The 115,343-nt window shown below is 41.7% G+C and carries 78 protein-coding genes, 1 tRNA gene and 1 pseudogene (1 of these 80 running past the window's edge); 28 read left to right on the forward strand and 52 right to left on the reverse strand.

The window, feature by feature from the left end; all coding sequences use genetic code 11:
* Nucleotides 1-655: 655 nt before the first annotated feature.
* Nucleotides 656-1,696 (forward strand): Gfo/Idh/MocA family protein, encoded by a 1,041-nt coding sequence (locus D1164_RS13925; RefSeq protein ID WP_119350614.1) that lies wholly within the window; start codon nucleotides 656-658, stop codon nucleotides 1,694-1,696.
* 256 nt (nucleotides 1,697-1,952) lie between these two features.
* Here D1164_RS13925 and D1164_RS13930 read toward each other — a convergent pair whose 3' ends face one another.
* A complete protein-coding gene (locus D1164_RS13930) occupies nucleotides 1,953-3,155 on the reverse strand; it encodes a uracil-xanthine permease family protein (RefSeq protein ID WP_119350615.1) in 1,203 nt (400 codons plus the stop codon).
* Between the two features lie 942 nt (nucleotides 3,156-4,097).
* Here D1164_RS13930 and D1164_RS13940 point away from each other — a divergent pair.
* From D1164_RS13940 to D1164_RS13960, 5 genes are all read left to right on the forward strand, one after another.
* The gene (locus D1164_RS13940; RefSeq protein WP_119350617.1) at nucleotides 4,098-5,201 is read left to right on the forward strand and encodes a glycosyltransferase family 4 protein; all 1,104 of its coding nucleotides are present in this window, start codon (nucleotides 4,098-4,100) and stop codon (nucleotides 5,199-5,201) included.
* Between the two features lie 1,014 nt (nucleotides 5,202-6,215).
* Nucleotides 6,216-7,478, forward strand: coding sequence for a non-hydrolyzing UDP-N-acetylglucosamine 2-epimerase (gene wecB / locus D1164_RS13945; RefSeq protein WP_119350618.1), 1,263 nt, complete (start codon nucleotides 6,216-6,218; stop codon nucleotides 7,476-7,478).
* Nucleotides 7,479-7,508: 30 nt separating this feature from the next.
* Complete coding sequence (gene gmd / locus D1164_RS13950; RefSeq protein ID WP_119350619.1) at nucleotides 7,509-8,690, forward strand: GDP-mannose 4,6-dehydratase; 1,182 nt, start codon at nucleotides 7,509-7,511, stop codon at nucleotides 8,688-8,690.
* A gap of 209 nt (nucleotides 8,691-8,899) precedes the next feature.
* Entirely contained in the window at nucleotides 8,900-9,274 is a 375-nt protein-coding gene (locus D1164_RS13955; protein ID WP_119350620.1) for a four helix bundle protein, read from the forward strand.
* Nucleotides 9,275-9,511: 237 nt separating this feature from the next.
* The gene (locus D1164_RS13960) at nucleotides 9,512-10,657 is read left to right on the forward strand and encodes a GDP-L-fucose synthase family protein (protein WP_119350621.1); all 1,146 of its coding nucleotides are present in this window, start codon (nucleotides 9,512-9,514) and stop codon (nucleotides 10,655-10,657) included.
* 290 nt (nucleotides 10,658-10,947) lie between these two features.
* Here D1164_RS13960 and D1164_RS24230 read toward each other — a convergent pair.
* The 25 genes and pseudogenes from D1164_RS24230 to D1164_RS14085 all read right to left on the reverse strand — a co-directional run.
* Nucleotides 10,948-11,106 (reverse strand): annotated as a pseudogene (locus tag D1164_RS24230) (hypothetical protein); the annotation flags it as partial.
* A gap of 12 nt (nucleotides 11,107-11,118) precedes the next feature.
* Nucleotides 11,119-11,748 (reverse strand): Gfo/Idh/MocA family oxidoreductase, encoded by a 630-nt coding sequence (locus D1164_RS13970; protein WP_119350623.1) that lies wholly within the window; start codon nucleotides 11,746-11,748, stop codon nucleotides 11,119-11,121.
* Between the two features lie 392 nt (nucleotides 11,749-12,140).
* A complete protein-coding gene (locus tag D1164_RS13975) occupies nucleotides 12,141-13,352 on the reverse strand; it encodes an alpha/beta hydrolase family protein (protein WP_119350624.1) in 1,212 nt (403 codons plus the stop codon).
* Nucleotides 13,321-13,851: a hypothetical protein gene (locus D1164_RS13980; protein WP_119350734.1), complete on the reverse strand. Its 531-nt coding sequence runs from the start codon at nucleotides 13,849-13,851 to the stop codon at nucleotides 13,321-13,323. The genes D1164_RS13975 and D1164_RS13980 overlap by 32 nt, the downstream gene beginning before the upstream one ends.
* Before the next feature lie 28 nt (nucleotides 13,852-13,879).
* Nucleotides 13,880-15,421 carry a Gfo/Idh/MocA family protein gene (locus D1164_RS13985; protein ID WP_119350625.1) on the reverse strand — a complete coding sequence of 514 codons (1,542 nt, stop codon included), beginning with the start codon at nucleotides 15,419-15,421 and terminating at the stop codon, nucleotides 13,880-13,882.
* A 22-nt stretch (nucleotides 15,422-15,443) separates the two neighbouring features.
* On the reverse strand, nucleotides 15,444-17,864 hold the full coding sequence (locus D1164_RS13990) for a right-handed parallel beta-helix repeat-containing protein (RefSeq protein ID WP_119350626.1): 2,421 nt from the start codon (nucleotides 17,862-17,864) through the stop codon (nucleotides 15,444-15,446).
* 110 nt (nucleotides 17,865-17,974) lie between these two features.
* Nucleotides 17,975-18,751: a cupin domain-containing protein gene (locus tag D1164_RS13995; RefSeq protein ID WP_119350627.1), complete on the reverse strand. Its 777-nt coding sequence runs from the start codon at nucleotides 18,749-18,751 to the stop codon at nucleotides 17,975-17,977.
* 6 nt (nucleotides 18,752-18,757) lie between these two features.
* Nucleotides 18,758-20,869 (reverse strand): hypothetical protein, encoded by a 2,112-nt coding sequence (locus D1164_RS14000; protein WP_119350628.1) that lies wholly within the window; start codon nucleotides 20,867-20,869, stop codon nucleotides 18,758-18,760.
* A 37-nt stretch (nucleotides 20,870-20,906) separates the two neighbouring features.
* Nucleotides 20,907-21,317 carry a phospholipase D-like domain-containing protein gene (locus tag D1164_RS14005; protein ID WP_119350629.1) on the reverse strand — a complete coding sequence of 137 codons (411 nt, stop codon included), beginning with the start codon at nucleotides 21,315-21,317 and terminating at the stop codon, nucleotides 20,907-20,909.
* A gap of 22 nt (nucleotides 21,318-21,339) precedes the next feature.
* Nucleotides 21,340-21,744: a phospholipase D-like domain-containing protein gene (locus D1164_RS14010; RefSeq protein WP_119350630.1), complete on the reverse strand. Its 405-nt coding sequence runs from the start codon at nucleotides 21,742-21,744 to the stop codon at nucleotides 21,340-21,342.
* Between the two features lie 25 nt (nucleotides 21,745-21,769).
* Nucleotides 21,770-22,987, reverse strand: a complete 1,218-nt coding sequence (locus D1164_RS14015) for an MFS transporter (protein ID WP_119350631.1) — start codon at nucleotides 22,985-22,987, stop codon at nucleotides 21,770-21,772.
* A 7-nt stretch (nucleotides 22,988-22,994) separates the two neighbouring features.
* The gene (gene nagA / locus D1164_RS14020) at nucleotides 22,995-24,173 is read right to left on the reverse strand and encodes an N-acetylglucosamine-6-phosphate deacetylase (protein ID WP_119350632.1); all 1,179 of its coding nucleotides are present in this window, start codon (nucleotides 24,171-24,173) and stop codon (nucleotides 22,995-22,997) included.
* Between the two features lie 3 nt (nucleotides 24,174-24,176).
* Nucleotides 24,177-25,418, reverse strand: coding sequence for a nickel-dependent lactate racemase (gene larA / locus D1164_RS14025; RefSeq protein ID WP_119350633.1), 1,242 nt, complete (start codon nucleotides 25,416-25,418; stop codon nucleotides 24,177-24,179).
* Nucleotides 25,419-25,427: 9 nt separating this feature from the next.
* Complete coding sequence (locus tag D1164_RS14030; RefSeq protein WP_119350634.1) at nucleotides 25,428-26,633, reverse strand: glycoside hydrolase family 27 protein; 1,206 nt, start codon at nucleotides 26,631-26,633, stop codon at nucleotides 25,428-25,430.
* 229 nt (nucleotides 26,634-26,862) lie between these two features.
* Nucleotides 26,863-27,912 (reverse strand): carbon-nitrogen hydrolase family protein, encoded by a 1,050-nt coding sequence (locus tag D1164_RS14035; protein WP_206611015.1) that lies wholly within the window; start codon nucleotides 27,910-27,912, stop codon nucleotides 26,863-26,865.
* A 112-nt stretch (nucleotides 27,913-28,024) separates the two neighbouring features.
* Complete coding sequence (locus D1164_RS14040) at nucleotides 28,025-30,244, reverse strand: hypothetical protein (RefSeq protein ID WP_147372190.1); 2,220 nt, start codon at nucleotides 30,242-30,244, stop codon at nucleotides 28,025-28,027.
* Nucleotides 30,245-30,288: 44 nt separating this feature from the next.
* Nucleotides 30,289-33,105: a hypothetical protein gene (locus tag D1164_RS14045; RefSeq protein WP_119350636.1), complete on the reverse strand. Its 2,817-nt coding sequence runs from the start codon at nucleotides 33,103-33,105 to the stop codon at nucleotides 30,289-30,291.
* Nucleotides 33,106-33,488: 383 nt separating this feature from the next.
* Entirely contained in the window at nucleotides 33,489-34,601 is a 1,113-nt protein-coding gene (locus D1164_RS14050) for an alpha/beta hydrolase family protein (protein WP_119350637.1), read from the reverse strand.
* Between the two features lie 83 nt (nucleotides 34,602-34,684).
* Nucleotides 34,685-35,737 carry a DUF5627 domain-containing protein gene (locus D1164_RS14055; protein WP_172594465.1) on the reverse strand — a complete coding sequence of 351 codons (1,053 nt, stop codon included), beginning with the start codon at nucleotides 35,735-35,737 and terminating at the stop codon, nucleotides 34,685-34,687.
* Nucleotides 35,738-35,754: 17 nt separating this feature from the next.
* Nucleotides 35,755-37,452, reverse strand: coding sequence for a RagB/SusD family nutrient uptake outer membrane protein (locus D1164_RS14060; RefSeq protein ID WP_172594466.1), 1,698 nt, complete (start codon nucleotides 37,450-37,452; stop codon nucleotides 35,755-35,757).
* 16 nt (nucleotides 37,453-37,468) lie between these two features.
* Nucleotides 37,469-40,255 (reverse strand): SusC/RagA family TonB-linked outer membrane protein, encoded by a 2,787-nt coding sequence (locus D1164_RS14065; protein WP_172594467.1) that lies wholly within the window; start codon nucleotides 40,253-40,255, stop codon nucleotides 37,469-37,471.
* Nucleotides 40,256-40,288: 33 nt separating this feature from the next.
* A complete protein-coding gene (locus D1164_RS14070) occupies nucleotides 40,289-42,067 on the reverse strand; it encodes a RagB/SusD family nutrient uptake outer membrane protein (RefSeq protein ID WP_119350641.1) in 1,779 nt (592 codons plus the stop codon).
* 17 nt (nucleotides 42,068-42,084) lie between these two features.
* Nucleotides 42,085-45,546 carry a TonB-dependent receptor gene (locus D1164_RS14075; RefSeq protein WP_172594468.1) on the reverse strand — a complete coding sequence of 1,154 codons (3,462 nt, stop codon included), beginning with the start codon at nucleotides 45,544-45,546 and terminating at the stop codon, nucleotides 42,085-42,087.
* 156 nt (nucleotides 45,547-45,702) lie between these two features.
* The gene (locus D1164_RS14080) at nucleotides 45,703-46,893 is read right to left on the reverse strand and encodes a FecR family protein (protein ID WP_119350643.1); all 1,191 of its coding nucleotides are present in this window, start codon (nucleotides 46,891-46,893) and stop codon (nucleotides 45,703-45,705) included.
* 107 nt (nucleotides 46,894-47,000) lie between these two features.
* A complete protein-coding gene (locus D1164_RS14085) occupies nucleotides 47,001-47,558 on the reverse strand; it encodes an RNA polymerase sigma factor (protein WP_119350644.1) in 558 nt (185 codons plus the stop codon).
* 87 nt (nucleotides 47,559-47,645) lie between these two features.
* Here D1164_RS14085 and D1164_RS23795 point away from each other — a divergent pair, with 87 nt between their 5' ends.
* The gene (locus D1164_RS23795) at nucleotides 47,646-47,816 is read left to right on the forward strand and encodes a hypothetical protein (RefSeq protein WP_172594469.1); all 171 of its coding nucleotides are present in this window, start codon (nucleotides 47,646-47,648) and stop codon (nucleotides 47,814-47,816) included.
* Here D1164_RS23795 and D1164_RS14090 read toward each other — a convergent pair.
* Nucleotides 47,809-50,748: a DEAD/DEAH box helicase gene (locus tag D1164_RS14090; protein ID WP_119350645.1), complete on the reverse strand. Its 2,940-nt coding sequence runs from the start codon at nucleotides 50,746-50,748 to the stop codon at nucleotides 47,809-47,811. The two genes, D1164_RS23795 and D1164_RS14090, sit on opposite strands and share 8 nt — an antisense overlap.
* A gap of 510 nt (nucleotides 50,749-51,258) precedes the next feature.
* Here D1164_RS14090 and D1164_RS14095 point away from each other — a divergent pair.
* From D1164_RS14095 to D1164_RS14110, 4 genes are all read left to right on the forward strand, one after another.
* On the forward strand, nucleotides 51,259-52,392 hold the full coding sequence (locus tag D1164_RS14095; protein WP_119350646.1) for a fatty acid desaturase family protein: 1,134 nt from the start codon (nucleotides 51,259-51,261) through the stop codon (nucleotides 52,390-52,392).
* A gap of 448 nt (nucleotides 52,393-52,840) precedes the next feature.
* On the forward strand, nucleotides 52,841-53,686 hold the full coding sequence (locus tag D1164_RS14100; protein ID WP_119350647.1) for a LytR/AlgR family response regulator transcription factor: 846 nt from the start codon (nucleotides 52,841-52,843) through the stop codon (nucleotides 53,684-53,686).
* Between the two features lie 157 nt (nucleotides 53,687-53,843).
* Nucleotides 53,844-55,343 (forward strand): B12-binding domain-containing radical SAM protein, encoded by a 1,500-nt coding sequence (locus D1164_RS14105; protein WP_119350648.1) that lies wholly within the window; start codon nucleotides 53,844-53,846, stop codon nucleotides 55,341-55,343.
* Nucleotides 55,344-55,399: 56 nt separating this feature from the next.
* The gene (locus D1164_RS14110; RefSeq protein ID WP_119350649.1) at nucleotides 55,400-56,536 is read left to right on the forward strand and encodes a fatty acid desaturase family protein; all 1,137 of its coding nucleotides are present in this window, start codon (nucleotides 55,400-55,402) and stop codon (nucleotides 56,534-56,536) included.
* A 79-nt stretch (nucleotides 56,537-56,615) separates the two neighbouring features.
* Here the strand turns inward: D1164_RS14110 and D1164_RS14115 are convergent, their stop codons facing one another.
* The 4 genes from D1164_RS14115 to D1164_RS14130 all read right to left on the reverse strand — a co-directional run bounded on the left by D1164_RS14115 (nucleotide 56,616) and on the right by D1164_RS14130 (nucleotide 59,586).
* On the reverse strand, nucleotides 56,616-56,807 hold the full coding sequence (locus tag D1164_RS14115) for a cold-shock protein (protein ID WP_119350650.1): 192 nt from the start codon (nucleotides 56,805-56,807) through the stop codon (nucleotides 56,616-56,618).
* Nucleotides 56,808-56,915: 108 nt separating this feature from the next.
* Nucleotides 56,916-57,224 (reverse strand): RNA recognition motif domain-containing protein, encoded by a 309-nt coding sequence (locus tag D1164_RS14120; protein ID WP_119350651.1) that lies wholly within the window; start codon nucleotides 57,222-57,224, stop codon nucleotides 56,916-56,918.
* A gap of 37 nt (nucleotides 57,225-57,261) precedes the next feature.
* Nucleotides 57,262-58,380, reverse strand: coding sequence for a DEAD/DEAH box helicase (locus D1164_RS14125; RefSeq protein ID WP_119350652.1), 1,119 nt, complete (start codon nucleotides 58,378-58,380; stop codon nucleotides 57,262-57,264).
* Nucleotides 58,381-58,497: 117 nt separating this feature from the next.
* Nucleotides 58,498-59,586 carry an NAD(P)H-dependent flavin oxidoreductase gene (locus D1164_RS14130; protein ID WP_206611016.1) on the reverse strand — a complete coding sequence of 363 codons (1,089 nt, stop codon included), beginning with the start codon at nucleotides 59,584-59,586 and terminating at the stop codon, nucleotides 58,498-58,500.
* A 662-nt stretch (nucleotides 59,587-60,248) separates the two neighbouring features.
* On the opposite strand from D1164_RS14130, the gene D1164_RS14135 reads away from it, so the two are divergent.
* The 3 genes from D1164_RS14135 to D1164_RS14145 all read left to right on the forward strand — a co-directional run bounded on the left by D1164_RS14135 (nucleotide 60,249) and on the right by D1164_RS14145 (nucleotide 63,487).
* Nucleotides 60,249-61,376 (forward strand): RNA polymerase sigma factor, encoded by a 1,128-nt coding sequence (locus tag D1164_RS14135; RefSeq protein WP_119350653.1) that lies wholly within the window; start codon nucleotides 60,249-60,251, stop codon nucleotides 61,374-61,376.
* A 19-nt stretch (nucleotides 61,377-61,395) separates the two neighbouring features.
* Nucleotides 61,396-62,490 carry a hypothetical protein gene (locus D1164_RS14140; protein ID WP_119350654.1) on the forward strand — a complete coding sequence of 365 codons (1,095 nt, stop codon included), beginning with the start codon at nucleotides 61,396-61,398 and terminating at the stop codon, nucleotides 62,488-62,490.
* A 229-nt stretch (nucleotides 62,491-62,719) separates the two neighbouring features.
* Nucleotides 62,720-63,487, forward strand: coding sequence for a class I SAM-dependent methyltransferase (locus D1164_RS14145; RefSeq protein ID WP_119350655.1), 768 nt, complete (start codon nucleotides 62,720-62,722; stop codon nucleotides 63,485-63,487).
* Nucleotides 63,488-63,597: 110 nt separating this feature from the next.
* Here the strand turns inward: D1164_RS14145 and D1164_RS14150 are convergent.
* The 3 genes from D1164_RS14150 to D1164_RS14160 all read right to left on the reverse strand — a co-directional run bounded on the left by D1164_RS14150 (nucleotide 63,598) and on the right by D1164_RS14160 (nucleotide 64,822).
* Nucleotides 63,598-63,671, reverse strand: a tRNA-Arg gene (locus D1164_RS14150).
* Nucleotides 63,672-63,777: 106 nt separating this feature from the next.
* Nucleotides 63,778-64,080 (reverse strand): thiamine-binding protein, encoded by a 303-nt coding sequence (locus D1164_RS14155; RefSeq protein ID WP_172594470.1) that lies wholly within the window; start codon nucleotides 64,078-64,080, stop codon nucleotides 63,778-63,780.
* Nucleotides 64,061-64,822, reverse strand: coding sequence for a hypothetical protein (locus D1164_RS14160; protein WP_147372191.1), 762 nt, complete (start codon nucleotides 64,820-64,822; stop codon nucleotides 64,061-64,063). Before D1164_RS14160 ends, D1164_RS14155 begins: the two co-directional genes overlap by 20 nt.
* Before the next feature lie 151 nt (nucleotides 64,823-64,973).
* Here D1164_RS14160 and feoB point away from each other — a divergent pair, with 151 nt between their 5' ends.
* Nucleotides 64,974-67,439 carry a ferrous iron transport protein B gene (gene feoB / locus D1164_RS14165; RefSeq protein ID WP_119350658.1) on the forward strand — a complete coding sequence of 822 codons (2,466 nt, stop codon included), beginning with the start codon at nucleotides 64,974-64,976 and terminating at the stop codon, nucleotides 67,437-67,439.
* A 1-nt stretch (nucleotide 67,440) separates the two neighbouring features.
* Entirely contained in the window at nucleotides 67,441-67,671 is a 231-nt protein-coding gene (locus tag D1164_RS14170) for a hypothetical protein (RefSeq protein ID WP_119350659.1), read from the forward strand.
* 4 nt (nucleotides 67,672-67,675) lie between these two features.
* On the opposite strand, the gene rpe is transcribed toward D1164_RS14170, so the two are convergent.
* From rpe to D1164_RS14190, 4 genes are all read right to left on the reverse strand, one after another.
* The gene (rpe, locus tag D1164_RS14175) at nucleotides 67,676-68,323 is read right to left on the reverse strand and encodes a ribulose-phosphate 3-epimerase (protein WP_206611017.1); all 648 of its coding nucleotides are present in this window, start codon (nucleotides 68,321-68,323) and stop codon (nucleotides 67,676-67,678) included.
* Nucleotides 68,324-68,338: 15 nt separating this feature from the next.
* On the reverse strand, nucleotides 68,339-69,205 hold the full coding sequence (locus D1164_RS14180) for a sigma-70 family RNA polymerase sigma factor (RefSeq protein WP_119350661.1): 867 nt from the start codon (nucleotides 69,203-69,205) through the stop codon (nucleotides 68,339-68,341).
* A gap of 162 nt (nucleotides 69,206-69,367) precedes the next feature.
* Nucleotides 69,368-70,678: a threonine synthase gene (gene thrC, locus D1164_RS14185; protein ID WP_119350662.1), complete on the reverse strand. Its 1,311-nt coding sequence runs from the start codon at nucleotides 70,676-70,678 to the stop codon at nucleotides 69,368-69,370.
* 283 nt (nucleotides 70,679-70,961) lie between these two features.
* A complete protein-coding gene (locus D1164_RS14190; protein ID WP_206611018.1) occupies nucleotides 70,962-73,310 on the reverse strand; it encodes a GH92 family glycosyl hydrolase in 2,349 nt (782 codons plus the stop codon).
* 201 nt (nucleotides 73,311-73,511) lie between these two features.
* Here D1164_RS14190 and D1164_RS14195 point away from each other — a divergent pair, with 201 nt between their 5' ends.
* The 11 genes from D1164_RS14195 to D1164_RS14245 all read left to right on the forward strand — a co-directional run bounded on the left by D1164_RS14195 (nucleotide 73,512) and on the right by D1164_RS14245 (nucleotide 91,380).
* Complete coding sequence (locus tag D1164_RS14195) at nucleotides 73,512-76,217, forward strand: glycoside hydrolase family 2 protein (protein WP_119350664.1); 2,706 nt, start codon at nucleotides 73,512-73,514, stop codon at nucleotides 76,215-76,217.
* 11 nt (nucleotides 76,218-76,228) lie between these two features.
* The gene (locus tag D1164_RS14200; RefSeq protein ID WP_119350665.1) at nucleotides 76,229-77,497 is read left to right on the forward strand and encodes an MFS transporter; all 1,269 of its coding nucleotides are present in this window, start codon (nucleotides 76,229-76,231) and stop codon (nucleotides 77,495-77,497) included.
* A 2-nt stretch (nucleotides 77,498-77,499) separates the two neighbouring features.
* Nucleotides 77,500-78,768 (forward strand): DegT/DnrJ/EryC1/StrS family aminotransferase, encoded by a 1,269-nt coding sequence (locus D1164_RS14205; protein ID WP_119350666.1) that lies wholly within the window; start codon nucleotides 77,500-77,502, stop codon nucleotides 78,766-78,768.
* Between the two features lie 6 nt (nucleotides 78,769-78,774).
* Entirely contained in the window at nucleotides 78,775-80,763 is a 1,989-nt protein-coding gene (locus tag D1164_RS14210; RefSeq protein WP_119350667.1) for an FG-GAP repeat domain-containing protein, read from the forward strand.
* A gap of 63 nt (nucleotides 80,764-80,826) precedes the next feature.
* The gene (locus tag D1164_RS14215) at nucleotides 80,827-82,218 is read left to right on the forward strand and encodes a hypothetical protein (RefSeq protein ID WP_147372192.1); all 1,392 of its coding nucleotides are present in this window, start codon (nucleotides 80,827-80,829) and stop codon (nucleotides 82,216-82,218) included.
* A gap of 30 nt (nucleotides 82,219-82,248) precedes the next feature.
* On the forward strand, nucleotides 82,249-85,164 hold the full coding sequence (locus D1164_RS14220) for a GH92 family glycosyl hydrolase (RefSeq protein ID WP_119350669.1): 2,916 nt from the start codon (nucleotides 82,249-82,251) through the stop codon (nucleotides 85,162-85,164).
* Nucleotides 85,165-85,204: 40 nt separating this feature from the next.
* Nucleotides 85,205-86,431, forward strand: coding sequence for a purple acid phosphatase family protein (locus tag D1164_RS14225; RefSeq protein WP_147372193.1), 1,227 nt, complete (start codon nucleotides 85,205-85,207; stop codon nucleotides 86,429-86,431).
* Nucleotides 86,424-87,698: a hypothetical protein gene (locus tag D1164_RS14230; RefSeq protein ID WP_119350671.1), complete on the forward strand. Its 1,275-nt coding sequence runs from the start codon at nucleotides 86,424-86,426 to the stop codon at nucleotides 87,696-87,698. Before D1164_RS14225 ends, D1164_RS14230 begins: the two co-directional genes overlap by 8 nt.
* Nucleotides 87,699-87,815: 117 nt before the next feature.
* Nucleotides 87,816-89,162, forward strand: coding sequence for a glycoside hydrolase family 28 protein (locus D1164_RS14235; RefSeq protein WP_119350672.1), 1,347 nt, complete (start codon nucleotides 87,816-87,818; stop codon nucleotides 89,160-89,162).
* Nucleotides 89,163-89,202: 40 nt separating this feature from the next.
* Nucleotides 89,203-90,216: a metallophosphoesterase family protein gene (locus D1164_RS14240; RefSeq protein WP_119350673.1), complete on the forward strand. Its 1,014-nt coding sequence runs from the start codon at nucleotides 89,203-89,205 to the stop codon at nucleotides 90,214-90,216.
* A 12-nt stretch (nucleotides 90,217-90,228) separates the two neighbouring features.
* Nucleotides 90,229-91,380: an MFS transporter gene (locus tag D1164_RS14245; protein WP_119350674.1), complete on the forward strand. Its 1,152-nt coding sequence runs from the start codon at nucleotides 90,229-90,231 to the stop codon at nucleotides 91,378-91,380.
* Between the two features lie 95 nt (nucleotides 91,381-91,475).
* Here the strand turns inward: D1164_RS14245 and D1164_RS14250 are convergent, their stop codons facing one another.
* The 7 genes from D1164_RS14250 to D1164_RS14280 form a co-directional block, all read right to left on the reverse strand.
* On the reverse strand, nucleotides 91,476-91,949 hold the full coding sequence (locus D1164_RS14250; protein WP_119350675.1) for an OsmC family protein: 474 nt from the start codon (nucleotides 91,947-91,949) through the stop codon (nucleotides 91,476-91,478).
* Between the two features lie 91 nt (nucleotides 91,950-92,040).
* Nucleotides 92,041-93,021 carry an alpha/beta hydrolase gene (locus tag D1164_RS14255; RefSeq protein WP_119350676.1) on the reverse strand — a complete coding sequence of 327 codons (981 nt, stop codon included), beginning with the start codon at nucleotides 93,019-93,021 and terminating at the stop codon, nucleotides 92,041-92,043.
* Nucleotides 93,022-93,107: 86 nt separating this feature from the next.
* Nucleotides 93,108-94,664, reverse strand: coding sequence for a neutral/alkaline non-lysosomal ceramidase N-terminal domain-containing protein (locus tag D1164_RS14260; RefSeq protein ID WP_119350677.1), 1,557 nt, complete (start codon nucleotides 94,662-94,664; stop codon nucleotides 93,108-93,110).
* A 194-nt stretch (nucleotides 94,665-94,858) separates the two neighbouring features.
* Entirely contained in the window at nucleotides 94,859-96,982 is a 2,124-nt protein-coding gene (locus tag D1164_RS14265; RefSeq protein WP_119350678.1) for a ChbG/HpnK family deacetylase, read from the reverse strand.
* A 32-nt stretch (nucleotides 96,983-97,014) separates the two neighbouring features.
* On the reverse strand, nucleotides 97,015-98,100 hold the full coding sequence (locus D1164_RS14270) for a sialidase family protein (RefSeq protein ID WP_119350679.1): 1,086 nt from the start codon (nucleotides 98,098-98,100) through the stop codon (nucleotides 97,015-97,017).
* 45 nt (nucleotides 98,101-98,145) lie between these two features.
* Nucleotides 98,146-99,633: a sodium:solute symporter gene (locus D1164_RS14275; protein WP_119350680.1), complete on the reverse strand. Its 1,488-nt coding sequence runs from the start codon at nucleotides 99,631-99,633 to the stop codon at nucleotides 98,146-98,148.
* Between the two features lie 19 nt (nucleotides 99,634-99,652).
* Entirely contained in the window at nucleotides 99,653-100,576 is a 924-nt protein-coding gene (locus D1164_RS14280; protein ID WP_172594471.1) for a dihydrodipicolinate synthase family protein, read from the reverse strand.
* Between the two features lie 184 nt (nucleotides 100,577-100,760).
* Here D1164_RS14280 and D1164_RS14285 point away from each other — a divergent pair, with 184 nt between their 5' ends.
* A complete protein-coding gene (locus D1164_RS14285; RefSeq protein WP_119350682.1) occupies nucleotides 100,761-101,615 on the forward strand; it encodes an AraC family transcriptional regulator in 855 nt (284 codons plus the stop codon).
* 106 nt (nucleotides 101,616-101,721) lie between these two features.
* Here D1164_RS14285 and D1164_RS14290 read toward each other — a convergent pair whose 3' ends face one another.
* The 7 genes from D1164_RS14290 to D1164_RS14320 all read right to left on the reverse strand — a co-directional run.
* Complete coding sequence (locus D1164_RS14290; RefSeq protein ID WP_119350683.1) at nucleotides 101,722-102,819, reverse strand: PHP domain-containing protein; 1,098 nt, start codon at nucleotides 102,817-102,819, stop codon at nucleotides 101,722-101,724.
* Between the two features lie 69 nt (nucleotides 102,820-102,888).
* Nucleotides 102,889-105,192 carry a ligand-binding sensor domain-containing protein gene (locus D1164_RS14295; protein ID WP_206611019.1) on the reverse strand — a complete coding sequence of 768 codons (2,304 nt, stop codon included), beginning with the start codon at nucleotides 105,190-105,192 and terminating at the stop codon, nucleotides 102,889-102,891.
* A 6-nt stretch (nucleotides 105,193-105,198) separates the two neighbouring features.
* Nucleotides 105,199-106,968: a purple acid phosphatase family protein gene (locus tag D1164_RS14300; RefSeq protein WP_119350738.1), complete on the reverse strand. Its 1,770-nt coding sequence runs from the start codon at nucleotides 106,966-106,968 to the stop codon at nucleotides 105,199-105,201.
* 304 nt (nucleotides 106,969-107,272) lie between these two features.
* Complete coding sequence (locus D1164_RS14305) at nucleotides 107,273-109,495, reverse strand: hypothetical protein (protein ID WP_119350684.1); 2,223 nt, start codon at nucleotides 109,493-109,495, stop codon at nucleotides 107,273-107,275.
* Between the two features lie 23 nt (nucleotides 109,496-109,518).
* Nucleotides 109,519-111,048 (reverse strand): calcineurin-like phosphoesterase C-terminal domain-containing protein, encoded by a 1,530-nt coding sequence (locus tag D1164_RS14310; protein ID WP_119350685.1) that lies wholly within the window; start codon nucleotides 111,046-111,048, stop codon nucleotides 109,519-109,521.
* A gap of 87 nt (nucleotides 111,049-111,135) precedes the next feature.
* The gene (locus tag D1164_RS14315; protein ID WP_119350686.1) at nucleotides 111,136-112,806 is read right to left on the reverse strand and encodes a SusD/RagB family nutrient-binding outer membrane lipoprotein; all 1,671 of its coding nucleotides are present in this window, start codon (nucleotides 112,804-112,806) and stop codon (nucleotides 111,136-111,138) included.
* A 17-nt stretch (nucleotides 112,807-112,823) separates the two neighbouring features.
* Nucleotides 112,824-115,343: the 3' portion of a SusC/RagA family TonB-linked outer membrane protein gene (locus D1164_RS14320; RefSeq protein ID WP_119350687.1), read on the reverse strand. The gene runs 780 nt beyond the window's last position; only the last 2,520 of its 3,300 coding nucleotides appear in the window; its start codon lies off the right edge, out of view — the gene reads right to left on this strand; the stop codon is at nucleotides 112,824-112,826.

Here is a 115,343-nt window from a genome sequence, read left to right on the forward strand (position 1 = left end):
TGGATTATAAAAAGCCAGAGAAAGTGTTCTGCTCGGCCGCTTAGATTTCGTTTCCCGCCCAATTGGGCGGGAAACGAAATCTAACTTATCTTTGAAGTAATGTTGTCTAAACAAGGGGAGTATTTAAGTTACCCCGGTGCCCAACTCAAGGATCGGCGAATTGCATTCGCCGGCACAATTAGACGCGATTAAAAATCGCATCACCCCTACGCTGTTGCGAATTGGCTTCTAAAATCCGTGCCATTTTAATATGCAGTTCGGCGGCACCAGCCCTGCAGAATCATGCAGGAAAGATTGTTTATGAGAAAGAGTAATTTTTTTGGTACTGAAGCTGCAAGGATGATTTGTTGATGGCAGGCAAAAGTAGTTCACTGCGATAACCTGAATCACATCAGTAGTAATGGATTTATCGGTGAGAAAATGGGTAGGGACAACACTCCGGGGAATATCATGCCGTAGCAGATCATAAATTTATTTTAATAGTGTTCTTATATCTTTTTGCTTTGAATGAATCAGAAAACTTGTAGTTTGTATCTTTAGAAAAGAGATTGAATGAAATAGCTTTTTTGTTGAGTTGGCCACGTTCCTGCCGGAATTTTACTGACATAGGTGATTGCCAAAACAATAACAATTATATAAGTAAACATGAGATATTATGAATAAACAAAAAATACGTATCCTACAGGTTGGTGCCGGCTCTATGGGGAGTCGCAGAATAAGAGATTTGTTGCTACGTCCGGATATAACGTTATCGGTTCTTGATAAAAGAAAAGACAGGCTTAAAAAGAGTGTTGAATCTTTCGGCATACAATCATTTGAGAGCTTTGAAGAAGCGATTGATTGGAAGCCGGATGTTTTGTCCATTTCAACACCACCTGACCAGCATGACGACTATATTCATTTTGCTTTGGAAAATGGACTTCATCATTTTTGTGAAGCTCAACTTTGGACATACGATTTTTTAAAAATTAAAAGTGAATCTCAACGTAAGGGTATGTTAAGTGCTACATCTTGTTCTATGCATTTTTTGCCAATTATTAAACAATTGAAACTATTTGTGAATGATAAGTTAGGTGATCTCCATGCTTATCAAATGTACTTATCTACGTACATGCCTTCCTGGCATCCTGATGAGGGTGTTGAGTATTATGCAAGGCATAGGAATACTGCTGCTGGCCGTGAAATGGTTCCATTTGAGCTTTTATACCTTAACGAAATTTTTGGTATAGCAGAGGAAGTAGTTGGCTCAATAGGCAGACGAAGTCAACTTGGCAATGATTCTGAGATGGAAGATACCTGGTGCCTTCAAATGAATCTTGCAGGAGGAAGCTTTGGGCAGCTTGTCGTATTACAGGCTTCACCATCAACAGTTAGAAAAGGGGTTTGCTCTGGCACAAACGGACGCATCGAATTTGATATTTACAATGGAAAACTCACTGCTGAATTTGATGACGGCTACAAAGAATTTATAGATTACGGATCACAAAAAGATGTTATTGAACTGGCATACAAAGATGAGATAAATACATTTGTTGATGCAGTTTTGGGTAAAGCCAAATGGCCGCTAAGTTACTATGACAGTGCGCTGGCAACAGCAACTCTGGCTGCTATTGAAAAGAGCGCCACGCGTGGCAAATGGGAAAAAGTTGATCCTCGTATTCAGCCAGAATATTTGCTATGCCAGATAGACAATTAATGACATTTAAACATACAGATTTTAGGTTATAATCCATGCCATTTTAATATGCAGCCCGGTGGCGAAGGGATCGGCGAATTGCATTCGCGGGTACAATTAGACGCGATTGGAAATCGCATCACCTTGAAAAAAACCTCCGGATACAGCGTTAGCATATACACCGGAGGTTCTGGAAATATATTGTATCACCTGGATTTACAACTGCTCCTTAATACGGTATGTCGGTTTTATTTCTCCCGTAGGATAAAGCCAGAAGCTATTCTTCCTTTTTTGTTTGTGGCAACACAATGTTCAGTAAAATCCCCACCAAAGCTGCCAAACCGATTCCGGCAAGAGAGAAAGTTCCGTACTGAATGATGGCCCCTCCAATGCCAACGGTTAGTACCACCGAAACAATCACCTGGTTACGGGTTTCGCCCATATTGATTTTTGAATCAACCAGGGAACGAATTCCAATGGAGGCAATCATACCAAAAAGCAACAGCATAATACCCCCCAAAACCGATTGGGGAATTGTTTTCAGGAACCCGCTGATTTTCCCAACAAACGCGAAAACAATGGCTGTAATAGCCGCAATGCGCAGTACAAACGGATTGGTAATTTTTGTCAGGGTAATGGCGCCGGTTACCTCAGAATAGGTGGTATTGGGTACCCCACCAAAAAAACCGGCCACTGCCGTAGCAATACCATCGCCAAGCAGGGTCCGGTTCAAGCCCGGTTTTTCAATAAAATTTTTGTTGCACACCCCGCCAATGGCATACATGTCGCCTACGTGTTCTATAATGGGCGCAATAGCTACCGGAATCATATACAAAATAGCCTGCCAGTGAAATTGTGGAACCGTAAATTGCGGTAACATGAGCCACGATGCTTCTCTGATGGCAGAATAATCTACTTTTCCCCAAACCACTGCAGCCAGGTACCCTACAATAATGGCAATAAAAATAGGTATAAGCTTGGCCATTCCCTTTGCAAAAATAACCACCATAATGGCCGTTGCCAATGCAATAATGGCCAGTGGCCAGTCGGTTTTAGCCATATCAACTGCTGCCGAAGCCAGAGACAAACCGATAATCATAATCACGGGCCCCACAACTACCGGGGGAAAAAGCCGCTCGACAAAGGTTATTCCACGTACCTTTACCAGCATTGAAACAAGGCCGTAAACCAACCCTACGGCAATTATTCCGGAAAGAGTACCGGGCCATCCGTAAAGTTTGGTCGCTTCAATAATCGGGGCGATAAAAGCAAAACTGCTTCCCAAAAACACGGGAATCTTCCCACGGGTTATCAGGTGAAATATTAGCGTACCAATGCCTGCTGTAAAAAGAGCAACAGAAGGATCAATTCCCACCAGTAGCGGTACTAAGACGGTGGCTCCAAAGGCTACAAAAAGAAACTGGATTCCCAGCACCGTGTTTTTCACGGTTAGCTGATCGCGAAAGGTTTTTTGATTCATTTGAAATTGAATAAATTGATTTTCGCAAAAAAAGTGTTTTCCAGTTATTTATTCAAAAAAAGATGTTAACAAAAAATCTACAAAGAAAAACCCATCTCCTGTAAAATAGCGGATTTTGCTGCCACAGGTTACACGATTTTTCCATAATGTCCGGTTAAAATTTTGTTCAGTGACGAATGTCCTGTTCATTTTCAGGACGCATTGCTCCGCTTAAACCAGGGAATAAATTTCAAATGGTAATAGATACGATTCCATTTTCCAATCGGCTTTTCAAAACCTGTAGCTTCACCCAAATCGCCCAAACGATGAAAACCACTTTTCCAGTGGGTATTAACATCAATTTTCCCGCTGCCGGATATTTTCAATGTGCCACCTCACCCCTATCCGGCAACACACGCTCCCACCATCATAATATGACAATCACCCCGGATTTGTATCACTTCCCAAAAAATGTATTTAATTGCAATTCGCTGAAATATAGAACGAAGAGCACAAAACCGGATTCATCTGACTACCTCACTGACAGTTTTTGGTTAAAATCCCGCATAAAAACCCGGATGTTTTTTTACCAAAGGGCGCTCACCGGGGGGATTCGGGACATTTTAACAAAAATAAAAGCAGCCAATAGCACACATTCTAAAAGTGTTACAAATGAGTTACAAGGATTAATAATGAACAAACATTTGAATAAACTTCAGAAAAAAATGCATACTCATTCGAATTTATTTTGAATTAAATTGTAACTTTGGATGATTGTAAACTTACAATCAGTTTTAAATTGAAAAAATAAAGCAACTATTAATAACAGTTTGACGCTACTGAAAATATTATGACTATGCAACCATTAGAAAATATGTTTATTGAATTTCTGTCAAAATGGATTTATTGCAGAAATTAGTTTACCCGTGAACCTACAGAATATGCTTACCTAAGATACTGAACATGGATTTATCACAAACACTACAAATTATATTGGCTTTTGTCATCGGCTTTTCTGTTGTTGTGGCTGTTATACCTCCGATATTAAAAGTGGCCCGGGCCAAAAAGCTATTTGACTGTCCTGATTTCAGAAAAATTCACAAACAGGAAATTCCCCAACTAGGCGGTATTGCTATTTTTGGGGGCCTTATTTTCAGCGCTACTTTTTTGCTGGAAGACCATAGTTTTGTATCCCTAAAATACATCATGTTAAGCATTATTCTTTTGCTCGGTATCGGGTTAAAAGATGATTTGATAGGAGTTTCTCCCTTTAAAAAGTTTATTTTCCAATTCCTGACCGCTATTATATTAATATTCTTCGGAAATATTCATTTCACCGATTTGCATGGCATTTTCGGATGGCATCATATCAGTGCCGTTTTCGGGGTACTTCTTACCCTGTTTACAATCCTGTACATTATCAATGCCTTTAACCTTATTGATGGAATCGACGGTCTGGCATCGGGCCTGGCCTTAGTGGCCTCGCTGGCATTTGGAATATGGTTTTTCCTCGCAGGTTATATGCAATATGCCATCATCTCCATTGCTTTGGCCGGCAGTCTGCTGGGTTTTTTCCTGTACAACGTGTTCGGGCGCAAAAACAAACTGTTTATGGGCGACACCGGTTCGCTGTTTGTGGGGCTTCTTATCGCCATACTCACCGTTAAGTTCAACGAATTTAATTTAAACCACGCCAATCCCTGGTCCCTGGATTCTGCACCGGTTATCTCCCTGGCTATTGTAATGGTTCCGCTTATTGATGTACTGCGGGTAGTGGTTCTTCGCGTGATAAACGGCAAATCGCCTTTTTATCCCGACAATAACCACATCCACCACCGGCTTCTTGCCCTCGTTCCCCACCATTTGACCGTAACGCTTATTATTATTTCCGGGAACCTGTTCCTGATTTTACTGGCTGTTTTGCTGCACTTTCTGGCACTTGACATAACCATTCAGTTTATAACGATACTTTTTGCAGGCATCACATTATCTTTTATTCCTTCATTTATTGTCAGGTTATCCGAAAGAAAAAAGAATTGGAACGAATTGCAAACCTGGCCGGATTAAGGGATGAAGACCGGGGTACAGAATACACATCCCGGGGTTGAAAGATTTTTCTTTTGTTTTTCTCCCGAATACCAGATCCATCCGTACTTCAGGATTCAGGAAATCAAAATGGGCTCGCCTGAGAAATCCGGTGTAGTAGCCTGTTTTCAGGTACATTTTCCATCAATATTTTTATGCCTTATCAGGCCGATTTTACTCTTTGCCATGACGCAAAGAGGTAAACAGAAAAGTTTAGGCTGCGTTCGCTTCACTCGGAAAAGCTACGTGTTGCCGGCTAAAATTACTGAAACTCGTCGTACCTTCTCAAACAGCAGTAATTTTTTAACGCCGTCCTCACTTGTTTTCCGGCTCACCGACCGAGGCCATCGCTACGATGTCCTAAACGTCCATATGTAGAATGGCCTGCTTTATCAATTTTTGACTTCGGTTTATAAGTGAGCTATACCTTATGCGGGCTGTGTCAAAATTCCGTCAGTCGGGCTACTTCGCGACATTGAAAAAACGCAAAGGTTAATTTTGACATGATTCTTTTTGTTTCGTTTTTCTCATCTGGGAGAAAAATGAAATGGGGATTGGGGCAAGGCCCCAAACAAGTGGATAACCAGTCTGTTGTTATATGAATAAGGTTTTGCAGGTAAAGTTTCTTGCATCGAGCCCACATTGTTTCGTGATATTCAATCACTCCTTTAAAGTTAGTTTTGAAAAGATTTTGGGTGAAGTAAAAGTCAACCTTGGCCTGGAAATTCCTTCCGGATGCTATGTTTTTGGCTCAAGATAGAGTAGAGCGTAAATTCCGACTGTAATATCGAGGAAGAAAAGAAGCTAAATGAATATTGAGAGTTGAACGTAATTACTTTTTCTCTCCACCTACTTTTCAAGGTGAGCCTCAAAATGGCTGTCGCCCCTGCCAATAACCATACCCAATTCAAGGAAGAAATACATGAATAAAATAAATTCAGTACCTTGCGCCCCCGAAATAGCACAAAAAATGTATAATCATAAATCCCAAAAAATATGAAAATTATCTCAGTAGTAGGCGCCCGTCCCAACTTTATGAAAATTGCACCATTCATAAAAGCCATTCAGGACGTAAATACCGCTTCAGTTTCCTCACCGGAGGAAAAACAGGAATCAATGGCGAATGGTGACACCGGGGAGCAAACTACGTCAGACAAAACAATCGAACATCTTTTGGTTCACACAGGACAGCATTACGACGACCGTATGAGCAGATCCTTTTTTGAGTCACTGGGAATTCCGGATGCCGACATTAATCTGGGCATCGGTTCCGGTTCCCATGCCGAACAGGTGGGCAATACCATGATTGCTTTTGAAAAAGTGCTGATCGAAGAGAAACCCGATTGGGTGGTAGTGGTTGGAGACGTAAATGCTACACTGGCCTGCTCGGTTTCAGCAAAAAAACTGAATATCCGGGTTTGTCATATTGAAGCCGGCCTCCGCAGCGGCGATATGGCCATGCCCGAAGAGATTAACCGCCTCGTTACCGACCGTCTCAGCGACTTACTGCTAACGCCAGACACACTGTCGAACGAGAACCTTCGCAGGGAAGGTGTTCCTGAAAATAAAATCCGCTTTGTGGGTAACATTATGATCGATACCCTTGAGGCCAATCGCGAAAAGGCAAAAAAACTCGACATCGCAGATATCATAAAAAACAATTTACTGGATTCAGGCCATGTGCAGGATTTTATCTCTGCTTCAAAGGAAACTGGTGCTATTCCAGCAGTCCGGGAGGGTAACTACGCCGTCGTGACCATGCACCGTCCTTCCAACGTCGATCAAAAGGAAATCCTCGAACCGATACTCAACTTTCTTACCGAAGAGGTTGCTGCCACGATGCCCGTTATCTGGCCCATACACCCCCGGACAAAAAAGATGCTGCAAAGCTTCGGGCTGTGGGATAAAGCAATGTCCTGTAAAAATCTGTTTCTCCTCTACCCTATCGGTTACCACGAAATGCTGCGGCTGAATATGTCGGCAACCATTATGCTTACCGACAGCGGCGGGCTCCAGGAAGAGTGTTGCGTTCTGGGAACGCCCTGCCTCACCCTCCGGTGGAATACCGAACGTCCGGTGACACTGAAAGAACATGGTGGCGCCAGCGTACTGGTGGGAAATAATATCCTTAGAATCAAAGAAGAATACCGGACTGCCTTAAAAGCAGGAAGAATTCCGCAACGTCCTGAGATGTGGGACGGGCAAACCGCCCGGCGCTGCGTGAAGGAGATTATAAACTACCAGGAAACAATATTGTAGTTTAACCGTTTAACCTTTAAAATTTAAGAAATGAGCAAAACTGCATTGATTACCGGGATTACCGGACAGGACGGAGCCTACCTTGCCGAATACCTGATTAAGAAAGGATATGTTGTTCATGGCATCAAACGCCGCGCATCGTTATTCAATACCGACCGTATCGACCATCTTTATCAGGACCCGCACGAGAAAAAACGCAACCTGATTCTTCACTACGGAGATCTTACCGATAGCATGAACCTCACACGTATTATCCAGGAGGTTCAACCCGATGAGATATATAACCTGGCTGCCATGAGCCATGTGAAAGTTAGTTTCGACACTCCGGAATACACAGCCAATGCCGATGGTATCGGCACGCTCAGGATACTGGAGGCCGTTCGTCTGTTGGGATTGACAAAAAAAACCCGGGTTTACCAGGCTTCCACCTCCGAATTGTACGGACTGGTCCAGGAAGTTCCGCAAACCGAAAAAACGCCGTTCTATCCCCGCTCTCCTTACGGAGTTGCAAAAATGTATGCCTACTGGATTACGGTAAATTACCGGGAGGCTTACGGGTTGCATGCCAGTAACGGAATTCTGTTCAACCACGAATCGCCTATCCGGGGAGAAACATTTGTAACCCGTAAAATCACCCGCGCCATTGCCCGCATTGCCCTGAATATGCAGGACACGCTGTTTCTGGGTAACCTTTCGGCCCAACGCGACTGGGGCCATGCCAAAGATTACATCAAGGCCATGTACCTCATCCTGCAGCAGGATAACCCCGATGACTATGTTATTGCGACGGGTATAACCACCACTATCCGCGACTTTGTCCGGAAATCTGCCGAAGAGATTGGCCTGGAAATTACATTTAGCGGAGAAGGGCCCGAAGAGAAAGGTTTCCTGACAGCCATAAACGAACAACGTTTCAATGAAAAGGTGGGGGAACAATACCTTGAAAGTTTGAAAGAAAGGATTCATACTTCACGTCCTTCAGAAGGAAACAGGGAGCAGGCAGTGGTTGCCGTCGATCCTACTTATTTCCGTCCCACAGAAGTGGATTTGCTTATCGGCGACGCCACAAAAGCCCGCGAACAACTTGGCTGGGAACCTGAATACAACCTTCAGGGCCTCATTACCGATATGATTAAATCCGATATTCACCTTATGCAAAAAGACAGGTACCTGAGAGAAGGGGGATACAGAACGCTGAATTACTTTGAGTGAAGATAGGGTCCACGAAATATGTAAAAATGGGCAGAAAGAAATGGTGAGCAACAGTACAGGAGGATGAGAGAATGGGGACAGTGAGACGGTGAGACTATGGGACGGTGAGAGGCTTTGAGAAGTTGAGAGAAGATGAGACGGTGGGATTGGGAGACTGCGAGAAAAAGATAGTGTGTGAGAACGAATTAGAAACTATGTAGAATACAATATTGGAAAAAATTAAATCACATAGAGAGCTTAAAGTATACCAAAAGGCTTTTGATGCTGCAATGGCAATTTATATGATATCAAAAAAATTTCCGAAAGAAGAGACTTATTCCCTGACTGACCAAATTAGAAGATCATCGAGATCCGTCAGTTCAAATATATCCGAAGCTTTTCGTAGACGAAAATATCCCAAATCGTTTTCGAATAAATTAAACGAGAGTGAGGCAGAAGCAGCAGAAACACAAAACTGGCTTGATTTCTCCCTGGCCTGTAATTATATCTCGCAGGAAATGTACAGCAAATTGGATCAGGAATATGAAAATATAATTGGAATGTTGGTAATCATGCAAAAACAAACCGAAAAATGGTCAATCTGATAATTCCATCTTCTCTCCATCCTCAGTGCTTCCTATCCCAGTACTCATCATCTCAGTGCTCTTTATCTCATCTTCTCTCCGTCTCAGTGCTCTCCATTCTCAGTGCTCTTCGTCTCATCGTCTCACCATCTCAGTGCTCTTTGTCTCATCTTCTCACTGTCTCACCGTCTCACTGTCTCACCGTCCCAATACTCTCCATCGTCAAAAGTCACACCTTAAACGGATAAAATAAAGATCATGAATAAAGCATCAAAAATATATGTAGCAGGTCACCGGGGGCTGGTGGGATCAGCGATCTGGAAAATTCTGGAAAGTAAAGGTTACACAAACCTTACAGGTAAAACCAGCAGCGAACTGAACCTGATTGATCAGGCTGCAACCGAACAGTTTTTTCAACAGGAAAAGCCGGAATATGTTTTTCTTGCTGCCGCCAAAGTGGGGGGTATCGTAGCCAACAATACGTACCGCGCAGAATTCTTGTACGAAAACCTGGCGATTCAGAACAATGTTATCCATAATGCATGGAAGTACGGAGTAAAAAAGTTACTATTTCTTGGCAGTACATGCATTTATCCGCGGGAGTCGCCCCAGCCTATGCAGGAAGAGTACCTGCTTACCTCACCGCTGGAGTACACCAACGAGCCCTATGCCATCGCTAAAATTGCCGGCATCAAACTATGCGAAAGCTATAATATCCAGCATGGCACCAACTTTATTTCGGTGATGCCTACCAACTTGTACGGGCCAAACGACAACTTCGACCTCGAAAAATCGCACGTTCTCCCTGCACTGCTGCGAAAGATCCATCTCGGCAAATGCCTGGAAGAAAACAACCGGGAGGCAATTCAGCAAGATCTGAACAAACGCCCCATTGAAGGAATTACTGGGAATGCTTCATCAACAGAGATACTGAACATTCTAAAAAAATACGGAGTTACACCGCCCGCCGGAGAACAAAGCGGGTCTGTTGAAATATGGGGAACGGGAACTCCCCTCCGCGAATTCCTGTGGAGCGAAGAGATGGCCGATGCCTGTGTCTTCCTGATGGAAAACATTGATTTTTCTGACATTATTGAAAGTACATCATTGCGAGGAGGAGACACAACGAAAAAGCAATCGCAGCAAACCGTCTCCAACCTCCCCGGTGAAATCCGTAATACTCACATCAATATTGGCACCGGCAAAGAAATCAGTATTAAAGCCATTGCCAAACTGATTGCCCAAACAGTGGGCTACAACGGCAAGCTGACATTCAATACCTCCAAACCCGATGGTACCCTGCGAAAACTAACGGATGTAAATAAACTTCACTCCCTGGGCTGGCACCACAAAATTGAAATAGAAGAAGGGATAGAAAAACTATACCGGTGGTACACCAGCTAGTTCCTTAAAAGAACCTGCCAACCTAAGAGGAGATTGCAGATTGCATCTTCATATGGATGGACGGGTCCTTCAACGGATTGGTCCGCTTGTGGATTGCATTCCTTCCGGTAAGGGTTTTGAGTGTTTGCTAGCGGCATTTCAAAAATATAACAACTAAGACTTGCCTCCTTTGAAATAAAAACCACATGTGTCACTATTTTTTTGTGGTTAGATATTTCATTATTGTTTATTTTATGTGTCATTATTAATCTATTTTGTCTCTTTCCTCAATCACTATCTATTTTTTGCACTCACGATTTCAGCAAATTATTGGCTTGTTCGTTGTTGGTAAAAATCTCTTTTTTACTATCGAATATAAATTGTTTATTTCCTGCCTCACAGGCAAGATTGCCCATCTGTAACAAGCTGGTGCTTAAGTGTGCCTGATGTATGTCTGTGGCTGGTATTTCCCGAGAACGAACTCAGGAAATAAAATTCTGAATGTGCAATGCATTTTCCGGTACTCCTGTCATGCTGGCCTGCACTTTACCCGCATTTCCCTGCACCTGCCAACTCCTACTAAACGGATCCATATGCAGCAGCCCTTCCAAACCATAAATTTCAATTCGCTCTGCCTGAAGCAACCATTGAAGAATCTGGTTTTCCTCCTTTACCGAAGCTGGCGATGTTAACATGTACTGGCAGGCCGACCCGGATTCACATTTTATGGTAAAATTTTTAAATTTCACGTGACAACCTGTCGATGTAATTCGCCGTTTACCCCTAATCCTGACCGGTAGCCATAAACAGAGTTCGGATGCCCGGGGTTTCCGGTGAGAAAAACGGGCAAGGTCAAGTGAGCAACTTGTATTGGAAAGATTATCTGCATTCTTTTGCAAACTGTAAATTTTAATATGGACTCCCTGTCCCAGTTTTCCTCCATCAATATAGGTTTTTGCTGCCAACACCGAAGGGTTGCTCCTGAGCGAAAGATCACACTGGACGATGCGATTTTTATCATCAGCGGCATCAGCCAGTTGTCTCCCTTCCTTGATAGTAAATATCGGTTCTCCGGTGATGTACAAATCTTTTTGGGCATCAATTATTTGCATCGCCACATCAGAAATTTGTTTTGTAGGTATAAAAACAAAAACTGCTTCGGTTTCTTTGCTTTTTATTATCTCCTAAAGGTCAGAAGCCTGTTCCGGACTATACCCAACCAACTGCGTAAATGACTGAACCGCTTTTTCCACCTTCTTTTCATCGATATCAAAAAACTGCTTCAAGATTATTTAATCATTTCCGGCAAGAACATCAGTTAACAAACCGATAGCTTCATTTGTGCATTCTATCAGGGCAACTGAAATTTGCCGGTTAGGATTGGAGCATGAGGAGAGAAAACTGGAAAGTGCTAATGCTCCAAAAGCTGCACCGGCTAATCCCTATGCCGAAAAATTGATACACTTTCCACGTTTCATATTTTAAAAATTTGACTTTATTATCCTTATTCCATTCCCAAATGTTTATCGAGCCATGCATAAGCCTGCTTCCTTATCTCTGCAGGAAAATCATGGTCGCCATTCGTTTCAGCACGTATAAAATTATTAGTTTTACCAAAAATATCATAAACCCCATTTACCTGATTTAACGCCTTATCCATTGTTTGCCACCAATCATCAAAGTCCGGATTTCCATCTGATGAATGACAATAAACAGCATCTTTTCGGGCCGAATAATTAAAAAATGGTCGGGGAGCGCAAAGCGCCATAATTTCATGCATATCGCAGGGGATTATTCCAGTTCGGATAAATTCTCTGAAATATGGATTAAAATGAACAAACCAGTCGTTGCGGGCAAACTGGTAGGGAGAATTGGTACCGCCCATCGGACTTAATCCACAGGAAGATACGGCAGCTTTTATTCTCGACTCGAAAGCCTGCAAAAAAAACGAATTGTATCCTCCCAATGAATGCCCGATACATCCGATGCGCTCCGAATCGACCATCTCCTTTTGACAAAGGAAATCCACACCTTTTTTATGATCGTGAATCATTTTTCCCATTGCCGACCATTGCGGAAATTGTTTATAAAATTCATCGGTGTAATAAGCATCGTATCCCGGGTAAATCCTTTCTCCTGCAGAAATAACATCGATGGCAAGTACCACATAACCACGCAGTGCAAGTTCCATCCCGTAGCAACGCCCTTCTTTGGCTACGAGGCCAACCGTTTGCTTAGAGCCAGGACCAGTAGCATGTAATGCCATAATTCCCGGGCGTGGTGAAGAAGCAGCTGCACCATCCGGAATCAAAAGAAAACCTGTGATAGTATCGCCCGTACCACTGTCGAATTGCACCTTTTTTTCTTTGTAACCATTACACCGATTCTCACCCAAAACTTTCGAATTTACTGGGGTTTCATTTACCACTGGGATTTCACCAAGCATTATCCTGGAACGCTGAATGATTGAATCACGTTTGATTTTCCAGCCTTCCTCATCGCAAATTTCAACACTTTTCAAACCAAAGCCATACTTTTCATTCTCCTGTTGGTAATCGGTTAAAACATCGTTCAGAGCAATAGTACCGGGTGCTTCAATAGAATTGACAGGGCAATCGGAATTATAAAATGAAACAGGTGCAACGATGCCAACTCCACCTGTAGCAATACTTCTTTTAACAAAATTACGTCTGGAGAATCTCTTTTTGTTTGTCATATTTTTCCTTCTTTTTTGCTGAAGTTAAAAAACGATCGAATCCGGTTACAAAACTTGAAGGAAAAACAGATAATAAAATTAGTGCTGCAATTTCTATCAAGTTTTTATTTACTATCCAGTAGTTTCCTTCAACATTTATATTTTCTCCTAATCCGGGAAAAGGAGGATATGCCAGATAATAGAGTGACAAAAGAACAATCCCGATAATTTTACTAGGTTTTGAAAATAAACCAATAAACAGGCTTAACCCGATTAACACCAGTCCCCATTCATTGAATAAATCAACAAGATTAAGTATAAACTCCGACTGGGCCATACTTTTAAAAAGAAGCGCAAATGGTCCAGCCGAACCGAGTAAATACCCTTTTGCTGTCCAGCCGGGAGTATAAATTTTCACAAGCCCTTCATATAAAAAATGCCATCCGATTAAAACCCTTAAAAAAGTTAATGCAAATACCTGCCAGTCTGAATAACTATGTTCAATTTTTCCCCTTTTCATTTTAAATTTTTGCTTGATATTATCTTTATTATCCAACTATTGCCTTTTCATTGACCGAATCCCAGATGACGGGCTTCTTATTCACATAAGCTAAATTGGCCAGGTTAAACGTAACAGCTTCTTCAAAACCGACATCAATATTGCAACTTGTTTTCCCGTGCCCGCGAATGGCGTCTATCCATTCTTTCAGGTGCAACAGGGTTGCATCTATTACTTTTCCATCAATATAAGTTGGCCCGTAACCTCCTTTAATGTAGGCCTGAGAAGTGGCGGAAGAAATGGCATCGATACCGGTATTTGGTTCATAATAATACATGGGGTCAGAGGGATTGGCCTGAATGTCGGCATACCGTTCGGAATTGCCGTCTTTGTAAAGCATAATTGCCCGGTCAACATCCATGGAAGCTTCGGAACCCAATATTTTAGATTGCCTGTAAATACTGTTTTTTAATGAACAGTCATAAGTCATTGTCAGTTTTCTTTTGGGGTAATGAAACACCGCACTTAAAACATCCGGCATATCGCCGTGGGTTTTATAGTAGTGCTGCCCGCCCAAAGCCACAACAGTTTCGGGAATTCCGAGTTCCAAAATCTGGTTTACACAATCGTACCTATGTGAAAAATCGTTGCCGGTAACACTGGTCCCGTAATCGCTGTAGCGTTGCCAGCTAAAATACCTTTTTCTATCAAACTCGTGCCACGGCGCCCCCGCAAGGAACTCTTTCCAATCGATATTATCCCTATTGCCCAATTTATGATCAAACGCATCGTCCCTTATCCAGGCTCCAAAAACAGTGTTCCTGTTTGTAAAAGTCTGAACAATGGAAACATCACCGAGTACACCTTTCTGATATAATTCCCGCGCTATTTTAAAGCTCATTTGCTGGCGGTTTTCATGTCCCAACTGAAATACAACACCTGTTGATTTGATCACCTTCTTTAACTCTACGGCTTCCTCGATGCTGTGAGTCATTGGTTTTTCAAGGTAAACATGCTTCCCCGCTTTGGCTGCCGCAATAGCAATTTGGGTATGAGTATGATCAGGGGTGGCAATCAGTATGGCGTCAATTTCATCGCTGTCTACCATTTCCCGGTACGAAGGAAACACTTTGGCAGGCGCAGACGTATTTGTCTTTCCACCCGGACCAAGACCACCCGTTGAAATTTCGACGCCACGTTGTACACGAACATCGAACGTGTCGCACACGCCGGCAAATTCAATGTTCAGATCTTCCTGGTCAAGAAAATCCTGTAACCTTTTTGTAAACTTTCCGTCAACTGTGTTCTGTTTTATAAATTCAGGATGGACATAACCAAGTGATTTCAACAACTGCTCTCCGCGCCAGCCATTGCCGACCAACCCAATCCTCAAACGATTGCCGTCATTTCCTGTTGGCGGCAACAATTTCGCGCCGGGAGCATCAAGTTGCCGAATCTTTAATGTTTCATATAAATTTTTGCTTTTCGCGCTTATTTCTTTGTTTATGTTCTCTTTAAAAGCAAAAGCGAAATAGCCCAAAAATGGAACTGCAGCTATTCCTTTAAGGAAGTCTCTTCTTACGGTATTCATAACTTTTAAAAATGGTATAATATTAAAATGGATTTATGGAAAAATCATCAAACCAAAATTTCTGCCCTTCTTTTGACTTGCCATAGGTTTCAAATTCAAACGAATGCAGTAAGTTTAATCCGGGAATAGCTTTCTTTATTTCTCTGGCATCTATTTCAATTGTATGCCACTCTCCATCATCAATCAACTTATATCGCTCCACATTTATGTATTCCCCGGAGGAATTAGCCGGACTTCCTCCAATACATACTCTTTCCGGACGTTCTTCAGAAGGCCATGGCCTTAACCAAATACCTACAGGGACACCAGGCGGTATCCGGTATGAAAATTTAATATATGGATATTTATCTATATCCCAAATCCTTAATTTTATATTGGTAGCCAACGTATTGTTGTTCCCTTCCGTAGATACGCACATGCATTGTCCTTTCCCATCTTCACGCATTTCCGGATAATAGGTGGATCGTTCTCTGCTTGGTCCGCGATCCCATAAAAACCCCCATTCTTCAAAATCTTCCCGCTCAAAATTACTGTACACAAGTGGTTTGTTGGGATCCAACGGTTGCTCCACACGAACAAGAAAATTGGTTTCTGCTTCTGTTCCTGATGTATCCTTGCACTTGAGTCGCACAACGTAATCTCCAATATCTTTATAAGAATGCCTTGGCACTGCTTTATTACTTACGTTTCCATCGCCAAAATCCCACATCATATCTACTTTTCCTTTGCCACCTTCTATTATTGCAGAAAAAGTTACCTCTTGCGCAGGAGTGCTGGTAACCAGATGAGCCATCGGAGTTACCGTTAAAATCCCTGTATTACCATATTGTAAAGCACCGATATCCGGCGCCTTTCCTGCATAAGGAAGGCTCACAGAATCTCCTTCTTTCCATTGCAGGCTTCGATCCAGTATAAGCAAGTTATTTTCAATGTCAGCTTTTAGCACACGGGCAAAATTCCCCGGTTTGCCCACAAAAACAATATCCCCTGATTCTCCTTCTATCCCAAAGCCATCGAAAAAGAAAAGGGCATCACTTACGTAAAGTTCGGTACCGGAGCCCGAGCCCAAAGTCTTTGTGAGCGGTCGTCCGGCATCAATGGCTGGGCTTCCTTTGGCAAGAGTAAAACAACGATTCTGAAAATTGCTAAAAAGGGGGTCAGCGTCTATATTATTGATGAATTGACCAGGAAATTCCTCATGCAAACTTCCTACAGTGTACAATTTCTCTCCCATTCTCATTGTTGCTTTCCCAGGTTTCTCTCCAAAAAAAAGATTGGAAAGAAATAAATTGTCATCAGATACACCCGTGCCTCTAATTTTAAAAAATGTAAAATCCCCAGTATATCCGTTATGGTAAAACAAATTATTCTTAAAAATATTAGAACGTATGGGATTATCATTTTTACGGGAATTGTCGCTTAAAGCCCAGGCTAACATAGGATTATTGGCAAACGTATTATTATAGACACGGGAATTGACAAACATTAAAGGTGTAGATTCATCTGCTCCAAGACTGGGATCATACCCTTCCTTTCCTCCAAGTTTTGCATCATAACTACCTGATGCAATGACTCCTCCCCAATTATCAAATATGAAGTTATTTCGAAAAATACTATTGGTTGAAAGTACTTTACTGTAAGAATCAGCGGACTTTGCTCCATTAAACGCATTGGTAATGATATTATTTTCAAATAAACAATTATCAGGATTAAACAATTCAAAGTTTCGCCCCCATCCATTATGGAAAATATTACCACGGATAATATTATGCGAAGATAGTTGCGATGAAATGGCATAAAAATTTAAAGGAGAGTGGCCTATTTTACTGAATGAATTTCCTTCAATAACATTATGTCCGGAATTCATAAATCTGCATCCATCACCGTGAATTTTAGAAAAAGAATTAAAAAGTAAATGATTGTAATGGCTATCAATATATAAAAGTTGAATATATACCGTTGATGATTGTTCCATTTGACAGTTACTGAGTGTAATATGGCTACAGTTTTTAATGTACCCAAATCCCCCTCGTGCAGGAAACATTTTGAACCCATCAATTGTCACAAAATGTTTCCTTTCCATATTGATTATATATTTGGAACTTTCATCCCCAATCAAAATTGCACCGTGTGGCTTTTCACTTTGGTAGGTAATGCTTTGCTGATGATTTTCTCCGCTGGAAACAGGGTTTATAATACCTCTATACGTACCTTCTCTGAGAAAAACCGTATCACCTGGTTTTAATGCCATATTTGCCTTCTCAAGTGTCTTCCAAGGTTCATTCAGCGTTCCGGGATTATTATCATCGCCATCAGGAGATAAATAATATGTACCCTTCTTGTCTAAAGTATCAGACTTTGAAAAAGATTGACAACTCAGATGAAGAAAAAAACTAAAAAACAGAAGCATCTCAATTATCAACCTGACTTTAATTCCAAACATAATATTCTATTTTTAACTTCAATAAAACCTAATAATCAACGATATAAAATTCACTTAATCAATTTACAAAACAATTTATGATAGTTTCTCTGCCAAGCCAATTCCTTCCTTCAATTATTATCCTGACCTTCAATTATCTGATGTTGTTCTCCCATATATTTTTCACCTTCCATAGTCAGAAAAAAATCCATCCAGATATATGCCAACTTATCTCCCGCTTCAACCGATACTGAATGTTTGGCACCGAGCGGAATATGCAACATCATATTTTCGGTCAAAACAATGCTTTCCCCATCAGCAAAGCAACGGCACCTGCAACCTTCAAGCCCAAAAAAGATTTGATCGAGCATAGGATGTTCGTGTTCTCCCACTTCATCCGGACCTTCCGTTTCTACTGACCCCATGGCAAAGCGCGGAACCAATCCATCAGGCAAAATCATACGATTCAATGTTTTATCACTTTTAATATCTTCCTTATAGGCAGGGCAGTCGACAAGCGCTTTTATGTAGAGCCTGTCAAAATTTCCTGTCTTTCTTTTAACTGCCTGCGTATCTTTCTCGTCAAGTAACTTTCTGATTCGGATAAATGAAAATTCTTTTCCCTCCTCCACCTGTATTACATAACCTGTTGAATATGGGATACGTACAATTGTTTCTGATTTAATTTCAAAAACAGTTGCTCCTGACTGAAGCGCTCCTTCTCCACAAATGTTCAACAAAACATCAAAAGTATCCGTTTGTGATAGCTCTTCGAAGTTGTACTTCCCTTTTATGGAAATATACTCTATTGTTACCCCCTGCACTTCATTTTTGAGCACTCCCGTTTTGAGTACACTCCCTAAAGGTTTTTCTGCTAACCTATTTCTCACTATTGTTTCTCTGTTCATTATGTGTTAGTTTGAGTCTATGTAATCTTTTAAACGGCTAATATAAATTTGTCCATAAACACACGCCCCAGTACTGTTGGTATGGCAATAATCTCCCGACCAGACAGAGTCGGCTTTTACAACTTTTATTCTCCCCTTATGCGGAATATTTTGGGTAAAAACCAATCGCATATTCCTGTTCATACGATGGCGTTTGTCATAAACATTTTTGATGTTGAGTCCCTCTCCAACTGCTTCCTGGCTTACAGAGTAACCTAATCCGCAATCGATGTAACAATCTGTACCATATACATTTTTGTTATCAACCCACACCTCGAATCCTTGCCAGTGCCCCTTCCACGGTAATTCAAATTCTGAATTTCCATTCGCTTCAAGTTCTGTAAATTCCTTCCCTGAAATATTTCCCTTTTGAAAATTATATAGCCAGTCGGTTACCTCAATTGTGCTTACATTATTGTATTTTGCTGCAAGTTTACGGTGAACAATATCGTACCCCCATAGTTGCCGCATCCGGTAATTGGATAAGCCGGGTTGTGTGATTAACAAAACGGTATGAGGTGAAACCTTCTGAAGTTTTTTGATTAACTCTTCGTATTCCAACTGATACCGCGACAAATCGCGCACAGAACATTCGGCTCCGACTAAATCACTTAAAGTCTGAACATTCAGAATAAGTTCCGGATTTAACGGAGTGAGCCAGGTAACTTCCCCGGTTGCTAAATTCACCGAATCTATTTCCCGGCAAACGACCTGCCTGTTATCACCATGATATGTACCTATCCTGATAATATCGCCGTGAGCAACGTCTGAACGGATAACTTCCGAACAGGTTAAGGAAAATTCATCAACATCCGAAATCAAACCAGTATTTACCCTCGCAGTGTAATCTTTTGTGCTTTCCTGATAAGTTACATTATTGAGTTCGAGTGCCCAAAGCTCTTTCACTTCTTTTTCGCTCAGCCCGGTCAAAGTGCGGCTAAGCTTTCTTTCTCCAAAAGCCCAGTCGTCATTGGTGGCGCTTTCATTCACAATAATATCAGGAATAAACGCACGAAAAAAACCATTGTAATCGTTTATACCATCAGCATTTAACAGATTTGCCAATGACCATCCCCCAATCCCGGCATTCATAAAATTATGATACCGGTTCGCGGCAAAATTCATTATAAAATACGGATTGTGCCCGTCAATAATTTCCAGTTCAAAATGTCTTTTTTTCCGTTCGGTAAACTTGTGAACCCAAAAAGCATTTTTATCAATATTCCGAAATTCCAATCCCGAAGACAGTTTTGCCGGGCTGGCAGGGTCGAAAAAAATTTCCCCTTCACCATAAGGGCTCTCATTCTTTTCATCTGTTGACATTTGGCCGACTGTCGAATATTCGAATGTAACCATTCTGCCATATTTATATTTTACCGAAATTTCAGCTCCTTTTTCGGGTGGGACTCTGAACCAGATGAAGTGAACAGGTTGCTGATTTTCATCCAGCTTTCTGATAACCAAATACCCCGGATTGTCGGGAGTTTCCCTAGTCCATCCTCCCGTGTAAATTTTTCCTTGCTGCAAAACGTTGTCTATTATGACCTCATGTGCATAAGTTGCCGGATGGTTTAATTGAAATTTTACTGAATTCCCGTCACCAGTAAAGTACTGCTCCTTTTGCCCTGCCGATTCATTGTAGTTCGAAAACTGCCCTATTATCTCTCCATCGGCTTTCACCTGTACCATTGCATAGTCAGAAGTTCGGAGTTTGGTTTGGCATATTGCAATTTCATCTCCAAATAAATCAAACTCAACACTGGAGCCAATACCACTAATTCTTTTACCAATTCCTTTGTATTGAAAGGGGTTATGGAAATCCTTTGCATCTGCACGATACTTCATTTCAGAGCATAAAACGGTTGTTGCCAATTCGTTTTGAATGTAATCTACTACATGCCCGGAAAAGCCATCCATAATACTGCCCGCTGCCCAGGTTATGGAACTCCCTGAAAGAACGATGTTCTTTTTAGCAGGGGCAATCTTACCGGCATTACCGACAGAACGAACAATGTCCTGTGCATTTATTTGAAATACACAAAAGCAGGTGAGAACAAATATTGTAAACCTTTTTAACATATCTTACTGAAAGTTTTATATGTTGTGCACAATACCATTACGTCTGATAAGGGACAGCAACGGGAAGGATTAGTTTTTTATAAAACTGTTCAACAATTTCATTAACTTCCTCTTGCGTATCAAGTTTTATATACCAGTTAATGTTGGTATCATTGGTCAGGTTACCTGAACTGATGTAAGTTTCCTTTTCCGATTGATACATTTTTGCATGAAGTCCAGGAACCTCAAAAAGGGTTACTTTTAATTCGTCCATTCCGTTATATCCTTCCCCTTCCCTGACATAATATTTCACATCAACACCTCTTTCTGTAGCCTTATTAATAGCGTTTTTAAGCCTGTCCCATCCTTTAAAATTGTTGAAAGGAGAAATTAATACAACAAATTCTTCCGCGTTTTCCACAAGGGAAACAATACTGTTCAAATTTTCTTTTATATCTGTAAATTTCATTTTTCGAATTTTTATAAAGTGGCTATCTGTGTTTTACGGCAAACGGCTCAATATTATTTTTAAAAAAGCCCTGCATATCGATGTATTCGCTTTGTTTATCCAAAATATAGGTCCAGTTAATGTCTTCGTTATATTTCAAATGAGCAGAGCCAATAACAGCCATCTTCTCAGAGAAAAACATTTTTGAATGTAAGTTAGGTACCTCATAGAGTGTTACATCTAAATCTTCTGTACCGGGTATCCCTTCTTTTTCTCTTACATAATATAAAACTTCAATGCCTCTTTTTGCTGCATTATTTATAGCATCTTTCAGGTTCTCCCAACCCTTCAAATTGGTGTATGGCGATACTAAAACAAGATACTCCTTTGCACTGTCGATAACCGAAATAATGGTATCGATACTTTCCGACGGTTTTACAATTCTCATATTCTTTACTAATTATATTTTACACCTAATTTTCTTTATTGGGGCGAACTGCCAGCAGCACCACTCCTGATATCAGGATTCCAATACCCGCAATTTTAAATACCAAATCCAGTGATATACCGATGTCTTTTAAATAGCCTCCCACATATATCATTGCAGCGCCACTCAGGACACTAAAAAAACTCATAATTCCATATCCGGTTGCCTGGTATTTTTTATTGACCACCTGAGTAATTATTGGCATAAAGTTGGCATCATGGTTCCCTTTGGTTAATCCGAAAATGACGATACCAAGAACAGCAATCCAATACAAATCGGCGGCAGCCATCAAATAGAGAAATGGCCCCCCGACCATAAAAGCAATTGCGGTGATGTATATTCTGCCTTTATTATTTCGGACGGCCCATTTATCAGCAAAAAAACCTCCCAAAAGCACTCCTGCAAAGGATGCGACCTGGACATAGAAGGTACCGGAGACGCCTGCTTTGCCAACCGACAGGTTGAACCCCTCCTGGAAGAATGTAGGTAACCACGCATAAATAAGCCATACGCAAATTCCCCCCAATAGTCCATATAAAAGAATTATTAAATATCCCCTAGAACTAAAAAGGCTTTTCAGCATCTCAATAAAATTGAAATCGTTTTGTTGTTCCCCTGGTTCCGGTTCTTTTCCCGGGGCATCGTCCAATGTGAAATAAACCACAACAGCATATAAAATACCGAGCCCCCCAAACAGATGATACCCAATTTGCCAACTCCAGATAGTAGCGATATACCCGCCTAACCCGCCTAATGCCATTCCTGCATACAAACCAGTCATTAGTATACCGGAAGCTTTTGAACGGGTAGGCCCTTTGTGGTAATCCATTACAAGGGCAACAGCGGCCGGCATATAAAATGCCTCACTAACTCCCATTATTGCCCGTGTGACAATTAGTTGGGTATAGTTTTCCACAAACCCGGTTATTAACGTAACCACAGACCATAACAACAGGCTGGTGAAAATTACCCATTTGCGGCTAAACCGGTCGGCAAGGTAACCTCCCAGCGGACTAAGTATGGCATAAATAACCAGAAAAGCCGAAGTCAATAATCCAAACTCGGCATCAGTCATTGGAATATCCGCTTTTATTGGAGTTCTCATTGATGCAATCAACAAGCGATCGAGATAGTTTAGCAAAGAAACAAACCACAGTATGGCAACTACCAGCCATGCATATTCTTTTGTTGTTCTGTCCATCATCCTTTTATTAGTTTAGTACACCGCGGCATATGGTTCTTTCTACCCTGATATTTTTATCAAATATTGCAATGTCTGCATCTTTCCCTTTTTCAAGACTGCCTTTCCTATTAGCAACCCCAATGATTTTTGCGGGTGTTAATGACGACATACGGATAGCTTCAACCAGGGACAAACCAAGCTGATTTACACCGTTTCTGACACAGACATCCATGGTTGTTACACTGCCGGCATAAGCTGAATTATCCTTCAGGCGGGCAATGCCATTTTCAACCACGGCCTCTACTTCACCAATATGATGCATCCCATCGGGCAAGCCAACTGCCGGCATAGCATCGGTTACAAAACATACACGGTCAACGCCCTTAACTTTTACCAGCAATTTCATCAATTGCGGACCAACATGCCATCCGTCTCCGATGAGCGCACCGCTTACCCTGTCATCGTAAAGGAGAGTTTCAACCACACCGGCCACACGTTTTAAGTTATCGCGACGGAAATGAGACATATTGCAAAAGAAATGTGTGGAATGCCTCACACCGGCATCAATGGCATCTTTAATTCCGGGATAAATACCATCCGTATGCCCTGCCGACACGAGGATGCCCTTTTGGTTTAAGTCCTTTACCAACTGAACAGCACCTTCCAATTCAGGAGCAATTGTCATATAAAGTAACACATCGCTGTATTCCAAAAACGGCATGTAATGTTCCGGTTTGGGCAATGCCAGATATTGTTGTGGATGGGCACCACTTTGTTCGGGGCTGATATATGGTCCCTCCATGTGTATCCCCAGAAGTTCAGCGCCATCCATATTTCCTTCTCTCATATATCCTCGGGCAACCTGCAGCGCTTTCACAATGTCGGTTGGAGCAGCTGTGATCGTAGTACCTACATAGGAAGTAACCCCATATTGGGTGAAAAATTTCCCCATTATTGAAAAGGTATCCGGGTCAACTTTCGACACATCGGTGCCGTTTGCCCCGTTTACGTGAATATCGATTAATCCGGGTGAAATATACCCGCCGCCGGCATCCACTTTTTCAGCATTCAACGGTTCTTCTACTTCTCCGCTTTTACCAACTTCAATTATTTTGCCGCCACGTACTATTACCACACCATCCTCAATCTCTAATTCAGGTGTTATTACCGTCCCATTTTTAACTACCAGATACGATTCTACTTTCATTTCTTATTTTTTTAAGAAGGGAACAACAAAAGTAGAAGCACGAAGGCGCCCAACTGTTTTCCCTGTATTTAAACGACTTTCAACAAACTCCTGCAAATCTTCGACATATTCGAAGTTCATTTTTTCAGCTTCTTCTTTTGTGATATTCGGAGAATGTAAATAAAGCTTTGATTTTTTGCGTACTACATTATTATGGATTACTTCGATGGCTGACATGGGGTCTTTTACAGTGCCATCGTCAAGGGCCTTTTCCATTTCAGTATTGGTTAGCAGACCGAATCCCAGCATTTCTTTACCGTGCACAGGCGAAACTCCATCCCGGCAATTTGCTACCAGTAATATTTCTCCCCCCTCTTTTACTGCCAATGCAGCCGAGAATAAGCCTTTATTTGCCTGGGTCATGTCAACATCGTGGTTCCTGGTATCGGAAACTACCAAATCGACCCGTTCGGGTATTTGCACAAAATAGGTCTTCCTTGCAATTTCCACACCGCGGCGGTGTGCCTCTACATAATGACCGCCAACAATCCCAACTGGCAAATCTTCGGCATTTAATATTACGTTTAGTATAGTGAATGGGTCTGCGGTTTTTGCCAACTCTTCCATTAATTTCCGGGGGAGTGTATCGGTTACCCCTATGGCTTGTTTCGGGTCGAGGGCCCCGACAACATGCATGTGGTGTACAGTATCTTCTCCTGCTACCCCGGGAAGAAGCATTTTAGCGCCTCCTGAAAATCCCGCCGGCATGTGCGGTACAAGGGTTCCGATTGCTATCCGCATGTCAGCCTCTATTACATGCTTGTTTATATAAATGGGAGCCCCGTCATCAAATTTTCCCATTTTTACCAAATGGTTCTTATCGAAAAAATGGTGATCCATAGACCGGTAACTCTCAAAAAATCTGTCTGACAAACGGGCACGTTTCTCTTGCTCTGTCATTAACCTGTGTGACCCGGATGCATACATAAAAAATATTTTATCCTTTTTAATGCCGGCTTCCTCCAATCCCGGCAAAAGGAAAGTGAGGATCTTTGAGGTGGGTGTTGAGCGTGTATAATCGTCAACTATTATACACACTGTTTTCTCGGGGCCAATAAAAGGATGAAGCGAGCTGATTGCATCGTTCACTGCTTTGCAAAAATCAGTGTCGGTACAAGTTTGGTCTGCATTATCAGGCAAACCAAGGTCAAACCTGAATTTGGATGAATTCAACATGGGGATCTCCCCTATCTTTTTGGAAATCATTTAATTAAATTATTTATGGATGTAACGGAATACTTTAACTGAGTGAGGGGGTATTTCTATATATTTTACGTTTGTTTCCACACTCAAATCTTTATGCTCCCACAAATCCCTTACTATGTAATCTTCCAATTTGTGGGGCTCCATTTTCCAATATGTACTATTGACTTTTAACAGATTCTCAAAATCAACCCTGACATTTTTAATTTCTTCCCCCCTGTTAAATAAACAGATTGCCCTTTCATTATTTTTCAGCTTTTTAATCCATATTTCATAGTCACCACTACTAAGGAAACAGAATCCCTGGCTACCCAGGGAATCCTGGTTTATTGAAATAAGCTCCTTGTTTGTGAGGATTTCCTTTATTTCCGGAGACATATCCCGGATATCATTCCCTGCCATTAAAGGAGCTGCCAGCATGCACCAAAGCGAAAAGTGCGCTTTATATTCTTCTGTGGTCATACCACCATTTCCAACCTCCAGCATATCCGGGTCGTTCCAATGACCAGGGCCTGCATATTTTTCCAGCCCTTTTTGCTTATCTAATATTTCCAGGACAGCAGCCCACCGGTCTTTAATGTCGTGGTAAGTACGCCATAAATGGCCCACTTCTCCGGCCCATTTCCAGGGTTTTTGGAAACCCCATTCACAAATACTGAAAACCACAGGACGCCCGGCTGCATAAAGTGCGTCGCTCATTGTGGTATACGAACTAATTGCATGCTCTATGGACGAGGATGCAGATTGGGCATCTTCATTTGTTGTATAGCACCAATCGTATTTTAAATAATCAATGCCCCACCTGGCATAAGTGCGTGCATCCTGAAATTCATACCCGCGACTTCCCGGACGGCCGGCACAGGTATATTTCCCTGCACATGAATAAATACCAAGTTTTAACCCTTTTGAATGCAGGTAGTCGGCCAGATACTTTATGCCATTGGGGAACCGCTCTTTATCTATGATAATCTCCCCATCCTCATCTCTGCCTATCTGCCAGCAGTCATCAATAACCACATATTCATAGCCTGCATCCTTCATCCCGCTGCGAACCATCTCATCGGCTATTTCCATTATTAAAGCTTCGCTAACATCGCAGCCAAACTTATTCCAACTATTCCACCCCATGGGAGGTGTTTGGGCCAACTGATCAAATTTTTGCGCCTGAACATTCATAAAAAAGAATGTCAACACAATCCAAAAAAAATGTTTCTTCATTGTACGTTATAATATTATTAGTTTTATACCACTATATATCAAGAATTTGAATTACCTTCCGAATCATAAAACATAGCGGCAACAGTTGCCTTTGTTCTAAAATTTTCCATCTATAATGTCGCTTTTGAACTTTCGGTCTGCCGACAACTTGATCCCGGGAGGTACTCCAATACGACACTTTCGGATTAAAAGTGAATCTGAAATCAATACATGCATTTCGCTCTGCAAGTTAAGGTACTGATTCAGCATCCATTCCTAAACGATTACTTCGAAACGTTCTTGAACGGTTAAAATAATCGTCAAGGAGTTCAATATCAAACTCCTTTATCATTTGATTGACACTTACACTCTCATGCTCGCTGGTAATTAAAACTGCCCCCAGTTTTCCTGGATCTGTTATTGTAACAGCTCTTCCATATTTTTCCTTTACTGCACTGAGTTTATCCCAATTATAATCAAGATGCACAAGACGAGAGTCAAGGTTTATGGTAGTCACAGCATAATGAAAATAGTTTGTACTCGAAGCAACAATTTCACCAAGTGGATTACGTACCTCGGATGGCAAAGTAGTAAAGCCACAAGAGCTCACAAAAAAGGATCTGCATGAATATGCCCAGTTACTTTGTACAAGACCGCCATGATACATTGAAGGAAAAACGATAATATCCGGGTCCATTTTTTCATATTTCTGCCGCAACTCATCAAAATTAAGATCAAAACAAATGGCACATGCCAAACGTCCAAAATCACACTCTAAAACGGCTGCATCATCACCCGCTTTTATCCCTGCTTCCATCTCTCCTATTGTTGGATAATTTTTATCGTATATCCCTGCAATCTTTCCTTCCCGATCTAAAAGGATACCCGAGTTCCTCCGAACTCCATCAGCATCCTGTTGCCGAATGGTACTGTATAAAATGTAACAGCGATTTTCCTTTGCAACTGAAGCGAAATAATCCAGTATTTGGTTCTTCCTTGTCTGATAATAATTATCTTTTTCTGTTCGGGTTAATCCCATTGGAACGTCGCATGCCTCAGGTAAAACTACCAGATCTGGTTTATTGGGAAGTACCTTTTTTAATCTGACATCCCAAAATTTGATAACCTTTTCCACAGTAACTTGCATCTCTTGTGTTCTATCTACAGAAGATGGTCTGCCTCCAATTGTAGCTACAGTAACGTAATTTGACGCATCCAATGAAGTCGTTATCGTTACAAACAGCAGGAATTGAAATAATACCTTAGACAGGTACATTTTAAAACTCATTCTCTTTTTCATAGCTATAGCCCTCGTTTTAATTAATATGCATATTATACAACACTCAAAATCAACACATTCACAGATAAAAGTCTTAATTCACCAAGCAAACACTACTAAAAATTTGCTCATGTTATTTAATCTTCGCTTTGGAAAATAAATCAATAACTTCTCCCTTGGATATATCAAACTGCACATAGCGACGATCTCCAAGCGGAATTGAAATGCGTTCCTCATTTTTCGGTAATGATATTTCTTCCCCAAGTTCCTCAAACAACCGAACACTCTCTGAACTAACAGGTAATTCAAGGCTTCCCTCTCCTGAAATATGCCAATAGACAACACAGGTTTTGTTATTTCGCTGAAAAATAAAGGCGCGTACATTCTTATTTTCCTCAGCTACATTGAGAATTTGCGTGTATGGTAACATTTCGAAACCTCCATCCTCATTGATTAAAAGGATGTGTTCCTGGTTGGAATTTTTCAATTCTTCTTTTTGTTTATCCGTAAAAAAATTTTCTATCCGGGCTTTTTCCCACCGACGGATAACCTCCAGATTATCAGAAGTTCGGTTATGCTTCTTAAATATCTCTAATTCACCAATCAATGAGACAGGACAATCCCAGGCCGCACCTCGGCTACAGACATATTCGAACATATCTGGCTGCATTCCGATTGTACTCTCGCCTGGTGCAACATACTTCATCCATCCGAAATTAATCGAAGTAAAATCTTTAGAAACAAATTTGGCCTGGGCTAATGGATATTTACGCGTAGCTTCTTTAATTACTTCAGGCCTGAAAGTATCAAAGGCATTTCCCCGCGTCAAAATATGCCAGCTAAAATGAGATTTAATGGCGCCTTCGGAAAATACCGGAGGTGACGTAAAATTCTGGTACAACTTATTTTGAGCCAGCGAAGTATAAAACCAGTATGGTGGAATTACATCTTCAGCTCCATCGAAATAAATAAAATCAAACCCGGCATCATTGTATATCTTCCCAATCTTTTCTGCAATTTCATCCTGAATGCTGGTCCGTTGATCCAACCGAACCCATTTGGGCCAGGTATCAACATCCAGCAATCCCAAACGGTATCCCTGCACATAATCCGAAACCTCAGTGTTTAGCGCTCCCCGCATACATCCCGTAAATTGATATGGACGTTCTGTCGTAAAACCGGCATATTCAATCAATTCATCACCGATTTTTAGTAATCGCCGACCTTCTTCCATCGTCACTCCTTCAGGATTTTCCTCAACTGTTACTATATCTGAGTCCTTACCTAATGGTAAGGCCAAAGTAAAATTGCGACGAAGACTTAACCTGTGATCCGGAACCGGGCTTACAAAAAGGTCTGTTTTATCAACTTTATTATACCATAAATGCGTGCCTACAATCATCCCCGCATCTTTAACTTTCCGGACTACGGTTTGAAGGTCTTTCATCCCGTTTGGGTATTCAGCCTTCCAGGGATAATGACCGAAAGACGATACAAATGAATTCCAGACTATTTGAATAGCTTTAAATCCCCCCTTTTTTGCAAAAGCAATATGTTCATCAATATTCTGCGGGGTTGCATCCCATATCTCATAATAGGAATATTTGTATTCTTTACTTCGACGACTCGCCACCCCTTTGGGAAGATTAAAATCATTTTCAACCTTTTCAATTCTATTTAGGAGATTTTCTTTTTCGGTTGTAATCAAAACAACTTCAACCCCTTTCATCTTCACTTCCTCATGCAGCTCTGCTTTAAAAATCCGAAAACCATCGCGTTCTTCGGCATCAATCATTGCATAAGGATCCGTGGCTAACAGGTTAATGGCGACCTGTTCGTCCCAGGAAACATTTAACCATTCGCCAAAATTGTCCCTGTTCTGAACAGGTAATTGCAGTAATGTGAATTTATCAATTTCCGTTCTTCTTTTTACGCCATAATCTAAAATCTCGTACTCTAAATCCTTAAGTTTAAACCCAATATAATCGTCATTAACATTTACCTCAATAACAGCAAGATAGGATTCCAATTCAAATCCAACTACTAAATCATCTCCTCTCCAGTAAACCGTATCGGCATTAAACGTTTTTGGTTTTGCCGGAAACATTAATTGAACTTCATTATCATAAGGTCGTGATTGAAAAAAAGAAAAAGCTGGTAAATTAGTATCGGTATGAAGACACTCCTGTCCTGAAGGTTTATGGATTAGGCTCAACGCCCGCCCATGCCTGCTAATGACAAGACGTATTTCAGAATTTTCAATAACAATATCTTCTTCAATAGTTTTCTCCGGCTTATTTAAAGGACTACAAGCAATGAAAAGAAAGAAAAAAATGATTAAGAGATTCTTCATAATTTATTTTTGATTGTTTTAATTATCTACTTTACTAAAAGAGGTTATCTTTTTTTGGGTCTGTATTCTTCATCTGTTATCAAGGTTTTAGACCCAGTAAGCCACCCCGGAGTAATGATATATTCCCCACTACCTGCCAGAAAAAATATTGTGTTCTCATCTTCGCGGACCGTTGTGTTAAATTTCATTTTTCCATCTTTACTTTTAACATTCCAGCTACCAGCTTTCATTCCGGTTAAAATGATCTGAAATTTAAGTCCCTCCGGGATATTCAGGGTAAATTCCTCTTCCACAAAACCATTCCCTTTACTCATACTAACTACCCGATCAGCGATTATAATGACATTGCTCACTTTTGTCTGATAATTTTTAACTGGTAATGGTTCAGTATCGCCAGCGGTAAGCTGGAAGACCGTGAGGAACCGGTCATTGTTTTTAGCTACTTTAGGCGACACCATGATTCGATGTCCATTCTTTTCGGGTAAATCCCTATTTCCAAGCCTTCCGGGTAACTCATATTTATATTCAAAGGAAGTAACCGCGTCTGCACCACTCAGAACTTCTACATATCGTTCTGCTATTGCCGGAATTAGCATAGTAACAGTTGTCTTACCTGTAAGTCCTCTTCTTTCGTTATTAAGAACAATTGTATTCTTGTTTATTTGAGGCTTATTGTGTGTATTTATTTGCCAGTATTTTTTAAAACTGGGATTAGCAGTAGTTATGTTATCGTTCAAAATAATCGCTGCAGGGATAGAGTCTTTATCCAAATTGAGGAAGCAAAATTCCCTCGTATATGATTTGATTTTTGATGAATATGCACCCACCAAATCAACAGAAAAATAACTAAAAAATGGATGGAGTTTCGAAGGACCAAAATCGGATGAAAGCACTTTTCCGTTATTAAACCATGGATCGTTTTCTGCTTCTTTGGGACTTTTAGGATTTCGTTGATTGAACCTTGTTCCTCCGTCATTAGACTCTGTATTGCCAAACTTTTCTCCCGGATCACGCGCTAACATCATACTATGAGCAACGGAACGTTTATTAAAATTGTAATCATAAGGTGTCCCATAAAATCCATAAAGGCCGATATCGCCCACCTGAAAACCTCTGTAGTAAACCTGAATAGAACCGGCATCGCTATGTTGGTGATTGCCAAAGTGAAAGCCACCTCCTTTAATCTCGGCTACCACATCATTGCTGGTTAACCCGATATTCCAACCGGTACGTGCCACCATTGAGCCGAGGATGGGGCCAAAATCCATTGTAAGAGGCAGAGACTCGAAGCCAGGTTCAGCCTGCAATTCAGGATCATTCAAAAGAAGAAATAATACCGGATCATCCAATGCCCCTCCCTGACGTTCGAATTCAGCCTTAATAATTGGATCTTCGGCATAAGTGTAAAACAAGAACATCGTTTGTGGATGACTCCAGTAGTAGAATTCTCCCGGAGGACCCGCATTAAACCCGTCACCATCCCGAAGCATTTGACCATTGGGAAGGCGCATATATACCCAAAACCTGGAAACATTTTTTATATTTTCAGCGAAAACGGGCTGTCCAGTCATACGGTTAAACAACCATGCTGCGTGTAAATCCCAACCGATTCGGTAAGCACCATAATTAACACCCTGATTATGCCGCGGCGACTGATACTCCCAGTTTCGCATCGGTACCAGTTCTTCCAGGATACGATACGAGCAATATTGATACGGCAGCGGATCTTCATCATAAATCGCAATACTCATTGAAAGGAGATCCCGGTTGATCTGTGCTTCATTACCATGCCCGATAATGATAGACTGCTTAAAGGGAGGCCAGCCAATTTCCATATCTTCAGCCAAACGCATCAAATTATTGTAAATAATTTGTTTTTCTTCCGAAGTCAAAAGATCGTAACACCAGTCGTAAACTAATGAAGCAGTGTAGATAGCCCGACCAATTTCCCGGGTAATATCCAGTAGATTACCGAATTCAACATGAGATATATAATCAGCCATCAATTTAATAGCTTCTTTCCCAACTCGTTTATCATCTGTCATGAGATAATAAAAGGCCTTGGTTTTTGCAGCTTTTTCCAATCCGGCATCGAAAGACACTTCTTTATCCGGATCAAATTCGAAAACATAAGGAATAAGGGCAGATTTTTTTACTTTCCACCACTCCTTTAGGTTTTCCCCAGCTTCCAATCTCGCTCTAATCTCCGGCAATGATTGCTGGTTTACCCAAAGACGTGGCCGGCCAGGGGGAGGAATAACTTTTGGTTGGTAATTCTCTGCCAACTCCGGTACTTGCGGTGATTTGTAACTTGAAAGTTGAATATACTCAAACCGAACACCCCGTGGCAACCATATTTTCAATTGTTGATCTTCCCCATTAAAATTAAATTTACCTAACTCTTGTTTCGGAACATCCCATGGCACATAAACTATACGCTTTGTAGGCTGCTTATTATCTATTTGTATTTTAGCATATAAAGATTCGAACTTGCTTGTGGCTTTCTTCATTGCTTCCGCCCCTTCTTTATCAGTTACGGCAAAGGTGTTTATGACATAACGTCCTGGGGGAACCTTAACACGAAAAGTCAAATCTGCTTCAGTTCGCTCTCCGTTAATTGCAGCGGGAACATTAGGCTTTAAGGCTATTCCCCTATTGTTTGACAATCTTTTATCTTCCACAATTTCAGCAGATTTAGCATTAACGATTGCCATTTCTGCATCAAGTCTGATAACTACAGGTTTATTAAAAAAATCCTGGGTATTATTTTCTTTCTTGAGTGATGGTGCATTCCTTTTATTAATAAAGGAACTAAAAACCACTGCTAAAATCAATAACGAAAATCTAAAGTATCTTTTCATGACTTAAAATTTTTATTGAATCAGATATCTTATCTTCTTGCAATCTATCCCCAGGTTATTAATCTGCACAACCAACATATATTCATGATTTCCCTCCTGATGCAAAACCTTTTACTACAACTGGGGTACCTTTAGATAATTTAGTCCCTATTTCCCAGATTCATGGATTCATGGATTCATAACATTTTCAAGCCCGAAAGAAAGTCCGATCATAATCTCTGACTTCCCTGCTTCATAAACTACTGGTTCCTATACAGAGATAAATTTCTGCCTTTAATGCCCTAGCTTATTTCAAAGAATAAATCCCTCCTAAACACCTGTTCAACAGAAACCTCCTGTCACACATGTAGAATACCAGGGTACTTCCGGTATTGATATTCTATTTACTGATTTTGTAATAGCCATTTTTTCATAAATTGTAGGCCTGACTCCACTATGGCTTCATGCCCTCCTTCATGCATGTCAAGTTTAATACGGCTACCGACACCTAATTTATCATAATAAATTTTGGCTTTATTAAATTCATTTACTACCTGAGGCCAATAGGCGATTCCATCTTGTTTCCCATGTTGGATTAGCAGAGGTCTGGGAGTGATTAAAGAAACAGCATCATAATCTGAAAATTCAGTTAACCAACCATTAAAAAAGGCGTGATCTTCTCTTGTCTCCAGGAAACAGGAATAACGTTCATCCTTAATAACCATTTTATTTCGACGTTCATTAAACCAACCTGAAACCACCCCAACTTTAATGCGTTGTTCAAGCGGCATAAAAAACATCGTTGCCATTCCTCCTAAAGAGACTCCCCACATTCCAATACGTTCTGAATCAATTCGATCGTCTAGTACAATTTCATCTAAAAGATGCTGCAAACGGGCAAACTCAATGCCCGGCAAACTTAAATTTGCCATGCGGGCTAATCTCTCAATTCTGTTTCGCCTTTCTATAGACCTCAAATTCATTGGAACAAGCACAGCAAAACCTGCCTCTAGCAATGCTTTTGCATATGCATGATACCCCCCATCTTTAAAAGGAGTTTCCGGACTACTGCCAATGCCATGTTGACAAATTACTAAAGGCACAGGCTGGTTATTTGATGCACTTTGTGGTAAGGCATAAAACGCCTGCACGCTTAGAGCTCCCAACTCAAGTTCCAGCCACTCCCCTTTTACTCCTTCAATAATGTGAAATTTTCGCTGTAACTCTGCTGTTTTTCTAAATTCAGGAGGTTTGATTACAACATCTCTCCACCTTGCACGATTCGGTTCTATACTTCTTATGAAAGCGTCGATGCTACTATAGTCTCTATACCAAAGTTTATTCGATCGCTCTTCATATTTATCTACAAGATATTCTCTTAAATAATTCTCCAATTGTGCTGCATACATATCCGTTCGCCTAACCTCTAAACTATCAACCCCTTGCCCCTTCAAAGACATTGATATATTTAATAAAAAAGCGCACACCAGCACAATTTCACTAATTGTTCTGCTCATTATTGAAATTATTTTAAGTGTTTACTCCGAAAATTCACTATTCGGAGTAAACACTTCAATTAAAACAAGAAATAAAAGGGCCTCTAATTCATGATAACAGGTGAATATTCCTGAAATGCGACGCCTTTATCGCGGAAAACAAGGGTATCTGATATAGAATGGGTATTTTCCCCCTCATTCACATCATAATTCAAGAAAATTACGTCGCGTTCTTTTCCACCCCACATATCTCCATTTTTAACAAATTTTCCATTCCCGGAGATTGAGAAGTTTGAATTGTCCGTAGAAGAAATAACACAATTACCCTGGTTATCAAATAACAAATTCATTTCAAAATTACCAGGACTTTCAGGGATACTTCTCAATTCACCTGTTAATTTCACTTGTTTTCTTCCATTGGTATAAAGAGACCATAATTCATCCTGCTCTACATATTTTTTTCTGTAAACTATAGTATGAACAACTTCTCCTGTTGCATCTTTTATAACAGATTTTCCTCTGTGCAAATATTTTCCGTGATATTCGTTGACAAACTTAATCCCGAAAACAGTAAAATTTTTGGGAGTAATAGTCCAATCAGAACCAATCCGTGGATCTGGAGAATCAACACCCGCCAATCCGGAAAGTACACTATCTGCGCTACTGGATAATATTTTTAGCGGAAGTACATAATGTGTCTTATATGCATTGGGATCATTAAAAAATGCTTCATTTAACTGTACAGTAACTCCGCCGAAAAATTCTCCTCTTGGAATTAATATGGTTTCCTCCGAATCCAAACTATAATACTGTGGTGGGAGAATTTTAAGCGTATCGGCTGAGCTCTCACTTTTCCCATCCCAGTCATTCTCATTCGTGATAAGATCGGCTACCAAACTTTGATCAATCTGGAATTTTATTTCCCAGTCTTTATTATTCTCATACATCCCTCCAACCCTGGCGGAAATTTTAAATTTTAAATCATTGTCATTCGCATTATCGAATATATAATCTCCTAAAACGAGTGTCCTCACCGGATATTGGAATGGAAAATAAACCGTTGTATAATCAAAATCATCAAATCTCAGTTCATCATCTTTACAGGAAAAATGGAACATACTAACAATTAAAATGAACAATATTGATATTCTTTTCATTGTAATAAATTTTAATCTTACCATCCTTTGTTTTGTATTAATTTATCAGCCTTTAATATTTCTAACTGTGAAATAGGGCCAAAATTCATATGAGATTTATAATTCCTTTTTTCAACTTCAACAACATTATATGTTTCGTTGGTCAATAATACCCCATTTACCGTTTCATTTAAATCCATCCCCCAACGCCGGATGTCCCAAAACCTGAATCCTTCAAAGCACAGTTCGATCCTTCGCTCATTCTGAATCAAAGCTCTCATCAATTCCTTACTTGTTGAACTTTCAATAATGAATTCGTCGGGTTGTGTAATTCCAGCCCGCTCTCTCAAAGCAGAAATAATTTCAGCAGGAGTAAATCCATAGCCATTGGGATCTGCCGTAGGTCCCCAGGCTTCATTTGCTGCTTCTGCATAATTTAAGAATATTTCAGTATATCGGAAGAATGGATAAAAATGTCTGGCAGTAGACATTACATTAGGATTTATATTTACACTTGGCTGTAATAATTTTTTAAGATAGTAACCTGTACGTGTAGAATAAACTGTTTGGTTGTTCCAGTCATCAGTTTCATCATTTATGTTTATTACTCTTCCGTCAAAATCGTTGCCATTATAAATAATATATCTTTTTAACCTGGGGTCCCTTCCAGCATAAGGCTGATTCGCATCATATCCACTCTCTTCTGCATTGATAGGATAGCCATTAACCATAGGGAATGCATCCACTAAATTCTGACTTGGATTGGTTTGCCCCTGGCCAAATAAGGTTGGTGGGAAATTTGCTACCTCACGGGAATTGATTTCGGAATAATCCCTTCGCCATAATATCTCACTATCATTTTCATTTTTCCAAAATTCAACGCCTGTTGGCGACATGCCGGAAACTCCTCCAATTTCGGATAATAATGCACCGGCATAAACAGCAGCTTTTTCCCAATATTCATTACCTGTATAAAAAGGCTGGCTGGCAACATGAAGTGAAACCCTGGATTTTAAAGCCTTTCCAAATTTGCCGTTCACACGATTTTTATTTTGTGAACCAAAAACAATCTGTTGTACTATATCTTCTGAATCAGAATACTCATCAGGTAAATTTAATAATGCTTTCTCAATGTCAGAATAAATAGCTTGTACACATTCTTCATAACTATTCCGAGGCAAATTATAATCGACATTAATGTCAACCTTATTCTCTAAAAGAACAAACCCTGTTGGGTTACCGTCTTCTGCAATACCTCCATGTCGTTTTAATAATTCAAAATTATACCATGCCCGCAGAAGTAAAGCCTCAGCTTCAAACCTTTTTCTAAATGCTTCATTTCGTTCTTTCACCGGGCCATTAGCCTCATCCCATGCATATTGGGCACTTGGATTAATTTCCAGGAAATAATTTAAATAATAAATATTTGTATATGCCAGGTTCCATATGGACATGGGATCATAGCGTGAAGACCACTCACCAGTTCCCATTCTTCTATAATTATTGCCTTCAACATTAGTTACTGCATCATCTGTTGAAGCTTCGTCAAAAGAGTAACCATTGGGCAAATCACGATACGCCCGAATCAATAAACCTTCTGCAAATCCTGAATCATAGTAAAGCCTTTCCGCTGAAGAATGATTGTCATCAAACGGTTGAAGAAAATCCATTTCGCAAGAAGACACTATGAATCCTAATGTGATTAATATTATTAAAAAAGATTTTTTTGTAAGCATAATCCCGTTCATTTAATTAGAAATTAACTTTTAATCCTAAAGCGTAAAATTTATATTGAGGCTCACTGCCAACATTTAGTTGGATCTTATCTTTATTCTTTGCGAAAGCCATTACGTTACTGGCTCTGGCATAAACTTGCATATTCTGGATAAAGAATTTTGAAAATAATTGCTTCGGAAAATTATAATTTAGCTGTATCCTATCAATTGATATCAAGGAATTATCATATATCCAATATGAAGAATTTCTAAAGTTGTTACTATTGTATTCCGAACTCAAACGTGGATAAGTAGCTGTTTTACTTGTTTGTTCTGTCCACCTGTTTTTTACAATTTCAGAATATTTACGGTCGCCATATACCCAATAATAAGCACTATTCGCCATACGATAAGAACCGTCTCTAAATGTCGAGTGTACATACAATGAAAAGTTTTTATAGTTTAAAAGAAGCGAAGCCCCTCCTATAAATGTGGAACTTGCATTCTCAAGCATAACTATATCATTATCATTCACTACTCCATCTTTATTTTGATCCTTGTATTTTATGTCTCCTGGTTGTACTTCTCCAAACTCCTGTATAGCATGATTTTGTATATCAGATTCGTCCTCAAATAAACCAATTGCCTCAAGTCCCCAATTGGCATTTATAGGATTACCAACCCGGTAAAGGTATTCTTCAGGCCAGTATTCATCTCTTTTGGTTATTTCTGTTTGATAAATAGTCATTGAGGTTCCCAGCTCATAACTAAAGTCAGTAAAGTTTTTTCTCCAGGTTACCCCCAACTCAATCCCGGAAAATTTATTTTCTGCATAATTTATAAGAGGATTAATCCCCCCCAGATAATTGGGGTATCTATTGTTTGAACTGGTTACCCTATCTGACCTAAGCTCATGAAAGGCAGAAAACTCTAAAAAGACTTCTTTATTAAACAGTAAAGATTCAAATCCCACATTGTATTCTTTCCTCTTTTCATAAAACAAGTTAGGGTTTCCTGCATTGCTAACTACCGTACTTTGATTACTCCTTCCTGAATCATACCAGCTATACCCCCACTGCTGTTCAAATATATCCTCATACCGATAATAGTCGGTTATGGTTACGTCGGTATTCATGATACCTCCCGAAAGCCTCAGCTTTAAAAAGTTTATAAATGTTTTATTAAAAAAATCTTCTTCACTTATAACCCATGCCAACCCTACTGAAGGAGAGAAACCCAGCCTATTTTCAGGGGCAAGTTTATTTGAATACGAAATTGCAGAACTAAAGTCAACTATATACTTATTTTTATATACATAGTTGAATCGATTGCCCAGGTGTGCGTGTTTACTAGTATAAAATCCACTCGTTTCATTAAAAGTATCATAATATGCTAATAAGGAGAGAGATAATGCATGATCATTCCGAAATACCTTTTGGTAATCAAGCAAACCGGAAAAACTAAATTTTCTATTCAGGTAAGAGTTTCTTATTTCTTGTGATCCGGAAAAGAAATCTTCTCCGATTTTAGTAAGTGACATTTGATTGTCATCATTCCACGAAGGCTGGAATACTGCATACGTGTTTGTTTGAGATGCTGTAAACCGATTGTAAAAATCAAAACTAACATTCAAGTTTAGGCTTAGTCCTTCAGTAATGGAACTCATGTCAATTTTATAACCATTATTAAACTGGACTACAATACCATAATTATTATTATAGCCTCCCAGGTTTAAATATCCATATGGATTATTTCTATAAATTGAAGTACCGCCAACTAAATATTTACCCTCTACAAAAGTTCCGGAACTCAATAATGCTTTATCGGCCACTAGGGAAGAATCAATTAATGGAGCATAAGCATTGGGTCTTATTGTGGAAGCATCACTAAAAAAATTCCCATTAACTCTGTTATCAAAATCAAATACACCTACTACATCTACATAAGCACGTATTTTGTCAATAATCTTAAAATCAATATTCGAGCGCAGGTTTATTTTATTATAACTTTCATCTCTCCCTTTATTCATCAAAGTACCTGTATGATACCAACCCAGATTCAAATAATACTGTGCATCTCGATTCCCTCCTGAAAATTCTGAAATAAATCTTGATGTCGGTTTAAACTCTTTCAGAAATTCTGAACCATAATAATTCATATCAGGAAACCTAACACGATCTGTTCCTGCCCGGGTTGAGCCAATAACGTCTTCAGAATACAAAGGGTTGAGACCATTATTTACCCTGGCTTCATTAAAAAGCTCCATATAATCAGCTGACCCCAGATAAGTTGGATAACTTATAGGATCATTTATTCCCGCTTCAAAAAATCCGGATATTCTTTTTTCATTTGGTTTTCCCCTTTTTGTCTTAATCAAAATAACGCCCTTATCAGCCCTGGTTCCATAAAGCAATGAGGAGTTCACATCTTTTAGGATGGTAATTTGCTCTATTTCTTGTATATTAACTGAACTAAGTTCGCGAGGAATTCCATCAATAACTACCAACGCACCACCTAATCCACGAATATTTGTGTTTCCGATAAGGCCCGGGACTTTCCCATTAATCAACTCATATCCATTTGAAACATTATCAAACAATAAAGTATTATTTGGATAGATTACACTGATATCATTTGCTGCATTAATTTTGGATACAACACCATAAGGTATATGGACTATACTATCCAGATTATAATTGAGTGTGATTGAATCTTTAGTAGTAATATCGCCATTAATCTCCTTTGTACCAGTGTTAATACCTAAAAGTGTTTTCGATATTATCAAACATAGCAAAGACAATGAAAGAAGATATTTTTTATACATATGTTTCATATTTAAAAAGATTAATTATTTCAATTACCATCCCGGATTCTGCTTCCATTCGGGGTACAAATTAACTTGCGATACGGGAAATGGTAACCAATAATGCTTTTCGCTAAACAATATTGTTTCAACAACAACTTCTTCAAAATAGGTATGTTCCTTATCAAAATTTAAGCCTGTCAATTTCCTGTATTCAGGCTGGTGAGCAACATGCCACCTTCTCAAGTCATACCATCTTTTGGATTCATAGGCTAACTCAACGGCTCGTTCATTCCTGATTCTCTCACGAAACACTTCCTTATCCTGTAAAAATTTTTGATGGACTCCCGGCATTAATGCCCGGTTGCGAACCATATTGACTGCTTCAACAGCTGTGAAATTTGCGCCAGGATAGCTCCCGTTGGGACCATAGGCTTCATTTGCACATTCAGCATATATTAAATAAATCTCTGCTAATCTTAATTTTGGTATCTCAAAAAAGTAATTATTCCAACCCCGATCGAATCTATTAATCGTCTCATCCCAGTATTTTCTATATCCGTAACCAGTCCTGCTCGAAGACGAAGTCCGTTCTCTCCCTCCAACATAAAATTGCACAAAAGCCCTGTCATCAGCCAGACTTTTGATAATTCTGTCACCATCCACCAAAATATTATAGGCAAACCTTGGATCACGATTCTCTTTATTAAATGGATCATTAGGGTTGTAACCAGATTCAGGGTCCTCGACGGGAAGTCCATTTGCCATCTCAAAACGCTTCACATAATTATGAGAAGGAGCACTATACCAATTATCTGTACCGACATGGCCAAACGTAAAGGATGAAGAAAAGTAACGTGTATTTCCTCTATTTGGCGCTTTAAAAATAATCTCTTTGCTCCTGGGAATCGAGTTATCCTTGGTAAAAAACATCTGAGAATATGTTTCCCATGGTTCTAATTGATAAACCCCTTGATCAGCCAACTGAATAATTTGCCAGGCAGCTTCTGCAGCGCGTTCGCAATATTGTGAATTATAATTATAATTGCCCGTTGCAACTCCATTAAATAAAGGGGACGCAGCATACATCAAACATTCCGCTTTTACAGCCAATGCCATTCCTCTTGTCGCTCTTCCTGCATTAAACCCTTTTGTAAGTTCTCCGGTATCAATATTGTCCCAGTCCAATGGAAGTAATTCCTCTGCCCGTTCCAAATCTGACACAACCTTTTCTACCGTTTCATGAAGCCCCAATTGTGCAATTCTCATATCATCATCAGCATTAAAAACGGTATCAACATACGGAACAGCTCCCCATGCTTTCATCATTTCCCAATGAAAATAGCCCCTAAAAAAATAGGCTTGCCCTTCGATTAATCTTCTTTGCTCATCGGTAGCGTCAACGAGCATCGGTAAATTTTTCAGAGATATATTAGCTGCCCGAATGCCATACCAACTGTTTTGCCAGATACCATGCCTGCGTACTAAATTTCTATACCAGGGCTGGTTATCCCTTTGGGCATCGGTATTGTAATATGGCGACATCCCGCTGCCCATAACATAGAAATAATCGCCTTCAATAAACCCGGCTTTTCGGGTTGGAATAATATCATCGCCCCAGTTAAATTCCCCAAAACGATGCCTCAGGTGAACCCACTCTACAACATCATCATACAAGGTTTCCACATATCCCTGGAAGGTATTAAAACTTGAAAAGACATCTTTTTCAGTGATATCAGCTTCTATTGTTTTATCCAGATACTCAGTACAGGAAGTAATTGTCAAAATGATTATCGTAAACAACAACCATATAGACTTTAAATATTTTTTCATAATCTTATTTTTAGTATTTATATTGATAGTTTTATGCCCAAATTAATCTGCCGGTAGATAGGATAGGCATTCTGTATATCAAAATTTCCTGTTTCTCTATCCATGGGCATTTTAGACCAGAACAACAAATTGTTACCACTTATGGTCAACTGCACATTTGATATTCCAATATTTCTTATCCACCTTCCATCTAGTCTATATGCAATTTCAGCAGTTTTTAATCGGAGATAGGATGCATCATAAAGACCAAACTGACCATTGGGAGAAGTTGTAGTTAACCTTGGTGCTTTATAGGTAGCGCCTACAGTATTCTGGGGTGTCCAATAATCGTTAAGTACGGAAGAAACAGGAGTATATAACGTCTGCCCGGGAGTAACATAAGGGGAGTACAATGTAACATTTGTTACAGCAGTAAATTGGACCATCCAGCTCAATTTTTTATAATTTCCTCCTAAATTTGCTGTATAAGTGTATTCCGGACGCGATGGAAAGCCATATGGTACTGCATCATAAGAATCTATAATACCATCTGAATTAAAATCAACGATGTCCCAATCACCAGGCAATCGATATTGTTGATTCGTTGCAGTTCGTGCACTCGCATATATATCATCCCAGTTATTAAGGGCTCCACTGGAAAGCTGAGTCTTTGTTTGCCCTATTTGAAACCCTTCATTCTTCAAATAATCATCAAGTAAAATAGGATCCTCCATTGCTATTACAACATCCCTGGCTCTTGTGATAAAAAATGATGCGTTATATCCCCATCCATCATGATTATAATTTCTGGCCCCTAATACTATTTCAAATCCCTTTGATTGTGTTTTACCCAAGTTGGCAGGAACAGGAGAGGCTCCAAAAGTAGCAGGAACATTTCTTTTATTTGCAGTCATAAAAATGTCCTCTCTATCATCCTGAAATACATCTATATCCAAAGAAAATTTTTGTAAAAACAAAAGTTCTATACCCAAATTCTTTTTGGTAGCTGTTTCCCATCTCAAATTTTCATTGGGAATTGTTCCCTCGTAATAGGTATTGTATGGACTATACGGATAAGCTCCGGTCTCTGGCGAATAAAAAGCTCTTGTGCTTCTTCCCGGGTTTATCCAGCTTCCAATATATCCCCAGCGGGGTATGCCACGATCACTTCCTACTTTACCAACCGAAACCCTGAGTTTTAACTTATCCAGCCATGAATATTTCTCCATAAATTTTTCACTGGAAACCATCCATCCAACAGCTGCCGATGGGAAAAAGCCAAACCGATACTCAGGTGAAAACTTTTCAGAGCCATTATATGCCCCATTAAATTCTACTAAATATTTGCTGTCGTAATTATAGGCAACACGCCCTACCCAATCTTCTCTGTAATTAGTAAAAGACGAGCCTCTTGTATCTTCTCTCCGGTTAAAAAGTGCAAGACCCGAGAAGGAATGTTTTCCGAAAATCTTATCATAATTTAATCCTGCCTGATAGAACAGTGAACGTTGTAAAGTACTATTCTCCACATACTCACCATAGAGCCTCCAGGGAATAGAAATAATATCAAATTCATTTACTTCTCCCAGCCCGGTAGGATTAAAAATAAAAATGTTATCTAAACTGTCTTGTCTTGTAGTAGCATTAATAATTTCAGGGTTTTGATATTCATAAATTGCCTGTCCCTGGTTGTTTCCATCTACAATATTTGGTCCGCTTGATACAACATAGTTATCCCAGGCAACATTCATATTGAACTTCAGCCCTTCGGCAATAAAATTAAGTTCTTGTTCTAATTTCAAATCGATACCTACATGTCTTCTGTTATAATACCGGACCCCTCCTTCTTGCATAATGGCCACCGGATTGTTCATATTAACATTTCCTATATATTTTCCATATCTGCCACTTGGATACTTGACAGGAAATGCATCGGGAGGTAATTCAAATAATCCCCTGTAAAGATGTCCCCATGGACCTCCGCCAGTATTTGGATCACTCACACCACCAAAATCAGCATTTATAGATTTTTGGTTCCCCAAATAGCCATTAACATTTGCTGAAAATATTGTTGTTTTGGTTAAATTAAAATCCAGGTTTGCCCTAAAATTAAGTCTGTCATAACTGAAGCCAGGATCATAATCCTTTGCTTCGTTATAATGTGTGTTCAGTATATCACCATCATGCATATAGCCTAATGAAGCAAAATAATTTACAAAATCAGTTCCTCCAGCTACATCTACATTAAAACGATGACTCTTTGCAAAGTCCTTGGTCAGCTCATCTACCCAATCGACATCCGGGTATAAATAATTATAGGGTGATTCCTGAGGTTGTTTGGAATAATTCAAAACTTCAACCGGAGTATAATATTGCCAACCTGCGTCCCGGGCTGAAAGTTCATTCTCAATGGCAACATTCTTCCAACTCTTTGCATCATAAGAATTTAACAACTCAGGCAATCTTGAAATCATTTTATAAGATACGTTAGCTGAAATGTTAAACTTCGGTTTACCTAAACTACCTCTTCGGGTTGTAATCAAGATCACCCCATTGGCTCCTTTAACGCCAAAAACTGCTGTAGAAGAGGCGTCCTTAAGGATAGAAATACTTTCAATCTCTTCTACATTAATATCATTCATTTTTCTTTCAATTCCATCAACTAAAATCAAGGGACTAGCAGAGTTCCAGGTTGACTGGCCGCGTATAAAAATTTCAGGATCAGCTCTCCCTGGTTCCCCTGTTTGTTCCATAACAGTTAACCCCGGAAGTTGGCCTGATAAGGCACTTGAAAGATTAGGAAGTCCGGTTCTACGATCAAGATCCTCATTTGTAACAGAAGAAATAGACCCTACAACACTTTCTTTCTTTTGGATCCCATACCCCACAGCGACCACCTCTTCCAATCCAATAGTTGCTTCTTCCAACACAATTGAAAAAGTTGTTCTTTCTCCAATAGGAACCTCTTGCATTTCCATTCCCACAAATGAAAATTGCAAGATTTCTGCTTCAAGAGGAATATGAAATGAGAATTCTCCATCCACATTGGTAACTGTACCCTGTGTTGTTCCTTTTACGACTATTGTTACACCAGGCAAAGGCTGGCCGCCTGTGTCGGTTACCTTTCCGGTAATTTCTTTTTGTTGAGGTTGTTGTTCCAAAATCACTACTGGTCTGGATTTTAACCTGATATCTTTCCGAATTATAATGGTTTTGTGCACTATCTCGAAAGTCAGGTCGGTTTCATTAAGCACCGAAAGAAGAATCTCTTCCACTGTGACATCTTCCAGATCGACATCAATGTTTTTAACTCCTTTTATATCTTCAGAGTTATAAAAAAAGCTGAACTCAGTTTGTTTTTTGATATTCCAAATAACACTTTCCAGAGAGACATTTTTCAATCTCAAATTCAGCTTGGTAGCCTGGGAATAGCTTTTCATGTTGCCGGCAGTTACCTGTAGTGCGGAGGCCAACACAAAAATCCATACCATTTTCATCATAATGATGCATTTTAACACTTTCCCACGTGGAAAGTAATCATTCATAAATTTTTTCATACTTTTGAACTGTTAGTTTTATACTAAAAACTGCCTTAGGCAGTAGCTATTACAGGCAGGTAGTATCGCGAGTACCACCTGCCTTCTTTTTATTCCATTTTATATTTTTTCCCGAAACACTATGGCAGTGCCATTTACCTCTACCTCCACTTTATTGGTTGCTTTTATAATATCAAGTATCTGGGTTATATTTCCGTACCGGTCAAGACTTCCACTGAAATATAAATCCTTTACCGATGGATTCATATAAAAAACGTCGGCAGAGTACCAACGGGTCAAGGTTGTCATGATATCTTCAAGGCGCATGTTGTAAAAAATGAATTCCCCGTCTTTCCATGATGTAAACAGAGCTACATTCACTTTTTCAACTTCAATGATCCCATCCTCCAGTGTAAAAATGGCCTGTTCTTCAGGCTCAATCAAACGCCCTTCACTGGATTTTCCGGATGCGCCTACTTTTACCTTTCCTTCCACGAGTGTGGTAATTACTTTGTCCATATTCTCGTAGGCATTAACATTAAAAGTAGTTCCTACTACCTCCACATCTACTCCGCCTGTCTTTACAATAAATGGTGAACCGGAACGGGTAACTTCGAAATAGGCTTCACCAATAAGCTCTACTTCCCGCGTTCCCTCACCAAACTGAACCGGATATCTGAATTCACTCATTGCATTCAGGAAAACCCGCGTGCCGTCAGAAAGGACCAGATCATATTCAGCCCCTCTGGGAATTCGAATTGTATTAAAAAGTGGCCGGACGGCTTCACTTACATTTTTCTGGCCGGTATAATCCAGGTTTCTTTCGGCCTTATGAATGACTGTTCCGTCCTTTTCCCGTATTTCTGTCTCACCGGGTGTATCTAAAATAACTGACCGTCCATCGTCCAACTGTAAAATGGCCTTACTGGAGCCGGGATTAATCTCTGCAACCTGCTGATGGGTCTCTGTTTGTTCAGGTATTTGCCGGGAAACAAAAAAGTAAACACCGCTGCCAATCAATAACGGAATTAATATGGAAGCGGCTACCCTGAAAATTTTTTGAATAATGGCACGTCTCCCTTTTTGTTGAATGGTTGCATATATAAATTGCCATGACGGATTTTGATCTGCCTCATGGGAATGTACCCAGGATTTAAACTTTCCGGTTCTTTTTATTTCCTCCATTAATTTCCGGTTGCTTTTATCGTCATTGAGCCAGGTAGTCAATTCCTCTTTTTCTTCCGACGATAACCCTCCCAACATCTCTTTTGCAATGAGACCGGCTATTTTTTTATAAAGGTAGTCATGCATAAAAAAAAATCATAAATAAAATCTACTCATTAAGTATAGCACATAAAACGAAAAACCGGGTGACAAGAAAAAGGCATTAAAAAAAAGTTTTTGCTATCCTCCTGCAATCAGGATTCAAACAGTTCAGCATAAAACAGCATAAAAAAATGGAAAGAAACCCCCTTCAATTTGGCTCGCAATGTTTTAAATGCCCTTGATTTTAAGGTTTTAATCGTATTTACTGAGACGTCCAGTTGCTTTGCAATTTCGGGATTTTTCATTCCGTCAAGGGTAAATTCAATAACCCTTTTCTCTTGTGGTGAAAGTGTTTTAATTGCATCGTAAATTAACCGGTACGTTTCGTTTTCGATAACAAAATCACGATATGAAAAGGAAGGTTCAGCGTGTTCTGGTTTGTCAATATTTTTTGAATGGTTATCCCGCAGGTAATTCAGACTTCGGTTTTTTACAAATTTGAAAAGATACGACTTCGCTGAACGTAAGGAACGTATGTCTTTCTTTTTTTCCCAAAGAAGAATAAACGCCTCCTGAACAATATCGTTTGCAGCTTCTTCATCTTTCAGAATTTTATTGGCAAAAAAACACAAGGCAGGATAAAAACCCTCAAAAAAATACCTGAAAGCCGCCGTATCTCCCTTTTGTATTTGTATATAGTTAGGTTCCATAAGTTCCTTTACCCCGTCAAAAATAGGCCTATTTTTTTTATTCTCTTCGAAAAAATAAAAAAGAAATGCCCCTAACCTAATTGAAAGATGGAAAGAAAGGAATCCGGCAGCAAATATCCGGATATCCCTACCGGAAAATCGAGCTTAATTATCTTCCTTCGCCGAGGCGCTTTTGCACTGTGTAATCCATCAAAAGACTCTATTGCAATTATTGATTTCCCAAAAGCATTCTTTGCAAAAAAATTATTGCCTACGTAAACAATGATTCGATTTCTTCCCTGGTGATCTTCTGCAACGGATTGTTGGAGTTGATGAATGTGTCGGCCAGAGAACTTTTGCGCTCCTGAAGTTGCCGGATCTTTTCCTCTATGGAATTTTGTGTGATAAACCGGTAAACAAACACATGCTTATTTTGCCCTATTCGGTGGGCGCGGCTGACAGCCTGGTTCTCAGATGCCGGATTCCACCACGGGTCAATGATGAACACATAATCAGCGCCCGTGAGGTTCAACCCTACCCCGCCCGCCTTTAGCGAAATCAGGAAAATCCGGTTTTCCGGATCATCCTGAAACTGACGGATAATTTCCCCGCGATTTTTTGTCTGACCAGTAAGCATGCTGTATTTCCAGTTTTCCTTTTCAATTCTACCCCTCATTAACTCCAGATGTTTAACAAACGAGGAAAAGACCAACACCTTATGCTTTTCTGCCACCACATTTTCAAGCATCCGGAATAATTCTTCAAACTTACCCGATTCACCTTCTTCTATGTCTTCAACAAGTCTCGGATGATTGGCCAGTTGCCGCAACCGGGTGAGTCCCCGCAGAATTATCATGCCCGAGTTTTTCACCCCTTCTTCTTCGATCCCTTCCAAAATGGAATTTCGAATAATAGATTTTTCTGTTTCGTATGTTTGCTGCTGATTCTCATTCATTTCGCAAATCACAACCTGCTCCATTAACGGGGGCAGGTCTTTGGCCACCTCTTCTTTGGTACGCCGCAACACAAACGGCCGGATTAACACCTGCAACTTTTCCCTTTGCTCTTTGCTGTTATGTTTTTCAATGGGCGTAATAAAATAGCGTTGAAAAGATGCCAGGTTTCCCAGGATGCCCTTATTCAAAAAATTCATTTGCGCCCACAAATCTGACAACGAATTTTCGATGGGTGTGCCGGTTAGCGCCAGTCGATGCTCCCCCTGCAGTTTCATAACTGCCTTGTAAGTTTTCGACATGGGATTCTTCACATATTGGCTTTCATCCAAAATGAGGTAAAAAAATTTAAACCCGGCCAACGTTTCCACATCGTTCCGCACGGTACCGTAGGTGGTAAGAATAATATCAAAAAACGAGGCCGCCCGGTTCAAATCACCCTTTGTTTTACGCAATTGTCCCACATGTTTATATACCTTTAGGGAAGGAGTAAATTTTTTTATTTCATTCTCCCAGTTATGCACCAGCGAAGTAGGCAGTACAATCAAACTGGCGAGCTGTTCTTTTCCACCGGAAACTGATCTATCAAAAAGCTCCAGCTGACCATCCTTTCCCGTATTGTTAACCGAAGAAAAAGCGGGTCGTTCCGGATGTTTCTTTTTCAACAGTAATGCCAGTGTTTGCAAGGTTTTTCCCAGTCCCATATCATCGGCCAGACAGCCGCCAAAACCATTCTTTTGCAGGCCGAACATCCATCGGAAACCCTCTTTTTGATAGTTTCGTAATTGGGCATTTAGTCCGTCAGGAAGTGTCACATTTTGAACGTCACCCGATAGCTGTTGAAACCTTTTTAAAATGGAATCATCGCCTGGGGGCAAAATCTGCTGAAGCAGGGCATAATGGTGCCTGTCAAACTGCAACTTATCTCCCCTGCTTTTGGCAAACGGTATCAGGTTTTTGTAACGGGCAAACCACTCTTCCGGAATTACGGCAACTTCCCCGTTAGGAAGCTCAAACTCACGAATGTCGTTCAGGATATAACTTTTTAACCGGACAAACGGGAAACTGAATTCGCCAAAAGTAACCATTGCATACACATCGAACCAGTCGCCGGATACGTTGGTTTTTACCTCCAGACGCTGTTCTCCGGTAAAGTAATTTTTTTCGAGCTTCCCCTGCTCCACAAGAATTCCCTTTTCTTCGAGCCAACTTTTATTTTCATTCAGCCAGTTTACCAAAAAGTACAGGGCACTGGCCCGCTCACACAAATCAATATTTTTAATGGAAAAATATCCGTCTTTCTCTTTCAGACCAATAACAGAAAGGTGATCAAAAACCGTTTTTTCCCACTCAAAATCCCTTTTAATTTTTTTAAACAGAAAGGTATTCCCCGTTTTCTGAAACTGAACCGCTACCTCCCGGTCTGCATTGAACAGGAATTCCTCATCACCATATCGGAAATGCAACACAAAACAAGGTTCAAGCTTCAGGTTATTATCAAGGGTGAGTACGGCACTTTTTTCCACATTACCTTCCAACAACTGAAACCCTTCTGCTTTAACATCGAAATCACGTATTGTTTTTCGTACAAACCCGGCATAATATTTTTCCTCCATGGAAGCCGGAACCGAAACAAATTCTTTGCTGAAAAATGGCGTCAGTCTTTTAGCGTCCAGCTTTTCAAATACGATGAGTTGATTACGGGAAACCAGCATACACGGATTACCGGAAATAATCCGGATATTCCGGTTTAGTAAAGGAATCTCCTTTTCACCCAAAAAAATATCCAGGTGGTATCGTGTTTCTGAAGAATCGCGTTCAAAATAAAAAACCGGACGGGCAAACCATGGCGGTACTTCTATTTCATCTTCATCGTAAAGGTTGGCATATTTTACTTCCTTGTTTAGCAGGCGCACAGGACTTAGCATCAGAATACGGGCTACTTCGAACATACACCGTTCTATAAAAGGAGAAATGTTTTTCTGAAACCAAACCGGTTCCAGGTTTGCGTAAAATTCCGCAACATTTTTTGCCCTTGAAAACCGCTTTACCAAACGTTCATCGCTATACTTGTCAATCCATTCTACCAGCTCCTTTTCATAAGGCCTGACCTCCATTCCGGCATTTTTTAGTTCAAAGGGTTTAACCACTTTTTCTGCAGAATAAAATTTATCTTTTTTATGTATGAGATAAGGCTGGAAAACATTTCCCCAAAAACGATGTTCTGTTAAAACGATAACAAATTCAGTTTCGCCCATTGTCGATTAAAAAGAGTTATAAAAAAAGAACCCCAAATATACAGAGGGAAGGGCAAACCGGAAAGAAAAAAGAGATGTAATGCAAAGCAAACTTGTTCTTGTGCTAAAATTAAATACTGAGCCGTTGCAGTTTTTTTACAGCAAAGGTTTTGTTCGTTGCAACCGGGGAAGTAACAAATTATATTCCTTACAATTATGAGACAAACAGGACATAAATGCGTAACAAGACACGCAAATCAGAATAGCTATAATCACTATTTTATTCCACGATATTAAAAAATTAAACGGACAGAATTCAGATGAAAAACGTGATGATTCATTTAGTTCAAAGTAGTTAACCTATCCAGAGGAAAAGCCCACCATAATTATTAAATTACGATAAAAATTACCGTGACATTCAAAAAAACGCCTGAGGCGAATACACAAAAATTCGGTGATGGTAATTATAAACCGGATTACCAAAGCCGTTCAAATAAAGCAGTAATACATTAAAAACAGAAAATAAGAATAATGAAAAACATTAGGTACTCAAAGCGCCAACTCGATTTTACAACTGATTTAAGAAACTCAGTAAATGAATATTTCAGTAAAAACAACATACAACCCCACGGGAACTGGAAAATTTATATAAAAACTGTTTTTATGACTCTTTTATACCTTGGACCCTGGATACTACTTATTTCAGGATTGGTGTCTTCCGTATTCTTGGTAATGGCATGCTGGATTGCTATGGGGCTTGGAATGTCGGGGTTGGGTATGGCTACTATGCACGATGCCAATCACGGTTCTTTTTCCAAAAACCAAAAGGTGAACCGATTTTTTGGAAATTCGCTGTACCTGCTTGGCGGATTTCCGCCTAACTGGCGCTATCAGCACAACACACTTCACCACGGATTTACGAATATTGAAGGGCATGATGAAGATATTGCGCCTCCAGGAATTTTAAGGTTTTCACCTCATCGTCCACTAAAGAAGATGCATCGCTACCAACATATTTATGCCTGGTTCTTTTACAGTTTAATGACCATCTCATGGATTATTGCTACAGATTTTATCCGTATAAAAAGATACAAGGGAATGGGAGCAAAACTTGGCAGCCGCGGTTTCAACAAATTATTTGTTGATCTCATTCTTTCAAAAGTTGTTTATTACAGCATCTTTCTTGTCGTTCCGTTACTAACAGTTCCCGTTGCATGGTACTGGATACTTTCCGGTTTTTTACTGATGCATTTTACCAGCGGACTGATGTTAAGTACTATTTTCCAAACAGCACATGTAGTCCCGACTTCAGAATATCCGGTTCCGGATGGAAATGGCGAACTCGATAATAACTGGACTATCCATCAGTTATACACTACATGTGATTATTCTCCCAAAAGTGTTATTTTCTCCTGGCTGGTTGGGGGCCTCAACTACCAGGTAGAACATCATCTGTTTCCTTACATCAGCCACATACATTACAAGGATATTTCGAAGATTGTACAAACCAAAGCCCGGGAATACGGCCTGCCGTATCATGTAAATAAAAGTTTTGCCGCTGCAGTATGGCAACACATCAAAATGCTAAAGTTACTCGGAAAGGAACAAATAGCTGTTAACACATCTTTTAATGCTGCCAAGGGAAATAAAGCAATGGCTGTTTAGAAATAATCCACACTTATTAAGTTACTTTTAATGTATTAGAATTGTCCGGGAATAAAAAAAACCGCAATACAATGCATCGTATTACGGTTTTTTTGTTTTCTATCCGTGACCCCAACCGGAAAAATATGGATCTTTTGAGTGAAGACAATGGTACTATTTTAAAGTTTATACAGAACAAGGCACATAAAAAGAAACTTAAATGGTAATAATTATACTTGTCGTAATTTTCCCTGAGATTAAACAATTAAGCACATAGAATTTTGATAAAAAAACCTGATGATTACTTGAATTTAAAGTAGTTATTTACTTAACTTTAAATTGTTTTACTTTTTCGGGAAAGTTTATAAAAAAAGTAAAGTTTTCAGGATTAACTGTTTTTATGTAATATTAGCGTCCATAGAATGACGCAGGAACTATAATAAATTCTGATTTTAATCAATACTGAAGAATGTCAAACGATACTATAAATCAATTCATTAATCTCTCAAAAAAGTATTTTAAGATTTACCTGGGAATCAGCATTTCTGTTTTCCTGTTTATCCTGTTTTTTCAACCTTTTCCATCACATAAATTCGAATTTGAGAATAAAAATTTATTTACTGCGGGGTACGGTTTAATAATTTTTGTTATTCAGGTAATAGTACAAATTATTTTTCAGCGCCACCTTCTTCGCAACAATACAGATGAAGAATATAATCCACTACTGAATTTACTTTATTACTTTTTACAGATTGCTTTAACCAGCGTTGCTTTTGTTTTTTATATCCGGTATGTTGGAAATACAATCATTACATTTAATATTGTTTTGCGTGTTGTTGTTATCAGCCTGAGTGTGCCAGTTACCGTGCATTTGAAAAATACTCTTTTATTGATGCACGGGAAATATAAAAAACAATTGGAAGATAACAGGCTGATGCAGGATAAACTAAAACAATTCTCAGAGAGTTATGCAAATAAGTTTATCGAATTAGATTCTGAGAATGAATCGGATAATATCAGGTTACAGGTATCAGAAATTATTTTTGTAAAATCAGCCGATAATTATGTAGAAGTGGGTTTCCGCGATAATGAAGTTTTTCGAAAAAAAATGGTTAGAAATACTTTGAAGAATATTGAAAAACAACTGAAGGAATTTAACAATTTTGTGCGGACACACCGTTCAAGTATTGTCAATATTCAGTACATCGATAAGTTAAATAAAAACTTTAATACCTATTGGTTAACCCTTGTTGATACAAAAGAGATAATTCCTGTTTCCCGCCAGTATTTAATGACTGTAAAGGACTTGTTATAGGTACCAGGGGCGAATGGTATTCACCATTATATTTTAGCATTCATCTTTAAAAATCATTTTTTATCCCTAAAAATTTTTGTTAATCCCTTTCATTTTATTTCGGCAAAATCGTGATGTATTTTTAGGTCATTAAATATTCAGTTACAAATTGTAAAAAATGAAAATACTGATGATATATCCGAAATACCCCGATACTTACTGGAGTTTTACGCATGCATTAAAGTTTATTTCCAGGAAAGCTGCCGTGCCTCCTTTGGGATTACTCACGGTTTCGGCGATGTTGCCTGAAAGCTGGCAGAAAAGGTTGGTCGACTTAAATGTTGAGGAGCTTAAAAACGAAGAGTTGAAATGGGCGGATTATGTTTTTCTAAGCAGCATGTATGTTCAAAAAAAATCGGTCGCCGAAGTTTTACATCGATGTAAAGATCATGATGTAAAGGTGATTGCCGGAGGGCCGTTATTTACGCAGGACTACAACAATTATCCTCAAATCGACCATTTCATTTTAAACGAAGCAGAAATTACACTCCCCCTGTTTTTATCCGATTTACAAAATGGTTCCCCGCTAAAAAGAATTTACCAGACAGAAGAATATGCCGATTTATCGCTTTCTCCGGTTCCTGATTTTTACTTATTGAATCTGAAAGCCTATGCTTCAATGAGCCTTCAGATTTCGAGGGGATGTCCTTTTTCGTGTGATTTCTGTGAAATTACAGCATTACTTGGCCGTAAGGTAAGAATGAAAAGCAAAGAACAAGTGCTAAACGAGTTGGATACATTATTTCGGTTGAAATGGCGAGGGGCGGTATCCGTAGTGGATGACAATTTTATCGGAAATAAAAAAGTCATAAAAAATGAGTTGCTCCCTTCCATGATAAATTGGATGAAAATGCATAAACATCCGTTTAACTTCAACGCACAAACATCGATAAACCTTGCCGACGACGACACATTATTAACGATGATGCGTGAAGCAGGATTCACTTCTACGTTTATAGGAATTGAAACTCCGGTTGAAGAATCTTTACAGAGTTGCCACAAAATGCAAAATGAAAACCGGGATTTACTGGGAAATGTAAAACAAATTCAAAGAGCAGGATTGCAGGTTTCCGGTGGGTTTATTGTAGGTTTCGACAGCGATACTTCCACTGTATTTCAGCGGCAAATCGATTTTATTCAGAAAAGCGGAATTGTGTCGGCAATGGTAGGATTGCTCAATGCTCCAAAGAATACAAGACTATACAAACAAATGGAAGAAGAAAACAGGCTGACTGTTGATGCAACCGGAAGTAATACTGACTTTACAATGAACTTTGTACCCAAAATGGATTACCAGAAATTGCAGGAGGGATACCGACATATCATAAACAATATTTATAAAGAAAAGCCCTATTACAAACGCATCCGGGAATTATTCCGGAATTATAACCCGGTAAAAATTGGTAAAAGCAACATAGATTTTACCCGGATAAGGGCGTTTATAAAATCCTTTTTCGTACTTGGCCTCTTGAATAAAGGCAGGTTTGAATACTGGAAGTTTATAGTCTGGACATTAATAAATAAACCAAAACTTTTTATAGAGGCAATTACTTTTGCAGTGTACGGTTATCATTTCAGAACCGTTTACGGACTTAGACAAGTCCGGCGCAAATATTAAATCAGCAGACAAAATCACCCCGATATTTATATACAATAACATTGAAAATTAGAAAGATGGAAAACATTAAATATTCAAAGAATCAACTCGATTTTACCACTGAATTAAGAAATTCGGTAAACGAGTATTTTAGCAAAAACAATATACAACCCTATGGGAACCGGAAAATTTATGTAAAAACCATATTTATGCTCCTTTTATATCTCACTCCTTTTATACTCATGATTTCAGGATTGATTTCATCAGTACTGCCGCTATTGGCATGTTGGTTTATTATGGGACTGGGAATGTCGGGGTTGGGAATGGCGACTATGCACGATGCCAATCATGGTTCTTTCTCCAAAAGCCAAAAAGTAAACCGGTTTTTTGGCAATTCGTTGTACCTGCTTGGTGGATTTCCGCCCAACTGGCGATATCAGCATAACACGCTACACCATGGATTTACCAATATCGAAGGACATGACGAGGATATTGCTCCACCCGGAGTTTTGAGATTTTCGCCTCACCGCCCGTTAAAAAAAATACATCGCTATCAGCATATATATGCCTGGTTCTTTTATAGCCTGATGACCATTTCGTGGATTGTAACCAAAGATTTCAAACGATTAAAAAAGTACGAAGAAATGGGCGCAAAATTGAGTGGCAAACGAAAATTTAACAGGTTGCTGGTCGATGTAGTAATTTCAAAAGTTCTTTATTACAGTGTATTCCTGATAATTCCGTTGTTAACAATTCCTGTTTCATGGTACTGGGTAATTGGCGGATTTTTGCTGATGCATTTTACAAGCGGACTGGTATTGAGCGCTATTTTTCAAACGGCCCATGTAGTTCCTACTTCTGAATATCCGGTTCCCGATGAGGAGGGGGAGCTAAAAAATAACTGGACGATACATCAGTTATACACTACATGCGATTATTCACCTAAAAGCAGAATCTTTTCATGGTTAGTCGGGGGCTTAAATTACCAGGTGGAACACCATTTATTCCCCTACATCAGCCATATACACTACAGGGATATTTCAAAAATTGTGCAGGTAAAAGCCAGGGAATACGGCCTGCCGTATCATGTAAATAAAAATTTTGCTACGGCCGTATGGCAGCACATCAAAATGCTGAAGTTACTTGGAAAGAAGCAAATAATTATTAACACATCTTTTTCCGCTGCAAAAGGTAATAAAGCAATGGCTGTTTAAAGACGGATAAATCCGGCAGATAAAAAAAAATCCCGCTTTTTAGCGGGATTAAAATTATAAATGGTTGTAATATTTTAAACTAAGCAAGTTTAACATTCACTGCATTTAACCCTTTTTTTCCTTCTTCCAAATCAAACATTACTTCGTCATCTTCTCTGATGCTATCCTTCAATCCGGATGAATGAACGAAATACTCTTTTGCTGAATCTGCATCTTTAATAAATCCAAATCCTTTTGATTCATTAAAAAACTTTACGGTTCCTTTATTCATGATATAAAATTAAATTGTTAGGTGTAAGGTACACTTAATTATTGGGATATAACTATTAATACCAACTAATTTAAGTAATTCCCCAAACTTTCCTTTTTCGGAGTAATGTTAATATCGGCTCCTGTTATATCCTTCACCCCGGCGATTATTGTTCCAACCGCCACTGTTTCTGTCACTTCTTGGACGGGCAACACTAACATTAATTGTTTTGCCTTCAAACTCTGTATCGTTCAGTTCGTCAATGGCTTTTCTTCCTTCGTTTTCACTAGTCATTTCAACGAAGCCAAATCCACGGGAAAATCCGGTAAGCCTATCTGTAATAATGTTTGCAGAAGTTATTTCTCCATATTCTGCAAATAATTCTTTTAAGCTTTCGCTTGTTGTGTCGAAGCTTAGTTTTGAAACATAAATATTCATCTCTTTTCTATTTTAATGTAATTTGTAAAATTTAATCTTAAGTCAATACAGGATTTAGTTTTCTTCCTGTCAATCGTTGTATATTCCGCACCATCATGTGTTCATCCTGAGAACAAAATGTTAGGGCAGTACCTCGCCGGCCCGCACGACCTGTGCGTCCAATCCGGTGCACATAAGTTTCTGCCATGTCAGGCAGGTCAAAGTTGATTACCATTTCAAGATTGGCAATATCAATTCCCCTTGCAGCAATGTCCGTAGCAACAATAACACGTGTTCTCCTCTGTTTAAAGTTTGCCAGCGCCCGTTGTCGGGCTACTTGTGATTTATTTCCGTGTATTGCTTCGCAATCAATTCCATTCCCATTCAATATGCGCGCAATTTTATCCGCTCCGCGCTTCGTGCGTGAAAAAACCAGTACAGAATTATCAAACTTTTGTCTTAACAAGGAAACCAGAAGTTGATTTTTTTTCTGCCTTTCCACATAATACAAGTGTTGTTCAATCATATCCGCAGTAGATGAAACCGGAATAATTTTTACAGTTACCGGATTACGTAATATAGACCTCGACAGATTGGCAATTGTTAATGGCATAGTTGCTGAGAAAAACAGGGTTTGTTTCTGTTTAGGCAACATAGGTAACAATCGTTTTATGTCGTGAATGAACCCCATATCCAACATTCGGTCAGCCTCGTCGAGAACAAAGTGTCGAACATGGTCAAGCGAGATATACTTTTGATTAATCAGGTCGAGTAATCGTCCGGGAGTAGCTACAAGAATATCTATTCCCCATTTTAATTTATCAACCTGTGGTCTTTGGTTCACGCCCCCATAAATAACTGCGTGACGGAGGCCTGTATATTTGCTATAATCCAAAAAGCTCTCTCCAATCTGTATCGCCAACTCCCGGGTAGGAGTCAGAATCAACGCTTTTATCTCGCGCCTTCGTTCATTTAAATGAAGCTGGTCAAGTTGCTGTATAATTGGAATTGCAAAGGCAGCCGTTTTACCGGTACCTGTTTGAGCTATTCCCAGCAGATCACTGCCATCAAGGGCAGCGGGTATTGCCTTCTCCTGAATGGGAGTCGGATTTTCATATTTTTTATTTATCAGAGCTTTTAGTATTGGCTCCGAAATATTTAATTCTTTAAATGTCATAATTTATCTGACTGCATTTCTGTGCAGTTTCTTTTTAATAATTAATAATCATAAGGAAAATGTAAGGGCATTTGAGACAATAACCCCACACAAGATTACTACAAAACAAAAATAACTTTATATCCTTTTTGCTAATAATCTGTTATGTGCAATAGAAAATTCCTCTTTTAATTTTTGTACTACTTCTTTAACCGTACTTATTTTTTCTGCCAGATAGGCGTTGGCGCCGGCAAAAGCATAACCTTTGTCCATGTTTCCTTTAGCGGCATTATATAGTGCCATAATAATACAATAAGGACTTTTGGTGTAATCGCAGGTTTTTATACAATGAAACGGACATCCTTTCGGTCGCTGTTTTCCTTCGCTTACACTTTGGATAAAATTGCTATCCAGGGCACGTCCGGGCATTCCAACGGGACTTTGGATAATCATCGTATCCTTCTGCGAAGAGCTTACATACGATTGTTTGAATAACTGTGAAGCATCGCACTCATAGGTCGGAACAAACAGACTGCCTATTTGCACTCCGGCAGCGCCAAGCTTCATAATCCGGAGTATATCTTCGCCTGTTGTGATCCCACCGGCGGCAATGACAGGAATCGCTTTTTCATGGCTGTATGCTGACGCAACTGACACGACCTCCGGAATTAATTTTTCAAGTGAATAGTTTTCATCTTCAAGTTGCTCGGTTTTAAATCCGAGGTGCCCCCCGGCTTTTGGACCTTCCACGACAAGCGCATCCGGAAGATAATTATAATTTGCCTGCCATTTCTGACAAATAATTTTTGCGGCACGGGCTGACGAAACAATTGGGACAAGAAGTGTTTTGCTTTCAGAAGTAAGATAAGAAGGCAGGTCTAACGGCAAACCTGCACCGGAGAATATCACATCTGCCTTTTCTGCTATAGACGTTCGTACCATATCGGCGAAATTTGACAGGGCAACCATAATATTTACGCCAATAATACCTTTGGTTAATTTCCGTGTTTTGCGCAGCTCTTCTTTCAGCCCCCAAATACTATCTCTTAAATAGTCAGCCGGCGATTGTTTATATAACAACCCTATCCCGGCACTGGATATTACACCTACTCCACCCTCATTAGCCACAGCAGAAGCCAGTCCTGACAAAGAGATACCAACACCCATACCCCCCTGAATAACAGGCAGCCTGATTTCTTTATCCCCTAAAAAAAATGATTTTATCATATATTTACTAAGTGTGTCACGATATTTGTGTTACACACTTCGCGACCTGTTAACTTAAACAAGTAAGTTGATTTTGAGGTCGATTTGACGATGAGAAGGTTCACTAACAGAAAGCGAAACAAAGCATTGTTAAAGACGATTCAATAAAAACCTGATTGTCAAGGCTGCGAAGGTATGAAATAATATTGACACAGTATAACATGTGGGGATATTTTATTATTTCAACAAAACAATATTAATACAAAAAAAACTTATTGTACTGAGGGAATGATGTAAAAAAATCCATAGACACATCAATTTAAAATTTCGTTGTTGACTTACGTTTGTTCTTTGCCTTCAAAGGTGTCCAGATAGGTGTTATGATAATGTTTTGGCAGTGTTAGTGAAACAAATTATATCTGATAGTCTTGCTGTTTATCCATATCTGATTTTAAAGGGGTTAAATGTTTTAAACGAAAATAACAATTAGCAGCTACAATTATTGTGTAGTATGATTTCTGTTGAAATCGAGATAAGAATACGAGAACGATATTCCAGCACATAAGAAGTAATAAAAATCCGGAAGGAATAGCAACATTTTATTTCACAATATCCAAGATTGGCCAGCGTTTGGTACAAGTAATTCAATGCAACGTTTTTACTTTTTCGAATCTTAATAAAAAATGAAGGCAGATAATTATCAGCGAATAGAAAACTGCAAGAGAGGAGATATTCAGGCAAAGGAATGGCTATATAAACGTTATGCTCCTGTATTGCTCGGTGTATGCCTGCGATATACTGGGAACTTGGCGCAGGGAGAAGACATTTTGCATGAAAGTTTTATTACAATTTTTTCTAAAATCAGACAGCTTAAAAAAAATGCTGCCCTGGAAGCGTGGATGAGAAAAGTTGTTGTAAACACTGCTTTAAAACAGCTTAAAAGAGAAAATATAACTTATGATATAAACGAAATTAGAGAAAAGGATTTCAATCCTGTCGACGAAGATAGTCCTCCGGATATGAAAGAGAGAATTCTGAGATCGGATGTTTCTCAAGACGATATTCTGGATATAATAAAAGAATTGCCAGCTGGATATCGAACCGTTTTTAATCTTTATGCCTTTGAAAATTTCAGGCATAAAAAAATTGCCGCGGAGCTCGGTATTACCGAGGGTACATCCCGGTCGCAGTTACAGAGAGCCAGAAGTCTGATTCAAAAAAGGATATATGAGTTAGTTGAAAAAGATGAAAAATCGAAGAAAAGAAAGAAAGCTTATTTCGTATCAATATTCCCGGTTTTGAACAAGAAGTTGGAATATATCGATAAGTTGGTGGTTGACAAACTGAAAGATTTCCGCATTCCTCCCAGTCATCCCATCGAAATTTCCTTACCCGGAAGCGGAAGAACAATTGGTAAAATCAACGGAAAAGTAAAATGGATGCTCATTTCCGGAAAGAAAATATTTTGGATATTGAGTTCAACTATTGGAATTACCGGAATTTCACTCCTGATATTTTTTAGCCAAACAAGAACAACTGAAACACCTCTTCTCCCGGATCTTATGGAACAAAATGACTTTCCTTCTGATGCCATTTTAAAGCAGGGAGTAAGAAACGTACCTGAAGACATTTCGAAGAAAGCTACCGAAAATAACTTAAATAAAAACATACACATTACAAACGTTGATAGCTTAAATGAAGAAAGCAACAACACGATTATTCAATCGAAAAAAATTTTAGTACGAAAAAAGGTGATTAGGAAAAAACAAGTCGTTATAGAAAATCAAACTGCCCGAAAGGATTCCATCTGATTTTTACAATCTTATTAAAATGCTCAAAAAAACCGAAAAATTATTGTTTTTAACATTTATCAAATTGCCCGTCCTATTTGTCATTCTCTACGGTTTATCTGTACCACGAAATGTTAGAGGGAATTGCAAACATTATATAGCGAATGATACCATTTGGGTTTACGATACCATTGTTATTTACGATACGATTGTTATTTACGATACGATTTGGGTTTACGACACCATTTATACAGACAGAGTTGTTCCTCCAGAAAAACTAAGTTTGCTTAATGTAGATTTTGCCAGTCTCAAAAACGAATCTACTGGTTACCAGTTTGTTTTAGAACAAACACCCAAAGGCATAACTCGCCTGGAAATAGAGCCCAAAAAAAAAGAGAAAAACGAAAAAGAATGGTCTAAACGCATAAGGAGTACAAAAAGAAGGACGAAATATCAAGCGAAGAGACTCACCTATACTTCTAAGGGAAACAGGCTGGATACAAAATCTTTTCGTAAGGGAATGTTTGATATGGAACTGGTTATCGGTCCGGTATTTCAGGCAACACAATATCAGTACAAAGTGCATAATCCTGTTATCGACTCCATAAAGAGCAATACGAATGATTTGATTGGTATGCAATATGGAATTCGGTTACATTACCAGGTTTATCAACTATCACTTACTTCCGGGATTGGCATAAATCAATACCGGGAGAACTCAAATTATCATAAAATGGATGATTCATTTGAAGATACGCTTGCTTCTTTTACCCCAAAAACAAATCATATTCAATTGGAAGTTCCGCTGATTTTGGGTTATCACCGGCAATATCCGACAACGGACTTTTGCCTGCAACTAGGAGCTATTAATCAATTTCATTTGTATTCTAATGGTAAAACATATACCAATTCCGGTACTTTGGATGACGTAGAAACTGTTATGGATTTTACTTCTTACAACATGGCACTTTATGGCGGAATTGCAGGCAGCTATAAGCTTTCAAAAAGAGTTTCAATTGGATCAGAGGCATATTATAAATACCCGTTAAAGAAATTTGCTTCTGTTCAAGATATGTCAATTTACAAGCAATCATATGGCTTAAATTTTACTTTAAAATACTGTTTCCAGAAATAAAAGCAACTTCCCTGAACACACTAATTTATTCCTTTCTTCATCATAAAAATTTCTTTTTCCCCGGGATTTAGTATTGCATTTTTCAAAAAAACCGTGCAGCATAATTCAGTTAGGAGATCTTTTATAATAACCTGCACATAAAAGTGCAATGCAGTGGTCATATATAGTTAGACCAATCGGATAAAAATTTAAGAATATAAAATAGTAAACATATTAGACGGTGATTAGTATGAATGTCATTCAAACTGCAGAAAGAGTTTCTTTAAGTCCTTCGGATAATTTTGTTTTTCAACGTTCATTACTTGCGTATAGAACAGCGACCAAAATAATACATGGAAATGTTCTGGAAATTGGAACAGGAAGCGGTTATGGTATTGAAGAAATAGCGCCAAAAGTAAAAGAATTATGGACTTTGGATAAACATTATGTTTCAATAGATTACAACAAGTATAATAATACCCGATTTATTAAAAACAAAGTGCCACCGTTAACGAATATGCCCGATAAATATTTCGATTTTGTTATTTGTTTCCAGGTAATTGAGCATGTTGAAGACAGCGAATTTTTATTAAATGAAATACACAGGGTACTAAAAGGGAATGGCAAACTACTTATTTCAACGCCCAATAAAAAAATGTCATTAACCAGAAATCCCTGGCATATTACTGAGTATACTGGAAATGAGTTTTTCCAGCTTCTGTCACAAACTTTTCCAGTGATTGATATGAAAGGTGTTCGCGGCAACAAAAATGTAATGTCGTATTATGCAAAAAATAAATTGTCGGTAAAAAAAATATTAAAGATTGATGTCTTAAAACTAAACCAAATACTACCCCGCTGGATATTAAAAATCCCATACGATTTGATGAACCGGATAAACAGGTTTTTGCTACTGAATAACAATAGAAAACTAACGACTTCTATTTCTATCCATGATTATTTTATTGATGAATTTTCGGAAGATTGTTATGACTTGTTTTTTATTGCAAAAAAGTAACTGTGCTTAAGTGAAGGCACTAACATAGTTATGCAAAAAAAATGTCCGAACATATAATAAAAAAACCGTTGGCACTCAATTGCACCAACGGTTTTTCTGATTTTAAAAAGTGAACCTGAAGGGACTCGAACCCCTAACCTCCTGATCCGTAGTCAGGTGCTCTATCCAATTAAGCTACAGGTCCATTTATATTTTGAAGAACGTTTCGAAAAAACCAAAAGTTTTGGTTAATCCGATGCTTCAAAAAAGCGGTGCAAATATAATATATTTTACCAAACCCGCACATAACTTTAGCGGTACTTTTCCATTTTGTCGTCGATGGTTACATCATCGTTAAAGTCTATCTGAATTTTGAGGTTGGTAAGCATCCGCTGGGTTCCCGCATCACAACAGGCATCGTGGATTTTCTCCAACAACATCGGAAGCTCCTCAAAACGACACTCAACCACCGTTTCAAACGGACAAACCTGGTGACTAAAGCCCGACTCTTTAATGGCTTCGATGGCCTTGTCAACCAAAGCATACTTTACTTTTCCATCTGCCTCAGGCAGCACTTGTATGGCTACATTAACATTATTCTTCTTCCAATTCATCTTCATCCTGAAAATCAGAATTATCTTGTTTATTAATAATCTCCAAAATCTCGTTGCGCGACAATACCTTCACATTGGTAATAATCATGTCTTCTTCCAGAAAGTCACCGTACTGGTTACACTCTTCCACTACACTACTGAAAACCTGCTTAATATCTGCCGTAACAGGCAGCAGTACAAGCGATGTACAAAACCCTTCGAAAAAATCGATGGATTCAAATTCGCCTTCTTCCGGCTTCAGTCTAAAAATCAACTCGTTTTTAACCAACTTTTGCTGGGTGGGAGTTAGCAGTTTATCAAGGTCGCGACCAATAAAAACCACATAGTAGCGCAACTTCCTGTCTTTTCCTCCGAGGCCGGTAGAGATAAAAAACTGCTGCTCTTCAAGCAACGAAGTTTGCAGCAACATCCGGTTTTCCTGCAGGGCAAGCACCGTCCACCCTCTCAACTCTTCCCCCGCCTGTTTCAGAAATTTCTCAATGATGCGATAAGCTTTCACATCATCCATTCCGGCCAGGCCAATTAAAATATCTTTTTTTCGATTAATTCCGGTGTCTGGTAAAAAAAGTTCCTCGCGGCTTTCCAGATAATCTGTCCCTTCATTCTCTTCCCGCAATTTTTTCGAACGTTCAAAATATTTCATCTGCACCTCCAGGTCAATCTGCTCTTCCAGAATATTGAAATTGCCCGGAAGATCTTCAAAAATTTTCTGAATGTCGTTATAAATGTTTTCGTCTTCCATCCGCATAAATTAAACAACAAAAGTAGTTAGAACTTATTACAATAAGAAATGGCTCAAAAATAAAACCTGCTATAAATGCAAGGATTTTGATGTATCTTTGCAGCCTTATTTTTATTTGATTTAAATTAAAGAAAGAGGTGATAGACCAGTTGTGAAGTTGAGTGAGGTAAAATACCGGGAAACAGTCATCATAACCAAAATCCTCGGCCACGGATCTTTTCGAAGGCGCATTTCTGAAATGGGTTTTGTAAAAGGGAAAGAGGTAAAGGTGATTAAAAGCGCTCCATTTAAAGGCCCGATTGAATTTAAGATTCTGGATTATAATGTTTCGTTACGAAAATCGGAAGCCGACCTGATAGAGGTGGTGTCGGCAGGTGAATTTGACTTCTCGCAAAATGGGAATTACGAGGGGGTTATTGAACGAAAAACAGAACCGGGAAACCGGTCGGGGCGAACCCATACCATCAACGTAGCGCTGGTTGGCAACCCTAATTGTGGTAAAACCACACTTTTCAACTATATTTCCAAATCAAAAGAAAAAGTAGGCAATTATAGCGGTGTTACGGTCGATATAAAAAAGGCCCGGCTGAAAACGAAAAATTATACGTTCAATTTTTTTGACCTGCCGGGAACATACAGCCTCACAGCCTATTCAAACGAAGAAATCTTTGTCCGGAAGTTTATATATGAACAAACCCCGGATATTGTCATCAATGTAATCGACCCTACGAACCTGGAGCGAAACTTATTTCTGACAACCCAGCTCATCGACATGGACTTACGGATTGTAGGTGTGCTGAACATGTATGACGAACTGGAACGAAAAAAAATTCAGTTTAATTACGACTCCCTTTCGCGGTTGTTGGGTATTCCGTTTATTCCCGCCATCAGTTCAAAAGGAATCGGGCTGGATGACCTGACTGACAGACTAATTGAGGTTTTTGAAGGACGTGATCCCATCACCCGGCATATCCATATCAATTACGGCAAAGACATTGAAGAATCCATTCAGAAAATAAGGGAAAAGGTAAAAGAGTTTAAACCAATTACTGACAAGATTTCATCGCGTTTTCTGGCACTGAAACTGTTGGAAAAAGACCCGCATGTACATGAACTTCTAACAGAATACTCCAACTACGAAGCAATAAAAAACACGACCCAGCGGGAGGTCAAAAAGATTGAATCACTTTGGAATGAAGACAGCGAGACAGTAATTACCGATGCCAAATACGGTTTTATTACCGGGGCATTGAAAGAAACCTTCAAAAATCCCTTGCGCCAGCAAAAATCAGGTTCTGAAAAAATTGATGGTCTGCTGACCCACCGTTTTTGGGGATTCCCCATTTTTGTTACCATTCTGTTTGTAATGTTTTATGCCACCTTTAACCTGGGCGCTTTCCCCATGCAGTGGATAGATACAGGAGTAATGGGCTTTGCCGATTTTATTTCGGGGATAATGACTGATGGTATGCTAAAGGATTTAATAGTAAAAGGAATCATCAGCGGTACAGGAAGTGTATTGATATTTCTTCCCAATATTCTCATTTTGTTCCTGTTTATCTCCCTTCTCGAAGAAACGGGCTACATGGCGCGAGCCGCATTTATTATGGACAATATCATGCACCGGTTTGGGTTGCACGGGAGGTCGTTCATCCCGCTAATTATGGGCTTTGGCTGCAATGTCCCGGCTGTTCTGGCGACCCGTTCCATGCGTAACCGGGGCGACCGCCTGCTCACAATGCTCATTGTCCCATTCATGTCGTGCAGCGCCAGATTACCTGTTTACATCCTCGTTATTTCTGCTTTTTTCAAAAAGTATGAGGCACTCATTTTGGTTGGAATTTATGGCGCCGGAATTATTTTTGCGTTCCTGACAGCCCGGTTGCTAAACCAAACTGTTTTCAAAAATAAGGAAACACCCTTTGTTATGGAACTGCCCCCCTATCGCCTGCCAACCCTTCGAAATATTGTATATCATGTTTGGGATAAAACGCAGCATTATCTAAAAAAAATAGGAACTGTGATTCTATTGGGTGTTATTATTATTTGGGCGATGGAATATTTCCCTCGTGAAACATCACAAACCGAACAGTTTTTAACACAAATGGAACAAGTAAAACAAACCCGAGGTTTGACAGAAACACAAAAAGAAACGCAAATTTCCGGCATACAACAGGCAATGGTGGCAGACCAGCTGACCCACTCCTATTTGGGCAGAATCGGACAGTGGATAGAACCGGTTATGCGGCCTCTGGGTTTCGATTGGAAAATGAGTATTGCTTTGGTTTCCGGCCTGCCGGCCAAAGAAATTATTGTAAGCACGATGGGAGTGTTGTACCAAAGCAGTGATAACGAATCTACCGTCAACCTTCAGAACAAATTGCAAAACGAATCATTTAGCTTCGGTCCGCGCACGGGAGAAAAAGTTTTTACCATGCCGGCAGCATTAGCATTCCTTGTTTTTATACTGCTCTATTTCCCTTGCGTAGGAGTAGTGGCCACCATAAAAAATGAAGCAGGCTCCTGGAAATGGGCTGCCTTTGTTGTTTTTTACACCACCCTGTTGGCGTGGGTAATGGCGTTTATTGTTTTCACTATCGGAAATCTGTTTGTGTAAAATGCTCCAGGAAATTGTCACATATCTTATTGTTGCATTTGCGGTGGCAGTAGCAGCCCGGAAAATCTACTACAAACTGGCACGAAAAGCACCGCATACAAAAGCAAGCACCGCCCCGGACACTTCAACTGCAAGCAATGAAAACTGCGCGGAATGTGTAACGGAATGCGTATTACGCCATGCCGATCCGCAAACCAAAAAGGAGAATGCTGCGCTGTGCGCTAAAACATAAAAAATTAAAGATCCCGAAGGTTTTGGATGATTTCTTTCGGATTTTCAGATCCAAATACGAAGGTGCCAGCAACCAGTACATCCGCACCCGCTTCCTTTAACAATTTTCCGGTATCGTAATTTACCCCGCCGTCCACTTCAATCAGGCATTCTGCATTTTTTTCCTGAATGAGCGTTCTTAGTTGTTTCACCTTTTTGTAGGTATTGGGAATAAATTTCTGGCCTCCAAACCCCGGATTGACTGACATCAGCAGCACCATATCGAGTTCGGAAACAATATCCTCCAAAACAGCTACCGGCGTGTGCGGATTAAGGCACACACTGGCTTTTACCCCCTGTTCTTTGATGGCTCCCACCGTGCGGTGCAGGTGGACACAGGCTTCATAATGAACCGTCAGCCAGGAAGCGCCAGCCTTGGCAAACTCATGGATAAACTGATCCGGATTGGAAATCATCAGATGGACATCCAATGGTTTTTCCGTTATTTCACTTATTTGTTTTACAATCGGGATGCCGAAGGAAATATTCGGCACAAAATGGCCGTCCATCACATCGCAATGAATAAAATCGGCTTCGCTTTCGTTTAACATCAGGATGTCATCGCCCAAATGATTAAAATCAGCGGCAAGAATAGAAGGTGCAATCTTTGGCATTATATATAAATGAATTTATTGTCCGAGGTAGGCTTTAAGCAAACGGTTTCGGTATTGGTTTCTCAATTTTTTTATTGCTTTTTCTTTTATCTGACGAACCCGTTCTCGGGTTAATCCAAACGCATCTCCAATCTCCTCAAGGGTATGAGGAGGACATCCGTTCAGTCCAAAATAATAACGAAGGATGTCTGCTTCACGTTCAGCAAGAGTTGAAAGGGAGCGTTCAATTTCTTTTCGCAACGAATGATTTATCAGACCGGAATCAGGACTAGGTGAATCCTCATTCAGCATCACATCATACATATTGTTCACCTCTTCGTCGCGTAACGGAGCATCCATCGAAACATGAACATTCGAAAAGTTCATGGCATCTTCGATCAGATCAGGACGTGATTCCATCAGTTCAGCCACTTCATCAGTGGTCGGATCACGTTGAAATTCCTGCTCCAGTTTATTAAATGCCTTATTAATTTTGTTGATAGATCCGATTTTGTTCAGCGGAAGGCGAACAATACGCGACTGCTCGGCCAATGCCTGTAAAATAGACTGACGAATCCACCAAACAGCATACGAAATAAACTTAAAGCCCCTTGTTTCATCAAACCGCTCAGCGGCTTTTATTAACCCCAGGTTTCCTTCATTAATTAAATCTGGCAGGCTCAATCCCTGGTTTTGGTATTGTTTCGAAACAGAGACCACAAATCTGAGATTTGCTTTTATAAGTGTTTCAAGGGCTTTACGGTCTCCTTTTTTTATGCGTTTGGCAAGTTCAACTTCCTTTTCTGCAGACAACAACTCTACCTTCCCAATTTCGTGCAAATACTTATCAAGCGACAATGTATCGCGATTAGTGACTTGCTTGGTTATTTTAAGTTGTCTCATAAAGCTGGTCCTATTAATATAGGCTTGAAAAAGTATCCAAAAAATTTACTGCTGCTATAGTTCTTCAAAAATAATATAGTTTTTCACACTATCTATACGTAAAGTTCGCTGTTTTGTTAGCAGAAACACCAAGATGATAAAAAAGTTCAGTTCATCTCCTGGTTATTTCAGCTGTTTCAAATATTCTTTAAACTGCTGAAAGTCAATACTCATAGGAAGTACCCGCCTTTCATCTTTCATAAACTCCGCCAGTTTGGGAGGCAATGGCACATTCCCATTTCCAATGACACCTTCAACCGTTTCTGTAAATTTTGCAGGATGGGCCGTTTCAAGGAAAACACCTGTTTGCCCCACTCCCAAAAATTCTTCGAGTGCCCGGTAACCACATGCGCCGTGAGGATCACACAGATAACCGGTTTGTTCGTAAACATTTTTTACCGTTTCCCGAATCTGTTCATCCGAATAACGAAATCCCTTTATTACCGACGAAATTTTTTCATGGGAATGACCGTAAAGCTCCAGAATACGGGCAAAATTACTGGGCGCACCCACATCCATGGCATTGGCAATGGTTTCCACCGAATCACGCGGATTGTACTCCCCTGATTTCAGGTATTCATACACCACGTCGTTTTCATTGTTGGCCGCCAGAAACTGCGCTACGGGAAGTCCCATCTCCCGTGCAAATAACCCGGCAGTAAGGTTACCAAAGTTGCCGCTGGGAACGGAAATTACAAGCTCGTTGTTTTGAAGCATCCCCTGCTCCTTCATCCGGGCATACGCATTAAAATAGTAAAATGCCTGGGGCAGAAAGCGGGCAACATTAATGGAATTCGCTGATGTCAGCAGGAGTTTTTTGTTCAGTTCTTCATCAAGAAATGCTGTTTTTACCAAACGCTGGCAATCGTCGAATGTGCCATCGATTTCCAGGGCTGTAATATTTTGCCCCAGTGTGGTAAACTGTGATTCCTGAATTTTACTCACCTTTCCTTTGGGGTAAAGTACATGCACATGAATTCCGTCCACTCCCAGAAAACCATTGGCTACAGCACTACCTGTATCGCCTGAGGTGGCCACCAGCACATGCACCTGCTTCTCGTTCTCAACCAGAAAATAGTTCAGCAAACGCGCCATAAACCGGGCGCCCACATCTTTAAAAGCCAGGGTAGGCCCGTGAAACAATTCGAGCGAATAAATATTGTCAGCAACCTTCACCACCGGGCAGTCGAAAGCCAGTGTATCGTAAACAATTTCTTTCAGACTGGCTTCTTCCACATCCTCTCCGAAAAAATTCTTTGCCACTTCAAATGCTATCTCCTGAAAGCTAATGTTCTGAATGTTTTCAAAAAAGGAAGGGTTGAATTTTTCAATCCGCTCAGGCATAAACAATCCGTTGTCGGCTGCCAGCCCCTTCACAACTGCGTTTTTCAAATTTACAGACGGCGTATTTTTATTGGTGCTGTAATATTTCATACTGTATTATTCGTTCGATAAAAGCCCCATTGGGATGTCTTCGTCCGCAAAAGTAAAAAAAGTGTAATAAAATATGACTTTTAATGCTTCCCGACATAAATTTATTCACACAAAATCAACCTACGACTTCAAACAAACTATAAACTGCCTGATCTTTGGCATTAGGGAAGCATCCTTGCCTTATTTAACATAAATATAAATTCAGGAATATCCAATACAAATACTCACCATTCATTATCCAGCCCGAAAGGCACCTGTACACTAAAAAACGGAACAAAATCGCCTACTTTCCCCTGCCCCACTTTTTATTGGGTTTCGGTCCCATTTCCAGTTCCAGTACTCCTCCGGCAACAATTTCGTCGTGCGAAATCCATGTCCGGTTAAACGGCTGTCCGTTAAACCGGGCTTTTTGAATGTAAATGTTTTCAGCCGAATTGTTGCGGGCAACAACAGTAAAAGATTCGCCTTTTTCTGTTTTAAGGGTCAGTTTTTCAAACAGCGGACTACCAATAGAATAAACCGGATTACCCGGAGCAACAGGGTAAATCCCCATCGCACTCAGCACGTACCAGGATGACAGCGATCCCATATCTTCATTTCCGCACAGTCCGCCCGGGCCGGGCCGGTAAAGCTGCGTCATAATTTGTCTGGCCCTGAACTGTGTTTTCCAGGGTTGGCCGGCAAAATTGTACAGGTATGCCACGTGGTGCGACGGCTGATTTCCATGCACATACTGTCCGATGGTCCCCACCACACCTACATATTTGGGTGGCGAAATAAGCGGACTCATTTCAAAGAAAGTATCCAGTTTTTCAGAAAATTTTGATGCACTCCCGAACAAATTTATCAGGCCGGGCACATCGTGCTGTACAGACCACACGTACTGCCAGGCATTCGATTCGGTATAATGCCGGCTGGGGCGCCGACCCACCAGCAGCGGGTCAAAATATCTATAGTACGAATGCTCTCCTTCGTTTACAATCTCCTGTTCCCGTCCATTCAGAGATTCCAGCCACGAACCGTCAGCCATTCGGGGACGCATAAAAGTTGTTTCTTTGTCCCATACATTCTTATAATTCTCAGCGCGTTGCATTAACAGGTTATAATCATCATCTTTTCCCAACTCTTTAGACAATTGGGCTATACACCAGTCATCATAAGCGAACTCCAGAGTTTTAGGAACCGATTCGGTCACCCGGTTTGCCGGAATGTAGCCCAGTTCATTGGTATATTGTAATCCCGAACGCGCGGCATCAACGGAAACCGGCGGTTGAGGAAATTCTGTTGCTTTGGCTCGCATGGCGTTATAAATAAAATCTACATCGTAGTCCCTAAATCCTTTCCGGTAGGCATCCACAACAACCGGAACCAAATGATCTCCCACCATGCCTTCGCCAAAAACATTCTGAAAATGCTGTCCGGGAAGCCAGCCGTATTGTTTTGTTTTCGCGATTATCGATTTGATATAATCATTCACATGTTCAGGAGCCACAAGCGTTAACAACGGATGCTGTGTCCGGTAAGTATCCCAGCAGGAAAAAGAACCGTAAAAATTGAAATCTTTGGCTTCCTGTATTTTGCCATCGGCGCCGAAATATTTCCCGTCCACATCCTGTGAAATGTACTGAGCCAAAAGAGACCGGTACAGAGCGGTATAAAAAATTTCCTTCTGCGCTTTTGTTCCCCCTTCAATTTGGATACGCGACAATTCGTTGTTCCAAATAGTACGGGCTTCATTTCTAACACGCTCAAAATCCCAATGGGGCAGTTCGCTTTCCATGTTTTTACGTGCCCCTTCCATGCCCGTATAGGAAATAGCCACCTTCACCAACACCTGCTCTTTCTCCTTCGTATTGAAGGAAGCAAAAGCCCCGATGTTTCGTCCCGCCTCAGCATTTTTGTATGCAAAAACACCTGCACCCGATTCAGGTGTAGCATAATCTGCATCAAAAGTGCCGTAATACAAAAAAGGCTTGCTGAATTCGGCCACAAAAAAAACTTTGCCCGGGCCATCGATTTTTTCGCCCTCAATGCGCCGGTCGTTTATAATACGCACTTCAGCCTTATCGTTTTCATCTTTCTTTCCGATCTGATGGCCGAGGTCTATAATAATTTTTGCATTGTTTGCCTCCGGAAATGTATAGCGGTGAAAAGCTACCCGCGGAGTTGTCGTAAGTTCCGCATTGATGTGGTAATCTTCCAGATAAACAGAATAATAACCGGGAGAGGCCGACTCCTTATCGTGGCTGAATCGCGAACGGTACCCCTCATCAGGATTTTTATCCGTTCCCGGAATGATTTGCAATTTGTTGCCTACTACCGGCATCAGCAAGATATCACCTCCGTCAACCATCCCCACCCCGCTCCAATGCGTGTGACTGAATCCCATAATTGACCGGGCAGAATAAATATACCCGGCACAGTGTGTCCACCCTTCCGTCCCGGTGTCAGGACTCACATGAATCAACGCATTAGGAAGAGAAGCACCGGGAAAAGTATGCCCAAAAAAATCTGATCCAATAAAAGGATTTACGTAATCTGCATTATTTTCGGTCTGTGCAGACAAAATTGCAGGTATTCCGCTCAATAAAGAGATAATAGAAAACAGGAATAAGGACTTTAGTTTTTTCATTATTTTATTGATTATATCTTCAAACATTAAGAATTTTAACTCCAAAGATAAAAATAGAACTTATAATACAACAGGAAGGTCAAAATTCCATTTAAATTGAATAAAAAACCAGAAGTTTTTTTGTACCTTACCATCTTACTTTGTTCATACGGGAGACTTTCAATTGAAACTACAATTCAATAAAAATCAATACTAATTAGTATGAACTCTGACTATATATTAAAAAACATTGTTTTCGTTTTCCTGGCAGGAGTACTTTTCACAACAGCTTGTAAAAAGACAGAAAGACCTGTTTTGTCAGAAGTCAGGCCAATCACGGAGGACTGGAAAATGCAGTCTTCTGAAAAGATATCTGAAACAGATGAGACACGCATCTCCCAAAACAATTTTTCCACTGCAGAATGGCTTGAAGCCGTGGTGCCGGGTACGGTCCTGGGAAGTATGGCTACTCACGGGGTGATTGAAGATCCCTATTTCGGTATTAACATGCAACAGGTAGATAAGGAGCAATTCAAAAAACCCTGGTGGTACCGAACCACTTTCCGGATAAATTCAACTGATTTGGATAAAAATATTTCCCTGCGTTTCAACGGGATTAATTACCGGGCCGACCTTTGGATAAACGGGAAGAAAGTGGCCGGAAAAAATGAGTTTGCCGGCACATTCCGCATGTTTACGTTCAACATTAATAAATGGGTAAAGGAAGGCCAAAATACAATAGCACTGAAAATATGGCAACATGCCGACGGCGAATATTCTATTGGTTTTGTAGACTGGAACCCTCTGCCGCGCGACCGCAATATGGGCATTTTCAGAGAAGTATTTCTCGAAATAAACAGTGGGATAAAAATCCGTAGCCCTTTTGTATGGTCGAAGGTAAACACGGAAACGCTGAAAGATGCCGATCTGTTTGTGCAGGCCGAAGTGGAAAACAATACAAAAAATGTTGTGGAAGGCATTTTACGGGCTGATTTTGAATTGGGTGTAGTTGAGAAGAAAGTAAAAATCGCGCCGGGTGAAATATTGTCCTGCCGGTTTACCCCCGAAGAATTCAGTCAACTTTCGGTAAAAGATGTAAAACTTTGGTGGCCCAACGGTATGGGCGATCCGAATTTGTATCCGCTGAAAGTCGAATTTCTTTCTGAAGGAAAAACCCTTGACCGGGTGGAAAACAATTACGGAATCCGCGAAATAGACAGCTACCTCGATGAAAATAAAAACCGCGCTTTCACAATCAATGGTAAGTTTGTATTGATAAAAGGAGGCGGTTGGGTCGACGATTTACTCCTGCAGGATACCCGTGAAAGTATTGAAGCACAAATGAAATACATCCGTCACATGAACCTGAATGCTATCCGTTGCGAGGGTTTCTGGGGAAAGGACCAAACGCTGTACGATTTGTGCGACGAATACGGCATCCTGGTCATGATTGGATGGAACTGCCATTGGGAATGGGAAGAATACCTGCTGAAACCAACCCATGAAAAATATGGCGGTGCCGTTTCAGAAGAAGACAAAAACCTGATGGCTGCCTACTGGAAAGACCAGATGCTCTGGTTGCGCAACCACCCCGGAATTTTTGTATGGATGCTGGGCAGCGATAAACTCCCGGCACCCGACCTCGAACGGAAATACATCGAACTGTTTGAAAAATACGATCCTTCAAGGCCTTACATTACCTCGGCTGGCGGTGCCGGAACTGAAGATAACAACATTGTAGCCGAAGTTCCGCTGGTGAGCGACATTAGTGGTCCCACCGGCATGAAAATGCTGGGACCGTACGCTTATACTCCCCCGGTTTACTGGTTTACCGACACCCAACTGGGCGGCGGCTACGGCTTCAACACCGAAACCTGCCCCGGCCCGAACATCATGCCTCTGGCTTCACTGAAAAAAATGCTGCCCGAAGAAAGCCTGTGGCCCATTGATACCACGTATTGGGAATATCACACGGGCAGGAATGCATTCAAAACCCTCAGCCGGTTCCGTAAAGCTCTGGATGCCCGGTATGGAAAATCAAACAGTGTTGAGGAATTTGCCTTTAAAAGCCAGGTTAGTAATTACGAACTGATGCGCCCCATGTTCGAAGCATTTGTAGCACATAAGCCCAAAAGCACCGGCCTCATCCAGTGGATGCTCAATTCGGCATGGCCCGAGTTATACTGGCAGTTATACGATACCTATCTCCAGCCCAACGGATCGTTTTACGGGGTCCGGAAAGCCTGCCATCCCATTCACGCCATTTACCGCTACGGATTCCATGATATTTACCTTGCCAACGAAGATTTACAGGATGCTGAGAATGTTACCGTAATCATCAGGGCCTTTGATATTCATTCCAAAGAAATATTTACCGATTCGTGGACGGGCAACATTGCCACAAATACATCGAAATTTATCTACAAGCTTCCTGAGATAAATGGCCTGACCTCCGTTTGGTTTCTCGATTTGCGGGTGCTGGATGAAAACAACAACGAGGTGGATAACAATATTTACTGGTTATCACGCAAACCCGATGTACTGGACTATGAAGCGGCCAAAAAACTGGAATGGCCCTTCTATACACCGCTTAAAGGATACGCCGATTTTACGGCGCTCGACCAGCTTCCCAAAGTTAAACTTGAATATGATTTCAATTTCGAAACAGAAGGCGATAAAGGAAAAGTTACACTCCATGTAAAAAATCCAAATACAACCCTTGCCTTTTTCACCTTTTTCGATCTGCTAAACCCGGCCACAAACGAACCCGTATTACCTGTTTTCTGGAGCGACAATTACATTACCCTGCTTCCGGAAGAAGGGCGGACTTATACCGCCACTTTCGATATGAAAAACGCTAACGGAGAGAAACCCCTGTTAAAAGTGAAAGCATGGAATGCAGACCCGGTGGTACTTGAAATAGAATAATAACCCGGATTATGAAACGAAACTATTTTATTGTCGGCCTTATCATGTTCGTTTTTTTTGTCATTTCCTTCCTCACCAATATTCTGGGGCCGTTAATACCGGACATTATTAAAGACTTTGAGGTTAGTAAGGCAATGGCTGCCTTCCTCCCCTTCTCCTTTTTTGTGGCTTACGGTATATTTTCCATTCCTTCCGGTATTGCCATTGAAAAATACAGCGAAAAAAAAATAATGGTTTCAGCTTTTGGGGTTGCTTTTTCCGGCGCTATCATTTTTTCGCTATTCCCATCATTTCCGGTGGCTATGCTTTCCCTCTTTATGATAGGAACAGGAATGGCCATGTTGCAGGTAGCAATAAATCCGCTTTTAAGGGTTGCCGGAGGTGAAGAACATTTTGCTTTCAATTCGGTAATGGCTCAACTTGCTTTTGGTCTGGCTTCCTTTTTAAGCCCACAGTTGTTTTCATACCTCGTTTTGAATCTCGAAGGTTTCCCTTCGTCCGGGGAAGCGAATTTTTTAATCAAAACGCTTCATCAAGTTGTTCCCTCAAATTTACCATGGGTATCTCTCTATTGGATGTTTGCCATCATCGCACTTTTGATGGTTATTTTAATGGCCATTGTCCGGTTTCCGAAGGTAAAACTCAAAGAGGAAGAAAAGGCCGGAGCCTGGTCAAAACATGTGGAGTTGTTCAAAAACAAAACTGTTATTCTCTTTTTTCTCGGAATTTTTGCCTATGTGGGAACGGAGCAGGGTGTTGCCAACTGGACTTCACAGTTCCTTTATGAATACCACGGGTTTGATCCCAGGGTTGAGGGAGCTGATGCCATCTCTTTATTTTGGGGATTATTGACGGTAGGGTGTGTTTTGGGACTGGTACTCCTGAAATTTCTCGATAGCAAACTGTTACTGAAACTGTTTTCAGGAGCTGCTATCCTGAGTCTGACTGCCGGATTATTCGGCCCCTCGCAGATTGCTTTATGGGCTTTTCCCGTAGTAGGCTTTTTTGCATCGGTTATGTGGTCTGTAATCTTCTCCCTGGCTTTAAATTCCGTAAAGGAAAACCACGGCGCTTTTTCAGGTATTTTATGTTCCGGAATCCTGGGAGGTGCTATCGTCCCGCTGATTGTGGGAGCTATTGGCGATGCTGTTGGTCTTAAAGGTGGATTGACTTTCGTCTACCTGACACTCGGATACATTTTCAGCATCGGATTTTGGGCTAAGCCTTTGATAAATAACAAAACTGTGCGTCTTAAAAAAGCACAAACCAACACCAATTAGCGATGAACAAATTAGCGATAAAGGGTGGGAAACCACTGAAAGATACTAAAACAAATCCCTGGCCCCAATGGCCGGTATGGGATGAGAATGAAGAAAAGGCATTACTGGAAGTTCTTCACAGCGGAGTCTGGTCGTACAACGGGCCGAAAGAGGCTGAATTCAATAAAAAATTTGCTGAATTTACAGGGGTTAAATATGCTATCTCTGCTGCCAATGGAACAGCAACCCTTCAACTGGCTCTGGAAGCCTGTGGCATTGGAATTGGAGATGAGGTTATTATTCCGGGACTCACCTGGCAGGCAACCGCAGCAACCATTATCGATGTAAATGCTACACCTGTTATGGTAGATGTGTGCGAAGATACATGGTGCATCGATCCGAAGGAAATTGAAAAGGCGATTACCCCACGTACCAAAGCCATTATTCCGGTCCACCTTTACGGCAGTTTTTGCGATATGGATGAAATTTCACGAATTGCAAAGAAAAATAATCTTTTTATTATTGAAGACTGCGCTCATAAACACGGAGGTGAATGGAACGGTAAAAAGGCCGGAAGCATTGGAGATATCGGAAGTTTCAGCTTTCAGCTATCCAAGCATCTTACTGCCGGTGAAGGCGGCGTACTTACCACCAATAGTTTTGAACTGGCAGAGCGTTTGGATGCCCTTCGAAACTGTGGCCGCAGACCGGAAGGATTGAGCGAAAATGTAGACAAAGGTGCCGGGTTATACTCTGATGAAGGATACTTCATTCAATCCGGTAATTACAGAATCACGGAGTTTCAGGCCGCCATTCTCGTTGAAGGGCTGAAACGACTGCCCACGCAAAATCAAATTAGGGACGAAAATGGAATGTACCTGAATTCCCTTCTCAAACAATTACCGGGAGTGTCGCCCATGAAACGCGATAAACGCGAAACCAAAGAGGCATATTTTAATTTTGCTTTCCGGTACAACAAAGATGAGTTTAAAGGATTACCTGTAGAAAAATTCAGAGAAGCATTAACGGTTGAGATAGGTATTCAGGTGTCGGCAAGTTATGAGCCGCTCAATAAATGTTCGCTGTATGCACCTCTGACAAAACAGGCACGCCATAAATTAAACGATACATATTGGGCAGAAATTGACCCTACCCGTTTTGACTTGCCGGTATGCAATCGTATTTTCGTTGAGGAGTCGGTATGTATTCATCATAAAATATTGCTGGCGACCAAAGCCGAAATGGACTTGATTGCCGAGGCGATTAAAAAAATCTATACTAATTATTTATAAACTGTAATGACAAAATTAAAATCAAAGAACCTGGTTAAATTATTTTTTTCCCTTTTTTTCTCCGGGATTACCACCTGTATCTTCTCACAAAACAAAGTAGTTTCCACTCAGGAATTAACTCCTTTGAAGTATAACAATCCCGGTCTGACAGTTGATTTAGGCGTCGGTTTGTGGGCCTGGCCGCTGCCCATGGATTACGACAACGACGGAGATATGGATTTGGTAGTATCCTGCCCCGACGTACCGTTTAACGGAACATATTTTTTTGAAAATACGTCGGGACACAGTAAGCAAATGCCCGTGTTTGCCCCGCCAAAGAAAATTGAAAAAGGGGATAGAAATATTCAGGTGTGTTATGTGGATGGAGAACCCAAAGTACTTGGAAACGGGGTAGAATTTGTAGATTTCAGAAAAAATGGGTTTAGTCAACCGGTGGAGATATTTTCAGCCAAACAAGCTGAAAGTGAATTCAAAAAAATACGTTTCAGCCAGTGGAAATATGTGGATTACGACGGGGACGGGGATCAGGATTTGATTGCCGGCATCAGTGATTGGAGTGAATACGGATGGGACAACGCTTTTGATGAAAAGGGAAACTGGACAAACGGCCCGTTACACGGATATGTTTTATTTATTGAAAATGATAACGGAGAATATGTGAACAGGGGAAAAGTTCACGCAGACGGAAAGCCCATTGATGTTTACGGAGCTCCTTCTCCTAACGTAGTGGACTTTGACAATGACGGAGATCTGGATATTATTTGCGGAGAATTTCTTGATCGGCTGACCTGGTTTGAAAACACAGGGACCAGAAATAAACCGGTTTATGCTGCAGGCCGGTTTCTGGAAAACAAGGAAGGACTCCTAAAAATGGATTTGGAAATGATTGTACCGACGGCAGTTGACTGGGATGGCGACGGAGATATGGATTTGGTGGTAGGCGATGAAGACGGAAGGGTCGCTTTTATCGAAAATACTGGAAAAATCAGAAACAGAATGCCCGTATTTAATTCGCCCCGGTATTTTCAGCAACAAGCTGATTTAGTAAAATTCGGAGCGCTTGCCACCCCCTTTGCCACCGATTGGGACAACGATGGCGACCTGGATCTCATAGTGGGAAATTCAGCCGGTTACATTGGGTATATTGAAAACCTGGATGACACAAATCCTCCCAAATGGAACAAACCGGTCTATTTGAAAGCCGGTGGGGAGACTATCCGCATTATGGCAGGCGACAATGGTTCCATTCAGGGACCCGCCGAAAAAAAGTGGGGCTACACCACCATAACAGTGGCCGATTGGGATGGCGACGGCCGTAAAGATATTATTGCCAATTCTATCTGGGGAAAAATTGTCTGGTATAAAAATACAGGGACTAAAAAATCTCCAAAGCTGGAAAAAGCCCGGCCGGTTATAGCTGAGTTCGGGGGAAATACGCCAAAACCAAAGTGGACCTGGTGGAACCCCGAAGATAACCACTTGGTAACTCAATGGAGGACCACTCCATTTGCCATTGACTGGAACACAGACGGACTCATGGATTTAATCATGCTTGACACAGAAGGTTTCCTCTGTTTTTATGAACGATACATGGAAAACGGCACCAGAAAGCTGAAACCGGGCAAACGGATTTTTTACGGAACAAACGGCTCAGCATTCGACAGTAAGAATGCTGTAGCTGATGAATCCCCCGGGTTACTCAGGCTGAACAACCGGGAGGCAGGCGGCAGCGGACGCCGGAAGTTATGTGTTACCGACTGGGATGGCGACGGCGACTACGACCTGTTGGTAAACAGCCTCAACATCTCCGTTTTTGAAAATGTAAAAACGGAAAACGGGAATGTGTATTTCCGGCATTTAGGCCCCGTTTCAGAGCAAAGAATTGCAGGCCACACCACTTCCCCAACTATGATGAACCGGGACAAAAAAGGACTGTCCAATCTGTTACTGGGAGCCGAGGATGGACATTTTTACTATTCCCCGGAGAAAAAATAACCGGATGAAAGCTTATACAGAAAAGAGCTTCGCTCGAAGTTGTTCAACAAAACAAACAGAGATATGATGCAGAACAAAAAAGAATCAATTTGGCAGTTTATGATATTACCTGCCCTGGCCATGATGTTGGGCTGGGGATTACGCGGCCACATTGGCGGCGGGCCGTTTGGCGCCATGATTCCGGGAGCAATGGTAGCGCTGGGTATATGTTTGCTACTTAAGCTTCCGGCCTCAGTAACCTCCATTATAGTTGTTTTCGGGGTTTTCGGAATAGGTCTTGGCGGTGAAATGACCTACGGACAGACACTAGGTTTTTTACGAAACCCGGAAACCGTTTGGTGGGGAACTGCCGGGACCACGCTGAAAGGAGCTGTTTGGGGTTTACTGGGTGGCGCTGTTTTTTCGCTGGGATTCATTTATCATCGTATCTCCAAAAAAAATATTATTACCGGTTTATTGCTAATGATGGCCGGATTGTTTCTCGGGTTTAAGCTCGTGAATGAGCCCATGCTCCTCTATTTTTCTGATCCGGCCAAACCGCGCGCCGAATCCTGGGCTGCGTTGTTATTTGGAGCTATTGCCCTGCTGGTTTTTCTGAAATTTAAAGTAACATCAACCGAGTATAAACTGGTTTACCGTTTTGCTCTTTACGGCATGGTTGGCGGCGGACTCGGATTTGGACTTGGCGGTTTCTGGATGGTATTGGGAAGCCATATTCCTGATTTTGTTTTAAAAGACTGGTGGAAGGCCATGGAGTTTACATTTGGCCTGTTGCTTGGCGCCTCTTTAGGGCTTGCCGCCTGGAAAAACAGGGATATAATTCGCGCCGGGTTTCAGTCGGGGAATTATCCTGCCGCTCCATCACCCATGCACCGGGCAGCTGAATTTGGATTGGTGTTTGCGCTGGCGCTTTTTATCCATTGGTTGTTCCCCAATCTGCTGGAGTCTTTTATGGAAACCAGGGGACCCGCCAATAACATTGGACAGTCCATTGTGTATGGTATTCTGCGGGTCCTGGGAAACTATGCATTTTACGGGTTCATTTTTGTGTTGATAATTATGCGTTTTCCTTCAATAGCCTGGCAAATAGGCATCACACTTACCTTTTGCCACGCAGCCATTGATCTGATTCGCGATTTTTATCCGGATTTGAACCCCTGGGCAATGTTTACCATGCATTTCTTTTGGGTATTTTTAATGACGGCTGTAGTAGCCATACTAACCGCTTATTACAGCCGCCTGAAAAACAGTGTGACACCCCTCTTTTTACTGCTGATTTGGTCGTGCATTGTAATTTCTTTGCTCCGGTTACTTTTGCTCTCCGGCAGTTTATCCATATCCGGAATGAATATTTTTGAAGTGGTTTTCAACAGGTTTTTTGTAGACATTTTCTTTATCCTTTCAGCCATTGCCGTTACGTGGATTATTCTCTTAAAAAAACAATCTCAATATTAAATAACGAATAATAGAAATTTAAAACTAAACATGAAAAAAGTTAGTGTTTTTTTAGTGGTCGCTTTAGGGCTTCTGATTTCGTGTTCCGAGGGTAAAAAATCGTCGGATTACACCCAATATGTTGACCCGTTTATTGGTACCGGAGGCCATGGGCATACCTTCCCGGGAGCAACCCTTCCCTTTGGGATGGTACAAATAAGTCCTGACACCCGCTGGGAAAACTGGGACGGTTCATCGGGCTATCACTATTCTGACAGCACTATCATGGGCTTCAGCCAGACCCATTTGAGCGGAACCGGCTCTCCGGAGTACTGCGACGTCCTTTTTATGCCTACGGTGGGGGAAGTGCAGATTATTCCGGGAGAAGAATTCGATTCCTCAACGGGTTTTCGTTCGAAATTCAGCCACAAGAATGAATCGGCATCGCCAGGCTACTACAGTGTTCTGCTCGACGATTACAACGTGCAGGCTGAGCTTACTGCCACTAAAAGATCAGGAGTTCACCGCTATACTTTCCCGGCATCCGAAAAGTCAAATATCATCATCGATTTAAAAAACCGGGATCATGTAGTGGAGTCAAATATTGAGTTTGTGAATGATTCAGTCGTTCAGGGACTTCGCCGGTCAAAACGATGGGCAAAAGATCAGTACGTTTATTTTTATGCAAAATTCTCAAAACCTTTCAGTTCGTATGGTATTGCGCTGGATGAAAAGTTGGTTGACGGCATTAAAAAGGCCGAAGGAAAAAACATCAGGGCTTTCGTTCAATTTCAAACCGAAGAGCAGGAATCTGTTCAGGTAAAAGTAGGCATCTCAGCTGTTGATATCGACGGCGCCAAAAAGAACCTTGAAGTAGAAAACAAGGGTTGGGATTTTGATAAAATAGCCCGGGACGCCAAAGAAGAATGGAATACCTTTCTTTCAAAAATTGAAGTAAAAGGAGGAACAAAAAAGCAACGCCGGATTTTTTACACCGGTTTATACCACGCCGCCATTGCCCCCAATGTGTTTATGGATGTGGACGGAAGGTACAGAGGGGTGGATCACCAGGTACATAAAGCCGAAAACTTTACCAATTACACGGTATTCTCACTGTGGGATACATTCAGGGCGCATTTGCCATTGTTTACCATTATCGACCCTGAACGGTATACCGATTTTATTAAAACGTTCCTTGAAATGTACAAGATTGGCGGAAAACTCCCCCAATGGGAGCTGGCGGGAAGTTACACAGGCGTAATGATTGGATACCATACCCATTCTGTCATTCTTGACGGTTATGCCAAAGGCATTCGCGGATTCGATGAAAAGCTGGCGCTGGAAGCCATGAAGGAAAGAATGAAACACCTTCACTATTTTAATAATCTGGGTTACACACCGGCTGATAAAGAAACCGGATCTGTATCCACTACAATGGAATATGCTTACAACAATTGGAGCGTAGGACGTATGGCCGAATTGATGGGAGAAGAGGCTGATTTCAGGGATTACAGCTACCGATCGCTATTTTACAGAAACAAGTTTGATCCTTCCACCGGTTTTATGCGCCCCAAAAAACTGGATGGTTCCTGGGTTTCTCCTTTTGATCCGACGGCGGGAAGTGAGCATTTTGTAGAGGGAAACTCTTACCAATACAGCCTGTTTGCTCCGCACGACATTAACGGACTTATCGATTTGATTGGCGGTGATGAAAAGTTCATTGCCTGGATGGACACCCTTTTTGTAAAAAAATCGGAATATGACGACTCGGTGATTGATGCAACCGGGCTTATAGGGCAATATGCCCATGGTAATGAGCCAAGTCATCACATGGCTTATTTATACAACTATGCCGGCCAGCCCTGGAAAACCCAAAAGATGGTGAGACAAATTCTGGATACCCTTTACGACGATCAGCCCGACGGGCTAAGCGGCAATGAAGATTGCGGGCAGATGTCTGCCTGGTACATTTTGAGTGCCATGGGGTTTTATCCGGTTTGCCCCGGAACACCACACTATATCATCGGAACACCTATTTTCGACGAAGTGGTGATAAACCTGTCCAACGGGAAAAAATTTACGGTAAAGGCCAATAACGTTTCAGAGAAAAACAGTTACATTCAGTCGGCCACACTCAACGGCAACCCTTTGCAAAACTCATGGTTTACTCACGACGACATCCTGGCAGGTTCTGAACTGGTTTTTGAGATGGGTTCTGCCCCCAACAAAGACTGGGGAGCCGCAAAGGAATTCAGACCAACTTCCGGGAAGTTCCACGAAGCAACAGAGTTGCCTTATGCTGCAACGGATGATGAATACTTTCTCCATACAGCAAAAGTTACCTTAGCCTGCAAAGATCCTCAGGCAAAAATTTACTATACCACCGACGGGAGCAGGCCAACCGAAAGCTCAACACCCTATACCCAACCTATTATGCTGGATGAAACGACCGAAGTGAGGTTTATTGCATCCAATCCAAATTATTGGCCCAGCGCCCCGGCTTCGGTATATTTAAATAAACTGAAATTTGAAAATTTCACAAATCACGAGGGGAAAGCCCGTTTTAAGCCGGGTTTAAAATACAAGTATTACGAAGCCCATGTAATGGAAGAACACGACCTGGATAATCTAGAACCTGTTGAAACAGGTATTCTGCCTCATTTTACCATTGATCAGCGCAGAAGGGAAGACTATATCGGCTACATTTTCTCCGGGTACCTTCAAGTCCCTGAAGACGGCATCTACACATTCTCAATAAAAGTGAACGACAGATGTACTTTCTACCTTGACGGGAAAGAGTTTTTACGTGGCGGTTACCGCACTGTTGCGTTAAAAAAGGGATTGTACGAGGCCAAAGAAAAGTATTTCCAACTGGGGGCAAAAAAGTTTAACATCATAAGTTGGAAAGGGCCGAATATCGCGGAGGAAGAAATTCCTGCGAATGCATTATTTCACAAAGCAGATTAAAAGGATGTACTGTTTTGAATAAACCGAAAAATATTTTACTGTGAAACACAACCAGTTACTTTTATTGACATGTATTTTTATTCTGTGGGGAAACGGGATGAAGGCGCAGGTAAACGCCCCGTCCATTATCCCCGACAGGGTTATTTTGAACCTCACGGAAGATCCTTCAACCTCGGTGGCGGTTACGTGGCGCACCGATACAACTGTGACAAATGCAGTAGTTGAAATTCAACCGGCCGCACCCATGATTGATGCAAAAGCAAGTAAAACTTTTTCCGGCAAAACAAGTACGCAAAAATATTCATGGGGAGAAGAACCGGAAATCGTTTCCCATCACCATTCCTGCATTATCACCGGATTGAAACCCGGGAAAAAATATGCTTACCGTGTGGGGTATCCTGACCATTGGAGCGAATGGTTTCAATTTCAGACTGCTTCGGACATTGCTTCTCCGTTCTCATTTATCTACTTCGGCGATCCGCAAAACGATCTGAAGTCGAGGTGGTCACGGGTTATCCGAGCGGCCTACCGGTATCAGCCCGATTGCCATTTTATGCTTTATGCCGGTGATTTAATCAACCGTGCAGGCACTGACAGGGAATGGCATGAATGGTTTTTGGCCGGTTCTTTCATTTATGGCATGGTTCCCCAAATGATGACCCCCGGAAACCACGATTACAACGACTTAACGTTGGATCCGCACTGGAACAAACAATTCACCCTGCCTGCCAACGGCCCCAAAGGGCTGGAAGGAACTTGTTATGTCGTCGATTATAACAATCTCCGGCTTATTTCCATTGATTCAGCTGTGGACTCGGAGCTGGAAAATGAGAACGGATGGCAAATGCAAACGCAAAAAGCCTGGCTCGACTCCGTACTCCGCACCAACACAAGGAAATGGGTGATTGTGACTACCCACCTCCCCTTCTATTCTCCCAAAGCAAACAGGGACAACAAAGTCCTTCGCAATAATTTTCAACCCATACTGGAGAAGTACAAAGTAGACCTGGTACTTACAGGACACGACCACTCTTACGGACGGGGAAAAACTACCGATAACCCGCAGAGCGGGCACGAGGTAATGTATGTGGTCTCGGTGAGCGGTCCTAAAATGTATGAGGCAGGCGATAAAGACTGGATGGAACGTTCCGGCTCATTCAAGCAGTTGTTCCAGGCAATCACTATTGACAACAATGAATTGATTTATAAATCATTCACTGCAGACGGAGAACTTTTTGATGAATTTAAACTAAGTAAAAATGAGTAGATCCCAATGGATTGGAATTTTGACTGTGGGCATGACTTTAGGAACAGCATGGGCCGTTAGAGGACAATTTGGTCACGAGCAGGGGGCTGCCTGGGCCGGAGGAATTGGCGCTTTGGCGCTGGTACTGGTTTCTCAGCGGAAAGACTGGAATAAAAAAATACTACCCATTGCTTTTGCTTCTGCCATTGGCTGGGGCGTGACCGGAATGATCAGTTACGGACGGGTGGTTGGATACGGGCGCAGCGACAATTTCCCTAATGTATATTACGGGCTGCTTATGCTTTTTGTAATTGGAGGTCTGTTCGGCCTGTTGGGAGGCGGGCTCACGGGGCTCTCCCTGGAGTCGTCGGAGAAAAAGAAGGTGAAGTGGGCCAGCCTCATGGCAGAAATGGTTGCCGGAGGTTTAATCTCCTACGGCCTGCTCGTTAAACAGTTTGGTATTTTAATGACTCCCCCGCGCTCTGAGGCCTGGGCGATTTGTTTAGGCGCAGGACTTGCCATGCTGTGGCACATGGCGCGGAAACAATTCAATGCTTCGCTGCGGGTGGCTCTGATAACGACCCTGGGAGCCGGTTTTGGTTTCGCTTTCGGAAATTTTTTGCAGATAGCGGGAAATGTTCTTCATATTCCTTTTAACATGTGGAACGTAATGGAGTACAGCATCGGGTTCTTTGGAGGAACAACACTGGCCTACGCTGTTTTTACCACCCAATGGCCACAGTCGGCCAATGGTCCCAAACAATGGGAAAAGCAAGTAGCCTTGTTCTTTCTCGTAGCTTTCATTCCACTGATAATTTTTCGGGAATCCGTCCGGTACTCCGAAGTGGTGCAGCGACTGGCAAACCTTCCAAATGCAGAGCAAACAGCCCATTTAACAAGCTGGATTGCCGCGGCTGTTTTATCGATCGGACTACTTGCGGCCTGGTATCTGAAAGGACACAAGGAATCTGCCAGTGGACAAAGCAATATCAAACTTTTTTTTGCCGGCTATTTCGGAATTTACATTTTTCTGAGTTACCTGGTTACCGGGGCGCTTGCCGGACAGTTTCTCCTGAACCATCACCTGTATGTGATTAATTTTGTTGTTATTTTCATTTTGATGAATAAAACCGGATTTCCGGTGGTAGGCATTCATATTCACACCATGAACTATAACAAATACAGGTTATATCTTTTCTGCATTTTGGCCTTTATTGCATTGCTGGCACTTATGGCTATCTCCATTCACGATGGACTAAATGGAGCACACGACAGATTTCCGGTTTAGTTTTTAATTCGGTCTGACAAAAACAGTCATTTCACGTATGAACTTTTTCCGTAAAACCCGAAAAATAAGTGTTAAATCAGTAAATTTCGGCCTGAAAAATAAAAATGGAATTTTATTATGAAGATACTGGTACTATCAACTTTATTGTCCATTTCCTGCATTGCAGCATTTTCACAACAAACAGACAAAAAAAAGGAACCCTCAGGGGCCTTGCAAATCCTTGAAAACATTTCCGAACCTCATTTCCCTGAAAAGACGTATGAAATTCATCCCGATGATCTGAAAAAGGCAGACTGGAATGATTTTATCAATCAAAAAATAAAAGTTTGTGCCGATAATGGCGGAGGAAAGGTCGTTTTAAAAAGCGGCACCTATTTTTGCAAGGGGCCTGTTATTCTGCAATCCAATGTTAATCTGCATCTAAGCGAAGGTGCCCGACTTGTTTTCAGTCAGAACCCGGAAGATTACCTGCCCGTGGTTTTTGTTCGATGGGAAGGAACGGAAGCCTGGAACTATTCGCCTTTCATTTATGCAAAAGATTTGGAAAATATTGCTATCACGGGGAAAGGGGTTATCGACGGGAACGGACTGGCCCCAAAAAGTTTCCGCGACTGGAGAAGCCGTCAAAAAGAAGATCAGAACAAGTTGCGCGAAATGGGACGTAATGGCGTACCTGTGGAAGAACGTGTTTTTGGAAAAGGGAGTTTTTTGCGCCCGCAACTGATTCACTTTATCCATTGCAAAAACATTCTTTTGGAAGGCATTACCGTGGTGGACGGCTCCTTCTGGCTGATTCAACCTACCTATTGCAGGAATATAACCATCCGCAATATTTCGGTCGAAAGCAGATTCATCAATAACGACGGCGTAGATATCGATTCGTCGAGTGATATTTTAATCGAGAATTGCCGCTTTAATACCGGCGACGATTTTGTGGCCATTAAATCGGGGCGCGATCAGGATGGCTGGAGGGTAAATAAACCCAGCAAAAATATTGTGATTCGTAATAGTTCATCCGATAACTGCCTGCACGGAATCTCCTTCGGAAGTGAACTCTCCGGTGGTATCGAAAATGTGTATGTAGAAAACCTGGTCTTTAAAAAAATCAGAAACCACGGACTTCAGTTCAAATCGAACAAAGACCGGGGCGGCTACATAAAAAACATATACATATCAGGAATTCAGATTGATACAACGGAAAATGGCATAAGTTTTACCAACCAGTACCATAGTTACAGCGGTGGAAACTATCCGTCGCTTTTCAGCGATATTCACATCGAAAACCTGCATTGTAACGTAGCAGAAGAAGAGGCAATCAGCCTGGAGGGCCTCCCGGAAATGCCCCTTCAGAATATTACGTTTGAAAATATAAAGGTAAAAAGTGCCGGTAAAGAATCTACCATCACACATGTTACTGACTTAGTGTGGAATAACATCGAAATTGGCGGTAATACTTCTCCTTGAAATATTTTTCAACATCGTTCCGGACTAAAGTTAGTAAACCATGAAAGACAATCAAGCCAGAATTATTCTTTTTTCCCTTTTTTTTACCCTGATTTTTTGTGCCTCGGCGCAAGACAGGGAAATGCTGAGATTTGACGAAAACGGGGAATTTAAGATTGCCCAATTCACCGATACCCATATAAACATGGATAAAAATTCCAATTTTAAGTCGTACGAAATTATACGCGGCGTATTGGAAAAGGAGCATCCCGATTTTGTTATCCTTACAGGAGATATTGTCACGCAGTCAAACCCCACAAAGGGGTACGAACACTTTGCCGGGATGTTCAGCAAGTTGGAGATTCCGTGGGCGGTGGTTTTTGGCAATCATGATTCCCAGGGCGAACTTTCGCGCAGCGACCTCGCCGAATTACTAAAAACCCAGGCTTTCTGTTTGAACAACGATGTGGGAGGAATTGCCGGAAATTCAAACTTTATTTTACCGGTGTACGGCCGAAATAACACTCCTGAAGCGTTGCTGTATTGTATGGATTCCCATTCGCGGAGTACGCTACAGCCACTGGTTGAAGGTTATGGCTGGTTCGATTTTTCCCAGATTATGTGGTACCGCGAAAAAAGTCTGGAATACACCCGGCAAAACGGGGGAAGCCCACTTCCGGCGCTGGCATTTTTCCACATTCCATTGCCCGAGTACACGGATGCCTGGAACAATAAAACGACTCCACCGGTTGGTGTCAAAAATGAAGACGAGTGCAGTCCCGATATTAATACCGGTATGTTTTCAGCCATGCTCGAATGCGGCGATGTTATGGGCACTTTTGTCGGGCACGATCATATCAACGATTATATCGGGGTGCATTATAATATCGCCCTGGCCTATGGCAGGGTAACAAAAGTTATGAAAGGGGAAGACGATCCCCTGGCCGGCGGACGTATTATTGTTTTAAAAGAAGGCCAACGTAAATTCGATACCTGGATACGCGATATGAATGGCGTCAAAGAGCTTCCATGCAGCTGGCCGGAAACGTTCTTTTCTAAAAAAAAATTCAATTAAATAAATTAAACTATGACAACGCAAAAAGCAAAATGGAGTAAGCTACTCCCTGTTTTCCTCTCTTTCGTCGTAATGGGATTTGTTGATATCATTGGTGTGGCAACCGGCTATATCAAGCAAGATTTTGAATTGACAAATTTTGTTGCGCAGTTCCTTCCCATGATGGTGCTGCTGTGGTTCTTTATCCTGTCAGTTCCGGTGGGCATCCTGCAGGATAAAGTGGGGAAACGAAATATGCTGAACACAGGGATGATCATTCAGGCCATCGGGCTGGGACTGCCCTTTCTATTTTATTCCTTCGGGATGATGTTCGCGTCGTTTCTGCTCCTCGGGATTGGAAACACCATCATCCAGGTTTCGGCCAATCCGCTACTCCAGGATGTTTCCCCAAAAGAAAAGCTGGCAAGTTATTTAAGCACCAGTCAATTTGTGAAAGCAGTTATATCCTTTGCCGGCCCGCTGATTACTACATTTCTGGCAATAAGGTTTGGCGACTGGAAGCTTGTCTTTGCCGTGTACGGCATTACTTCTGTTCTGGCTGCCATATGGCTGGCATCAACCCCCATTGAGGAATCAAAACCCGACAGGAAACCGGCCTCATTCAGTTCCTGTTTCGGCTTACTGAAAAACCGTTTCATCGCATTTATGGCTCTTTCAATTTTCCTGATTGTTGGGGCAGAAGTGGCGATGAATACCAACATAGCCAATATCCTGATTGCTAAATTTGGTTTGACACTTGAAAAGGCAGCCATTGGAATCAGTATATTTTTTGCAGGGGAAACAGTTGCCCGGCTGGCTGGGGCTATTATGCTAAACTGGATTAAACCACGGCCTTTTCTGCTGCTCATTGCGTTAGTATCTTTGGCCGGTGTTGCCGGAGTACTGATGGCTCCCACTTACATCGTTGCCCTGGTTTTTATTTTTATAACCGGTTTGGGCGCCGGTAGCATGTTCCCGGTTATTTTTTCGCTGGCACTGGAAAAGATGCCTGAAAGAGCCAATGAAATATCGGGATTGCTTATTATGGCGGTTTCCGGCGGGGCATTTGTCCCTCCGGTTGTCGGTCTTGTGAGCACCGTTGTTTCGCCTCTTGCCAGTATGTTTGTCATCGGTATTTGTATGCTTTATATCCTTTGGGTCTCATTTTATATTCGTAAAAGATAAGGCTTAATTAAAAACATTGGGCAAACAAATATTCTTCTTTCCACTGCGCTCTACGGTGGAAAGAAGAATATTTCATCCGGGTAAAAAGCGAATCCTTATTTTAAATACCGGGCAGTTGCCTGATGAAGTACCGGAAAATTTACAGAATTAGCAATAAAACAAAGTTCATTGGCCCGTTTATGAATACCGTCAAGCAGCTCCATTGATTGTTCATTTTGAACGGTCACGGCCGGATTTAAAATCACTTTATCAAATCTTCCGCCTCCCTCTTTCGTCTCCTTCATTATACCTGTTGGGGTATCGGTGTATTCTGTAACCACAACTCCCGCTTCTGCGCATAAATGCAGAAACCAAAGCATATGGCAGCCGGAAAGAGAGGCCACCAGCAACTCTTCCGGGTTGTATTTTGTTTTGTCGCCCCGGAATGCAGGATCAGAAGAGGCATAAATATCCGGTTTGTTATTTACCGAAATGGTATGACTCCTTTCGTACGACCTGTAATTCAACGTTCCACTTCCTGTGTTTCCGGTCCATCTGACGGTTACACAATAAGTATGTTCTTTACTCATATTTCATTCGTTATTACTCTGTTGAGCACCTGTGCTGGTTTGTAGAATCGCATTTTATATTTTCGCAAAGAACAAAAAAATGAGTGGGGTATCAAAGATATTTTTCAAAAAACGCCTCCATCTTCTTTTGTGAAAACCCGTTTACCCGTTTGGCAATATCCATTGTGTGCGGCCACAACGGAATGCGGTAATATTCGCAGGGAACGCCCAGTTTATCCAACTTGCTTTTTAAAGTATCAGACTGGCTGACCGGCACCAGATTGTCAGATGTTCCATGTAAAATGAGCGTTGGAGGAACGGAACTTTTCAGGTAAGAAATGGGGGAAGCTTCGCGGTACAATTCCGGTTTTTCCTCGTACGAATGCCCTATAAATCCAGTCGCCAGCGATTGACTCTGGGCATATTCGGTCGTCAAATCCACCGGCCCGTAAATATCGACCACCGCTTTCACCCGGTGCGCAGACGCCGCTTCACCATGCAATGCTGTATTTCCCCAGCCATAACCCGCCAGCAATGCCAGGTGCGCCCCGGCAGAACCGCCGACAAGGGCAATGCGGTTGGGATCGTAGCCATAGTTTTCGCCGTTTTCAAACAGCCATTTTACGGCGCTGGTCACATCTTCCACAGCGGCCGGATAGATGCTATCCCGTTTTAACCGGTACGAAACCGTAGCCGCCATATAGCCCTTTTTAGCAAAGTCAACCAGGTAAACGAGGTAATCGGAACGTTTACCACTTCGCCACCCTCCTCCATGAATAAACAATAAAAGCGGCAAGGGTTTGACAGCACTTTTAGGACGGTAGAAATCCATCTGTAACGATTTTCCGTTCACATTCCTGTATTCCACATCCTTTATCTCTTCGATGGTTTCCGGTATTTCCGGTTCCAAATCCGCCAGCTTTTCCAACCCTACTCCCACTGCCAGATAAGAAAGTGTTTCGAAATGATAACCGATTGGTAGTTTTTCGGGGAACACGAATCCTATAATCCGTGGAGTTACCATCAGCAGGCAAAAAACCAAAAAGGCCAGTAATAAACCTTTCAGCAAGCGTTTGAAAATGTTGGATTTCATAGTATCTGTTTTTTTGACTTTTCAAAATCCATTCTCACCAGGGTGAAGCAACCGGATACCCAAACCGGGAATACGATTTCAACAACTCACTCCCCCAGCTCTTGTAACATCTCCTTTAAATTGCGATGGAGCACAGGCGCAGTTTCCGGCCCCAGTGAATTTTCTTCCCCGTAAGGAGAATCATCTCTTTCATACGTAAAAGGAGCTTTCACATCCCACTGGCTTTTGGGAATAATATATCCTATTTCATCATTTGCCAGGCCGATTACAAACTTGTATTTTCCAGGCATCAGTTCCCGGACAGGTGGCACCTCCGTAAGGCCAATCTCAAAATCGCGGCCCTGGGGTGCTTCCACTCCCCCATTAATAATTTCTGGATAAATTTCACCGGGAATTGTCACAAATGAAACAGGACCAATGCTGAAAACGGCCAGTTCCGTCTTCATTTTCATCCAGCCGGCTGTGCCCCGGTCGAGTACCCCCAGTGCTGTAGCCAGTTTAAACAACGTATTTTTTATGGGAAGTTTCAGGGTGCGCACCACCAGCGAAATCCCGGCAGTTTCAATAACCTCCGACGGACGTTGCATGGCATCCAGCGCCAGCATTGAAAGGATGTTTCCTTGTGCTTCCGCCTTTTCAAAAGAGGGCTCCACCAACACATCTCCGGAAAAAGGATCAGTAATGGGATGGGTGCGGTGGGTACACATTAGCCCGCCAATGGCTCCATTCATAAAAACAGCCACACCGCCAATACCGGGTTGTACCAGACTGTCTTTGTTAAGTACACCCTTTTCTACTCCTTCCCTGAAAAAATGGGGAAAATCGGACGAAACCAGCAAATTGCCGCTCCATAAAGTTTCAGGATGGTTTCCCCATGACAATAAACTGCCAAGTGTCTCCCCGGTTATTTTATCAACGGCCCTGATAAACCGTAATCCAGAATCAAAAACTTCCGGCTGACGGGTGTCTTTCACCTGAGGAACTGCCCCGCTTAAATCCTGTGAAATCTCCAGACGTGCAGGGCAGAGGTTTTTCACCGCAGTTTCCACCGACTTTACCGTTTGCTCCTTCACAAACTGCATGTACGTTTTATCCACGCCGCTCTTCAGCGGATGTTTTCCCCAAAGCCCCATCAAATCCGGCCCTTCATGTGTATGTGTTGAAGCAATGATTGTATAGGTGAGTCCCAGGTTTTCCGGCAGCATTTTACGTACATCCACCACATCGTCGTGCATAAAACCTATGACATCGAGAATTACAATGGCCAGACGGGTTTTACCATCGTCAATGACCATGGTGCGAGCCCAGGTGTCGTCGTGCACCCCGGTGGCTGGTTTGTTGTTGCTAAAACCGGCAATCCACACCGGATCGAACTTCCCGTTTCCATTGCCATCGGTAAAAGTATCTCCGTCCTTCGGGTTGTATTTAAAATCCCCGTTTTTGTCCTCCCAACGGTCGGGAACTTCGGGTGTAACAGGCACTGCAGCAAACCCTGCTTTTAATTCAGACGAGGATTGATTCCGGATTTTCATATCCACGTGATAATCCGGATGCCGGTCTTTCATATTCGCAAAGCACCAGACAGAAAGACTGACAAGCACCAAAAGGAAAATGACTCCGGCTGTTTTGAAAAATTTTTTCATGGGTATCAAATGATTATCCGTATTTTCACTTAAAGATAGTTTGTTCTTCTCACAATCAACTCATTCTCCCTGAACCTGCGAAGCAAATCCCTGCCCGCAAACTTACAGGAACTATCTCTGTTCCCCATGAAATGGGATATTCAGGGATAATTCATCAGCATTTTACGCAAAAAACGAACGGTAATCAAAAACGCTCACTTTTTTTCAAATCGCTCCATCACCTCCCGCCAGGTAGTAAGGATGATATCGTTATCTTTAAAAAACTTCTTTACTTCCGGGTCGGCAAACATTTCAGCCTCCCAGGCCCGTTGCTGCCAGGATCCGGTAATTGTTTTCATATTTTCCGTTTCCACAGAGGGATGAAAAATAATTTCGGTAATCCCGGGGTCCAACGCATTTACCAGGGCAAAGAAATTTGATTTCACTTTTTCATATGTATCCCCCTTGGGCACACTGCCAAAATTATCGAGGTGCGGCAGGTTGTAATTTCCTAATATTTCAATTACCTCATCCGTAACCGGATATCCTTCGGCACTGTAAAACGCTGCCACTTTGGGATTGGAAAGATCGATGGCATTGGCCGGAATCTTATATTCTTCCGCCACTTTCAAAAATACCTTTAAAAATTCAGGGGAACCGTACAGCGTCCCCATGTGGGTATCAATATGGGTTGGCTGATATCCCCAGGCCAGCATCTTTTCAATTTGCGCCCTGATTTCCATCTCCACCTCCTGCGGCGTGGCATTCATAACCACTTCCGGAACGCTGCGCCACATTTTACCCTGGGAATCCAGCAGTCCGGGAACTTTTTCCGGGTCGGTAAGCGGCGGCCAGCGCCAGCTTTTCCATTCGCTGGTGAGCGTCAGGTGAACGCCCACATCTGCCTTCGGCTGTGTTTTTGCCCATTCCACAAACTCTTCGGCATTTTCACAGGGCATCATCACCGCCCCCGAAAGAATATAGTCGTTTTCAATATAATATTTCCCGGCATCGTTGGCCTCTCTGCACATACCCAAATCATCCATGTGCAGGAGAAGCACTTTTTTCCCTTTTGGGAAACCCAGTTTCTCGGCGTTCGTATCGCCCGTATCTGCTTCTTTTACCCATGAAGGCAAAAACGAAACATGTTTGATGGATTTCCTCCCGGGAGTATGAAATGAATAGGTAATATGTACCCTGCCATCACTGGTCTGAATAGCCGTGGGATATGAAAAGCCGCCTTTGTCTTTCGGAACGTATTCCACATACCTTTTCCATTTCCAGGTAGTTCCTTCGTCGTCAGAAAGGGAGACGGCCAGCCGGTTTCTTCCATCTTCCAAATCGTTGTTCACCATCAGCCAGTTGCCATCATCTAAAGCGATCACTTCCACACTTGCTCCCGGATTGGGAATTGCTGTTTTTTTAGAAACGCTCCATGTATATCCGTTATCTTTCGAACTGCTGAAAATAACGCGTTGGGGAGCATCACCATTGTCGCGCATCCAGGCCACTATTGTTCCATCCTTTTTCTGCAACAGCGCCGGCTGAATATTTCCGCGCCCCACAATGGGCAGGCTGGGTTTCCAGGTATCGCCATGGTCGTCGGAAATGGCTACCAGCGACACATTGTAACCATCGGAGTAAAGCGGCATTAGTATTCTGCCGTTTTCCAGAACAAGCGGTTGAATGCGCCCCATCCAGCCCACTTCCCGTTTTACCGGATTTTTGGCTGCTTCCACTATCATCCTTTCATACTGCGGTGCATACTCGGCCCAGGCCAGTCCGGGGGGATCCATCTCCCGAAAGCCTGTTTCCAGGGCTTCGGCAAATTCTTCGCCCGGTTTTAACAGAATCACATCCTGCCAGTCCCATTTGGGGGGACCATCGTTGAGGTAGTCAGTTGAAAGGCGTGTTTTCAGCAGGGAAGCTTCCCAGCGGTTGGCCACAACCACAACCCAGGTAAGGTGCAAACGTTTTTTTGCATCCAGAAATAATACAGGATTGCAGTCGGGATTTCCGGGAGTATCGGCCATCACAAAGGGCTCACCCCATTGGGTTTGTCCCTTTTTTTGCCGGGCTCCCATCACCTTCACATCGTTGGCTTTCCTTTCGCCCGAGCCCTCGAACCAACATGCCAGCAAATCGCCGGTAGGCAATTCCACCACCGAACTACTGTGCACATGTTTTTCCTGCACCGGAAAAATATATTCCGACCGGTACGTTGATCCGGAGTTTTGCTGTGCTTCTGCGTCACACATTAAGAAAAAAAATCCGGCAGTCAGCAATACATGCAAAACGAATGAGAACCTCGCCGGAAATGTTTTTGTCGTTTTGTCCATCGTTTTTGGTTTTAGAAGTCTCAATTAAAAAATTACATAGCCGGCCATTTCCCATTTTTAATGGGCTTCATCTCCAGTTCAGCCGGATTTAACACCACATGCTTTATCGTCTTACGGTTCCAGGTGTAAGTGATATGCACCATTCCGTCAGCTGCCTGAATCACTGCCGGGTAAGAATATTCACCATCGGGGTCCGGATCGTTTTCCAATAAAACGGCTGCCTGCCAGTTCAATCCATCAGAAGAAACAGCTACATTCAGGACATTCCGGTCGCCCCAAACCTCATCCGGATCGATGTGATTGTAAACCAGCACGTGCCGTCCATCCTTGAGGGTAACGGCATCGGTTCCGGAATTGGGGTTCGGCAAATCAATAGGTTCCAGCTTACTCCATGTGCGGCCGTTATCTGTTGACCACGCCGACAGGATTTGCTTGTTTTTGCTGCGGCACAAAATCTGCAGTTTTCCACCCGGGTGTTTTAAAATACTGGGCTGAATGGCTGCCATTTCGGTACCATCATTAATGGGTTCGGTACGTTGCCATGTTTTACCCCGGTCGGATGTAAATTCCATATGTACCTGCCAGCCTTCGTGCTCTGTACTGGTGGGACAAATAAGTTCACCCCCGGGCAGCAACTCCGGCTTGTTTTTTATGGGGCCGTAAATTTCTTCGGGCAACCGCATGCGTCGTGACCATGTTTTTCCGTTGTCGGGAGAAATGATAAGCTGCCCCCACCAGTCGCGGGGATTCGGCCCATCCTTGTAAAAAAGAAAAAGTTCATCACCATAGTCAAACAGCACCGGGTTCCAGGTAGGGTGCCTCAGTTCAGAATGCTGGACACCATCGGCAACTTCAACCGGAGCAGTCCATTTTCCTTTTTCAAACCGGCTGACCCAAATGCCCACATCGGGATGTTTCTCATGTGTTCCGCCAAACCAGGCAGCCACCAAACCTCCATCGGTTTGGGCGATGGTGGAAGCATGACAACTGGGAAAAGAAACTTCTTCCGGCTTGTAAATAAACTCCGACTTTACCACGGCACGATCCCCTTTAAAAGGATTGGATGCCAGAAGACCGGATACAGATATCATAAGTATAATAGAAAGAATTGTTCTCATATTTATTGAATTGATTGATTTGATATTACAGTCAAATTTAAAGAATTATCGTTTTTTATAAAAAAATTTCAGGCTGATAAATCCTAACAGGAAAATCACCAGCGTTCCGATAACAATAGTCAGGTTACTGTGGAAGGGGCTTCGAAAAGCCAGCAGGCCTCCCTCTGTAAAATAGAGCGGGCTCAGGCTCATCCATACAATCACGAGCACACCGGCAATTACGCCGATAACTGCATCCATCCGTCGCACTTTCCGAGAAAGAAAGGCCAGCAGGAACAACCCCAGCATACCGCCGCTGAAAATAGAAGCCAGCGACCACCAGGCGTCCAGCACACTTTCTACCCCCACCAGGGTCAACGCGATGAGTATGCCCAAAAAACCGATAACCAACGACGAAATATACAGTACCGCCATGGATGAACGTTCGTTCGCATTTTTATTGAAGTACCGCTGGTAATAGTCCGTTAAAACAATGGTAGCAGTACTGTTCAGGCTGGTAGAAATCGTACTCATACCAGCCGCAAAAATGGCGGCAATCAACAGTCCTGTAATCCCTGTTGGCAGGCCATTCACAATAAAATGCGGAAACACTTTGTCGCCTGCTCCGGGTTCATGCAACTCAGCAGGAAGTAATTCCGGCATGGCCGTGTAGTAGGCATACAATGCGGTTCCGATGTAAAAAAAGATCACGGAAACCGGTACATACAAAAGCGAACCGAATAGTGCAGACGATTTGGCCTTTTTATCAGAACTGGTAGCCATGTACCGCTGCACAAAGTTCTGGTCAATGCCATAGTTTTGCAGGTTAATAAACAGCCCGTAAATAAGTATTACCCAAAATGTGGACTCAGAAAGACTGGCCCCAAAACTTCCGAGGCTGAACTTATTATTGGCAGCAGCAATTTCGAAAACCTGTCCAGGCCCCTCAGGCATGGAAAAGGTAAGAACGAGGGCCGAAACAATGGCACCGGCAATCAGTACGATTCCCTGAATGGCGTCAGTCCAGACCACGGCACGAATCCCACCCAGCATGGAGTAAAGCGTAACGGCAATTCCCGTAACAATAATAATGGTACGGATATTAAAACCAAACAATGCGTTAATTGGCAAAGCCAGTAAAAGCAATATGGCACCGGTTCGCATCAGCTGGGTCAGTAGGTAGCACAACGAGGCGTAAACTCTGGCCCACGTGCCAAAACGGGTTTCCAGATAATTATACGCCGAGATGCTCCCAATTCCACGGTACAACGGCACAAAAAATTTAACAGCCAGAATGGAGGCAAACGGAATAGAAAAACTGAAAACCAGTGCATTCCAGTTGGTGGAATAGGCATTGCCCGGCAGCGCCAAAAAGCTGATGCTGCTTACAAACGTGGCAAAAATGGACATACCCACTACCCATGCAGGAAGGTTGCCGCCACCTGAAGTAAACTGCCCTGCTGTTTTATTTTTAAAGAAAAAACTGGCTCCAAACAACACGTTCCCAAAAGTTATAAGGAGAAAAACCACAAGGTCTAAGGTTGGTAATTGCATAATACTAAGCTATAGAGGTTCAGGTAACCACAGATTTACCTATCATTTCTTTTATTTGTTCAACATACTTCGCAATAGCATCCCGGTCGGCACCGCTGAACCGCTTCAACGGATGTGCCACATAATCGTTACAGATGTCCATAACCGAAAGGGCAGATTTAATACCTACCATAATACGAGAGTTAAATGTACCAACATTATAGATAGTATTATACATTTCCATCACAATTTGCCTAAGAAATTCGATTCGCCGCACATCCTTCTGCACTGATGCTTCGTAAAAGTCGACAAAAAGCCGGGGAAACAAATTGGCGCCGCCGGCAATGGCCCCATGTCCTCCCTGCTGAATGGTTTCGGGAAGAAATATCTCGGTACCCGCAATAACAGAGAAATCCGGCGAACTGTTAAATGTATCAATCAATGAATAAAGGTACAGCATATCTCCCGAGCTGTCTTTTATTCCCAGTGCTCCCAACTCTTTGGCATGGTTCACTGTTTCCAGCGACATATGCAGTTTGGTATGCGAAGGCATGTTGTACATTAAAAACGGCAAGGGCAGCCGGGGTACCAAATCATCAAGGTAATGCTGCATTTCCAACTGAGAAATGGGGAAATAGTAAGGAGGCGCTATCACCAGCAAATCAGCGCCGGCTTCTTTACTACAGGCCGCCATTTCTAACGAACCATCAAACGAAGTATCGGTAATTCCCACTAAAACCGGTACTCTTTTATTTATTAAGCTGCAGGCCTTTTTTACAAATTTCTCACGCAGACTATAACGTAAGCTGGGCCCTTCGCCTGTTGTTCCCAGTAAAAATATACCATGCACGCCTCCCTTCAGAAGGTGCTCAATAAGTCTTTCCAATCCATCCTCGTCCAACTCATTGTCATTCACAAGCGGAGTTACTATCGGAGGGATGATCCCGCATAAAGGTTGTTTCATAATCATTTTTCTCTTGAAAATTCATCACTCAAATTCTTCCTGATCAGGTTGTTTTTTCCTACTTACAAAAGAAAAGTAATCCGAAGCAAAATGCTTGTCGAAAATTGTTCATTTCACATTAAATTTTGACCACTATTACAAAAATATCATTTATATTTACGGTTTTTGGTTAAAATAGAATAACATGAGATTCGTTTACGAAAAGATTGATGTTTCACACAAGCATTCGTTTATAACGCGAAGATTAAAAATGGACCCCGACTCGGATAAGATCCACTCCCATAAGAATTTCGAATTAAACTACATTACATCTGGAGCGGGTCGCCGGATTGTGGGAAACAACATTTCGAGCTACACCAAAGGCGACCTGGTATTGTTGGGTCCCAATATTTCCCACTGCTGGGAAGTGCTTGAAACCGATAAGGAAAGCTATGGAGAATGCGTGGTAACCCATTTTTATGAGAACATTATCAGTTCCGACTTTTTTAATATTCCAGAACTGGAAGAGGTTGTTAACATGCTGAAAGAAGCAGACAGCGGCATCCGTTTTAAAGGTTCAAAAACAAAAAAAGTAGCGGAATCGTTAAAAAAAATGGTGTTTATGGAGGGGTTGGAGCGTTATATCGAACTGCTGAAAGTATTTAGCCTGCTTCTCCAGATTGACAACCGCGAATACCTGGCACTTCCTTCGTCGCTGCCAAATAATTATGAAAAAGACAGGAAACAAATTGACAAGATTTACGAATATGTCTTTCAAAATGTACAAAACGGAATTAACCTGAACGATGCAGCCAAGCTGGTTTGTATGGAACCCAGTTCCTTTTGCCGCTATTTCAAAAAGAAAACCAGCCAGACTTTTATGGATTATGTAAAAAGTGTGCGCATTGGCATTGCCGCCCGGATGCTGGCCGAAACCGACAAACAGATTACCCAGATTTGTTACGAATGCGGGTATAACAACCTGGCCAATTTTAACCATTATTTTAAAGTGGTAATGAAAAAAACACCCTCGGAGTACCGGAAGGCGTTTCTGCAGTAGGCCAAATAAAATCAGTTCTTTATTAATCCTAACGGGGCTCAGAACCCCGTCAGGATTAGATTTCATATTTTTGATTTTTATTCTACAGGAGACAGAAAAAAATCCTTTACCTGATTCCAAACGGCTGTGTTCCCATAACAACCTCGCCCGGCCCGAATATCTCAGCCCGAACATATTTTTCAACTTCAGGGGTTTCTTTCAGTGAAAATGTTGCTCCCCGGTGAACCACTTCCCCTTCTGAAATCCAGCGGACAGAATCCTGGCCGGTTACATTTACTTCAATCAACCCTTTTCGGTTGTTTACCGTTATTTCCCTGATTTCCGGCAAAACATGCGCATTGTGCCCCGCAGGCGAATACACATAATAACTGCGGCCTTCCTGCATTCCTTTTCGTACCCACGATTCGCTGAGTTCAGGGAGGAGTAAAACATTCCAGTTCCGGCCCAGCGTACTGCTGTGGTGCATATCATCGTTGGAATAGGCCCACACCGGACGATGGGGCATCAGCCTTGAAAGTACCGCATCGTACGTTTCCCTGTCGCCGGGGTAACGATCGCCCTGGTTGTAGATTTCCATTCCGAAAAGCTGGTCGTACCGCTGGTAAATATCCACGTACCAGTCGATGTTGTATTTTTCCGGGTTGCGGGTTGTGTAACGGCCCGGGTGGTAAAACATATTCAGTCCGTTTTTTGCCGCTACCGCATTCAAAGATTCCTCCTCGGTTTCTGTACCATTATGGTCGTTAAAAAAACTGCCGGTATGGTGGTGCCTCGAAAGCTCGTTTCCCTGAATGGCCAGCATACCCAGTTGCTGCGGGTCGCGGTTTTCATAAACAATTTCATCCTCTTCAAGCCGGTTCTCTTCCAACCGTTCATGCGAAGCAGAACTTGCCTCCATGTCAGCAAAAGCAGTCCAGGGATAGGTTACTTCGTTGTGATCGGTAATAGCCAGAATTTTATACCCCAGCGCATGGTACTTGTCCACCACGGTTTGCGGGTTCATGCGCCCGTCGCTGCGGGTGGTATGCGTATGAAAGTTGGCTTTGTACCGCTGGTGACCGGCCCAGTCTACTTCGGCATACGGGTTTTGAATATCCCATTTGGGCTGGCAACCCCAAGATCCTAAAAGCAGTAACGATACCATAAATACCGGAAGAAACCTGAAAAATAATTTCATTTGAGAGGGTGTTTTTTTGTTCGTCATTTCCACTTATTTTAAATTGATTTCAAATCAGTCATATTTCAATGCAATAAAAATTACCGGTGGGTAAAACTAATAAAATTCAGGTTTTTGAGGTCCGTTATACGGGGCAGCCCCCAGTTGCTTTCCCCTATTTTTTTCAACTGAAATTAAATCAGGATCGTTGGTTTCAGGGGCGTCAATGAACCCATGGTACCGTCCCATCCAGTAATCCCGGAGAAAGCCAGCCGGTTCCATTACACGGCTTCCGTTTGCTCCACCATCTAAAGCAATGGCGCTCCGGCTACCCCTTTTTACGCACATCTCACGCGGTGAAATTCTTTTTCTTCCCCTTTCATAAGATGTATAACCCGGTTCTACAAAAAGGTCGTTTCGGTGAGAATTCCGGTAATTGTGTTCTTTACAATCAAGCACCCATTCACGCAAGTGTTTTACCGCTTTGTCTGCCTCGCAGTCGTTTCCGGTAATGGCTCCGTATACGTAGTTGAACCATGGAATCTGTTCCATTCGTTTCACTTCCCAGGTACGTTCGAGGCTGCGCAGGTAAACTGACCGCAGTGCCGGATTTTTCACATAGCGCAGCAAGGTATAATAACTTCTGAAAGCATGTTCATCGTCCCAGGTGGCAATATTTTCCGGCGGAAATACATTCTTCTGGCGAATGGTATTGGTGTGATAATCCCACTCAAGCAGTTGCTGCAATCCATCTTCAAATTTCGGATCGCCTGTAAGTGCTATTGCCGTCTCCATAAAGGTGAGCGCTTCGAGGCCGTTAATGCCCCGGTCGACATACCCGTAAGGCCGGAGCAGGTATTCCGGGTTCCAGCGCCCCCAGCGGGTTGTTTCCCCATCCATATCTTTCAGTACCCAACCACAGTCTATAATATAGTTGGCTACTCTCCTCAACAACTCTTTCGCCTCTTCCTTTTCTTTTCCACGGGCAACCAAATCGTGAAAAACAGAGACGGAATAAAACATGGCAATCACCTCGTCGCTGGATGTATCGCCTTTCCAAAACCACTTGCCGTCCGGTGTAGGATACCACTTGGCAGGTAACCCGCCCGAGCCGTGCCGGCCCATTTCATCCTTGTCGCCGGTAGTTGACCAGATTGCCCGGGCAAAAAAGCCGTCGATTGGGACAATCTTTTCCAGCCACAAAATTGCGTTGAATGATTCTATGGCTTCCCGTCTGGCCGACTCTTCGCCTGTTACTGCGTATTTGAAGCACATTGCCGCCAGATAGGGAGCCGTGTGGCCGCCGTCATTATCACTGACCTCGCGCACCCATTCCCCATTTTTTTGATACAGCAAATGAATAAACCCGAGTCGTTTGTGTCCCCATTCTTCCAGATGGCGTTCGTAATATCCGGCCTTTTTAAGCAGGGTGTAAGGTTCGTATTTAATAGTCCCCACACCGCCATCAGTGGCAATATAAACAATGCTGTCGGCCACGGCAATATCATTTACTTTATTATCCGGCAGCCACAGGTCAGCTCCGAAATAGTGCCATTCATCATTCACCATCCGTACCGCACCTCTCTCCGTTCCAATCCAAAGGTCGCCGTCAAATCCCTGTTCCAGGCAAGTTGTATTTTCCACGGGCAGCCCGTCACTGCCTTTCATTTCGTAAACAGATGCCCCCCGTAAAACAGCCATTCCGCGATTGGTTGCAATGAACAGCCTGCTTCCGGCCCCAAGCATATCGCGGGTGTCTCTGGAAGGAAGGGAGCCCCAGTCGGTAAAATCGCCGTTTACCACCTGCCCGTCGAAACAAACAAGTTCTCCCAAACGGAGAATATAAAGCGTACCGCTGTAAGAGGCGATTCTTTGGATAGGTCCAAGTTCCACCGGATCGGCCAGAAGCTGTGTACCATCTTCCATTACCATGGTTACGTTACTAGTACGGTATCCGGTTTCAGGTTTCAGGCTAACAAACGTTCCTTCCTCCAACCGAAAAATCTCGTTGCCGGTAGCTGCATGAACCGTCTCCCGGTGCATGCAAATATCCACAAACTTCCGGTGGTCCATCTTTTTCCATTCTTCCCCATCAAACATAAACAAACCTTCTTCAGTGGTTACCCACAACTTACCACCTGCCGTTTTCAACATTTTGGCCCTGCCGGGAGCAGTATCTGCTTTTTCAAATGTATTCCCGTTCAGAAGAAAAACTTCCTGGTTGAGCAAGGCATAACAAACACCTTCGTAAACAGCCACGGATGTTACAACAGAGGGGGTAAATATTTTTTCCGAAACCTCCTGAAGGTAAACAACATCCTCCTGCGGTTTCCACAACCGGTGAGGAGGGTTAAATAAATCCTGTGCCCAAACAGCGTTCAGAAGCACAAAAAAAATCAGACCTGTAACAATTGTTTTCATTGGTAATTATTTTTGAATTTCAAATGAATCAATGACTTCACCATCAAAATTGACCGACTGATACGTCAATTTGTTTTTTTCAATCTGAATATGCTGATAGAGCCAGCAATCCATATTTCTTACAGCCGCATAAGGTTCTTCGGCAGGATCCTGGTTTCGTCCGGGAATTCCAAGCGAAATAATATACGCCGTACCCTCTTTGTATGAATCCGTCACTTCCCCAGCTTTCATAGGTTTTGAGCGCATATAGTAATGAATATGCCCGCTAAAAACCATATTTACGTGGTACTTGTCGAACAGCGGAATCCATTCTTCCTGAATATCCAGGTAAGGTTCTTCCCAGTTATAAGGGGGAAAATGAAATACTGCTATTTTCCAGGTTGCCTTTGTATTGGCCAGTTGTTCTTCAACCCAGGCGGTTTGCGCCTCAACCGAAGACGTAGCATCGAGCATAAAAAACAATACATTTTTGTAGGTAAAAGAATAGGTTTGTTCTTTGGGAACCCCTTCCGGCCCATTGGTGGGATAGCTGAACATATCACGGTACATTTTTGCCCCCAGCCCCAGCCGGTTGTCATGATTTCCCGGAACGTTCATCAATGGCTTGCGACAATTCACTTCTTTGGAAAATTCAAAAAGATCGTCCCATTGGTCGCGGTATAATCCGTCGCCCACCAAATCACCGGCAATCGTGTAAAAGGCAACTTCGGGGTGAGCAGTCCCGGCCTTTTTATGTAAATCGCCAAACTCTTTTTTATGGTGTACATCGCCAAACCAAATAAAAGAAAAGGAATCATCGTTTGCCGGCGTAGAAAATGTAAAGGCTTTTTTCCAGTCATTTTCGGGAGCAATCAAATATTCATAGTCTGTTCCGGGCTGCAAATTCCGTATCCGGGCAGTAAACCGGTGAATAAACCGGTCATTCATCAGTTCGCGATCCTCCATCACATATTTTTCTGCCTGCTGTGTTTTTCCTGTTTCGGCTCCCTTCACACGGTATTTGACCAACCCCGATTGAACCGTTGTGTCGGTACGCCACTGAATATCAATGCTTGTGGAAGGATCGGAACTCCAGGTAAGCAACACCTGGTCGGGCTCAGATGACGACGGCCAGGCTGTTTTACGGAAAGCACCAATAATGTGCGATTCTTTCCCTCTTCCACGAATGGACGTCAGTAATTTTTGCCCCTTCATCTCCTCCGGAACGTCCATTAAAACCAGTTCTGTCCAGTCGTGGTAAGTGAAAGCCCCGTCATCCAGAACGCCTACATACTGATTTTCAGGAGTAAAATCCGACAATTTCAACTCCTCTTTTTTATTCTGTGGCGCCACCGAAACAAAATAGTGGTAGGCAAAATTTTCGAACCCGTTGATGCCCAATTCTACCGTTCCTTTATTAAATTCTTTTTGCCAAACCTCATAGGTATGGTACTCATTGCGCATGTGTAACCCCGTTTTTTCAAAACCACTGGATTCGAGCCAAAAGGGCATAATTTTCTGGCTTGTACTGCGCACAATGGAAACCACTACCGGTACATTCACATCAAAAACCCAATGCCGGGTAGAAAGTACTTCAAGATCCGCATCACTAAAAAGCGACATCGCCTTTTGCTGGTCTATTCCTTCCAGTTCGCTCTCGCTCTTCGTGGCGTAAAGATGTGTAATTACCTTGTCCATTACTTCTTTAACGGACTTATCGGGTTCAGCCTGCGAACAGGCCATTGAGGCCAGGGCAACAACAGCTGAAAAAACTATCCGAAAAACCTTTCTGTTCATATTTTGCATTTTTGAAATCAAATTACAACTTATACCCGTTTGGTGTACCATTAGGCTCTAAAAGTTTTGGTATCATGCCGATATACATTGAATCGCCTCACAAAAAAGAAACGTATGGTAAGGCTTCATTCAAATGACAATCGGTGTTTATCCTGTTTTAATGTATTCTACCAAAGTCACTTCTATTCAAAACGAATAATAAAAAATAAGCGCACCTGACACTGAATGTATCCTGGTGCGCCATTTCAAGTTAACGAATCAAATTATACGATCAATAAAATCTTTCATTCTTTATATTTATCAACTAAGGGCATTCAATCACTCCGAGGTAACGCCCCAGCCAGTAAGGCAATAACCAAATATCTCCGGCACTGCTCTCCGAATGTCCATTGTTTCCACCATCCAATCCAAAACGGTTTGCATTGTGCCTTCTAACCGGCAATTCATCCGGCGGCAGCACCTCTTCGGTGGTTTGTTTACGAAAATTATCCGTAACAAGCCGAATATCTTTCCGGTGACTGTTTTTCATGGTCCAGGAGATAAGATCCATCGGATACTCCTGCAAGTACCACACAGCTTCTTCCAGATCAAATTCATTACTCACCATGGCGGTGAATAAATTCCACAGCCCATCTTTTTCCGGGCGTTCCAATTCCCAATGGTCCATGATACTTTCGCGGAACATCGTTTTCAGGGTGTCGTTAAAAGCATAACGATCCAGCCCCCAGTAACCGAGAAAATACATTTCATCGTCGGAATGATTCCAGGCAGAGGAGAGCATTTGGGCCCAATCACCGGAATTTTCGGGCGCTTTGCCAATTTCTTCCATGGGACGCATCAGGTTTTCGAGGTATCCGTAATCATGCATTAGTTCGAAAGCCTTTTCTTTGTAAATCTCCTTCTTTGTAAAATGGTAAGCCGTTTGCAGCATTGCCACAATATTTGAGCTGTTCAGCTTACGGTCGCCCACCGAAGTGGGAAATCCGTTCACATATTCGGGATTCCATCTTCCCCAGGTCGTTGGTTTTCCATCGTAATCCACCAGGTAAAAATCGTTGTCAACAATATGCTGCATCAATCCGTCAAGCAACCTGACTGCTTTAGCCCGGACAGGTTCGACATCAACCAGTTCGGCAATCGCGCCAAATACAAACACGTGCCCAATGGCCTCGTCGCTACTGGTAGTTGCTTTCCAGTCCCACTCCGGATCGGGGGAGTGTTGCCAGCGTTCGGGGTCTGAAAGAATATTTATGTAGCCACTGCGCTCAAACGAACGCGACGGAAAGCCGGGCACCGGATTTATGGTGTAAAGGCGCTCCATGGCATCCAGTGATTCGATACAATTTTGCAGGGCTTCCTCCGAATGAGTAACGGCATACCGGAATACTTGACTCCCGAGGTACATGGAGGTCCAGAGACCGTCGTTATCCGAATCGGAAAGATGTCCGGTAGAAAGATCTCCATTTTTCATTCCGTTCAACGTAGCATTAAACCCGTTACGAATGTGGCGAAGCCGTACCTGCTTTTCAAAATACATGGCTTTTTTATGCAAGGTTATTTCTTTCATACAAATTTGGGCCAGCCCTTTGTCGGTCAAAATCAAAACCGAATTGTCCGGGCCTTCGGCCATGTCAATCACCCGGTTTCCAGGTAGCCATCGTTCACCAAAATAATAATTGAATTTGCCATCGTCACGTAGCATAAAAGCCCCTTCCGGAGAGCCAAACCACACATTCTCCCCTACTTCTTTTATTTTCAGAATTTCGGAAACCGGCAGGTTACTGTTTATACTACCGGCTTGTGTTTTAGAAAGGTTGTTCACTTCAATATACCCGTTTGCCGTACCGATAATGGTTTTGGTGCCAAAAGCTACCACATCGAAAGCAGTAAATCCCATCCCCTTAAAAACGGTTTCCAGTTCCATTTTTTGGGGAGAAAAAGTTTGTAACGTCCCCGGGGTTAAAATCCAGAATTTTCCGGTGGAAGAAACGTATTTCAGATCCAACACCTGATCCGTGGTTTTCCCTTTCCATAACTGATCCGTACCTTTTAGCAGTTTTAAATCGCGGCCTTCAACCACCATAAAAGTAAAATCTTCGGCACCGGCAAAAAGATTTGCACCAGGCATTTGGTGCTTCAAAAACGGCTTCCCGGCCCAGGCATTACTCAACACGGCTTCCTCATCGAGGTAAACCAACTGTTGCTGATAAGAAGCCAGATCCTTCAAGTTTTTATCTGCCATTGGCCGGTATGTTCCGTCCTTTTCCAGCGTCCCTGGGTAAAGAAAAGCACCGTCGTGAGGGTGAAGCAGCCCTTCTGATGACAGCACCTGGATTTTACCATTGCGATCGGCAGCCACTTTTTTTAATGAGATCCCCGGCTGTTCAAAATAATATTTGATACTATAATCTTGTAAAAAGGGAGCATCGTAATGTACCGGCTTCCCTTTATCCCCGGCCATTATATTCATATCCAGAGCCAGGATAATTGTCAGAATAATTAAAGCGATAAAAGAATATTTCTTCATGGTTATTTATTGAATTTTGATTTTCATTTAGCAGGTCGTACCCGGAAAATCCGGTGTGCGGTCCAGGTTTGGTTAAATATATCCGTTGTTTTTACGGTTATTACGTGTGTTCCTTCTTTCAGGTTCCCGGGAACAGGAGCCTCCCACATGTGGGTAGAAAGGCTGGGGTAATCCATTTTGTAACCGAAAATATCTTCGAGTGCCTGCCCTTTTATTCCGGTGTCTAAAACCGGACTAAGCCGATGCATTCGTAAACATTCCGGGTCGATAGTTTTTACCTGTTTCATAGAGGTCCAAGGGCCGTCTTTCCCCAAGCACATTTTCACCTGGGAACGGGAGGAGCCCGCAAAAACGTTTACGAGCACTTTGGTGGTATCCAATTCATTTGGCGTTAGCTCATCCGGCAGGTAAATATTCATCTGGTAGTCGGCTGGCCGTCGGGCGGCTTTAAATCGTATGCTGTACTTATTACCATCGAATGTGATGATGGAGTACCCGTTGGGAGCCCCGTCGTTCATGGTGGCATGAGGAATGCCGGTTTCATCGGTTAACCCGCACCACCAACTGCCACATACTGTTGCATTGATCAGGTGATGATGTGGCGCGTCTCCTTTCCATCCCATTTCTTCATCCACAAAAACGTTGATTTGCTCGTGTACGTGGCCTGAAATGGAAAATGTATATTTTCTGTCCTGCAGGATTTCGAAAAGTTTTTCACGGTTTTCTGTACGCACCAACGGCACATGCATCATCAACACAACAAGTTTGTTTTCGGGAACAAAAGAGAGGTAGTTCTCTACAAACTCAAGGTGCGTTTCGGTAAGGTGCGCTTGGTATTTGCCATCCGGGTTGAAAAAAATGTTGTTCAGGCCTATAAAAGCCACCTGTCCGTATTCGAAAGCATACGTAGAGGGTCCGAAAAATTTCCGGAATGTTTTGTCTTTGTTTTCATTGCAGCTTTCATCCCGGTCGTGATCGTGATTTCCAAAAATATTGTACCACGGAATACCAATCTGTCCGATTCCCTGGCTCACTTCGGCAAACAATGCAGGATCGTCGGCTACAATATCTCCCAGAGAAACGCCCAAAAGAGCACCGGTTTTCATACATTCTTCCACCACATCGTGCAAAATAAAATTCACCTCGCGCAGCCCGCGTGCCTGGGTGTCGCCAAAAAACAGTACAGAAAATGTATCCTCTTCGGACGACCCGGATAACGGGAAATTAACCGGTGCATTCAGATCTTTGTCTTCCGGTAAAAAAAAGTGCTTGGGAATACTGTGTGAATTAAGGGGTACGGTAAAGTTGGACGGTTTTATAATAAAAAAGGCTTCATTTTTTCTAACCGGAAGTTCCCATTTCCCATGTGCATTGGTTTGTACAACCTCTTTTCCATTTGACACACAAATATTTTCAATTCCGGGTTCGCCGGCATCTAAAAAGCCGTTTTCATTTTTATCGAGAAAAACGGTTCCTTTCACCAGATTTCCTGCTGATAGCAATCCGGTAAAAAGGAAACAGATTAAAAACAATAAAAAATTCAACGGGCGCATAACTGTTAAAAAGTGTCGGCGATGTAAAGAGGAACAGGGATTTTATCCCCTGCCCCTCTCTTATTTATAATTGATTTGAAAATAGAATTAATATGGTACATCGGTTCCCTGGTGCAGCCAGGTTCTCGAATACACACTGTTTTTACCGATGGCTCCGGAATATTCTGTGGTTTGAAGCCCTTCGATTGCAGCGTTTACATTACTGGTATTGTTATTCAGCTCATCGCCGCCATAACCGAACCTCAAGGCAGGATAGGGTGCCCTGGCCACATCATCCAACAGGGTGAACTGCGGATATCCTGTCCGTCTATAATCATTCCATGCTTCCGTTGCATTACAGAAACTGGCCACCCATTTTTGGGTCAAAACCTGTTCTTCCGTTCCGTCAAACGCCACTTCAGCAATAAAAGCATCGTACTGATCTTCGACACCCCATGTTTCGAGGGATGCCATAACCCCTGCATTATAATGAGTCTCTGCGTCTCCCACACTCCATCCTTTCAAAGCCATCTCAGAAAGGGTAAAATGCATTTCAGCTGCCGAAACCAATCTTGCCTGTAATAAATCTCCGGGCTGTGGGTTTCCATCCATAAATTCCCGGGTTAACATGGAAACATGATAATTGTGCCTCCCCTGCGCGCCGTTTTCACATCCGTTATATGAATGGATATCGGTTTGCAACAGGCCTGGAGGAACACCAACAAATTCATTATCGTTACGTTCCACATCGTTTGGATTATATAATCGTGTAAACTCAGCATCAGCGCCCTGATAATCGATCCAATCCGGCAGGATTGAAGTGGGAACGCCATCGGCCAGCATATCTGAAGCAGCTCCTTCTATGTTGGTATCCTGTACCCATCTTACTGCAACAGGGGCGAACCATACGCTTTTGCGCGGATCGTTGGTTGAATTCATCTGATCTATAATAGTAGAACAGGCCAGATTACGGGTAGAACTTGTTTCGCTGTCATAAACCAAAGGCCATGTGTCGTTAGAGCCTCCGGTATAATCCATGGTAGCATCTTCCGAAGAGGATTGAATATACATTCCGCCCGCCACAATAGCTTCAACGGCTGACTTTGCATCTGAGTTTTTTTCCGATATACGAACATAATACCTGATAAGTAATGAATTGGCGAATTTTTCCCATGCCTCGGAATTACCGCCAAAATACAAATCAGCATTCCCATCGACAAAAGTCTCATCGCCTGTAGCAAATAATGCCGCTGCGGCTTTGAGATCTGCAATTACACCATTGTATATTGCTTCCTGGGTGTCATACTCCGGGTAGAGATATTTTATATCTCCGGTATTTCCCTGTAACGACATGGAATAAGGTGCATCTCCCCAATAATCCGCAATCTGCCCAAACAGGAATGCCCGCATTGTTAATCCAACTCCTTCGTGAAATGCAAATCCATCTCTATTTGCATTCTCGATGAGCAAAGCATTGGTTCGTAAAAGGTCGTAATAACCACCCCAGTCTACATTATCCCATTCAAAATAATTTGTTCCTCCGGCCCATCCGGATCGCTGAATAAACTGTACGGCACCAGCCATATTTTCAAGTCCCAAACTCAAATAATTTCTTGCAGCCGGTCCTAACACAGACGGCATTAAAAGATTTACATTGCCATCTTCTGCATTTATTGCATTGGGGTTTTTATTAAGGTCTGTTAAGTCTTTACATGATGAAAACACTCCAAGAACAAAAACCAAAACTAAAAGCCCTGCTTTATATTTCATATTTTTCATTTTCTCAAAAATTTAGATTAGAAGTTAAAATTCAATTTAATACCACATGAAGCAGACCACGGCATTACATTTTGTCTTTCAAACCCCTGTTTAAACTGGCTTACCGTATTTCCCTGGGTTCCCCCATTTGCCTGGAAAGCACGTTCCGGGTCAATTCCAATATCAGCAGCAGTCCATAACATTAAGTTACGCGTATACACTGCAATGGTTGCATTTTTAACTCCCCTGATATCAGGAAGCCTGTATGAAACTGATAATTCACGTAATTTTACAAAAGAAGCATCGAATGTGATATTCTTATTATAACTCCAGGGATAAGTATCGGTAATGGGAATAATCGCCGTTCCGTCTCCACCAAGATGTTCTACATATTTATCGTCACTGAAATCATCCGGAGTATCCTGTCCTGCAACCTGCACCACACCGGGAATAAAAGCTCCGTCGTAATGCCCGTCTTCCAGCAACATACCACCGGTGCCCTGTGTGTGACCTCCCACACGCGGATAATTTCCTCTGCGGGGGATAATATATTTTTCAGGATCAGACTTAAGCAAGGCAATCAATTCTTGTTCAGAATACATGCCACCTGGAATCAGGTTATCCAGCTGGCGTTGTGATTTCCAGTCTGATTCGCCGTAACGGTAAGTATAAGATACAAATTCACCCCCTTGCCTCCAGTCAATACTGGCACTTATTCCCCATCTGCCAACTGTCAGGCCGCTCTGTATGCCAAGTATAAAATCGGGATTGAAGTTTCCTACTTTTTCCCAGTCTTCCGTATTTCTCAGGCGAATCCATTCTGTACCATCAATAATTGGCCACTTATAATATTCAGAATTTGGATCTTCCACCTGGGCTATACCATAACTATATATATCTCCGATTTTATCTCCAATAAATGAATAAGCTCCTGCATTTTCACTCCAAATTTGGATGAATTCAAGATTATCGATGAGCTCCTCAACAGTTGTACTGTTATTTGAGAAATTCAGGTTGATGTCCCAGGTTACACCTCCCGGATTGGATATCGGTGTTCCGCCAATTGACAATTCCCAGCCCTGGCTTCTAATTAATCCGGCATTGACCAGCTGGCTACTATAACCTGATGATCTTGGCAGAGGAACAGAAAATATTTGATTCACATTATCCATTGTATAATATGTACCACTGAACCTTAACCTGTTATTGTACAGATTGAAATCAATACCTCCTTCGATAGAAGTTGCTTCTTCCGGCTTCAAGTTTTCATTCAACAAAGTACTTGAAACAGATTCGGTAGTTAAAGAATTCCATGTTCCCGTGGACAAAGAAGGTTCGAGACGATAAGGATTTGTATCATTACCTACTTTTGCCCAGCCACCTCTGATTTTCAATAGGCTGACTGCTTCCGGCAGATTAAATGTATTATTTGCCAGCCAGCTTATCGATGCTGACGGATAAAAATAGGAACGGTTTACTTCGGGCAAGGTACTTGACCAATCGTTACGCCCTGTTATATCAAGGTATAAGGTATTTTTAAATCCGATTGATGCCAGGCCATACAAACTATAAATCGCTTTTTCTGCGGTACTGCTACTAACCTGGATATTTGACAATGGTATATTCCCTACAGTGTATAATCCGGGAATGACCAGTCCGTTTCTCCTGTCACCGCCTGACCCTACAAATGAGTCAGCACTCTTCCGGTTCATTATATTTCCACCTGCTGAAACACTCACATCCCAATCGGCAACTTTTTTTGTGTAACTGGCAAGAATGTCAGCATTGTACTCCTGAAAAGTCAGATTTTGTAGGGAATAATTCCCTTTTGCCATTCGCAATGCGCTAAACGGAACTTTTGTTTCCCTTTTTTCATTAAAACGATCTAACGAATACCTGGCTGTAACAGAAAAATCCTTAAAAAAAGTATAAGTCAATGCAGCATTTCCATAAATCCTGTCTCTTGAAAAAGCATTTGACATAGCGTATGCAATAAAATAGGGATTGTCAGAATCGGGAAGCTCATTTTGCTGTATGCCTTCCTGTCCGGGCAACCAATACTCTTTCATCCGTTCAACAGGAATATGAGAAACGGAATAAACCGCCTGCAAAGGGTTGTTATTCCTGTCTCCGGTACTTGGAATATCATTCGAATAAGTCCTGGCAATGTTCACATTAGAAGAAAATGTTAAATTCTCAACTAAATTATAATTGATACTCGTTTTCAAACTATTGTTAAACCGATCATTATTGGGAATCATTCCCCTCATAGTCATATTATTATAGGAGATCCTAAAGCTCCCTTTATCATTACCTCCTGTTAAGGCAATATTATTTGTTGAAGTAATACCGGTCTGCATAAAATCTTTCATGTTATTGGGGTAAGATTTTAGTTCGGCTGGTTCATCCAATCCCCACTGCTCCGATATTATTCCCGCATCTAATTCAGGTCCAGCCCAGTAAGCCGAACCTTCCGTTAAAACATGGTTACGCTCACCATTTGCATATTTGTAATGAAAATCCAATAACTTTGTAGGTACTTCAAACAATGTATTGGA

Source organism: Mariniphaga sediminis (assembly GCF_003573545.1).
GTDB lineage: Bacteria > Bacteroidota > Bacteroidia > Bacteroidales > Prolixibacteraceae > Mariniphaga > Mariniphaga sediminis.

Bases quoted from the DNA above. Each gene is read 5' to 3' on its own strand.
- D1164_RS13925 (WP_119350614.1), top strand. From the start codon at position 656: ATGAATAAACAAAAAATACGTATCCTACAGGTTGGTGCCGGCTCTATG.
- D1164_RS13930 (WP_119350615.1), bottom strand. From the start codon at position 3,155: ATGAATCAAAAAACCTTTCGCGATCAGCTAACCGTGAAAAACACGGTG.
- D1164_RS13940 (WP_119350617.1), top strand. From the start codon at position 4,098: ATGGATTTATCACAAACACTACAAATTATATTGGCTTTTGTCATCGGC.
- wecB (WP_119350618.1), top strand. From the start codon at position 6,216: ATGAAAATTATCTCAGTAGTAGGCGCCCGTCCCAACTTTATGAAAATT.
- gmd (WP_119350619.1), top strand. From the start codon at position 7,509: ATGAGCAAAACTGCATTGATTACCGGGATTACCGGACAGGACGGAGCC.
- D1164_RS13960 (WP_119350621.1), top strand. From the start codon at position 9,512: ATGAATAAAGCATCAAAAATATATGTAGCAGGTCACCGGGGGCTGGTG.
- D1164_RS13970 (WP_119350623.1), bottom strand. From the start codon at position 11,748: ATGCAAATAATTGATGCCCAAAAAGATTTGTACATCACCGGAGAACCG.
- D1164_RS13975 (WP_119350624.1), bottom strand. From the start codon at position 13,352: ATGACAAACAAAAAGAGATTCTCCAGACGTAATTTTGTTAAAAGAAGT.
- D1164_RS13980 (WP_119350734.1), bottom strand. From the start codon at position 13,851: ATGAAAAGGGGAAAAATTGAACATAGTTATTCAGACTGGCAGGTATTT.
- D1164_RS13985 (WP_119350625.1), bottom strand. From the start codon at position 15,421: ATGAATACCGTAAGAAGAGACTTCCTTAAAGGAATAGCTGCAGTTCCA.
- D1164_RS13990 (WP_119350626.1), bottom strand. From the start codon at position 17,864: ATGTTTGGAATTAAAGTCAGGTTGATAATTGAGATGCTTCTGTTTTTT.
- D1164_RS13995 (WP_119350627.1), bottom strand. From the start codon at position 18,751: ATGAACAGAGAAACAATAGTGAGAAATAGGTTAGCAGAAAAACCTTTA.
- D1164_RS14000 (WP_119350628.1), bottom strand. From the start codon at position 20,869: ATGTTAAAAAGGTTTACAATATTTGTTCTCACCTGCTTTTGTGTATTT.
- D1164_RS14005 (WP_119350629.1), bottom strand. From the start codon at position 21,317: ATGAAATTTACAGATATAAAAGAAAATTTGAACAGTATTGTTTCCCTT.
- D1164_RS14010 (WP_119350630.1), bottom strand. From the start codon at position 21,744: ATGAGAATTGTAAAACCGTCGGAAAGTATCGATACCATTATTTCGGTT.
- D1164_RS14015 (WP_119350631.1), bottom strand. From the start codon at position 22,987: ATGATGGACAGAACAACAAAAGAATATGCATGGCTGGTAGTTGCCATA.
- nagA (WP_119350632.1), bottom strand. From the start codon at position 24,173: ATGAAAGTAGAATCGTATCTGGTAGTTAAAAATGGGACGGTAATAACA.
- larA (WP_119350633.1), bottom strand. From the start codon at position 25,418: ATGATTTCCAAAAAGATAGGGGAGATCCCCATGTTGAATTCATCCAAA.
- D1164_RS14030 (WP_119350634.1), bottom strand. From the start codon at position 26,633: ATGAAGAAACATTTTTTTTGGATTGTGTTGACATTCTTTTTTATGAAT.
- D1164_RS14035 (WP_206611015.1), bottom strand. From the start codon at position 27,912: ATGAAAAAGAGAATGAGTTTTAAAATGTACCTGTCTAAGGTATTATTT.
- D1164_RS14040 (WP_147372190.1), bottom strand. From the start codon at position 30,244: ATGAAGAATCTCTTAATCATTTTTTTCTTTCTTTTCATTGCTTGTAGT.
- D1164_RS14045 (WP_119350636.1), bottom strand. From the start codon at position 33,105: ATGAAAAGATACTTTAGATTTTCGTTATTGATTTTAGCAGTGGTTTTT.
- D1164_RS14050 (WP_119350637.1), bottom strand. From the start codon at position 34,601: ATGAGCAGAACAATTAGTGAAATTGTGCTGGTGTGCGCTTTTTTATTA.
- D1164_RS14055 (WP_172594465.1), bottom strand. From the start codon at position 35,737: ATGAAAAGAATATCAATATTGTTCATTTTAATTGTTAGTATGTTCCAT.
- D1164_RS14060 (WP_172594466.1), bottom strand. From the start codon at position 37,452: ATGCTTACAAAAAAATCTTTTTTAATAATATTAATCACATTAGGATTC.
- D1164_RS14065 (WP_172594467.1), bottom strand. From the start codon at position 40,255: ATGTATAAAAAATATCTTCTTTCATTGTCTTTGCTATGTTTGATAATA.
- D1164_RS14070 (WP_119350641.1), bottom strand. From the start codon at position 42,067: ATGAAAAAATATTTAAAGTCTATATGGTTGTTGTTTACGATAATCATT.
- D1164_RS14075 (WP_172594468.1), bottom strand. From the start codon at position 45,546: ATGATGAAAATGGTATGGATTTTTGTGTTGGCCTCCGCACTACAGGTA.
- D1164_RS14080 (WP_119350643.1), bottom strand. From the start codon at position 46,893: ATGCATGACTACCTTTATAAAAAAATAGCCGGTCTCATTGCAAAAGAG.
- D1164_RS14085 (WP_119350644.1), bottom strand. From the start codon at position 47,558: ATGGAACCTAACTATATACAAATACAAAAGGGAGATACGGCGGCTTTC.
- D1164_RS23795 (WP_172594469.1), top strand. From the start codon at position 47,646: ATGGAAAGAAAGGAATCCGGCAGCAAATATCCGGATATCCCTACCGGA.
- D1164_RS14090 (WP_119350645.1), bottom strand. From the start codon at position 50,748: ATGGGCGAAACTGAATTTGTTATCGTTTTAACAGAACATCGTTTTTGG.
- D1164_RS14095 (WP_119350646.1), top strand. From the start codon at position 51,259: ATGAAAAACATTAGGTACTCAAAGCGCCAACTCGATTTTACAACTGAT.
- D1164_RS14100 (WP_119350647.1), top strand. From the start codon at position 52,841: ATGTCAAACGATACTATAAATCAATTCATTAATCTCTCAAAAAAGTAT.
- D1164_RS14105 (WP_119350648.1), top strand. From the start codon at position 53,844: ATGAAAATACTGATGATATATCCGAAATACCCCGATACTTACTGGAGT.
- D1164_RS14110 (WP_119350649.1), top strand. From the start codon at position 55,400: ATGGAAAACATTAAATATTCAAAGAATCAACTCGATTTTACCACTGAA.
- D1164_RS14115 (WP_119350650.1), bottom strand. From the start codon at position 56,807: ATGAATAAAGGAACCGTAAAGTTTTTTAATGAATCAAAAGGATTTGGA.
- D1164_RS14120 (WP_119350651.1), bottom strand. From the start codon at position 57,224: ATGAATATTTATGTTTCAAAACTAAGCTTCGACACAACAAGCGAAAGC.
- D1164_RS14125 (WP_119350652.1), bottom strand. From the start codon at position 58,380: ATGACATTTAAAGAATTAAATATTTCGGAGCCAATACTAAAAGCTCTG.
- D1164_RS14130 (WP_206611016.1), bottom strand. From the start codon at position 59,586: ATGATAAAATCATTTTTTTTAGGGGATAAAGAAATCAGGCTGCCTGTT.
- D1164_RS14135 (WP_119350653.1), top strand. From the start codon at position 60,249: ATGAAGGCAGATAATTATCAGCGAATAGAAAACTGCAAGAGAGGAGAT.
- D1164_RS14140 (WP_119350654.1), top strand. From the start codon at position 61,396: ATGCTCAAAAAAACCGAAAAATTATTGTTTTTAACATTTATCAAATTG.
- D1164_RS14145 (WP_119350655.1), top strand. From the start codon at position 62,720: ATGAATGTCATTCAAACTGCAGAAAGAGTTTCTTTAAGTCCTTCGGAT.
- D1164_RS14155 (WP_172594470.1), bottom strand. From the start codon at position 64,080: ATGAATTGGAAGAAGAATAATGTTAATGTAGCCATACAAGTGCTGCCT.
- D1164_RS14160 (WP_147372191.1), bottom strand. From the start codon at position 64,822: ATGGAAGACGAAAACATTTATAACGACATTCAGAAAATTTTTGAAGAT.
- D1164_RS14170 (WP_119350659.1), top strand. From the start codon at position 67,441: ATGCTCCAGGAAATTGTCACATATCTTATTGTTGCATTTGCGGTGGCA.
- rpe (WP_206611017.1), bottom strand. From the start codon at position 68,323: ATGCCAAAGATTGCACCTTCTATTCTTGCCGCTGATTTTAATCATTTG.
- D1164_RS14180 (WP_119350661.1), bottom strand. From the start codon at position 69,205: ATGAGACAACTTAAAATAACCAAGCAAGTCACTAATCGCGATACATTG.
- thrC (WP_119350662.1), bottom strand. From the start codon at position 70,678: ATGAAATATTACAGCACCAATAAAAATACGCCGTCTGTAAATTTGAAA.
- D1164_RS14190 (WP_206611018.1), bottom strand. From the start codon at position 73,310: ATGAAAAAACTAAAGTCCTTATTCCTGTTTTCTATTATCTCTTTATTG.
- D1164_RS14195 (WP_119350664.1), top strand. From the start codon at position 73,512: ATGAACTCTGACTATATATTAAAAAACATTGTTTTCGTTTTCCTGGCA.
- D1164_RS14200 (WP_119350665.1), top strand. From the start codon at position 76,229: ATGAAACGAAACTATTTTATTGTCGGCCTTATCATGTTCGTTTTTTTT.
- D1164_RS14205 (WP_119350666.1), top strand. From the start codon at position 77,500: ATGAACAAATTAGCGATAAAGGGTGGGAAACCACTGAAAGATACTAAA.
- D1164_RS14210 (WP_119350667.1), top strand. From the start codon at position 78,775: ATGACAAAATTAAAATCAAAGAACCTGGTTAAATTATTTTTTTCCCTT.
- D1164_RS14215 (WP_147372192.1), top strand. From the start codon at position 80,827: ATGATGCAGAACAAAAAAGAATCAATTTGGCAGTTTATGATATTACCT.
- D1164_RS14220 (WP_119350669.1), top strand. From the start codon at position 82,249: ATGAAAAAAGTTAGTGTTTTTTTAGTGGTCGCTTTAGGGCTTCTGATT.
- D1164_RS14230 (WP_119350671.1), top strand. From the start codon at position 86,424: ATGAGTAGATCCCAATGGATTGGAATTTTGACTGTGGGCATGACTTTA.
- D1164_RS14235 (WP_119350672.1), top strand. From the start codon at position 87,816: ATGAAGATACTGGTACTATCAACTTTATTGTCCATTTCCTGCATTGCA.
- D1164_RS14240 (WP_119350673.1), top strand. From the start codon at position 89,203: ATGAAAGACAATCAAGCCAGAATTATTCTTTTTTCCCTTTTTTTTACC.
- D1164_RS14245 (WP_119350674.1), top strand. From the start codon at position 90,229: ATGACAACGCAAAAAGCAAAATGGAGTAAGCTACTCCCTGTTTTCCTC.
- D1164_RS14250 (WP_119350675.1), bottom strand. From the start codon at position 91,949: ATGAGTAAAGAACATACTTATTGTGTAACCGTCAGATGGACCGGAAAC.
- D1164_RS14255 (WP_119350676.1), bottom strand. From the start codon at position 93,021: ATGAAATCCAACATTTTCAAACGCTTGCTGAAAGGTTTATTACTGGCC.
- D1164_RS14260 (WP_119350677.1), bottom strand. From the start codon at position 94,664: ATGAAAAAATTTTTCAAAACAGCCGGAGTCATTTTCCTTTTGGTGCTT.
- D1164_RS14265 (WP_119350678.1), bottom strand. From the start codon at position 96,982: ATGGACAAAACGACAAAAACATTTCCGGCGAGGTTCTCATTCGTTTTG.
- D1164_RS14270 (WP_119350679.1), bottom strand. From the start codon at position 98,100: ATGAGAACAATTCTTTCTATTATACTTATGATATCTGTATCCGGTCTT.
- D1164_RS14275 (WP_119350680.1), bottom strand. From the start codon at position 99,633: ATGCAATTACCAACCTTAGACCTTGTGGTTTTTCTCCTTATAACTTTT.
- D1164_RS14280 (WP_172594471.1), bottom strand. From the start codon at position 100,576: ATGAAACAACCTTTATGCGGGATCATCCCTCCGATAGTAACTCCGCTT.
- D1164_RS14285 (WP_119350682.1), top strand. From the start codon at position 100,761: ATGAGATTCGTTTACGAAAAGATTGATGTTTCACACAAGCATTCGTTT.
- D1164_RS14290 (WP_119350683.1), bottom strand. From the start codon at position 102,819: ATGACGAACAAAAAAACACCCTCTCAAATGAAATTATTTTTCAGGTTT.
- D1164_RS14295 (WP_206611019.1), bottom strand. From the start codon at position 105,192: ATGAAAACAATTGTTACAGGTCTGATTTTTTTTGTGCTTCTGAACGCT.
- D1164_RS14300 (WP_119350738.1), bottom strand. From the start codon at position 106,968: ATGAACAGAAAGGTTTTTCGGATAGTTTTTTCAGCTGTTGTTGCCCTG.
- D1164_RS14305 (WP_119350684.1), bottom strand. From the start codon at position 109,495: ATGAAGAAATATTCTTTTATCGCTTTAATTATTCTGACAATTATCCTG.
- D1164_RS14310 (WP_119350685.1), bottom strand. From the start codon at position 111,048: ATGCGCCCGTTGAATTTTTTATTGTTTTTAATCTGTTTCCTTTTTACC.
- D1164_RS14315 (WP_119350686.1), bottom strand. From the start codon at position 112,806: ATGAAAAATATGAAATATAAAGCAGGGCTTTTAGTTTTGGTTTTTGTT.